Here is a 112179-nt window from a genome sequence, read left to right as displayed (position 1 = left end):
TGTGTTTAGTGAAAACCATTACAGAAAATGATGAATGTTAAAAGTCTCTGCTGTTGAGTTGTGGACTTGGTTTTATCAATTTTTTTTATTTATCACCTTGTTTTTATTATTATCTTCTGTTTATTGATATTGAAATAAGTCTACATGGCATTTGTCATTTGATGGTTTTACAACGCTTTTTCAAATTCAATACAAAAGGAAATATCATGAGTGATTTTATCCTGATCGATAATAGCGATCCCCGGTTTGAAACCGTCAAAAAAGGCTTTAATTTGCGCTGGCCGGAAAGTGGCAAAGATGCCGATGCGGTCTATGTATGCCAGACCGCCAGTGATGTTTTGAAGGCGGCGAATACAGCGCTTGCCAACAATCAGCGGATAACGGTTCGGAGTGGCGGGCACTGCTATGAGGGATTTGTCAGCAATAAATTGTCAGGAGAAGAAAGCACTCCTCTGGCGATTATTGACCTGGGGCTGATGGTGGGTATGGAGTACAGCGCAGAGGGAAATATCTCCTCGCCTTACGATCCTGATGTGAATTATCAGTTCCGGGCAGCAACAGGGAATCAAAACTGGGATGGTTATGTCAGCTTATACAAACTGACAAACTGCACGGTTCCCGGTGGTTCCTGCTATTCAGTCGGTTCGGGGGGGCATGTGACGGGAGGAGGATACGGTTTACTGTCCCGTTTACATGGCTTAACCGTTGACTGGCTGTCAGGAATCGATATTTTGGTGCCGGAAACCGACGGGAAGTCGCTCGTTGCTAAACACGTGAATCTGAACAGCACGGGTACCGACAGGGAATTGTTTATCGCCTGCCGTGGTGGTGGTGGCGGAAACTTCGGTATTATCCTTAATTATTATTATGCGGCCTTGCCGCCAGCTCCTCAGCAGGTCTATTTACTCTCGCTAGCCTACCCGTGGAGTAGTTTCAGTACTAAAGAGCAATTTGGTCAGTTTCTCAAAGCCTACTGGCAATGGTTCTCGACTCATGATAGTGAGTGGAACAGCAGCGATCCAACCCTGGCGAATGGCGGCCTTTTTAGCCTGCTCAAACTCCAGCATCGCTCCACCGGCGATATTCATCTACTGGTGCAGTATACCGGAAGTGACGGGCGTGTTGATGGCACGGGTCAGGCTGCGCCGTTTAATGACTTTGTGGCTACCATGAACAACGCTGCGGGGATAACGCCTTCAGTGGTGGAAACCGGCATGCGTTATGGCGCAATAGGGACAGCGGTGAAAAAGCGCCCCTTCAGAGATGCGGCCAGTGATGCCCGATTAATGGACTGGCTGTATGCCACGCAAACACTTAATGGCTCAGGCGATAACCAGCGCGGAAAATATAAATCTGTTTACCATGTGGCAAATTTTGGCGACACAGAAATCACAGCCCTGTGGGATAACCTTAATGGCGCGGACGATCCTCTGTTGAATCAGGCTCTGGTGCAAATCGATTCGTATGGTGGTTGTATTAATACCAACAATGAAACCACGAATCCGACCGCCGTCTTTCAGCGACGCTCGTTATTAAAATCACAATTTCAGGTCTACTGGACCAAGCCCGAGAATGATGCGCATTGTATTTCCTGGATGCAGAAACTCTATACCGCTTATTTTGCTGACCAGGGGGGCAAACCTTATGCCGACGATGGCCATTATCAGGGCTGTTATATCAACTACCCGGATGTCGATATGAAATATACTGCTGCCGACCATGCGACGGAGGACCCGCAATGGATGACGCTGTATTACGGTGACAAAGCTGCAACGCTGGTTGCCACCAAACAAGCCGTCGATCCGAAGAATCTCTTCCGCAATGAAATGTCTGTCCCTCTGACCATGCCCGGCGACGGAAGCTGAAAGCCTTTACCGGACCTGGCGGCAGAGACGGTGATATATTGTGATTCTCTGGATGAATACCCGCTATTAGAGTATAGGGAAACAGAACCGTTTCACCTTCAAGGGAAACGGTTCTTTTCATGGCGAAATGCCGTTATTTCAGCCGTGTGGCAATCGGCAGATCGTCGCGGCTGCCCCATTCACCCCATGAACCGTCATACAACCTGACATTTTTTGCGCCCAGCGTGGTCAGCGCCAGAATCACGACCACCGCAGTCACGCCGGAACCACAGCTTGCCACCACCGGCTCGTCCAGATTCACGCCCTGACGCTGGAAAATCGCTTGCAGCTCATCAGCCGGTTTCAACTGGCCGTTTTCCACCAGGTCATTCCATGGCACGTTTTTGCTGCCGGGGATATGCCCGCGATGCAGTCCCGGGCGCGGTTCATCTACCTCACCTCTGAAGCGGTTTGCCGCCCGGGCATCGACAATCTGTGCGCCGCCTTCATGGCTGATCAGCATCATATCGGTAATGCGTTTGATTGCCTTCGGATCGAAGCTGGCGTCGAACTCGCCTTCCGGCAGCGTAACGGCACCGGTTTCCAGCGGCTGACCTGCGTCTTCCCAGCCCTTCAGGCCACCGGCGAGAATTGAAACTTCCTCCACGCCAAACTGGCGCAGCATCCACCAGGCACGCGGAGCGGAAAACAGGTTACCCTCATCGTAGACCACCAGATGTTTATCACTGCTTACCCCCAGCTCGCGCATGGCGACGGCAAACGACTCGGCGCGCGGCATCATATGCGGATAAGGACTGGTGTGATCGGAGAGCGCTTCAATATCAAAAAAGGGTGCGCCGGGCAGATGTTTAGCCTGATATTCCGCCGTGATATTTCGCACTTTTTCCTGACCGGGTGGCAGCATGCGCGCGTCGATAACCTGAATGTTTTCATCAGAATAATGTTCCGCCAGCCAGTCGGCGGTCACGAAGAAAGAGGATGTCATAGCGGCCTCGTAGTGGGTGTCATTGTCCTGAGTGTCCGCCATCCTGGCGGGCATCTCAAGTTCTTCTGTAAAATAGCTGAAAACCGTTATAAAGTTGTGGAATTAAAGCGGTTTTTTTTAATAATTTGTTGAATCTCCGATAGGCAAGCCAGCGGATGACCCCTATAATCTGCGCCATTTTCCGGGCCAGGGAGTCTTTCACTGGCCACACTCGACATCAAACAGGGGTCCATATGACTATTGAACGTACTTTTTCTATCGTAAAACCGAACGCGGTGGCAAAAAACGTGATTGGTGCCATCTTTAACCGTTTTGAAAGCGCTGGCTTCAAAATTGTGGGCAGCAAAATGCTGCACCTGAGCAAAGAGCAGGCTGAAGGCTTCTACGCGGAGCACCAGGGCAAGCCTTTCTTCGACGGCCTGGTTGAATTCATGACTTCTGGTCCGGTAGTCGTTTCCGTGCTGGAAGGCGAAAACGCCGTTCAGCGTCACCGCGATCTGATGGGTGCCACTAACCCGGCTAATGCTCTGGCCGGTACCCTGCGAGCTGACTACGCTGACAGCTTCACCGAGAACGCCACCCACGGTTCAGATTCTGCTGAATCTGCCGCCCGCGAAATCGCTTATTTCTTCGGCGAAGGCGAAATTTGCCCGCGCACCCGCTAATATTTAAGATTATTGCCTGAGTGGCGCAGGGCGTTTACAAATTATTTTGCTGACGCGCTTTAACCTGTCGTTCCACGCTTGTACAATAATGCGCCCCTGATGAGAGTATGCTCAGCAGGGGCGTTTCATTTATATCACTCAACCCCAGCGCCATAACGTGTAATAACGAGGCCAGAGAAAATTATGTCTGAACACATTGTGACTCCGTCGTCTGCATCCCCTGCGATCGCCACGCCAAAAAAAGAAAAAATCAACCTGCTCGATCTGAATCGCCAGCAAATGCGCGAGTTCTTCGCCAGTCTGGGCGAAAAACCGTTTCGTGCCGATCAGGTGATGAAGTGGATTTATCACTACTGCTGTGATGATTTCGATGAGATGACCGACATCAACAAAGTCTTCCGTGGCAAGCTGAAAGAGCTGGCCGAGATCCGCGCACCGGAAGTGGCGGAAGAACAGCGTTCATCTGATGGCACCATCAAATGGGCCATCACCGTTGGCGGCCAGCAGGTCGAAACTGTTTACATCCCGGAAAAAGATCGCGCCACTCTGTGCGTCTCTTCCCAGGTGGGCTGTGCGCTGGAATGCAAATTCTGCTCCACCGCTCAGCAAGGATTTAACCGTAACCTGCGCGTTTCGGAAATCATTGGTCAGGTCTGGCGTGCGGCAAAAATTATCGGCGCGTCAAAAATTACCGGCCAGCGCCCAATCACCAACGTGGTGATGATGGGAATGGGGGAGCCGTTGCTCAACCTGAATAATGTGGTTCCGGCGATGGAAATCATGCTGGACGACTTCGGCTTTGGCCTGTCCAAACGCCGCGTGACCCTGTCCACTTCGGGCGTTGTTCCCGCGCTGGACAAGCTGGGCGATATGATTGATGTCGCACTGGCTATCTCTCTGCATGCTCCGAATGACACAATTCGTGACGAAATTGTTCCGATTAATAAAAAGTATAATATCGAGACTTTTTTAGGGGCCGTCAGCCGCTATATCGGCAAGTCCAATGCCAATCAGGGCCGCGTGACCATCGAATATGTGATGCTTGATCACATCAACGACAGCACCGATAACGCCCATGAACTGGCGGCACTGCTGAAGAACACGCCGTGCAAAATCAACCTGATCCCGTGGAACCCCTTCCCGGGCGCTCCGTATGGTCGCAGTTCGAACAGTCGCATCGATCGCTTCTCTAAAGTGTTGATGGATTACGGTTTTACCACTATTGTGCGTAAGACTCGTGGTGATGATATCGATGCGGCCTGTGGTCAGCTGGCCGGTGAGGTGATTGACCGTACCAAGCGTACACTGCGTAAAAAAATGGCCGGTGAGTCGATTTCTGTGAAAGCGCTCTGAAAGCTGAATATTCAGGTCCGGGGCGGCTGTCAGCTCTGATTCGATCGGCGTAGTATGCCTCTGTCGAATCAGGAGGCACTATGGGTAAAGGATTACCGATCTGGCTGGCAGCGCTGCTCACCGCCTGCAGCCAGTCACCAGAGCACAGCGAACTGGCACAGACGAGGCTACAGTTAGGGCTCGACTATCTCGCCCGCAACGAATTACCCCCGGCGCAGCGCAATTTGTCTCAGGCGCTGCGGCTGGCACCGAAAGATTATCGCTGTCAATTGGCCATGGCTCGTTATCAGCAACGGGCGGGCGATCGGGATGCGGCGGGGCGCTACTACCAGAATGCTCTGCTGCTGGCAGGACAAAACCGTGATGTAATCAATAATTACGGTGCGTTTCTCTGTAGTTTAGGGCAGTATGATGCGGCTCAGCAGCAGTTCAGCAAAGCCGCTGAATTATCAGAAAACGGCGGCCGGAAGGATGCGTTGGAAAATGCCGGTTATTGTTATCTCCTTGCCGGAGAGAAGCAAAAGGCGCAAGTGGCGCTGAATGCGGCGACACGAGACGATCCGCAAAAAGGGCTGGCGCTGCTGGCAGAAGCCGAAAGGCGATTTGGAAAGAATGAGCGCGATGCGTCGCAGCTCTTGTTAGATGTTTATCAGCGCAACTTTGCTGCTTCGGCAGAAAGCTTGTGGTTAGAGATTCGCTTCGCCGCGCTGGCCGGGCACCCTGAAAGCGTAAAGCAGGCAGGAGAGCAGCTGGCGCGAAATTTTCCACAATCGATACAGTACCTGCATTTTTTAGCTAATGAATACTGAAGCCACTCAAGATAACTCAGCAGTAAACTCCACAGGCCAGCGCCTGCGTGCAGCCCGTGAACAAATGGGCCTGACTCAGCAGAACGTAGCTGAGCGCCTGTGCCTGAAACTTTCTACCGTCCGTGACCTTGAAGAGGACAAGTCGCCGGCCGATCTGGCGTCGACCTTCCTGCGTGGCTATATCCGCTCTTATGCGCGTCTGGTTCACGTACCGGAAGAGGAACTGCTGCCGATGATGGCGAAACAGGCTCCTGTTCGCGCGGCAAAAGTCGAGCCGATGCAGAGTTTTTCACTGGGCAAACGCCGTAAAAAGCGCGATGGCTGGCTGATGATCTTCACCTGGCTGGTGCTGTTTGTGGTGGTCGGCCTGACTGGTGCCTGGTGGTGGCAGAATCATAAAGCGGCACAGGATGATCTGGTGTCGATGGCCGATCAGAACTCGGGAACCAGCGGCGACAATAACAGCCAGTCTATCCCGCTGGGCGACAGCAACAGTTCAGACAGTGCGCCTGCAACAAACAATACTGCGGCTGAAAGCGCGCCAGCTGAGACGCCTTCGGCGGCGCCTGCTCCGGCCACTGCTGCGCCAACAGCAGATAATGCTGCGGCAGCCGCTCCGGCTCAAACTTCGGCTCCGGCCGCCGATGCGAACCAGCCAGTGGCGGTTTCACCCAGCCAGGCTCCGGTTGACAGCGGCGCCAACGGGCAGATGCCTACCGGTGCTGCTGGCGTCAGTGCGCCTGCCGCCGATGCTAACGCGCTGGTGATGAACTTTGACAAAGACTGCTGGCTGGAAGTGACCGATGCTACAGGCAAAAAACTGTTCAGCGGAATGCAGCGCAGTGGTGGTAAACTCAGCCTGACTGGCACTGCGCCGTATCGCCTGAAAATTGGCGCACCGGGCGCGGTCCAGATCCAGTATCAGGGTCAGCCAGTCGATCTGAGTCGTTTCATCCGTAGCAACCAGGTTGCCCGCCTGACAGTCGGTGCGCAATAACGCATCTTTCTGGTCGCGAGTAATTTCGGAGAAAGAATATGCATAACGAAGCACCCATTATCCGCCGCAAATCGAAGCGCATTTACGTCGGCAAGGTGCCAGTGGGCGACGGCGCGCCGATAGCCGTTCAGTCCATGACCAACACTCGCACCACCGATGTGGACGCGACGGTGAATCAAATTAAGGCGCTTCAGCGCGTTGGCGTGGATATTGTCCGCGTTTCTGTTCCCACCATGGATGCTGCCGAAGCCTTCCGCCTGATTAAACAACAGGTCGATGTGCCCCTGGTCGCTGATATCCACTTCGACTATCGTATCGCCCTGAAAGTTGCTGAATACGGCGTTGACTGCCTGCGCATCAACCCCGGTAATATCGGTAATGAAGAGCGTATCCGTCAGGTGGTTGACTGTGCACGCTACAACAATATTCCTATCCGCATCGGCGTGAATGCCGGATCGCTGGAGAAAGACCTGCAGGAAAAATATGGCGAACCCACGCCGCAGGCCCTGCTGGAATCCGCCATGCGTCACGTCGATCATCTGGATCGCCTCAACTTCGATCAGTTCAAAGTCAGCGTGAAAGCCTCTGACGTGTTCCTCGCCGTAGAATCTTATCGTCTGCTGGCGAAGCAGATCGAGCAGCCGCTGCACCTGGGGATCACCGAAGCGGGTGGTGCGCGGGCCGGTGCGGTGAAATCTGCCATCGGTCTTGGACTGCTGCTCTCTGAAGGCATTGGCGACACGCTGCGTATTTCGCTGGCAGCCGATCCGGTGGAAGAGGTGAAGGTCGGGTTCGATATCCTGAAATCCCTGCGTATCCGTTCACGCGGCATCAACTTCATTGCCTGTCCGACCTGCTCGCGTCAGGAGTTTGATGTGATCGGCACGGTGAACGAGCTGGAACAGCGTCTGGAAGATCTCATCACGCCGATGGACGTTTCGATCATCGGTTGCGTGGTGAACGGACCGGGCGAAGCGCTGGTTTCCACGCTTGGCGTGACCGGCAGCAACAAGAAAAGCGGGTTCTACGAGGATGGCGTGCGTCTGCGCGAGCGTCTGGATAACAATGACATGATCGACCAGCTGGAGGCGCGTATCCGTGCCAAAGCGGCGATGATGGATGAGTCCCGCCGGATTGATGTTCAGCAGGTAGAAAAATAATCTGAAGCGCAGAGGCCGGTTCCCCGCTCTGCGCTTACACCCAATTGTGAGAAAAAAGTAGTGGCGAAGAATATCCAGGCAATTCGCGGCATGAATGATTACCTGCCCGCGGACACCGTAGTATGGCAGCGTGTTGAGCAGATCCTCAAGCAGGTGCTGGCCAGCTATGGCTACAGCGAAATCCGCCTGCCGATTGTAGAGCAGACCCCGTTATTCAAACGCGCTATCGGTGAAGTCACCGACGTGGTAGAAAAAGAGATGTACACCTTCGATGACCGCAACGGTGAAAGCCTGACGCTGCGTCCGGAAGGAACGGCAGGCTGCGTGCGTGCCGGTATCGAACACGGTCTGCTGTACAATCAGGAACAGCGGCTGTGGTACACCGGACCGATGTTCCGCTATGAGCGTCCACAAAAAGGGCGCTATCGCCAGTTCCATCAGATCGGTGCGGAAGTGTTTGGCCTGCAGGGGCCGGATATTGATGCTGAAATGATCATGATGACGGCCCGCTGGTGGAAAGCATTGGGCATTGCCGATCACGTCAGCCTTGAGCTGAACTCCATTGGTTCGCTGGAAGCGCGTGCCAACTACCGCGACGCGCTGGTGGCGTTTCTGGAACAGCATCAGGACGTGCTGGACGAAGACTGTAAACGCCGCATGTACACCAATCCTCTGCGCGTGCTGGACAGTAAAAACCCGGACGTCCAGACCCTGCTGAACAATGCGCCACAGCTTGCCGATCACCTGGACGAGGAGTCTCGTGAGCACTTTGCCGGCCTGTGCGAGCTGCTGGAAGCGGCAGGCATTGCCTACACCGTTAACCAGCGCCTGGTGCGCGGACTGGACTACTACAACCGGACTGTTTTCGAATGGGTAACCAGCAGCCTTGGCTCGCAGGGGACTGTTTGTGGCGGTGGCCGTTATGACGGTCTGGTGGAACAGTTGGGTGGTCGTGCCACGCCAGCCGTCGGTTTCGCCATGGGAATGGAGCGTCTGGTGCTGCTGGTGCAGGCAGTTAATCCGGAATTTGAACCGACGCGCATTGTCGATGTCTATGTTATCGCTTCGGGACAGGGCGTGCAGTCAGCGGCAATGCTGCTGGCCGAGCAGCTGCGCGATGCAGACCCCTCTCTGAAGCTGATGACCAACTTTGGTGGTGGTAACTTCAAGAAGCAGTTTGCCCGTGCTGACAAGTGGTGCGCGCGCGTTGCACTGGTACTGGGTGAGTCAGAAGTCGCTAATGGCGAAGTGGTGATTAAAGATTTACGTAACGGCGAGCAGCAGACGCTGGCACAGCGTGATGCGGCAGCCACGCTGACAGCGTTGTTGAACCAGACAGCCGGTATTTAAGGAGAAGGTTTGCGTGGAAGTTTATAGCAACGAGAACGAACAAGTTGACGCACTCAAGAGCTTCTTTGCCCAGAACGGCAAGGCTCTGGTAGTAGGCGTGATTATTGGCGTGGGCGCGCTGGCAGGCTGGCGTTACTGGGCGACTCACCAGGAAGGCAGCCATCAGGAAGCCTCGACCGCTTATCAGCAGGTTTCCACGGCGCTGGACACCAGCAAGCCTGAGACACTGGATGCCGCAGCGAAATTTGCCAGCGAAAACAGCAACACCTATGGTGCGCTGGCTTCGCTGGATCTGGCAAAACGTTATGTGGACGGTAACCAGCTGGATAAAGCGGTTGCCCAGCTGCAAAGCGGCCTGAAAGACACCAAAGATGCTAACCTGCAGGCCGTGCTGAATCTGCGCCTGGCGCGTATCCAGCTGCAGCAGAAGCAGCCGGATGAAGTGCTGAAAACCCTCGACGCGGTGAAAGGCGATGGCTGGACAGCGATCGTAGCCGATGTGCGCGGCGAAGCGTTGCTCAGCAAGGGTGATACCAAAGGCGCCCGCGATGCCTGGAGTAAAGGCATTGCCTCTGATGCGTCTCCGGCGCTGAAAGAGATGCTGCAGATGAAAATGAATAATCTCCCGGGTTAAATTCACCACGGGTAAAAATGGCCTCAACAGGCACAAGAGGGATTTCATGGAATTGCGTAAGATACTTCTGCCGGGACTGATTTCAGTCACTTTACTCAGCGGATGTTCATGGTTCAGCGGTGAAGAAGACGTGGTTAAAATGTCGCCGCTGCCAAAAGTTGAAAATCAGTTTACCCCGGAAAAAGTCTGGAGCACTTCAGTTGGCGATGGCGTGGGTGATTACTACTCCAACCTGCATCCGGGCTGGTCAGACAGTACCGTTTATGCTGCCGATCGTTTCGGTATCGTGAAAGCACTGAATGCCGGTGATGGCAAAGAGCAGTGGAAAGTTGACCTCTCTGAGAAGACCGGCTTCTTCTCGAAAAATCTGCCAGCTCTGCTTTCCGGTGGCGTGTCGGTTGATGGTGGTCATGTTTATATCGGCAGCGAGCGCGGCCAGGTTTATGCCCTGAACACCAGCGATGGTTCTGTTGCCTGGCAGACCAAAGCAGCGGGTGAAGTGTTGTCCCGTCCGGTAGCCAGCGATGGCCTGGTGCTGGTTCACACCAGCAACGGTATGCTGCAGGGTCTGGATCAGACCAACGGTGCCGTGAAGTGGACGGTTAACCTCGACGTCCCTGCGCTCTCTCTGCGCGGTGAGTCAGCTCCGGCAACCGCCTTTGGCGCGGCTATTGTTGGGGGGGATAATGGCCGCGTCAGCGCGGTGATGATGAACCAGGGCCAGATTATCTGGCAGCAACGTATTTCCCAGCCAACCGGCGCGACGGAAATCGATCGCCTGGCGGATGTGGATACCACTCCAATTATTCTGGACGGCGTGGTGTACGCCCTGGCCTATAACGGCAACCTGACGGCGATGGACCTGCGCTCTGGCCAGATCCTGTGGAAGCGTGAAATCGGCTCCGTGCACGATATGATCGTCGATGCCGGTCACATCTACCTGGTCGATCAGGATGACCGTGTAGTGGCATTGAGCACCGATGGCGGCGTGACCGTCTGGCGTCAAAGCGACCTGCTGCACCGTAACCTGACTTCACCGGTGCTGTATAACGGTTATATCGTGGTAGGCGACAGTGAAGGTTACCTGCACTGGATCAACACCACAGATGGCCGCTTCGTGGCTCAGCAGAAAGTGGACAGCTCCGGCTTCCAGACCGAACCGGTCGTGGCCAGCGACAAGCTGTTAATCCAGGCGAAGGGCGGCGAAGTTTACGCATTTACCCGCTAACAGCGCCAGGTTTGCTATAGTCTGCAACGGCTCCTGATTCGTCAGGGGCCGTTTCGTTTTTCTCAAGGCGTGGTATTCTTACGCCGTCAGCCTGCCAGGTGCGTCAGCAAACGTTGTTTGCCGCACTGAAGATGTTCGAGTCAGGCGCTTAATTTTTGTAATGAGGCTTCAATATGGTACCTGTGGTCGCGCTGGTCGGGCGTCCCAATGTGGGAAAATCCACCCTGTTTAACCGTTTAACGCACACGCGAGATGCGCTGGTGGCGGATTTTCCCGGGCTAACCCGTGATCGTAAATACGGTCGTGCCGAGGTCGAAGGGCGGGAGTTTATCTGTATCGATACCGGTGGTATCGACGGCAATGAAGAGGGCGTGGAAACACGTATGGCCGAGCAGTCCCTGTTAGCGATTGAAGAAGCTGATGTGGTGCTGTTTATGGTCGATGCGCGTGCCGGCCTGATGGCGGCCGATCAGGCGATTGCCAAACATTTGCGCTCACGTCAGAAGCCTACCTTTCTCGTAGCCAATAAAACCGACGGCCTGGATCCGGATTCCGCCGTGGTGGACTTCTGGTCGCTGGGCCTGGGTGAAATCCACCCGATTGCCGCCTCCCATGGCCGTGGCGTGACCAGCCTGCTGGAGCTGGTGCTGCTGCCGTGGATGGACGAAGTTGCGCCGCAGGCAGAACTCACCGAAGAAGAAGAGAACGATGCCTACTGGGCAGCGCTGGCGGCGAAAGAGAGCGGTGAAGAGCCGGAAGAAGAAGAGGATGACTTCAACCCGCTGGATTTGCCGATCAAGCTGGCGATCGTCGGGCGTCCTAACGTTGGTAAATCCACCCTGACCAACCGTATTCTGGGTGAAGACCGCGTGGTGGTCTTTGATATGCCGGGTACCACCCGTGACAGTATCTATATCCCGATGGAGCGCGATGGCCGCGAATACATCCTGATTGATACTGCCGGTGTGCGTAAGCGCGGAAAAATCACCGAAGCGGTTGAGAAGTTCTCGGTGATCAAAACCCTGCAGGCGATTGAAGATGCCAACGTGGTGATGCTGGTGATCGATGCCCGTGAAGGCATCTCCGATCAGGATCTCTCTCTGCTGGGCTTTATTCTGAACAGTGGGCGTTCGCTGGTTATTGTGGTCAATAAGTGGGATGGCCTGTCGCAGGAAGTGCGTGATGAAGTGAAAGAGACGCTGGACTTCCGCCTGGGCTTTATCGATTTCGCCCGCGTGCACTTTATCTCTGCTCTGCACGGAAGCGGCGTGGGTAACCTGTTCGAATCGGTGACCGAAGCCTATGACTGCTCAACCCGTCGTGTGAACACTTCCATGCTGACCCGGATCATGACCATGGCCGCTGACGACCATCAGCCGCCGCTGGTGCGTGGACGCCGCGTGAAGCTGAAATATGCTCATGCGGGTGGCTATAATCCGCCGATTGTGGTGATCCACGGTAATCAGGTGAAAGACCTGCCGGATTCCTATAAGCGCTATCTGATGAACTACTTCCGCCGTTCGCTGGAAGTGATGGGGACGCCAATCCGCATTCAGTTTAAAGAGGGCGACAATCCGTTTGCCGGTAAGCGTAACTTGCTGACTCCAAACCAGCAGCGCAAGCGTAAGCGTCTGATGAGTCACCTCAAAAAGAACAAACGTTGATCCGCAGGGGGCCTTTAATGGCCCCTTTGTTTTATACTGAGTTCAGTTTAAACAGGAGAGCGCCATGAGTTTGCCATGCCCGGTTTGCCAGCATTCCCTCACAGTGGAAGAGGGCCATTACCACTGCGAAAGCTGTGAGCGCTGTTTTGCCATGCAGGCCATTTGCCCCGAATGCCATCAGACTTTGCAGGTGTTAAAAGCCTGCGGTGCAGTGGACTATTTCTGCACCAATGGTCACGGGTTGATTTCAAAAAAGCGCGTGGAGTTTACGCCGCTGGTGGAATCACTCTGACTTAAACGTAATTTTTTATTTCCTGAGTTCCCCCTGTTAATAAAAGGGTTATTATTTAATCCATCAGTTTTAATTATACCTCTATATCCCTTCCTGCTATCACCCACCAAAATATCGCTTTGATTTACGGAAAGATGCAGAAACTCTGCATTGAGCAACACTTTTAACAACTTCAATGAAAATGAATGATTAGCGCCGGGAATTATTCCATTACGGTCAAAACGTTGCGCTGGTATTAGCAAAAAATGTCCAGAAGTGTGAAGTTTGTTAAGTTTGTGTTTATTGAATAACGAACCGCATGGTACAATTTTGCCATTATTTCATCGTAGTGCTTAAGGCATCTCTTTTTCAGGAGTATTTTTACCATGTCTCAAACGAATGCCCGGTCGTCTGAATGGCTGGGCTTATGGTGCTTTGTGCTGGGCCTGCTTTTACTGGCAACCGGCCTGTTCTTTGTGATTGGTGGTGGGAAACTGGTTTCGCTCGGCGGTAGCTGGTATTTCGTTATTGCCGGTATTTTTACCGTTATTTCCGCTATTCAGTTCTTCCGTCGTAAATCTTCCGCCGTGCTGATATTCGCGCTGGTGTTCATCGGTACGCTGATCTGGGCGCTGGTGGATGTGGGAATGGATTTCTGGCCGCTGGTTTCCCGTCTGATGACGCTGGCCGGTTTCCTGCTGCTGGCGATAGTTACCCTGCCAGCCCTGCGCAAACGTGAGGGCAAATCCTCAGCAGCCAAACCGGCTTACGCCATTTCTGCGGTGCTGGTTGTTGGTCTGGTTGCGACCCTGATGCAGATGTTCCAGCCGCACCCGACCGTGGATAACGGTAAAGAAATGCCGCTGATCCCCGTGGCGAAAAACCAACAGCAGAAGAACTGGGACAATTACGGTAATACTCCAGAGGGTAGCCGTTTTGTGGCATTGGATCAGATCACCCGCGATAACGTGAAAGATCTGAAAGTGGCCTGGACCTTCCACACTGGCGACACTCCGCTCAGCCCGGATGGCAATGGCGCGGAAGATCAGCAGACTCCGCTGCAGGTGGGTAACACCGTCTTCCTGTGTACTCCGCATAACAATGTGATTGCCGTTGCGGCCGACACCGGCAAGCAGATCTGGAAAGCCGATATCAACGCAAAATCCTCTGTGTGGATGCGTTGCCGTGGTCTGGCTTACTTTGATGCGACCAAACCGCTGACGCAGCCAGCTGCACCTGGCTCTGTTCCTCCAGCCCCGATCAACCTGCCAGAAGGTGCCACCTGTCAGCGTCGTATTCTGATGAATACCATTGATGACCGGCTGATTGCTCTGGATGCGGACAACGGCCAGTACTGTGCCGACTTCGGCAACAACGGTACCGTTGACCTGCGCGAAGGTATGGGTGATGCGAAAGATCCAAGCTATGTTCTGACTTCAGCGCCAACGCTGGCGGGGACTACCGTCGTGGTGGGTGGTCGCGTAGCCGATAACGTCAGCACCGATATGCCTGGTGGTGTAATGCGTGGCTTTGACGTGATCACCGGTAAAATGCGTTGGGCGTTTGACCCGGGCAAAGACGATCCAAATGCAATTCTGGCACCGGGCGAACATTACACCCGCAGTACGCCTAACTCCTGGGCACCGATGTCCTACGATCCAAATATGAATGCGGTATTCATTCCGATGGGCAGCTCGTCTGTCGATCTGTGGGGGGTGAACCGTACCAAACTGGATCACAAATACGGCGCTTCCGTGCTGGCGGTTGATGCCACTACCGGTAAAGAGAAGTGGGTCTTCCAGACCGTGCATAACGATCTGTGGGACTTCGACCTGCCGATGCAGCCAGGCCTGGTAAACTTCCCGAACAAGGATGGTACCCGCACCCCGGCAGTTGCTATCGGCACCAAATCTGGTCAGATCTACGTGCTGGATCGCCAGACGGGTAAACCACTGACTAAAGTGATTGAACAGCCGGTACCGCAGGCTAACATCCCGAACGAACAGTATTCCAAAACTCAGCCTCGCTCCGTTGGCATGCCGCAGATTGGCAACGAAACGCTGAAAGAGTCTGATATGTGGGGTGCCACTCCGTTCGATCAGCTGGTGTGCCGTATTGACTTTAAATCCATGCGTTATACCGGTCTGTACACGGCACCGGGCACCGACAAGTCTCTCAGCTTCCCTGGCTCTCTGGGCGGGATGAACTGGGGCAGCATGTCTACCGACCCGAACCACAACTACCTGTTCGTGAACGATATGCGTCTGGGCTTGTGGCAGCAGATGGTTCCGGCAGCACCTTCCAAAAATGGCGCGGTAAACAACGGTGGTGAAGCCGTTAACACCGGTATGGGTGTGGTCCCGATGAAAGGCACGCCGTACGCCGTGAACAAAAACCGCTTTATGTCTCCGTTGGGTATCCCTTGTCAGAAGCCACCGTTTGGTACGCTGTCTGCCATTGACCTGAACACGCAGAAAATTGTCTGGCAGGTGCCGGTGGGTACCGTGCAGGATACCGGCCCGTTCGGGATTAAAATGCGCGCACAGATGCCAATTGGCCTGCCAACTCTGGGCGGCACGCTGGCGACTCAGGGTGGACTGGTGTTCATTGCCGGGACTCAGGATTACTACCTGCGCGCCTTCGATACCTCAACCGGTAAAGAAGTGTGGAAAGCTCGTCTGCCAGTGGGCAGCCAGGGTGGGCCAATCAGCTACGTTTCTCCGGAAAACGGCAAGCAGTACATCCTGATCTCTGCGGGAGGAGCACGTCAGTCTCCGGACCGTGGTGATTACGTGATTGCTTACGCGCTGGATAAATAAACCAGCAGGCCCTTCAACAGGGAAGGGCTTCTGAGTTTGACCAGTCACTGAAAGCCCTTTCAGCAATGGAGGGAACTGAGTCTGATTGGTCACGAAAAGCCTCTTCAGTAATGAAGGGGCTTTTTTATAGCTGAAGGGGACGTTACCGGCCGTCCTGCCAGAGCCGTACCAGCTCCGGTGGGGCGAGTTCCTCGGGGATCAAAATAACGATGTTGCCGGCCTGCTGCTGAGTGGCATAGCTGATGGCAATACGGTAGTACCGCCGATCGCCTTTCCCTGCCTGACACTGTTCGCCCTGCGGTTCTCCCAGCGGCAGAGCCTGGCGCAATACGTTACAGACGCTTTCTCGCTGCGCCGGGTTGAGCTGGGCCAGTGTAATCCGGCGCGGTTCTGCCAGTTTGGGGATGTAAGCAAATCCGCCTTCACGCGCCACATCAATAACCGCGTCGTCACTCAGTTCCGGAATAACGTTCATGGCAATACGCCGACCTGTTTCCAGGCGTCCCCAATAGCCTGCCCGACAGACTTATTAAATCGCGCCTGGCCATGTTTGATCGTGAACTGCGCAAAGGTTTTAAAATCGGCGTTTTGCGGCAGAGTTTTATCGCATACCGTGTCGTACCAGGCATAGCCAGCCAGTTCCCAGGCGTAGCCGCCCAGCGCTTTTGCCGCCAGATAAAATGCGCGGTTGGGGATGCCGGAGTTCAGGTGTACGCCGCCGTTATCATCCCGCGTTTGTATGTAGCCTTTCATGTCGGCCGGTTGCGGATCTTTACCAAGCAGCGGATCGTTATAAGCCGTTCCGGGTTCGGACATAGAACGCAGCCCCTTGCCGTTGATCCCTTTCGCCAGCAATCCTTCGCCGATAATCCAGTCAGCCTGGTCGGCTGTTTGTTTCTGGTGAAACTGCTTGACCAGCGAGCCAAAGACGTCGGAGAGAGATTCATTAAGCGCGCCAGCCTGTTCGAAATAGATCAAACCGGCTTCGGTTTCCGTTACGCCGTGAGAAAGTTCGTGACCGACTACATCCAGTGCGACAGTAAAGCGGTTGAAGATTTCGCCGTCGCCATCGCCAAAGACCATCTGGTCGCCATTCCAGAACGCATTCTGATAACCCTTGCCGTAATGCACGGTACCCTGCAGCGCGAGGCCCTGATTATCCAGCGAGTTGCGTTGATAAGCCTGCCAGAAGAAATCGTAAGTGACGCCGAGATAGTCATACGCTTCGTTGACGGCCACGTCGTTACCACCCGGCTGGCCTTCACTGCGCACCAGCGTACCAGGCAATGTCTGGGTCTGTTCTGCATCATAAATTTCGCGCTGAACCTGGCCTGCCGTCGCGTTTTGAGCGCCTGTTGGTTTGATCCAGTTTTCCGCCATCAGCGTTTGTACATGTGTCAGAGTATTGCGGGCGCAACTCTGCTGCTGCCCGGAACCGTTATCGATGATTTTGCGCAGAATATAGGGAGGAATGACGCCATAATGCATACCTTGCTCCTTGGTCATAAGCCGAATGTACCAAAAAGTATAGTCGTCAGGACTCAGGTGCGCACTGGCGCTAAAACGGGGCCGGGGAGGGGGGGACCCGGAGCGGAGTGGCGCGCCGGTTTTTGTGTATGAAATCAGAGTGCTGGCTTGCGGGCTTTTTTCACCGGGGTGATGGCGGTCACTTCGCTCTCGACCCAGCCGTCATCCAGCCGCGTTTTAAGCCGGTCGCCGGTGTGGATCTGCCGGGTCTTCTTAATCACCTTGCCATCGGCAGCCGTGGTGACGCTGAAGCCACGTGCCAGCGTTGCCAGCGGGCTGACGCCTTCCAGCTGGGCTGCCAGCCTGGAGAAACGTTGTTTACCGCCATTAAGCTGCTGCTGCATCGCCTGCTGCAAGCGATACTGCCATTGCTGCATCTGTTGCTGAGCACGGTGGATTTTACTCTGCGGCTGAAACGCGGTCAGACGCTGCTCAGCGCGTTCCTGCTGACGACCAGCCTGACGCAGCCGAAGTTGCATTGCGTCGTCCAGACGGCGTTGTAGCTTCATCATGGTGGTCTGCTGACGTGCCAGGCGCAGCTGTGGGTGCTGCTGCTGCAAACGGTGGTGTAAACGGGTGAGGGTGCGACTCTTCTGCGCGAGGTAATAATCCATCGCCATTTCCAGCCGGGTCTGCTGCGACTGCAACTGGCGCAGCAGCTCAATCTGGTTGCGGCTGACCAGCTCTGCAGCGGCGGATGGCGTTGGTGCGCGCAGATCGGCTACGAAATCACTGATGGTGACATCTGTTTCATGACCCACGGCGCTGACGATGGGAATGCGGCTGGCAAAAATGGCCCGTGCCACGCGCTCATCGTTGAAGCTCCACAGATCTTCCAGCGAGCCGCCGCCACGTCCGACAATCAGCACATCACATTCGCCGCGCAGGTTAGCCAGTTCGATCGCCCGCACGAGACTGGCAGGCGCATCCGCACCCTGCACCGGAGTAGGGTAGATCACCACCGGAAGTGACGGATCGCGGCGGTGCAGTACGCGCAGGACATCATGCAGAGCAGCACCGGTGGAAGAGGTGATCACTCCGACCTGTCGTGCCGGGTCTGGCAGCGCCTGCTTGTGGATCTGGTCGAATAACCCTTCAGCCGTCAGCTTCTGCTTCAGCTGTTCGAACTGCTGCTGCAACAGTCCTTCACCTGCTGGCTGCATACTTTCCGCAATCAGCTGATAGTCACCGCGCGGTTCGTACAGAGTGATGGTGGCCCGCACCAGTATCTGCTGCCCATTTTGCGGGCGGAAGGTGACCCGGCGATTGCTGTTGCGGAACATCGCACAGCGAACCTGCGCGCCATCATCCTTTAGCGTGAAGTACCAGTGACCGGAAGAGGGCTGGGAGAAATTGGAGATCTCAGCGCTCAACCAGATTTGCCCCATCTCCATCTCCAGCAGCTTGCGCACTGTGGTATTGAGACGGCTGACGGTAAAAATATTGGCGGATGGCGGTAGCGACATGTGATGAAGATCAAATTTTAAATCAGAGGGTTAATTGACCGATACTACAGGGCTGAGAAAAGGTTTCAAGAGTTTTTATAAATAAAGCTGGAGGCAATCGGTTACGGCCTGTATAATGCCGCGGCAATATTTTACAAGTTCTCATTCACCCTGAGGTTGAGATATTGCCATGCTAAGAATCGCTAAAGAAGCCCTGACATTTGACGACGTTCTGCTCGTTCCTGCTCATTCGACTGTTCTCCCAAACACGGCCGACCTCAGCACCCAGCTCACTAAATCTATCCGCCTGAATATCCCTATGCTCTCCGCAGCCATGGATACCGTGACCGAAGCGGGCCTCGCTATTGCGCTGGCACAGGAAGGGGGGCTGGGCTTTATCCACAAAAACATGTCCATCGAGCGCCAGGCGGAAGAAGTCCGCAAGGTGAAAAAACACGAAAGTGGCGTGGTGACCGATCCGCAGACCGTGCTGCCAACCACCGCGCTGAGCGAAGTTCAGCGACTTACCGAACGTAACGGTTTTGCCGGTTACCCGGTAGTGAATGGCGATAACGAGCTGGTCGGTATCATCACCGGCCGTGACGTGCGCTTCGTCACCGATATGAACCTGCCTGTCTCCGCAGTCATGACTCCGAAAGAGCGTCTGGTAACCGTGCGTGAAGGTGAGGCGCGTGAAGTTGTGCTGCAAAAAATGCACGAAAAGCGTGTTGAGAAAGCGCTGGTAGTGGACGACAGTTTCCACCTGCTGGGCATGATCACCGTAAAAGATTTCCAGAAAGCTGAACGTAAACCTAACGCCTGTAAAGACGAGCATGGCCGTCTGCGCGTGGGTGCTGCTGTTGGTGCGGGTGCGGGCAACGAAGAGCGTGTTGATGCGCTGGTGGCTGCCGGTGTTGACGTGCTGCTGATCGACTCCTCTCATGGTCATTCCGAAGGCGTTCTGCAACGTATCCGTGAAACCCGTGCCAAATATCCTGACCTGCAGATCGTGGGCGGTAACGTGGCGACTGGCGCAGGTGCGCTGGCCCTGGTTGAAGCTGGCGTGAGCGCGGTGAAAGTGGGCATTGGCCCGGGTTCAATCTGTACCACCCGTATCGTGACCGGCGTGGGTGTTCCGCAGATTACCGCTGTTTCAGACGCGGTGGCCGCGTTGGAAGGCACCGGCATCCCGGTTATCGCTGACGGTGGTATCCGCTTCTCTGGCGACATCGCAAAAGCAATCGCAGCGGGTGCTTCGGCGGTCATGGTCGGCTCCATGCTGGCCGGGACTGAAGAATCCCCTGGCGAAATCGAACTGTACCAGGGGCGTTCATTCAAATCTTACCGTGGTATGGGTTCTCTGGGCGCGATGTCCAAAGGCTCCTCTGACCGTTACTTCCAGACAGATAACGCCGCTGACAAGCTGGTGCCGGAAGGGATTGAAGGGCGCGTGGCTTACAAAGGCCGCCTGAAAGAGATCGTTCACCAGCAAATGGGCGGCCTGCGCTCCTGTATGGGTCTGACCGGCTGTGGTACTATCGACGACCTGCGCACCAAAGCGGAATTTGTCCGCATCAGCGGCGCCGGTATTTCGGAAAGCCACGTCCACGACGTGACCATCACTAAAGAGTCCCCGAACTACCGCATGGGTTCCTGATAACCCCTGACACACCGCCCGGCTCTGCCGGGCGTTTTAATCCTAATCTCTGAATTTGTTTATCGCCCTGGAATAGCCCAATGACGACGGAAAATATTCATAAACATCGCATACTGATCCTTGATTTCGGCTCGCAGTATACGCAGCTGGTGGCACGTCGCGTGCGTGAACTGGGCGTTTATTGTGAACTGTGGGCGTGGGACGTCACCGAAGAGCAGATCCGCCAGTTCAACCCGAACGGCATTATTCTTTCCGGTGGCCCGGAAAGTACCACCGAGCATAACAGCCCGCGTGCCCCTGAGTACGTGTTCACGGCCGGTGTGCCGGTGTTTGGCGTGTGTTATGGCATGCAGACCATGGCACTGCAGCTGGGCGGCAAGGTCGAAGGCTCCAGCGAGCGTGAATTCGGTTATGCGCAGGTTGAAGTGGCGATAGACAGCGCGCTGACCCGTGGCATTGAAGATTCCCTCAGCGCGGCTGGCAAGCCTCTGCTGGACGTGTGGATGAGCCACGGCGACAAAGTGACGGCTATTCCGGCGGACTTCGTGACCGTTGCCAGCACCGACAGCTGCCCGTTCGCCATTATGGCCAACGAAGAAAAACGTTTTTATGGCGTGCAGTTCCACCCGGAAGTGACTCACACCCATCAGGGCCTGCGCCTGCTGGAGCGCTTCGTGCGCGATATTTGCCAGTGTGAAGCGCTGTGGACGCCTGCAAAGATTATCGAAGATGCCGTTGAGCGCCTGCGTGAGCAGATTGGTAACGACAAAGTGATCCTTGGCCTGTCTGGCGGCGTGGACTCTTCCGTGACCGCAATGCTGTTGCACCGCGCTATCGGCGACCGCCTGACCTGCGTCTTCGTCGATAACGGCCTGCTGCGTCTGAATGAAGCAGAGCAGGTGATGGAGATGTTTGGCGACCACTTCGGCCTGAACATCGTCCACGTGGCGGCGGAAGCCCGCTTCCTTGACGCGCTGGCCGGTATTGATGAGCCGGAAGCGAAGCGCAAAACTATTGGTCGTGTGTTTGTGGAAGTGTTCGATGAACAGGCCACTCGTCTGACCGACGTTTCCTGGCTGGCTCAGGGCACCATCTATCCTGACGTGATCGAATCCGCGGCCTCTGCCACCGGTAAAGCTCATGTGATCAAATCGCACCACAACGTGGGCGGTCTGCCGAAGGAGATGAAGCTGGGTCTGGTTGAGCCGCTGAAAGAGCTGTTCAAAGATGAAGTGCGCAAAATCGGTCTGGAGCTGGGTCTGCCGTACAACATGCTTTACCGTCACCCCTTCCCTGGACCTGGTCTGGGCGTGCGCGTGCTGGGCGAAGTGAAGAAAGAGTACTGTGACCTGCTGCGCCGTGCCGATGCGATCTTTATCGAAGAGCTGCACAAAGCGGATCTCTACAATAAAGTCAGCCAGGCCTTCACCGTGTTCCTGCCAGTGCGTTCGGTAGGCGTGATGGGCGATGGCCGTAAATACGACTGGGTTGTTTCACTGCGTGCCGTGGAAACCATCGACTTTATGACCGCGCACTGGGCGCACCTGCCTTATGAATTCCTGGGCCGCGTTTCTAACCGCATTATTAATGAAATCGACGGGATCTCCCGCGTGGTTTACGATATTTCCGGTAAACCGCCAGCGACGATTGAGTGGGAATAACTTTTTCCCCACAAATCAAAAAACCGCCTGTGAGGGCGGTTTTTTTATGGCTGAAATAAGACAGAATCTTTGTCGCCATCATATTGCTGACTGAAAACCGCCGTACAAAAATATGCCCATCTGGCGAAAAGTGACGATTATCTGCTTATGGAGAGAGTAAATTGAAAAAACTTCTTTGCTGTGCCGGCGTGATTTTCACCCTGTTCACTGCTCAGGCTTCAGCCGCTGAGGGCTATTATGTGAACCCGAAATCCAACGCTGCTGTGTGGGTTAAAAATAACCCCTCCGATTCCCGCGCTGCCACCATTAAAGCCAAAATTGCTGATGTTCCCACTGCTCACTGGTTCAGCGGCACCAGCCAGGCTGATAACGCATTAAAGACTACTGTCAGTGCTTACGTCACGGCAGCCAGCAATGCCGGTAAAATACCGCTGCTGGTGGCTTATAACATTCCTCATCGCGATTGTACCGGCGGCGCTTCAGCAGGTGGCGCGAGCGATGCAGCAGCCTATCAACAATGGATTGATAATTTCGTTAGTGGCCTGTCAACGCATCAGGCGGTGGTTGTGCTGGAGCCGGATGCGCTGGCGGATATCAGCTGCCTGACGGCCAATCAGCAAACTGAACGCCTGAGTTTACTGAGCTATGCGGTTTCCCGTATTCAGAGCAAAGCCACGGCCACAGAAGTTTATCTCGATGCGGGTCATGCAAACTGGATAGCGGCAGCAACGATGGCGAAAAGCCTGAACGATGCTAACGTGAAAAATGCGCGGGGCTTCGCGCTGAACGTGTCCAATTATTACACCACGCAGCAATCAATCGACTATGGCAACAGCGTGATTGCTGCGTTGTCATCAAATTACGGCTACAGCAAATCGATTATTATCGACACCAGCCGGAATGGTAATGGTGCCAATGCGGGCGACTGGTGTAATCCTCCGGGGCGTAAAATTGGGGCTGCCACCGGCGTTCTCTTCGGGTACGCTCTTGCCGCGTGGATTAAAACTCCGGGTAATTCCGACGGCGGCAGTTCACCCACGGCTGATTGTCACGGAGGGCCAGCTGCGGGCATATTCAGCCCCGATCTGGCAATGAAACTGATTAATGGCGAATAACATCTGCCTGAACTCAGGGTATTAACAATAAAAAAGGCGGCCACGACCGCCTTCTGTACAGCTGTCAACCTCAGTGATGCAACAGGAAAAGAGTTGCCAGGCCGAGGAAGATAAAGAAGCCGCCGGTATCGGTCAGGGCGGTGATCAGCACGCTGGAGCCTACCGCGGGATCGCGTTTCAGTTTGGTCATAATCAACGGGATCAGCACGCCCATTAATGCCGCCAACAGCAGGTTCAGGACCATTGCCAGCATCATCACGCCGCCCAGCGCCGGGTTGCCATACATCGCCCAGGTCACGCCACCCATAATTCCGCCCCAGCACAGGCCGTTAATCAGTGCCACGCCCAGCTCACGGGCAATCAGGAACGAGAAGTTACCGGGTTCGACCTGGTGCAGCGCCAGCGCGCGCACAATCATGGTGATGGTCTGGTTGCCGGTGTTACCGCCAATACCCGCGACGATAGGCATTAACGTCGCCAGCGCAACCAGCTGCGAAATGGTGTCTTCAAACAGGCCAATAACCCTGGAAGCCACAAAAGCGGTGCAGAGGTTGATTGCCAGCCAGGTCCAGCGGGTACGCACCGCTTTTCTGACCGGTGCAAACACATCCTCATCAGGGTTCACACCACCCATTTTACGGATGTTGCTGTCGTTCTCTTCATTGACCAGGTCAACCACGTCTTCAATGGTCACGCGGCCCATCAATTTGCCTTTGGCATCAATGACGGCAGCAGAAATCAGGTTATAACGCTCAAAAGCCCCGGCGGCATCTTCAGCCTTATCATCAATGCGGAACGTGGTGGGTTTGGCGTTCATCACCTCCGCGACCAGTTTTTTGGGCTTATTCAGCAGGATATCCGTCAGGGCAAGTTCACCCAGCAGTGTATTGTTTTCATCGGTGATAAACAGTTTGTCGGTGCCTTCAGGGATCGACTTTTGGCGTCTCAGATAGCGCTGGACGGTCGCCAGGGTCACGTCTGCGTGCATGGTCACCAGCTTGAAGTCCATAATGCGACCCACGCGATCGCGGTCAAAATCCATCACCTCCAGCACGCGAGAACGCTGGCCGGGTTCCAAAGACGTCAGCAGGCGACCCGTTAAATCACGCGACAGATATTGGGAGAGATAAACCTGGTCATCAATGTCCAGTGGTTCAAGGGCGCGCAGTAAGTCGCGGTCGCTCATCTCTTCGATCAGGCTTTCCCATACGCTTTCTGAGGCCTCAACCAGCACCATCCCGCGACGTTCGGTACCAACCAGGTGCCACAAGGCCAGGCGTTCATCTTCCGGCAGGGCTTCCAGCAGATCAGCAAGGTCAGCCGCATGGAGCAGGGAGATATACTGTTTTATCTCCTCCGCCTGCTCCTCATGCGCTTTAGCTTCCGCATCGCTCTCTTTTAAAGGGCGATGCAGCAACGTGTCGACCAGATCGCCATCATTAAGTAATAAGTTCAGAATACGGCTTCGGATTTCAGCAAGTTGCTGAGTATGAGACTGAGCTACAGACATAAAAATTCCCTTGTGTCTGGCAAAAGGCAGGCGATGAAGTAAGTATTGTCTAAATCAGGCATAAAGAGAGGATAAGTTGCATTTTTTCAGGCAGCTTCCCAGGGTGAGGCACCACAATCCCTCACTATTTAGTTACGGAGGTGGGGACTGCAACATCCTGTTTTTTCTGCTGATGATGAGCAATAGCACCGGGGACAACATAAATTAATCGGCCCACTAAGATGATAAAGCTGACCAGCAACACAATGCGGGTCATCCGGCTGGTTTTCTGACGTTTTCTGAATGGCATGGCGCGATTCACGCAATTTATCCTGAAGTAAGCCCGAAGGCGACAATGCCATTTAGTCACAGCTTATCCGGCGGGTCAACGCGAACGGGCAACGCATCGCCTCCGGGGTGATAAACAGCATCGACAGAATATAACCCGAAAGCCTGTTGTTATCTAAACCGCAGAGATACAGGTAAGAAAAAATCCGCAGTTATTGATTTAGATCAAATTCACCCCCGGAATTATGCCTAGTATTGCGCAATATCCAGTGCAGCGATACCTGAATACCTGCTGTTGCCCGGGCGGACTCAGCCCAAAACCTGAACGAGTATCATGAAAATCTCACCCTGGCTTAGCCGTTTTTGCAATAATCCCTGGGGATTGGCGTTACTGCTCCCTCTGTTAATGATGCCCATTGCCACAATGGTGTCTGTGCGGCTCTGGGTACTGGATGGTTACGTCTATCTGATTTACCTGCCGATGGCGATGATGATCGCGATGCTACTGGTTTATGACTGGGGGGCTTTTCCTGGCATTATTCTCGGGCTGTCAGCGTACTATTTCCACCGTTATGCGCCACCTCATGCGCTTATTATTGTCTGTGGATTTGTTGGTTCGCTGCTGTGCGGCTGGACGGGTTATCGGTTACAGGCGGGTCGCCGCTGGAGCGTGGAGCTGGTGGATTTGCGTCTGATCCCCTGTCGCCTGTTCTGGCTGGTGTTTGTGGTGCCGGCATTGTTCACTTCTTCCATGCAGTTAATGGCATCGATGGGGCTTCTGCCATTGACCCACTCGATATTTTCCCGCGATTTTTTGTCCCTGCATTCGCTGCTCAATCTTCAGTCATTGCTGCTTTCGTGCCTGACCATGTTGCCGATTTGCTACCAGTTTATCCGCTGCCTGCGTAATCCGGGGTTTATTCGTCTCGGCTATCATCGCATTCTGCGGCAGGCCTCTCCGGAGGTGAAAAATCTGGAATATCTGCTCTGGATTGTGCTGGTGGTTTTTCTGTTGCTGGTGCTGGCGCAGTTTGATGGGTCGAAAAAGAACCTGCTGAGTACTGATTATGGTTTGCCGCTGCTCCTGCCGGTTATGCTATGGGCTGCGGTACGATTTGGCTATCTGTTCACCTCGTTCAGTTGGGCGATGTTGCTGATGGTTCTTTATCAGATGCGCGATCGCTTTCTGCAGGCTGTTACCGATCCTTATCATCTTGCGGTCATGTCGGCGAACCTGCTGGTATTCAGCCTGACGATACTGATTATGTCTGCTATCAGCACGCGCCAGCGGCAGATCCTGGCTCTGGCAAAAGCCGCCGCGTTAAACGATCCGGTTATGAACATGCCTAATTTACGGGCGCTGGGCATTGCTCTGGAACGAAGTCCACGTTCCACGCTCTGTTTTTTGAGTATTCCCGATCTTGACCGTCTGAGCCGCACTTATGGTCTGCGGCTGAGGATCCAGTACAAGCGCAGTCTGGCCAGCCATCTCAAACCCGACCTGTTACCCGGTGAAGACGTCTATCAGCTGCCGGGATTCGATCTGGTGATGCGACTGGATGAAGAGGGGCATCTGGAAAGAATTGAAAACATCGCCGCACGATTGAAAGATTACCACCTGAGCTGGGAGGGATTACCGATCCATCCGCAGGTGGGCCTGAGCTACTGCAGCGTGCGGCCACCGGTCTTACATCTTTATGAGTTGCTGGGCGAAATGAGCGGGATGGCTGAAGTCTCGCTGACCAGCGGGGTGGTGGAAAGCCTGCATCAAAGCTCCAGCTCCCCGGTACAGAGCCTGGTGACGCAAAAAATCTCCCTGCTGAATGATATTCAACAGGCGCTGAAAACCGATGGCTTCGAGCTAATGGTGCAACAAATTTGCGGCGTGCGCGGCGATGATTACTACGAAATCTTGCTGAGAATGAAGGACAGTCAGGGTGAGAAAGTCAAACCAGGGTTGCTGCATCTGGTGGTCAATGAATTCGGCCTGCACTGGGATGTGGATCGCTGGGTGCTGGCGCAAACGCTGGCGTTCATCGATGCCCATCGGGAAACTCTGCCAGGGCTGCGTTTTTCCATCAATCTCTTTGCGGCGAGCCTTTGCCGCCCGCAGCTGGCTCGGGAGGTGGAAGAGTTACTGCGCGAGCATAATGTTGAAGCCTGGCAGCTGATTTTTGAAGTGGAAGAGTCGCCCATTCTTACCGACTACAGCTGGGGTAACCGCTCTATTGCCCAGTTACGTAATCTCGGTTGCCGTGTGGCGATTGACGACTTTGGCAGCGGCTATGCCAGCTATGCCAGACTGAAAGAAGTGCAGGTCGACATGCTGAAAATAGACGGTAGCTTCGTGCAAAACATGATCCACAACAGCCTGGATTATCAGATTATCGAGTCGACCTGCGTCATCGCCAGGCTGAAGAAGATGCAAATTCTCGCCAAATGCGTGGAGTCAGCAGAAGAGGATGACCTGCTGCGGCGTCTGGGGGTGGACTATTTGCAGGGGCCGCTGTACAGCCAGCCACGCCCTCTGCAGGCGGTGGCTGACAATATTGAAGAGAGGGGGACAGCCTCAGAGGCTGAAGCGGCAACTAATCTTTGACCTGCTCTTTTTGCGCCAGCAGGGTGGCAAAGCGCAGGGCAATCCGGTTGCCGTGCTCATCCGTACGGTGCAGGTGGCCCACGTGCTCGTTATACTTCAGGATATGCCAGCGACGATAGTATCCGCTCAGCTCTCCCGATTTGAACGCGAACGGGAAGCCGACGTTGCAGGGATAATCTTCGGTATCCATGGCCGCCACAATCAGGTTGTAGCCCCCACGCACCGTACTGGCCTGCATATCGGCTATCAGTTGAGGAATGGTTTCCGGTTGCAGAAACATCATTACGACGGTTGAAATCACCAGCTCGTAAGCTCCGTTAAATCGCAAATCGTTGAGATCCTTCTCTGCGGTGCGGATCCCGGTCAGCCCTTCCCCAGTGATGATCTGATTCAGGTTTGCCAGGCTCGGCGCACTGCGATCCCACGCGGTGACGTCGAAGCCTTTCAGGTTAAGATACAGGGAGTTGCGGCCATTGCCGCACCCCAAATCTAACGCCCGACCGGGCTCCATCAGGCTAACTGCTTCCACCACTTCGGAGTGGGGAGCGGTAAGCTGGTATTTCTCAGTGTAATAACTGTCTGCCTTGCTGTTCATTCGCCGGGCTCTTCCTGAATCATTAACTGCCAGCCGGTCACCTCTTTCCAGTAGCTCTGTTCACGTTCCAGATCCAACTGGACCAGGTTGTTCTGGCTAAAGTAATCGCGGGGAAACGTCAGCGTCCAGTGGCCGTCATCGGTTTCCAGTTTCAGCGAAGAAGGCGTGGTGGTGGCCTGACGCTGGTTATTCAGCAACGCGCCAAGGCGCAGCAGAAACACCAGCGGCAAAAACTGTTTCTTCTTGAACAGCGTCAGGCGGGGCATTTCATCAACCTTCACCGCTTTACGGTGGAAGCGTACCAGCGTCGCCAGCAGCGTTTGTTGATCCTGATTAAAGCCCGGCAAATTGGTGTTTTGCAGGATATAAGACGAGTGGCGCTGTAGCCCGCTGTGGTTGATGGTCAGTCCCACTTCATGCAGCATCGCCGCCCACTTCAGCAGCGCTGAAAGCTGCGGATTGGCCTGCCTGGGATTCTGGTCGCGCCACTGCAGGTAGAGTTGCTCAGTGGTTTCCAGTACTCGCTTTGCCTGATCGCTGTCGATAGCGTAGTGATTGGCAAGGCTCTGAGCGGTGCGGCTGCGGATATCCTGATGGCGGAAGCGACCTTCCATCTCATACAGAACCCCTTCACGCAGCGCACCATCTGACAGGCGCAGTTCGCGGATAGCCAGCGCGTCAAACACGCCGCAGATAATGGCCAGACCCGGTACGAAGACCGCTTTGCGTTCATCTGAAAGACCCGGCAGGCTGAGGGAATCAAAGGATTTATATTTGAGCGCCTCTTCAACAAGCATCTCCAGACGCTCCGGAGTGATCAGTTTTTCCTTCTCACCCATTGCCAGCAGCACTTCGCAGGCCGCTTTGATAGTGCCGGAAGCGCCAAGCGCATACTGCCAGCCCATCAGGCGATACTGCCATGCCATGGTTTCCAGCTTTTGCGCGGCGGCCAGGCGGGCGCGGCGGAAGTTTTCCTTGCTGATCATTTTGCCGGGGAAGTAGATATTGGCAAAGCTGACGCAGCCCATCCGGCGACTTTCCACCAGGCGGGGTTCAAAATCCTCGCCAATCACCATCTCGGTAGAACCGCCACCGATATCGATCACCAGCTTGCGGCCTTTCTCCGGCTGCGTGTGCTCGACGCCCATAAAGATCAGGCGCGCTTCTTCATGACCGGAAATCACTTCAATCGGGTAGGGGATGACAGTGGCCGCGCGCTGCAGAAACTCTTCGGCGTTAACGGCCTGGCGCAGGGTATGCGTGCCCACGATGGTGACGTTGGCCGGGCTGAAACCCTGCAGACGCTCTGCGAACAGCGCCAGGCAATTCAGCCCGCGCTCGATGGCTTCTTCACTCAATACATTATTGTGGTCCAGGCCATCGGCCAGGTGCACGCGCTGTTTCAATCTGCCGAGCACCTGCATGGCACCATCGACCACGCGGGCAATCACCATGTGAAAACTGTTTGAGCCCAAATCGATAGCAGCGAATTCCTGCGGTTTGGGGGTATTTTTCTGGGATATTGGCATAGTGAGTTAGTCAGGTTGCTCCAGAGTTTTGATGTAATCGTAGATAGCCAGCTGCGCGCGGACCTTACGGCGGTTGCCGCGGGGAACGTAACGGTTACTGAGTTCTTTATCTACGTAGCGCGCCTTAAGCGTATCACTCAACAGGATGCCAATAATATCCAGCACCCGTTGTTTCAGAATCGGGTCAAGAATTGAGACGGCCACTTCAATACGGTAATCGATATTGCGGGTCATCCAGTCTGCGGAAGAGAGGAACACTTTTTTATCGCCGCCGTTTTCAAAAATATAGACGCGATCGTGCTCCAGGTAGCGGTCAACGATGCTAATCACGCGGATATTTTCACTGATACCTTCCAGGTCGGGGATCAGCGAGCACATGCCACGAATTAGCAGATTGACCTTCACGCCGACGCTGCTGGCGGTATACAGCCGATCGACCAGCCCTTTGTCCACCAGGTTGTTCACCTTCAGCGTGATGGCCGCCGGGACGCCGTTTTGCGCGTTGGCAATCTCATTGTCGATCAGCTGATACAGCATCTGACGTGAGTTTTGCGGCGACACCATCAGGTGTTCAAAACTGACCGGGCGGTAAGGGTTTTCAATGAAGTTAAAGACGCGGCGCACTTCATTGGTGATGCGCGCATCCGCAGTCAGCAGCGAATAGTCGGTGTAAATCCGCGCGGTTTTCTCGTTGAAGTTACCGGTACCGATATGCGCATAACGGGCAATTTCGCCGTTCTCACGTCGCGAAATCAGGAACAGCTTGGCGTGAATTTTCAGCCCGGGCGCGGAGAAGATAACGTGCACACCCGCTTCGGTCAGCCGTTTCGCCCAGTGAATATTCGCTTCTTCATCGAAGCGGGCCTGCAGCTCCACCACTACGGTGACTTTCTTGCCGTTGTAGGCCGCATGGATCATCGCATCGATAATGCGGGAGTTCTTCGCCACGCGGTAAATGTTGATTTTGATCGCCAGCACAGCCGGGTCAAACGAAGCCTGACGAAGCAGCTCAAGCACGTGCTCAAAAGTGTGGTACGGATAATAGAGCAGCACGTCGCGATTACGGATGGCATCAAAACCATTACGGAAGCGGTCGAACCAGATGTGGCGCAGCTGCGGCAGCGGCTTGTTGACCAGGTTGGCTTTGCCGACGTTCGGGAAGCTGATGAAGTCTTTGAAGTTATGGTAACGGCCGCCCGGCACGATGGAGTCATAGTTGGTGATGTTCAGCTTTTTACTCAGCATCTCCACCATCGCATCCGGCATATCGCGCTGATAAACAAAGCGCACCGGCTCGGCCGTCAGGCGCTGCTTCAGGCTGGAAGACATCAGCTCCAGCAGGCTGGATTCCATCTCGGTGACCAGATCATATTCTGCGTCACGGGTCATCTTCATTGAATAGGCGTTAAGCGCATCGTAATCAAAGAAGCCACGGAAAATATCCCCCAGGCAGTAGCGCAGAATGTTATCTAGTAAAATCATTGGCTTGCGACGGCGTGGTGTCTCCGGTGGCAGGTTCACAAAGCGCGGAACCTTGTCCGAAGGAATTTCCAGCAGCGCGTAGCTGATCTCATCACCACGGATGATTTCTACTGCCAGATAGGTGTAGTCATCCTTCAGAAACTCGATCAAATCGGTATCGTGATTGATCAGAATCGGGGTGATGTGCTGACGGAGGTGATGTTTGAAGTGGTGGCGCAGCCAGCTTTGCTGATTGGGGGAAAGCTGACGCTCGTTAATCAGGAAGATCTGATTGCGCGCCATTTCCAGCAGCAGATCGTTGTACAGACTGTCAAATTCCTGGTCAGCTTTCAGTACGCGAGTCTGGATTTTATTTAACAGATGGCGCGGTGTATTGGGGGAACCCTGCTCTTCGCCAATCAGAATGCGGCGCTTCAGATCCGCGAAGCGGACTTTGTAGAATTCTTCCAGATTATTGGAGTAGATACCCAGAAAGCGCATACGCTCAATCAGCGGGTTCGTTTTGTCCGCTGCTTCCTGTAAAACTCGTTCATTGAACGATAACCAGCTTAACTCTTTCTCGATATACAGCTTTTCCTGACCCATTTTTACTCCGTTTAAGCAGATCCTGCCCGAAACCGGTCATTGTCCCGTAGCATTATGGCGAGAGTATGGCAGCAATGTCCACGGACATTGTTGATTGTCTTATTAACCACATACGGGCAACATAGCGACTTCTCAGCACACCGGAAAACGATAAAAAGCATGACCCCAAACCCCATCCCCGCACAATTTAACGATCGGCGCCGTCAGTTTACTGACCGGCTCACCCGTCGTCTGGTGATGGCTTGCGGGCTGGCAATCCTGCTGGTGATGCTGTTGCTGTTTGTCTGGCTGGTGTGGGTGGTGGTGCCGCTGTTCGCTTCACCCTCGATCAGCAGCAATAATGAGATTGCGTTATGGCAGACCCGGCCAGCCGTGGCGATTGGCATTGACCCAAAGCAGCAGTGGGGATGGCGTATCGACAATCAGGGCCAGGGGAGTTTTATTCCGCTGGACGCGCAGCCGCCTTCTGCTCCTTTCCCCCTGGCGCATGGGGAAGTCAGCGCTTACTCCACATCAGATAATAGCAGCGTGTTGCTGAAAAGCGCTGCCGGGCTGGTGCTGGTGACCGCGGATTTCAGCCAGACGGGTAAAGAGCCGCGCTGGAAGTTTCCGCTTGGCGATCGGCCGCTGACGGTTTCTGATCCCGCCGCGAAGCTGGTCAGCCTGGCCCATCCGGATGAGGATAACTGGCTGGTTGCGCAGGCCAGCGCTATGCAGGTGACGGTTTCACGGCTGCAGCACGGACAACCGACTCTCAGCCTTGGCCTGCCAGTAAAGGATCTCAGCCAGCTGCTGCTGGCCCCGGATGGTCGCCTGTTGTTCGGTCTTTCCGGCAATATTCTGCGGGTGTGGCGTCTGACCAGCAACGGTCTGGTCCTGCGCGATACGCATACATTATCGCAGCCGCCTCGCTCCATTTCCCTGCTCAGTGGCGGGAGTTCTCTGTTGATTGGCGATGATAAAGGCGTGTCTCAGTGGTTTGATATCGCCAGTGAAACCGGCCCACATCTGAAATTCATTCGCTATTTTACCGGTGCGGATGTCCGTTCCCGACTGTTTACTGAGGCACATCGCCGGGTCTTTGCCACCCTCAGCCCTGACGGTGAACTGGCGTTGTTTGCCAGTAAGCAGGACGGCGTTATTTTTTCCCGCCAGCTGGCGCCAGGCGTACTCAACGCGGTCTTTGCACCGCGCGGCGATGGGCTGCTGGTGGAGCGCGCAGGACGCTGGCAGCATTATAATTTGTCAAATCCGTGGCCGGATATCAGCTGGCGTAATCTGCTGCAAAAAGTCTGGTATGAAAACTACCCTCAGCCAGACTATGTCTGGCAGTCCACTGCCGCCAACGATGACTATCAGGGTAAGTACAGCCTGGTGCCTGTGGTGGTGGGGACGCTAAAAGCTGCGGGTCTGGCGATGCTTTTTGCCACGCCACTGGCGCTGGCTGCCGCGATGTACACGGCCTGGTTTATGTCGCCGGGGCTGCGCCGCTGGGTCAAACCCGCGATTGAAATGATGGGCGCGCTGCCCAGCGTGGTGATAGGGCTGATTGCCGGGCTCTGGCTGGCACCGCAGCTGGCGGATCGGCTGCCTGGCGTGCTTTTACTGCCGCTGATCCTGGCCGCCACTCTTCTGCTGTGTGGCTGGGCATCCCTGAAGCTGCCGCTGAAATGGCGCAAGCGGCTGTGCGGCGAAGGGCGTGAAAGCTGGATTCTGCTGCCGCTTTTGCTACTGGCCGGAGGGCTGAGCTTATGGTTGATCCCGCTGCTGGAACACAGCCTGTTTGGTCAGGGGCTGGCAGACAGGCTGAGCGGAGGCTATCAGCAGCGTAACCTGTTGATCGCCGGGGTAGCGATGGGCTTTGCGCTGGTGCCGCTGGTTTTCACCCTCGCGGAAGATGCCATCTTCAGCGTGCCTGCCTCACTGGGGCAAGGCTCGCTGGCGCTGGGTGCCACGCCCTGGCAAACGCTCACTCGCGTGGTACTGCCTGGAGCTTCCGCAGGGATTTTTGCCGCACTGATGATTGGTTTTGGCCGTGCGCTGGGCGAAACCATGATTGTGCTGATGGCGACCGGTAACACGCCGGTGACGGAAGGCGGTTTGCTTCAGGGCGTGCGAAGCCTGGCTGCCAATGTGGCGATTGAGATGCCAGAGGCGGCAGCAGGAAGTGCTCACTACCGCATCCTGTTCCTCAGTGCTCTGGTGCTGCTGGTGTTTACGCTGGTGGTGAACACGCTGGCCGAGCTGGTCCGCCAGCGTCTGCGGCAGCGATACGGGCAGCAGGAGGTTCAGGGATGAATGCCGTCAGGAACAACGATCGCTGGCGCTGGCTGACTGCCGGAGCCGTGGCTGTCAGCTTGCTGGCTTTTCTGCTGTTGATAGTGCTATTGGGCTGGCAGGGGCTGCGCTACTTCTGGCCGCAGCCGGTCACTCTGTTTACCGTGCAGCAGCCCGTCGGTTCAACAAAGCTGCTGGGTGAGATTGCTCAGCAGCAGACCGTTTCCCGTCAGCAGTTGGTGGCCAGTGGAGCTGAGCTGCCCGCTAACCTGCCGGAAAACGTCACAAGATATCTGATTAAAACCGGTAATCGTGATTTCTCTGAGGCGGATTTTCATACCGTTATCGACAGCGAAATTACCGGTCGCGAACAGCCGGGCGAGGTGATTGCCCTGCAACGCCGCAGCGGCGGTATGGCTTATGGCTGGTTTGATGGGTTGCTGGAAAATGGTCAGCCGCTGGTTGCCAGCAATATGATGCGGGCTTTGCAGCAGCGCATTAAACAAACCCGTGAACGTCAGGCACAGGCGGACAACATCCGGCGGGTGAGCATGGCCCGGCTGAACAGCGAGCTGGAGCAACTGGCGCTTCAGCAGCGGCAGCTGCAACAGTCAAAACAGTACACGGCTCAGGCCGAATCCATTCATCAGGCGGACAGTGCTGAGCTCCAGCGTCAGTTTGCCCGCAAGGCAGATCAACTGTCCGGACTGAACAGCGAAAGTGAAAGCACCGTGCTGATCCTGCGCGATGCTCAGGGCCAGCAGCATCAGTTGCCTCTAAGTCAGATCCTCGCGGCCTGGTATCCCAACGCCATGAGTACGGGCGAGAAGTGGCAGCATTTTCTGCATCAGCTGTGGCATTTTGTCAGTGATTCTCCCGGCGACAGTTCAGGCGATGGTGGCGTGTTCCCTGCCATTTTCGGCACTGTGCTGATGGTATTGCTGATGTCCGTAGTGGTGATGCCGCTGGGCGTTGTGGCTGCAATCTGGCTGCATGAATATGCCGGTAACGGCCTGATCACCCGGCTGGTGAGGATTGCGGTGGTGAATCTTGCCGGGGTGCCCTCCATCGTTTATGGCGTGTTTGGCCTGGGCTTCTTTGTCTGGCTGGTTGGTGGAAGCCTGGACAAACTGTTTTTTGCTGACTCTCTGCCGGACCCGACTTTTGGCACGCCGGGCCTGCTTTGGGCCTCGCTGACTCTGGCTTTGCTGACATTGCCGGTGGTGATTGTTGCCACGGAAGAGGGGTTGTCGCGTATTCCGAAGTCGTTACGCCAGGGATCGCTGGCGCTGGGTGCCACTCAGGCAGAAACGCTGTGGCACGTGACGCTGCCCCTGGCCATTCCGGCAATGCTGACTGGCCTGATCCTCGCGGTAGCCCGTGCCGCAGGGGAAACCGCGCCGTTGATGCTGGTGGGAGTGGTGAAAATGGTGCCGGAACTGCCGGTGGATGCGGTCTTTCCTTATCTGCACCTTGACCGTAAATTTATGCACCTTGGCTTTCAGATTTACGATCTGGCCTTCCAGAGTCCAAATACTCAGGCCGATCGCCCGCTGGTCTTTGCCACGGCGCTGCTGCTGGTGACGATTATTCTGGCGCTGAACCTGCTGGCGATGGCACTGCGCCATCGGCTGCGCGAGCGTTACCGGAGGCTGATGAATTCATGACGGAGAGGATGGTAATGTCCGACGAGCAGGAAACCGCACTGAAGGTGGAGAACCTTTCGTTGTGGTACGGTGCAAAACAGGCGCTGAACAACATTAATCTGGCGGTACCCCGGCATCGCATCACAGCGCTGATCGGTCCTTCAGGCTGCGGTAAGTCAACGCTGCTGCGCTGCTTTAACCGTATGAACGATCTGATTGATGACTGTCGGGTTGAGGGTGACATTCACCTGAATCAGCAGTCGATCCTGACTGCAGCGCAGGATCTCCCCGCGTTGCGCCGCAGGGTGGGGATGGTGTTTCAACGGCCCAATCCTTTTCCCAAGACTATTTATGAAAATGTGGTGTATGGCCTGCGGTTGCAGGGCGTGCGCGACCGTCGCGTGCTGGATGAAGCGGTTGAGCGTGCGCTGCGTGCGGCGGCGCTGTGGGCGGAAGTGAAGGATAACCTGTGGCAGAATGCCCTGATGCTCTCCAGCGGCCAGCAGCAGCGGCTGGTGATTGCCCGGGCGATAGCCATCGAACCGGAAGTTTTGCTGCTGGATGAGCCTACCTCGGCGCTGGATCCGATCTCGACGCTGGTGATTGAAGAGCTGATGTCCACGCTGAAGCAGCACTTTACGCTGATTCTGGTCACGCATAATATGCAGCAGGCGGCGCGGGTGTCGGACTATACGGCATTTATGCATCAGGGAAGCGTGGTGGAGTTTGGCGAGACGGACGATCTGTTTACTGCCCCACGTCAGCGACGGACGGAAGACTATATTACCGGGCGCTTTGGCTGAGTGTTGATGGCCTGGGGCTGGGTGTTGAGTGCTGGGCAATGGGGCTGGAGCGGCTGGTGCAGGCACAGGGAACAGGGGCTGCTCATAAAGACGCAAAAGCGGCATCCGTGCCAGCTATTTTGCTTCAGTCGTAAGCATGCCCTTCAGGAGGCAGTTTCCCGCCGTCCAGCCAGGCCGCCTCATCCTTCATTGCCAGCCTTCCCTCAACAAACCAGCTCACCACTAACGGATAGATAGCGTGTTCCTGATTCTGCACGCGGGCGGTGACGTCATCGACGGTGTCATCAGCAAAAACCGGGACTTTCGCCTGAAGGATCACCGGGCCGCCGTCCAGCTGTTCAGTGACGAAATGCACGGAGGTGCCGTGTTCTTCATCGCCGTTTTCAATCGCCTGTCGGTGGGTATGCAGTCCGGGATATTTCGGCAGCAGGGAGGGGTGGATATTCAGCATCCGGCCAGCATAGTGCTGAACGAACGCCGGGCTGAGGATACGCATGTAGCCCGCCAGCACCACCAGATCGGGGGCGTAGGCATCCATTTCCAGCATCAGCTGGCGATCGAAGGCTTCACGATCGGCAAACTGCGAGGCAGTCAGGGCGTGGGCCGGAACACCCGCTTCACGCGCCCGCTCAAGCCCGAAGGCTTCTGACTTGTTACTGAACACGGCAGCAACGCTGCCGTTGATCCGTCCCTGCTGGCAGGCATCCAGGATTGCCTGAAGGTTGCTTCCCTGACCGGAAACCAGCACGACTAACCGTTTCATGCGTTAATGACCACACGCTCTTCAGAATCGGATGCTTTGATCACGCCGATTTTCCAGGCTTTCTCGCCCGCTTTGGTCATCAGCTGCACCGCGTTGTCTGCTTCGCTGGCGCTCAGGGCAATGACCATACCGACGCCGCAGTTAAAGGTACGATACATTTCAAAGCGGCTGACGTTGCCCGCTTCCTGCATCCAGCCAAATACCGCAGGCCACTGCCAGCTTGACTCTTCCAGGACTGCCTGGGTGTTGTCTGGCAGCACGCGGGGAATGTTTTCCCAGAAGCCGCCGCCGGTCAGATGAGCGATAGCGTGAACGTCAACCTGTTCGATCAGGCTGAGAATATTCTTCACATAGATGCGGGTTGGGGCCAGCAGGTGGTCGGCAAGCGATTTGCCTTCCAACTGGGTCGCTTCCGGATCGGTTTTGCTGACTTCCAGAATTTTGCGTACCAGCGAGTAGCCATTGGAGTGTGGACCGCTGGAACCCAGCGCGATCAGCACATCACCATCCTGCACTTTGCTGCCGTCGATAATTTCTGATTTTTCCACCACGCCGACGCAGAAGCCCGCCACGTCATAGTCTTCTCCGTGGTACATGCCTGGCATCTCGGCAGTTTCCCCACCGACCAGCGCACAGCCAGACTGAGAGCAGCCTTCCGCGATACCGGTGATCACGCTGGCCGCGGTATCCACGTCCAGTTTGCCGGTGGCATAGTAGTCGAGGAAGAACAACGGCTCGGCACCCTGTACCACCAAATCATTCACGCACATCGCGACCAGATCGATACCAATGGTATCGTGGCGTTTCAGATCCATCGCCAGACGCAGCTTGGTGCCGACGCCGTCAGTGCCGGAAACCAGTACGGGCTCACGGTATTTTTGCGGCAGCGCACAAAGGGCACCGAAACCGCCCAGTCCACCCATCACTTCCGGGCGACGAGTCTTTTTCACTACGCCTTTGATACGATCGACTAAAGCATTACCAGCATCGATATCTACGCCGGCGTCTTTATAGCTGAGAGAGGTTTTGTCGGTCACTGCGAAATCCCCACGCGATTATGCGGTTGTGGTGGTATGGAAAATAAAGCGCGGCAATTCTAACAGCGCAGGCAAACGTTTGCGAGTGCCTTCTTCTGCCACATTGCGGATAGCTGAATTTTAGCCAATTCTTGTCATAATGCAGGGGATTCGTCAGAAGTTGTATTAAGTGGTAGGGCAGAGCGATCAAATGGCGCTATAATCTCGCGATTTTTTTTGCAGCTTAACACTCCGGGAGTACAACAATGAAGATCGTGGAAGTCAAACACCCGCTGGTCAAACATAAACTGGGCCTGATGCGTGAACATGACGTAAGCACCAAGCGCTTTCGTGAACTCGCATCAGAAGTGGGAAGTTTGCTGACTTATGAAGCCACCTCGGATTTGGCGACGGAAACTGTCACCATTGAAGGCTGGAACGGCCCGGTGGAAATCGAGCAGATTAAAGGCAAAAAGATTACCGTTGTGCCGATCCTGCGTGCAGGCCTGGGCATGATGGAAGGCGTGCTGGAAAACGTTCCGAGCGCGCGTATCAGCGTGGTGGGTGTCTACCGTGATGAAGAGACGCTGGAGCCGGTTCCCTATTTCCAGAAGCTGGTGTCCAACATCGAAGAGCGCATGGCGCTGGTGGTTGACCCAATGCTGGCGACCGGTGGCTCGATGATTGCCACTATCGACCTGCTGAAGAAAGCCGGTTGTACCAGCATTAAAGTGCTGGTGCTGGTGGCGGCCCCGGAAGGCATTGCTTCGCTTGCAAAAGCGCATCCGGATGTGGAGCTGTATACCGCGTCAGTCGATCAGGGGCTGAACGAGAAAGGGTATATCATCCCGGGCCTGGGCGACGCAGGCGACAAGATATTTGGGACTAAATAAAAGATGTTCAAGCCGACCAGAGAGTCGGCTTTTTTTTGTTAAAACTAAAGGGTAAACACTATGACACGTCGCGCTATCGGCGTTAGCGAGCGGCCACCGCTGCTGCAAACTATTCCACTCAGCTTCCAGCATTTATTCGCCATGTTTGGTGCAACGGTGCTGGTTCCGATCCTGTTCCACATCAACCCGGCCACCGTGCTGCTGTTCAACGGCGTCGGCACTCTGCTGTATCTGTTTATCTGTAAGGGCAAAATCCCGGCCTATCTTGGCTCCAGCTTTGCGTTTATTTCTCCTGTGCTGCTGTTGTTGCCGCTGGGTTATGAAGTGGCGCTGGGCGGTTTTATCCTCTGCGGCGTGCTGTTCTGTCTGGTGGCGCTGATTGTTAAAAAAGCCGGTACCGGCTGGCTGGACGTGATGTTCCCTCCGGCGGCGATGGGGGCCATCGTGGCGGTAATCGGGCTGGAGCTGGCAGGAGTGGCGGCCAATATGGCCGGTCTGCTGCCTGCTAACGGCGCGTCAGTTGACAGTAAAACGATCGTCATTTCGATGGTCACACTGGCCGTGACGGTGTTTGGTTCAGTGCTGTTCCGCGGCTTTATGGCGATCATCCCGATTCTGATTGGCGTGCTGGTTGGTTACGCGCTCTCTTACTTTATGGGTATCGTTAACTGGTCGACGGTGGAAGCTGCGCCGTGGTTTGCACTGCCAACCTTCTACACGCCGCGCTTCGAGTGGTATGCGATGCTGACCATCCTCCCAGCCGCGCTGGTGGTGATAGCCGAGCACGTCGGGCATCTGGTGGTGACCGCGAATATCGTTAAAAAAGACCTGCTGAAAGATCCGGGACTGCATCGTTCGATGTTTGCCAACGGTATTTCGACGGTGATTTCCGGCTTCTTTGGATCCACGCCTAACACCACCTACGGCGAGAACATCGGCGTAATGGCAATTACCCGTGTTTACAGCACCTGGGTAATTGGCGGCGCAGCAATTCTGGCTATCCTGCTCTCCTGCGTCGGCAAACTGGCGGCGGCTATTCAGGCGGTGCCGGTTCCGGTGATGGGCGGCGTGTCGCTTCTGCTGTATGGGGTAATCGGTGCTTCGGGGATCCGCGTGCTGATTGAATCGAAAGTGGATTACAACAAGGCGCAGAACCTGATCCTGACCTCGGTGATCCTGATTATCGGCGTCAGCGGTGCTACAGTGCATATCGGTGCCGCCGAGCTGAAAGGTATGGCGCTGGCGACAATTGTCGGCATCTGCCTGAGCCTGATCTTCAAAGTTATCAGCCTGATCCGGCCGGAAGAAGTGGTGCTCGATCCGCAGGATCGCGACCACGTTTAAGTTCACGGGCGGCTGCGGTCGCCCGTTTCATTATCTTCATCAAGTTGTGATAAACTTGCGCCGGATTTTGCCCGATCAACACTGAGGTGCTTCTGAACACACCGGCACAGCTGTCATTGCCACTGTATCTGCCCGATGACGAAACCTTCGCCAGCTTCTGGCCGGGGGAAAATCCGTCGCTGATTGCCGCGCTGCAAAGTGCGTTGCAGCAGGAGCACGGCAGCTATCTCTATTTCTGGTCTCGTGAAGGTGGCGGACGCAGTCATTTGCTGCATGCTGCCTGTGCGGAACTTTCCGCCCGCGGAGAAGCGGTGGGGTACGTGCCGCTGGATAAGCGGACCTGGTTTGTCCCGGAAGTGCTGGACGGTATGGAGCAGCTGGCGCTGATCTGTATCGACAATATTGAATGCATCGCCGGAGATGAACCCTGGGAAATGGCGATCTTCGATCTCTATAACCGCATTCTTGAAACCGGCAGAACCCGTCTGCTGATCACCGGCGATCGTCCACCCCGCCAGCTCAATCTGAAATTACCTGACCTTGCCTCACGCCTCGACTGGGGGCAAATCTATCGCCTGCAACCTCTGTCGGATGACGATAAACTGCAGGCATTGCAGCTGCGGGCCAGGCTGCGGGGGTTTGAGCTGCCGGAAGATGTCGGGCGGTTTCTGCTCAAGCGCCTCGATCGTGAGATGCGCACGCTGTTTGTGACGCTGGACAAGCTGGACCGGGCGTCGATCAGCGCCCAGCGTAAGCTGACGATCCCCTTTGTGAAAGAAGCTCTCGATCTCTGATACCTTCTTCCGCCCCTGTAAATCGTCGGATCGAATAAATTTCCTCCTCCGGTTTCTGCAAATACTACCCGTCATTCAGCCCTGGCTACAAAATCTCCAGCACCTGCTCCGGCGGTCGGCCCAGCCGCGCTTTGCCGTGAGCAATCACAATCGGGCGCTCAATCAGTTTCGGGTTTTCTACCATTGCCTGCAGCAGTTGCTCTTCACTTAGCGACTTATCCGCCAGCTTTAACTCTTTATAACTCTCTTCTTTATTACGCATCAGCTGGCGGGCAGAACTGAAACCCAGCTGTTTAAGCAGTGCTTTTAAGGTGGCGACATCTGGTGGCGTTTCCAGATACAGCACCACTTCCGGATTAATGCCTTTTTCCTCCAGCAGCGACAGCGTTTCACGGCTTTTGGAACAGCGAGGGTTATGGTAAATCTGCACGTCGGACATGATCATCTCTTTTATGATTTCTGATACTGGCGGAAACGCTGCTGCAGCTGGCGCAGCTGGTCAATTCTGGCATCGTAGCGAGCCTGCTTGAGGCTGCCCAGCGGCACGGAGGCGCTGGCACTGCTCAGGCTTCTGATCGCCTGATCGAGCTGGCCGTTTAGCGCCAGGCTTTCCGCCCGGGCAGCCTGCTCTTCATCGGTCAGGCCCTGAGCGGCAGAGGCCTGCGCCAGCAAATCCCAGCCGTTAGGATCGTCTTTGTGCGCCCAGGTGTAGCGATAGAGGATCTTACTGGCATTGGCCGGTTGCTTCGCTTCAACATAGGCGTTAGCCAGGTTGAGTTGAACCACCGGGCTGGCGCTGGCCCCTTTGGCACTCTGCAGCAGGGTGATTGCCTGCTGGGGTTGCTTCAGCCCGATATCGATATCGGTCATGATATCCAGATACCAGACGTTAGCAGGCTGTTTTTCCAGCAGCGGGGCAATGATTTTTTTCGCATTCTCAAAGCTCTTTGCCTGCAGGAACTGCACCGCTTTACCGTACTGCGCGGCGGCCTGTTCGCGGGTATTGCCTTTGTTCAGCGTATCCAGCAGGTCATCGGTTAGTTGATTCTGCCCGGTGGCGTACATGCCCAGTGCGCGCACTTTTGCCATGTAGTAATCCTGCGAGGACTGCACCACCACTGGCTTCATCTGATTTGCCCGGTTACGCGCGTCTGACAGACGGCTGTCCGGCAGTGGGTGAGTCAGCAGCATTTCCGGCGGCTTAGAGGCGAAGCGCGACTGATCGGCCAGCTTCTGCAGAAAATTTGGCATGGCTTCGGGATCAAATCCGGCGCGTTGCAGCACCTGGATGCCGATACGGTCAGCTTCCTGCTCGTTTTGCTGGGTGAAGCTGATCACACCCTGTTGCGTTCCGGCCAGCGTGCCGCTCAGGGCCGCCATCCCGGCCTGCGGGTTTGCCATCGCCAGCAGGATTGAACCCAGCGCACCGACCCAGGTCAGCGGCGCATTACGCTGCTGTTCTTCCATGGCGCGAGCCAGATGGCGCTGGGTGACGTGGGAAATTTCGTGCGCCATGACTGAGGCTAACTGGCTCTCATTGTCGGTATAGCGGAAAAGCGCGGAGTGCAGCACCACGTTACCGCCAAAAAAGGCGAAGGCGTTGATCTCATCGTTGCTAATCAGAAAAAAGTGGAAGGGCGTTTTCACCGACCAGGCATGAGCGACCAGCCGCTGGCCGAGCTGGTTGATGTAGTCGTTCAGTAATGGGTCGTTAATCAGTGGGGCACTACCGCGCAGCTGGCGGACATAGAAGTCACCCATCTGCATTTCCTGATTAATGGAGAGGGTGTTACCGGCCGTGGTCCCGATATCGGGCAGGCTGTCACTGACGTCGGCAGTTGCCGCGAAAGAAGTGGCCACTGCTGCTGCCACCAGTGAGGCCAGTGCACATTTTTTCACTCGGTTAATCATTCTGAATCCCATTCTGATGATGTCCTCGTTTGACCGGTTGCCGCCAGGCAATCAGGCCAGCCTTCCCGGGCTGCAAGTTTTGCAGGTTATCTTAACCACAGGTGTAGCGGAAGGAAACGGGTGAGGATGCGATAAAATGCAGCATAATGTTATCTGATGTCAAAAATCGCAGAAAAAAATTGAATAATCACGCGGCGACTTGTTCATTATGGATGACAGACTGGTCTGAACTGCCGGTGCCGATCCGGGCAGAGAAAACCCCTTTTATTATTCGTAACAGCCTGAGGAACTCATTAAAGTTAGGTAAATTTATTCAATAAATCTGAATGTGGCATGGAATTTGATTAGGTTTACTCTGAAAAATTGCCGGAAAGAGTCGGTTGTCCACCAGCGGTAAAATAACATTATTTATATTTTCAGAGCGGGAGCATATTTATTTTAGTGCCGAATTATACAAGCACGGATTAAGTTAAAACTTGAGAGGTAAAGTGATTTCGAACGGACTAACAATAAATTCGGACCGTAATTTATTACGTGGAATGCAACACTGTCTATTAATTATTGGATCTTATTTTTTTTGCATTTTCCGATAATCCTTCGGTTTGGCTGGATAGAGCGAATTATTAATAATTACCCTGCTGAATAAATTGCCCTCTTTCCCGGTTTTGGTAGCGTAACATTCCGGTCCGGCTATGTTATAGATCTCCTGTCGTTGGTTGAACCTGACGGTATTTCGATCCCTTTGTCGTCTGACCTGTAGCCCAGTTGCGGAGAGCATCCTATGCGCCCAGTTGTATCCTATGTCTTAATCGCCGTTGTGGCGGGTTTTGTCGGAGCCAGCTTTTCAAAAGCCCCCGAAATAGTGGATAAGTTCAATGAGCATTTCGGTACTCAACCCACCGACCCTGAAGGATTCTGGTCAACTCCGGCGATTGCGGGATATGGCAAAATCCATTACGAATCTGATGCTGCCTATAAACCTGCCGTCGGCGACAGTAATAAAATCATCTTTCAAATTACCAAAGCGGAAAATGGTCCGAACGATCCTAATCTGGGCCTGGAACGTGTGGCCAGGGTGGTGAATTTATACGTGGCATCAGGCGTGCCGGCCGACCAGCTCAAATTTGTCGTATCGGTGACCGGCGACGGAACCCCGGCTATGCTGAATAACGAGCAATATAAAAAGATGTTCGGCATGGATAATCCTAACCTCAAACTTATTAGCGAATTACGCTCAAAAGGCGTCGACGTTTCGGTGTGCGATCAGTCCGTGGCCTTCCATCACTTCCAGCATGACTGGATTGATAAATCTGTGACCCATGCGTTGTCCAGCCCAACCACCGTTTCCACCCTGGAGAACCAGGGGTACGCTTTCCTCGCAATGTAAACCACATTGTGTTCCTGCAGACCAGGCGGGTCGTTGACCCGCCGAAAAGGAGAAAAGCCTGATGCGCCAGACGCTACAAACAGCCGTCATCGCAGCCGTAGTCAGTATCCTTACCGTTAAAGCCTCCGCCATTTACCAGAAAACCACCGATCTGGTTTCCAGCAACTCCACACCACCGAAAGGATTCTGGCAAACGCCGACCATTGAAGGTTATGGTAAAATTCACGATCGCCCGATGGCAGCCTTCCGTCCGGACAGCAGCCAGCATTACAAGGTTGTCTTCCAGATTCAGAACGGGCATCAGCCAAAACAATCAGTAAACAGCGAGCTGGATCACGTGGCGCGCACGGTGAATCTGTATGTTGCTGCGGGTGTTCCACTGCAAAACTTGAAATTTGTGGTTGCCATTGCCGGTTCAGCCACGCCGGTAGTGCTGGATAATCAGCACTATCATGAGAAATTCGGCGTTGATAATCCTAATCTGCCCCTGATCGCCCGGCTGAAACAGGCCGGGATTATCGTTTCGGTCTGTGACCAGGCCGTGGCCGGGCATAACTATCCCTTTGACTGGGTGGATAATAATGTCACTCATGCGCTGTCGAACCTCACTACCGTTACCACGCTGCAGCAGCAGGGCTACGTGCTGATGCCGATGTAGCCCGCGCCGGCGTGTCACACGCCGCTTTTTATCCTTCATTTTTCTGTCATACAGCGCTGCTAGTTTTCTCGCCATGAGATCGATCTCAGGGCAATGGTGAGCGAATGACAGATTTACTTCGGGTGGCAAAACTGGCAGGTGTTTCGCGGGCAACCGCTGCAAGGGCATTTTCTTCGCCTGAGCTGGTTCGTGAGGAAACACGCCTTAAAATTTTTGCCGCTTCTGAACAACTGGGCTTTCGTCCCAACCTGATCGCCCGTCAGCTGCGTACGCAATCCTCCCGCACGCTCGGCGTGCTGTTGCCTTCGCTGAGCAATCCAGTTTTCGCCGACCAGGCTCTCCGGCTCGCTATTGCCGCCCGGAAGATATCCAGCTGGGAGAGTTCATTGCGGGGCAGCGCGGTGGACGCATTGTTGAGACATTATTTCTCGGGGCCAGTCAGCGGTTGTTCATCGATATTGGCATGGATAAACCCATCCAGGTTGAGCGTTCGGCCCGTGAGCAGTGGATGACGGGGCAGAAGGTGGGTGTGATGGTCAGTGATAACGTGGTGATGAACTTTTAATGTTTAGTACAGGAAACAGAATGTCGATTCAGCAACCGGTTCTGGTCGCCCAGATTAGCGACCTGCATATTAAAGCCCACGGGAAACTCTCCTACCGCAAAGTGGACACGCTTGGTGCGCTGCGTAAAATTATTGCCCGCTTAAATGCCCTCCAGCCTCGTCCCGATACGGTGGTGATCACCGGTGACCTGGTGGACTTCGGCAATGAAGACGAGTATCAGACGCTGAAAGAGGCGCTACAGGCGCTGGAAATGCCTTTCTGGCTGATGGCGGGTAACCACGACGATCGCCAGATGCTGCGTAAGGTTTTTACCGATCAACCCTATCTTTTCCAGCACCAGGAATTTATCCAGTGGGAAGGCGAGTGTGGCCCGCTGAGGTTGCTGGCGCTGGACTCCACCGTGCCGCAGCAGCCACAGGGGGAGCTGTGCGAAGAGCGTCTGTGCTGGTTGTCAGAGCGCCTGCGTGCGGAGCCTTTGCGCCCAACGCTGGTGATGCTTCATCATCCTCCGTTCATCAGCGGTATTGGTCATATGGACCGTCAGCGGCTGGTTAATCCTCAGGCGCTGGCCGAAGTGATTGGGCTTCATCCGCAGGTTGAGCGCGTATTGTGTGGCCATGTACATCGCAGCATGCAGGTCAGATTTGCCGGAACACTGGCATGCAGCGCGCCAGGCGGTTCTCATCAGGTGGCATTCGATTTGAGCGATGATGGCCCGGCGAATTTTTGCCTGGAACCGGCGGGCTTTTTACTGCACCACTGGACGGCTGAGCAGGGAGTGGTGACCCATCAGTGCGTGGTTGACACCTTTGCAGGACCCTATCCATTCTATGATGAGAACGGTCTCATCGATTAATTCCGATTAATTCCGATTATTGCTGGTTTAAATAGCTTCCGATTATTCCCAAAACGGACAAGAGGTGTACAATTGGTATGGTGCTTTACCAGGGCATAACACGCACTTAAGACAAATGCGCACATAAAATAATAAGGCGCTACATTATGAAACATCTTGCTGAGGTGAGTCCATGTTGAGGCTTAGTCTCCCCAAAACGGACTTGCGCACGCTCATTACATTGTTAGCCGTGGCCAGCATCGTCATTACGCTGGCCAACTCGCTGTACGCCACCTGGCGGGTGCAGCGTGATGTGCTGATCAATAACACGCTTGAATCCAATCGCGTTTACGCTACTAAACTCGCCTCCACCACTGAGATGTTCTTTCAGCTGGCGCAGTCGCAGCTTGCCTACAGCGCTAAAGAGCTGGGGAAAGGCATGGATAACGATGCGGTGATGCAGAGCGAAGTAGAGCGTTTGCGCCAGCAAACCAACAGTTTTAACTCAGTGGTGATTGTGGATGCCAATGGCTGGGTGAAAGCGATCTCCCCTGAGTCCCTGATGCTGAAAGGCATGCATCTGACCACCTCCACCACGCAGCAGGCGCTGGCGGAGAAAAAGCCGCTGATTGGCAAACCGGGCATTTCGGCAGCCAATAACCTGATGGTTTTTGTCTCTTATCCTGTCTGGTCACCTACCGGCAGCTATTTTGGCTTTGTCGGCGGTACAATTTACCTGAAGAAGAAAAGCATTCTTAACGAGCTGCTGGGCGAGCAGTTCTACCGGGATGGCTCGTCACTGTACGTGGTGGATGAAGATAACCGCGTGCTCTATCACCAGAACAACAAGCTGATTGGGCAGAAAATACCCCAACTGGTGGGTGACGATCTGAAGAAGAAAAGCAGCAATGGTTTTCTTGAGGTGACCAAAGAGAGTGGTGAGCCGATGCTGGCCGGTTATGCCATGGTGCCTACAGCGGGCTGGACGATTGTGGCGCTGAAGCCGACCCAGACCACGCTGGCCCCGCTCAGCAGCCTGCTGCTGAAGGTGTTGCAGCATTCGGTGCCGTTTGCGTTGCTGACGCTGATTATCGCCTGGATACTGGCCCGGCTTATCGCTCTGCCGCTGTGGCAGCTGGCACGAAAGGCCAGCCAGATGGATGCGCAGGGCGTGTCGAAAGAGATTAACGGCATCCGCTCCTGGTACTATGAGGCCGCGCAGATCAAACGGGCGTTGCTGGCTGGTATCGGGTTGCTGCAGGATAAAATCGGCCGCCTGAAGTTTGAAGTGCAGACCGATCCGCTGACATCGCTGCTTAACCGCCGTGGCCTCAATGCCGTGCTTGAATATTTTCTGGCTACCCGCCAGCCGTTTGCGGTGCTGGCGCTGGATATCGATCACTTTAAAAAGGTCAACGATACCTGGGGCCACGATGTGGGTGACCATGTGATCCAGAGCGTGGCGCAGCAGCTGGAAAAAAGCTCGCGGCAGACTGACGTGGTGTGCCGCAACGGTGGTGAAGAGTTTCTGATGATCCTGCCGGGTGCCGAGCGCGATATTGCTGTGGTGATTGCCGAGCGGGTGCGGAAGAAAATCGAATCACTGCAGCTGCCTTCTGTCGGACATATTTCCATTTCTGTTGGGGTCGCCTTCTGGAAAGCTGATGAGATGACAATAGAGCGGACGTTCAAGCAGGCCGATGATGCGCTGTATCAGGCAAAAAATGCCGGTCGTAACCGCGTGGTCACCGCTCAGCAGCAGGAGTCTGCCGCACTGGAACTTCAGCGTCATCAGGGTTAACGCCGGACCGGCTGTGCTTCGGTGCAGCCGGTCCGGCGCGCGACATCCCACCGCGCTTTCAGGTACACTCTTCCCCCTTCTTCAGTAAGCCAGGATCTCTTCCATGCTGGACCTTTTATTACAGTGGTATCGCCGTCGATTCAGCGATCCTCAGGCGATTGCGCTGCTGGCGATCCTGCTTGCCGCCTTCTGCATTCTGTTCTTCTTTAATGGCCTGCTTGCTCCGTTACTGGTGGCGCTGGTGGTTGCTTACCTGCTGGAGTGGCCGACAGTGCGTCTGGAACGTCTTGGATGCTCGCGCACCTGGGCAACCAGCATCATCCTTACCCTGTTCGCCACGCTGTTGTTGCTGCTGGTGTTAGTGGTGGCACCGGTCGCCTGGCAGCAAGGCATCAATCTGGTCCATGAGCTGCCTTCGATGCTCACCGGGCTGTACCGCTTTGCCACCCGTCTGCCGGAGCGTTTCCCGACGCTGATGGACGTGGGTATTGTCGATATCGTGGTGGATAACCTGCGCAGCCGCCTGAGCGGGATGGGCGATCAGCTGGTGAAATACTCTCTGGCCTCGCTGGTTGGTCTGATGACGCTGGCGATCTATCTGGTGCTGGTGCCGCTGATGGTGTTTTTCCTGCTCAAGGATAAAGAGCAGATGCTGGCCGCTATCAGCCGCCTGCTGCCGCGTAATCGCGGGCTGGCGGGGCAGGTATGGGAAGAGATGCATCAGCAGGTGTCGAACTATATTCGCGGCAAGGTGCTGGAGATGATTGTGGTAGGCATCGCCACGTGGATTGGCTTCCTTGCGATTGGCATGAACTACGCGCTGCTGCTGGCGGTGCTGGTTAGCTTCTCGGTGCTGATCCCTTATGTTGGTGCGCTGGCCGTGACCATTCCGGTGGTGGGCGTGGGTCTGGCGCAGTGGGGATTCGGCGGTGATTTCTGGACGATGATTATCGTCTACCTGATTATTCAGGGGCTGGACGGCAATATTCTGGTGCCGGTGCTGTTCTCAGAAGCGGTAAATCTTCATCCGCTGGTGATTATCCTGTCGGTGGTGATTTTCGGCGGCCTGTGGGGATTCTGGGGGGTGTTTTTCGCTATCCCGTTGGCAACTCTGATCAAGGCGGTGGCGCACGCCTGGCCGGATGAGCTGCATACAGAGAAAAAGCGGCTGAAGTAATTACCCGTTTATAAAAGGGATTTTATGAAAAAATTTAAGACTTTTCATAGCGGGCGGAGACGGCCCCGCCCGCTACAGCATCAGGCTGACTTCAGGTAATCCATCACGATATCGTGGTGGTTACTGGTCTTAAAATCATCAAACACCTTTTCAACTTTACCGTCGGTGCCAATCAGGAAGCTGATGCGGTGAATACCGTCATAGGTTTTGCCCATAAAGGTCTTCTCGCCCCAGATACCAAACTGCTCGCAAACCTGGTGATCTTCATCTGAAAGCAGGGTGAAGTTCAGGAGCTCTTTCTCAACAAATCGTGACAGTTTCTCTGGCTTATCGGTGCTGACGCCGAGAACTTCCACGCCCGCCTTTTTCAGCTCGTCCATGCTGTCACGCAGGCCGCACGCCTGTACGGTGCAACCTGGCGTCATCGCTTTCGGGTAGAAATACACCAGAACGCGCTGTCCCTGGAAGTCGGTTAAATTTACTTGTTCGCCATCCTGATCGGGCAAGCTAAATTTCGGTGCCAAATCACCGGCTTTCAGTGGATTCATCACTACTCTCCATTTTTTCATCATGCTGTGGATACTGGACCACGCTAATAGTGCCCTGCGCTTTTAACTCTGTACAGAGGCGGTTAAACGCCTGCTCAATAAATGAGGCGTCCTGGCTGGCAGGACTGTGAGCCGTTATTTGAATATAGAGCAAGGGTGGCCGATTTTCTTGCGCAGGCTGAGTGCGGGACACCAGTTCGGCGATATTCATCTGATGGGAATCAAAGAGATCGGTAAAGCGCTCGATAATATGCGGCGAGTCCGTTACTTCCACCTGAACCCAGACTGTGGCAGGCATTGGCGGCCGTTCACGGAAGGTGGTGCGCTTCATGACGATCAGCAGCTCCAGCTCTGCGCCCTTCAGTGGCAGAGTGGATTCAATCAGCGTAATAGCGTTCCAGCTGCCGGAAAGCAGCATGATAAAGGTGAACTCATCACCCAGCATGGCAAGACGGCTATCTTCGATGTTGCAACCGCAGCTACTGACGTGACGGGTAATAGTATTAACAATCCCCGGGCGGTCAACCCCCAGCGCGGTAATAACCAGATGATGTTGCTCTGACTGCGGCAAAATGAGGCTTCCTGTAGGTCTCAGTGATTAGCAATTGTGATAACCCTAAGGTAAACATAAAAAATACCCCCTGCCAAGGGGCCTGGAGGGGATGTCCGCTTGCTTTTCAATAGCCGTAAACCGTACCATGAAGCACTTGTTTGTGGAGGGGATGGCTAATGTTCACGGGAAGTATTGTTGCACTCGTTACGCCGATGGATGACAAAGGGTATGTCTGCCGTGCGAGTTTGAAAAAACTGATTGATTATCATGTTGCCAGCGGAACCTCGGCAATTGTCTCGGTAGGGACCACCGGTGAATCTGCCACATTAAGCCACGACGAGCACGGTGACGTGGTGATGCTGACCCTGGAGCTGGCCGACGGCCGCATCCCGGTGATTGCGGGCACCGGCGCTAACGCCACAGCGGAAGGTATTTCGCTGACCAGACGCTTTGAAAAGAGCGGCGTGGTGGGTTGCCTGACCGTCACCCCTTACTACAACCGTCCGACTCAGGAAGGGCTGTACCAGCACTTTAAAGCCATTGCAGAAAGCACCGACCTGCCACAGATGCTGTACAATGTGCCGTCGCGTACCGGCTGTGACATGCTGCCAGAAACGGTAGGTCGCCTCGCTAAGATCAAAAATATTATCGGAATCAAAGAAGCCACCGGGAACTTATCGCGGGTTAGTCAGATCCAAGAGCTGGTTGAAGAAGACTTTATTCTGGTCAGCGGCGACGATGCCACTGCGCTGGACTTCATGCAGCTGGGTGGTCGGGGCGTCATCTCCGTGACGGCAAACATCGCCGCGCGCGAAATGGGGGAGCTCTGTACGCTTGCACAACAGGGTAACTTTGTGGAAGCTCGCCGCCTTAATCAGCGCCTGATGCATCTGCATCAGAAGCTATTTATTGAGCCTAATCCTATCCCGGTAAAATGGGCTGCTAAAAAATTAGGATTAATTGCAACCGACACGCTGCGTCTACCCATGACGCCGATGACTGATGCCGGTCGTCCGGTTGTTGAGCAGGCACTGAAAGACGCAGGCCTGCTGTAAATTTAGGGAGAATTAATGGCTTATTCAGTACAAAAATCCACGGTCGCGAAGGTCGTAGGATTATCGCTGGTGATGATGCTGGCCGCCTGTTCCAGCGATCAGCGTTACAAGCGCCAGGTCAGTGGCGACGAATCTTACCTGCAGGCCGCTGACGTCAGTGAACTGCATGCGCCAGCAGGGATGATCCTGCCGCTGCAGAACGGGGATTTTGATATTCCATCCGCCAGCTCCACCGGCGCGATTGGCAAGCAGCTGGACATCCGTCCACCGGCTCAGCCACTGGCGCTGATGAACGGAACCCGCTCTCAGTTCGCCGGAAACTCTGGCGTGCTGCTGGTTGATAACACCCGTAATGGTGCTCTGTGGCCGCAAGTGGTGGACGTGGTTCAGGCGCGTAACTACCCGATTGCCAGCCGTACTGATGCCAGCCAGACGCTGTCCACCGACTGGGTGCAGTGGAACCGTGCTGATGAAGACCATCAGTATCGTGGCCGCTACCAGATCAGCGTGCAGCAGCAGGGCTATCAGCAGGCGCTGACCGTCAGGCTGCTTGAGCTGCAGCAGGAAGGCAAGGCGGTGACCTCTCCGGTCCAGATCCAACGCTATACTGCACAGATGCTGAACGAGTTGAGCAGCGGTCTGGATAAGATCGAAACCACCAATGAAAATGCCGCCGCTAAACGCAGCTCTGCCCAGATTGATGTGCAGAGCGGTGCTGATGATACCGGGCTGCCGGATCTGATCGTGCGTGCGCCATTTAACCTCGTCTGGGATCGTCTCCCAGCGGCGCTGGGACGAGTTGGCATGAAAGTGACCGACAAAAACCGTTCTCAGGGCAGCCTCAGCGTGACCTATAAAACGCCAGACAGTGAAGACTGGGACAAGCTGGGTGCGAAAGATCCTGGCCTGCCAAACGGCGATTATAAACTTCAGGTTGGCGATCTGGATAACCGCAGCAGCCTGCAGTTCCTCGATCCGAAAGGCCATACGCTCACCCAATCGCAGAACGACGCGCTGGTGGCCGTATTCGAAGCCGCTTTCAGTAAGTAACACCCTAAGGCCGGAGAGTTCCGGCCTTTTTTATTCACTGCTGCGTAAACGATTGCTTCGGTTTTTTCGCCGCAGAACGTACAATAGCCCCCGCCAATATTTTTAGTTCTGTCATGTGGAGTTAACAAGATGCAAAAGCAAGCTGAGTTGTATCGCGGCAAAGCGAAAACCGTTTACAGCACCGAAAATCCGGACCTGCTGGTACTCGAATTCCGCAACGATACTTCAGCACTGGACGGTGAGCGTATCGAACAGTTTGATCGTAAAGGGATGATTAACAACAAGTTCAATTATTTCATTATGACTAAGCTGCAGGAAGCCGGGATCCCAACCCAGATGGAAGCGCTGCTCTCTGATAACGAAGCGCTGGTGAAGAAACTGGATATGGTACCGGTGGAGTGCGTGGTGCGTAACCGTGCCGCAGGCTCGCTGGTGAAGCGTCTTGGCGTGGAAGAGGGCATGATCCTCAATCCGCCGCTGTTTGACCTGTTTCTGAAGGATGACGCCAAACACGATCCAATGGTTAACGAATCCTACTGTGAAACGTTTGGCTGGGTGAACAAAGAGAATCTGGCGCGCATGCGTGAGCTGACTTATAAAGCCAACGACGTGCTAAGCAAGCTGTTCCTCGATGCCGGTCTGATCCTGGTGGACTTCAAGCTGGAGTTCGGCCTGTTCAACGGCGAAGTGGTGCTGGGCGATGAGTTCTCCCCGGACGGCGCGCGCCTGTGGGACAAAGAGACCCTGAACAAGATGGACAAAGACCGCTACCGTCAGAGCCTGGGTGGCCTGATCGAAGCGTATGAAGAAGTGGCAAACCGTCTGGGCGTTAAGCTGGACTGATTTCTGCAGCTGCGGCGTTCTGCCGCAGCTTCTTTCTGCCGGTCTCTGTTTCTCACTTTTCTTCGCTGCTTTTTCCCCACTAAAGTCTTAAATTCCGCTAAACCTCTCTCGCCAAAGCCCGTAAGGCTGGTGTTAGTGAGCCGCGCCAACTAAAATCAGTGCATCAACCGCGAAGTGATTATGACAAGGGGAAATCTATGCGTTGGCAAGGGAAGCGCGAGAGCGACAATGTGGAAGATCGCCGTAATGATTCCGGCGGCCCGACAATGGGCAGTGGCCGCATGCGTATTCCACGCGGCAAGGGCGGGATTATCCTGCTGATTATCGTCATGATTGCTGGTTACTACGGTTATGACCTGTCACCGCTGCTGACCGGGGAGTCCACTTCTCTTTCTCAGCCAGCCCCGCAGCGGCAGGGCATCAATCCGCAGCAGGATGAAGCGGCTAAATTCACTAAAGTAATCCTCGCCACCACCGAAGATACCTGGTCGAAAATTTTCCAGAAGATGGGAAAAACCTACACGCCGCCTAAGCTGGTGATGTACCGCGGCGTAACGCGCACCGGCTGTGGTACTGGCCAGTCAGTGATGGGGCCTTTTTACTGCCCGACTGACAGCACGGTCTATATCGATCTCTCTTTCTATGACGAAATGAAAAATAAACTGGGTGCCGGTGGCGATTTTGCCCAGGGCTATGTGATTGCCCATGAAGTGGGACATCACGTCCAGCGCCTGCTGGGCATTGAACCCAAAGTTCGTCAGTTGCAGCAGGGTGCCAGCCAGACTCAGGCTAACCAGCTGTCAGTGAAAATGGAGCTGCAGGCCGACTGCTTTGCCGGGGTGTGGGGACATTACATGCAGCAGGAAAACGTGCTGGAACCGGGCGACCTGCAGAAGGCGTTAAACGCCGCTGAAGCCATTGGCGATGACCGTTTGCAACAGCAGAGCCAGGGGCGGGTGGTACCGGACAGCTTCACTCACGGCACCTCGCAGCAGCGCTATACCTGGTTCAAAAAAGGCTTCGACAGCGGCAATCCGGGTCAGTGTGACACCTTCAGCCGTAGCTGATGACGGACTTCAGCGACATTATCGATCATACCGCAGCCCTGAAATACCAGGGGCTGCGGCAACTGCTGGTGCTTAGCGGCGAGGCAGAATGGTGCCTGCAGCAGACGCAGCAGTGGATGGGCAGGCTGCCGGGGGACTGGTTGTGGCTGGGTGATGCGCCGCAAAGTCCGCTGCACTGCGCGCCGCAGGCGGTGCGAACCCTGCTGGGGCAGGAGTTTTTACATGCCGTATTTGACGCGCGGGACGGATTCAATGCCGATGCGCTGGCGGCGCTGACAGGTACGCTAAAAGCCGGAAGCTGGCTGTTGCTCCTCGTTCCCGAGTGGCAAAGCTGGTCTTCAGGGCCGGATACCGACTCACTGCGCTGGAGCGAAACAGCCACTCCGATTCCCGCACCCAACTTTGTTCATCGCCTGCAGCAGATGCTGTTGCAGGATCCACAGGTTGCTCTGCTTCGCCAGAATGCTCCGTTGCACTTACCCGCACTGCCGTCGACGGCCCAATGGCTGCCGGATGACACCTCACAGCAGCAAAGTCTGCTGAACGCACTGCTGGTCAGCCAGCCGGGCCTCTTCGTTCTGATTGCCCCGCGAGGGCGCGGAAAATCGGCGCTGGCCGGTTCGCTGGCGGCCCGCTGGCCCGGACGCTGTCTGATCACTGCTCCGGCGAAAATCTCTGCCGCCGTGCTGGCGGCATTCGCCGGAGAGAGGTTTGAGTTCATTGCTCCGGATCGGTTGCTGGCACTTTCACCACAGCAACGTCCTCAGAATATCGACTGGCTGCTGATTGATGAAGCCGCGGCCATACCGGCTCCGCTGCTGCATGAGCTGGTTCGCCTCGCTCCCCGCGTCCTGCTGACCACGACTTTGCAGGGCTATGAAGGAACCGGGCGCGGCTTCCTGCTGAAGTTTTGCGCCAGTCTGCCGGGTGCCACGGTGCTGAAGCTGGAGCAGCCGCTACGCTGGTCGCCGCATGACCCGCTGGAGCGGTTCGTCGATAATGCGCTGCTGTTCACTGAAGCAGAGCCTTCAGGTAATGAATCAGCAATCCATTATTGTTTCCCGCAGCAGCCAGACTGGCAGACCCGGCCGGAACTGCCTGCGGGAATGTATCAGCTGCTCGCCAGCGCCCACTACCGCACCTCGCCGCTGGATTTAAGGCGGATGATGGATGCGCCAGGTATGCACTTCAGCGCTGCAGTGCAGGAGTCGAAAGTGCAGGGTGCGCTGTGGCTGGTGGATGAAGGCGGGCTGAGTGAAGAGCTGGCCCAGGCGGTATGGGCGGGGCTGCGCAGGCCTGGCGGTAACCTTGTGGCACAGTCGCTAGCTGCTCATGGCGGCTGGCCAGAAGCGGCCATGATGCGCTCGCGACGCATCAGCCGGATAGCGATCACACCAGCGCTGCGGCGGCGTGGCATCGGGCGTGAAATGGTACGGCAAAGTGTTGAACGCGCAGAGGGGCTGGATTTTCTCTCGGTGAGCTTTGGCTATACTGACTCTTTATGGCGGTTCTGGCAGGCATGTGGATTCAGGCTGGTCCGCTTTGGCAACAAGCCGGAGGCCAGCAGCGGTTGCTACACCGCGATGGCCATTCTGCCTCTGAGTGGGCAGGGCCTCGTACTGGCAGATAACGCCGCCGGGCGGCTGGCGAAGGACTGGCCCTGGCTGCAACTCTTTATCAAAGGCGTCAGTCCGGAATTGCCTGAGACCGGGAGTTCCGGAGCTGATGCAGATGACTGGCGGGAGCTGGCCGGGTTTGCCTGGGCACACCGGCCATTTGAGGCAAGTCTCGGTGCCCTGGGACGACTGATCGACCGGGTGCAGGGATTGTCATTGCTGGAGGGCGCGTTGCTGCATGGGTTAACTGCTGCTCAGCTTTGTCAGCAATCCGGCCTGTCCGGCCGCAAAGCGTTACTGGCAGCCTGGCGGCAGGAAGCTCAGCGGGCACTGGCATCACTGGACGGCCCGCAAAGCAAAGAGTGGCAGCGCTTCATTAACTCATTAAATTAAATCCAACATCCCGGTCAAAAATTCTCAATTTTCTTCCGCGTCAGCCGGCGTATAGTCGGCTTAACATTCCTCAGGAGGAAACCATGAAACTTGATCATTTCGTCGTTCAGCGCCCCACGTCCATCCCGGCACAGCTGTTTCTGCTGTTTCATGGCGCTGGCGATAATCCGGTGGCGATGGGCCAGATCGGCAGCTGGTTTGCTGAATCCTTCCCTGGCGCACTGGTGGTGAGCATTGGCGCGCCGGAGTCCGGCAGCGAGCATGGCCGCCAGTGGTTCCCCACTGATAACCTGACCGATGAAAGCCTGCAGTGCCGTGTTGATGCGATGATGGACAGCTTTGTCGGATCGGTTCATCACTGGCAGCAGGAAAGCGGCGTGAAGGCTGAAGCGACGGCGCTGATAGGTTTTTCGCAGGGCAGCATCATGGTACTTGAAGGGATTAAAGCCCGGCCGGGACTGGCGGGCAGGGTGGTGGCTTTTTCCGGCCGTTTTGCCAGCCTGCCGCAGCGTGCAACCCGGCGTACCACTGTCCATCTGATCCACGGGGATTATGACGATCTTGTACCTCTGAAATATGCCCAGCAGGGGGAAGCGAAGCTACTGGAACTGGGCGGCGATGTGACGTTGAACGTCGTGGAGGATTTAGCGCACGCAATTGACCATCGCGCCATGCAGTATGCACTGGACCATCTGCATTACACCGTGCCGAAGCGCTATTTTGATGAGGCACTGAGTGGCAGCACGCCCGGAGATGAGGATGTGATCGCTCTGATGCATTGAGAGGGATAATGGAGAAAGCAGGGGCCAAAGCCCCTGCCGATCGAGCTTACTTCTTCTTCGGCCAGTCGTCGTCATCGTCCCACTTATCGTTAAAATCACGATGCGGCGGCAAATCCGGCTTGTTGTCCATGTACTTCTTATGATCGATACGCTTTAAATCTTTATAGACGTTCATCAGTACGCCGACCATCAGCAGGATCACCAGGATCCACCAGTACTCTTTAAAAAATTCCATATCATCACCTGTCAGGCTATCAGCTGTTCCATAATGCGCTGGTACATACGGCTAAGCAGTTGCAGATCGGCGGCCTTCACGCACTCATTGATTTTATGAATGGTGGCGTTGACCGGACCTAACTCGACGACCTGCGCACCCATACGGGCAATGAAGCGCCCGTCAGAGGTTCCGCCGGTGGTCAGCAGCTGCGGCTTAATTTCATTATAGTGCTCAACGGCGTTGATCACCGCATTCACCAGTTTACCCTGGCTGGTCAGGAATGGCTGGCCGGACACCCACCAGTCCAGCGTGTAGCGCAACTTGTGTCGATCCAGCAACTCCGCTACGCGCTGCTGGATCATCGCGTCGGTCAGTTCGGTACTGAAGCGGAAGTTAAATTGCACGAAGAACTCGCCGGGGATCACATTGTTGCTGCCGGTTCCGGCCTGCACGTTGGCAATCTGCATGCTGGTTGGCGGGAAAAATTCATTGCCCCGATCCCATTCGGTCGCGACCAGTTCGTTCAGCGCGGGCATGGCGCGGTGGACCGGGTTATCCGCCAGATGTGGATAGGCGACATGGCCCTGAACGCCATGTACCGTCAGGTTAGCGGTCATCGAACCACGGCGGCCATTCTTCACCACGTCACCGACGATTTCGGTGCTGGAGGGCTCGCCGACCAGGCAATAATCCAGCCGCTCGTGACGTGCCATCAGCGCTTCAACCACTTTCACCGTGCCGTTGGCAGCGCTGGCTTCTTCATCAGAGGTGATCAGGAAAGCCAGGCGGCCTTTATGGTCCGGGTTGCTGGTCACAAAGCGCTCCGCTGCGACAATCATCGCCGCCAGCGAGCCTTTCATATCCGACGCACCGCGCCCGTAGAGCATGCCGTCGCGGATGGTGGGTTCAAAAGGCGGATTGATCCAGCGGCTGGCCTCGCCGGTAGGCACCACATCGGTATGGCCGGCAAAAGCCAGCGTTTCGCCTTCGCCACGCCACGCCCAGAAGTTCAGGGTGTCGCCGATGTTCATTGGCTCCACGGTGAAGCCCAGCGCCTGCAGGCGTTCGATCATAATGGCCTGGCAGCCGGCATCATCCGGGCTGAGTGAGGGGCGACGAATAAGCTGCTGCGTCAGCTCAATGACCGGACAGAACATAATCAGGACTTCTCCGCAATAAAGGACTGGTAGATGGTTTCACTGAAACCCAGCAGCATAGAGCCGTCGGCGCTGCAGAGCAACGGGCGTTTGATGATTGCCGGCTGTTCCAGCATCAGTTCACGCGCTGCCGCTGCAGAATGAGCCGCGCCGCGCGTTTCCTCGCTCAGTTTGCGCCAGGTGGTGCCGCGGGTATTGAGCAAGGCTTCCCAGCCCAGCGTATCGATAAAGCCCTGCAGCAACGGTGCTTCCAGCCCATCAGCACGGTAGTCATGGAACCGGTATGCCACGCCGCTGGCGTCCAGATATTTTCGGGCCTTCTTTATGGTGTCGCAATTTTTGATGCCGTACATCGTCAGCATGACCGATCCCTTCTTTTTTCTGTGGGTTTCAACTATATTCGATACTGTTCAGGTGCTTAGTCTACAACGGATGCGCCTGCGAGGCAGCATGGAAAGGTGACGTTAACACCACAGAGACAGAGACTTAGCGATAAGGAGGGACAATATGAACTATTTGAAAGCGTCTTCCGCCCATACGGTTGAAGAGACCCAGTCAATGATTGTGATCGCCCGTAAGAAAAAAAGCCGCTGCGATGAGTTCAACCACATTGTTGAGGCGGTGCTGGCCGAGCACCCGGATGCCAAAACCCATATCGACAGTGAGAGTGGCGGCTACGATAAAGTGATCGTTCTGAAATAACACCGGATGTGACGAGGGGGCGCAATGCCCCCTTGATCTGCCTGAAATGCTTTGGCCCCCAATCATCAATCTGCTATTAATTCCCTTAGAAATCATAACCCGTGAACTGTGCGCCAGCCCGCAATTACAGTTTTTACTGGCTTTGCCGATACCTCTATGTGGACGAAACATGTTCACTTTGCATTAAGATTAATCCTATAATAGACCCACAATAACGAGAGGTGATTTATGATTGATTTAGAACTGGGGAACTGGAAAGACTTTATCGAAGCAATGTTAGCTCGCAAATAACACATTCATAAAGAAAAGCCTGGCGACCACATCAAAATGCTTTACACCAGTATCCTGAATAATTAAAGGCAGCCCTCCGGCTGCCTTTATTCATTTCTGTGAGCGGAGACCGCCCACAGGCAGTCTGACTTGTTATATCGGTTTGTCCTTAACCGGGAAGCGCTGGCGCACCAGCACGAAGAACAATGGCACGAAGAAGATCGCCAGCACGGTGGCCGAAATCATCCCGCCCATTACCCCAGTTCCTACCGCATGCTGGCTGCTTGAGCCTGCACCGTTGCTGATCGCCATTGGCAGCACGCCGAAGATAAACGCCAGCGAGGTCATCAGAATCGGGCGCAGACGCTGACGGGAGGCTTCCAGCGTCGCTTCCAGCAGGTCGCGACCCTTGCTGTTCATCTCGTTGGCAAATTCCACAATCAGGATGGCATTCTTCGCCGACAGGCCGATCACCGTTAGCAGTCCGACCTGGAAGTAGACGTCGTTCTCCAGCCCACGCACCCAGGTTGCCACCAGCGCACCGACCACGCCCAGCGGCACTACCAGCATTACCGAGAACGGAATTGACCAGCTCTCATACAGCGCGGCGAGGCACAGGAAGACTACCAGCAGCGAGATGGCGTACAGCGCCGGAGCCTGCGAACCGGTCATGCGTTCCTGGTAGGAAGCGCCGGTCCACTGCAGGCCAAAACCGGTCGGCATCTGGCTGACGATTTTTTCCATAACATCCATCGCTGTGCCGGTACTGATGCCCTGTGCGGACTCACCGACAATTTCCACTGCGGAATAACCGTTATAACGCTCCAGACGCGGCGAACCTGTTTCCCAGCTGCTGGTGGCGAAGGCGGAGAAGGGCACCATGCCGCCGCCGTTGTTACGCACATACCATTTGCTGATGTCATCCGGCAGCATGCGGTACTTTGCCGCCGCCTGCACGTAGACCTTCTTAACCCGGCCGCGGTCAAGGAAATCGTTGACGTAGGTCGAGCCCCAGCCAGTTTGCAGCGTGTTGTTGATATCATCGATCGACACGCCCAGCGCCTGCGCTTTGTGCTGATCAACATTGATGCGCAGCTGCGGGGTGTCATCCAGTCCGTTGTGACGCACGCGGGCCAGCGAAGGGTTGCTCTCCGCCTTCGCCAGCAGCTCATCACGCGCCTTCATCAGCGCATCGTGACCCAGTCCGGCATGATCCTGCAGCTCCATATCGAAGCCTGCCGAGTTGCCCAGACCGGTGATCGCCGGAGGACTGCTGGCAATCACGCGCCCTTCCTTAATTTTGCGGAAGGCTTTGGTTGCCCGCTCGATAATGGCAAAGGAAGTGTTCTCCGCGCCCGGACGGTCGCCCCAGTCTTTAAGGCGCACAAACATACGCGCCACGTTCTGGCCGTTACCGCCCGGACCTGCCCCGATCGTGGAAAACACCGACAGCACGTTATCTTTCTCTTTAGTCAGATAATACTGCTCAACTTTGTTCACCACCTGATTGGTCTGTTGCAGTGTCGAGCCAGGCGGCAGCTGCACCTGAGTGGTGAAGACGCCCCGGTCTTCCAGCGGCAGGAAGGAGGTTGGCAGATGCAGGAACAGGAAGGCCATGCCGCCGATAATCAGCATATATAGCAGCAGCCAGCGTCCCGCTTTTGCCAGAATTTTGCTGACGCCGCGCTCGTAACGCTCGGCATTGTTGTTGAACGTCCGGTTAAACCAGCCGAAAAAGCCGTGGCGACCGTGATGATGGCCCTGGGGCAGTGGTTTAAGCAGCGTGGCGCACAGGGCAGGGGTAAGGATCATCGCTACCAGCACCGACAGCACCATGGCCGAAACGATCGTGATGGAGAACTGGCGGTAGATAGCGCCGGTTGTGCCGCCGAAGAAGGCCATCGGAATAAATACTGCAGAAAGTACCAGCGCGATCCCGACCAGTGCGCCCTGGATTTGCCCCATTGATTTGCGCGTCGCCTCCCTGGGCGACAGGCCCTCTTCACTCATTATTCGCTCGACGTTTTCCACCACCACGATGGCGTCATCCACCAGCAGGCCGATAGCCAGCACCATCGCGAACATGGTCAGGGTGTTGATACTGAAGCCGCAGGCGGAAAGGATAGCGAAGGTGCCAAGCAGCACCACGGGAACGGCGATAGTCGGGATCAGCGTGGCGCGGAAGTTCTGCAGGAACAGATACATCACCACAAACACCAGGATCACCGCTTCGATCAGCGTTTTCACCACGTCCTCAATGGAGGCGGTAACAAACGGTGTGGTTTCGTAAGCGATTTCTGCTTTCAGACCGTGCGGGAAATACTGGGAAAGCTCCGCAATTCGTGCCCGGACAAGTTTGTCGGTTTGCAGCTCGTTGGCACCGGAAGCCAGCTTGATACCAAGACCAGAAGCAGCCTGACCGTTATACTGGCTCAGGAAGTCATACTTCTCTGCGCCCAGCGCAACATCCGCCACGTCACTGAGTTTGACCTCTGAACCGTCCTGGTTAACACGCAGCGTGATATTACGGAACTGCTCGGGTGTGTTCAGCAGCGACTGTGAATTGATGGTCGCATTCAGCGCCTGTTTGTTCACCGAAGGCAGCCCGCCCAGCTGCCCGACCGCGACCTGGCTGTTCTGTGACTCAATTGCGCTGACCACGTCCGAAGTGGTCACCGCGTAGTTGATCATCTTGTTGGGATCGAGCCAGATGCGCATTGCATACTGCGAGCCGTAAGCATCCACCTGGCCCACACCGTCAATGCGGCTGAGCGGGTCCTGCACGTTACTGGCAACATAGTCAGAGATATCCTGCTTATCCATGCTGCCATCGGTGGAAACGAACGCCACCATCAGAATGTTAGTGTCCCCGGTTTTGGTGACCGTCACTCCCTGAGACTGCACGTCCTGTGGCAGTTTACGCAGGGCGGTTTGCAGCTGATTTTGCACCTGCTGACGAGCTTCATCCGGGTTGGTTCCGGCGACAAAAGTCAGGGTGATGGTGGCCTGTCCGGTGTTACTGCTCTGGGAGGACATGTACATCAGATTATCGATGCCGGTCATATTCTGCTCGATCACCTGAGTCACGGTATTTTCCAGGGTTTCAGCAGAGGCGCCGGGGTAGTTCGCGGTGATACGCACATTGGGTGGCGCGAGTTCGGGATACTGCTCAACGGGAAGCGAGAAGATAGCCAGTGTGCCGGTCAGGCAAAGCAATATCGCTATCACCCAGGCAAAGATCGGGCGATCGATAAAAAAATTCGCCATTGAATATAAACTCCAGGCAATTTATCGGGAAATGAATGCGCATCCCTTCCTGGTGCGCGAATTCCAATGATCAGGCCGAAACAAATTTTTGTAATTTATTCAATATGCTTTGGCATTGCTTCACTTTACCTGCCAGACATTGAATAATCGTGGAGAAATTGAGGAGAATATGTAAATTATCGTGCCAATTCGTCGGGCTTCGTGAGGCGAAATGTCGCTAAATCATCACATTACGCTTTTAAACTTCACCTGGCGGAAATTGCAGGGTGACCACGGTTCCGCTGCCCGGATTTGAAGCGATGTTCAGCTGACCGTTCAGGCTCTTCGCCCGCTCATGCATAATCGCCAGACCATAGTGACCCGCACGCTCGTGCGGGGGCTGAAGCCCCAGTCCGTTATCCTTGATTTCTATCAGATTATCGCCGTTAGCTGCCCGATCGTAGTGCACAATAATCTGTGAAGCGCCGGCGTGGCGGATGGCATTGAGCAGCGCTTCCCGCGCTATCTGCAGAATATGCACCTGCTGCTGGGCTGTGAAATGCTGCTGCGACGGACTGCCTGCCAGCAGGATTTCTGCTTCTGTTTGTGGGCGCAGCTGGGTCACTACCTGCTGCAATGCGGTGCCGAGGTCGGCCGGTTCAATGGATAACCGGAAGGTGGTCAACAGCTCCCGCAGCTGACGGTTCGCTTCTGTCAGCGCCCGATCGATTTCGCCGACAATATCCTGAGCGGGTGAGGCATCGTTGCTGACCACCCGTTTCAGCCGCGTCATCTGAATGCGCAGATAGACCAGCGACTGAGCCAGTGAGTCGTGCAGCTCACGGGCAATGGTGGCACGTTCCTCCATCAGCAGCAGATGACGGACTTTCTGCTCGGCACGATCCAACTGCAGCGCGCGGGTCAGCATACTCGCCAGCCCCTGCATCAGCTGGGGTTCGGTGTATAGCGCCTGCCAGCGCAACTCTCCTGCCTGACTGCCGGAGGCGGCATCCAGCGGCAGGCTTCTCCACTCCAGATGGTCGATAACTTTGCCCGCAGCGATCTGACACTGTGGCGGAGCGTGCAGTTCGATGGCATAGAGATCGGCATGTTCCAGCGCCTGCTCCAGAACCTGAGGATAAGCCCGTCCGCTATTGAGCGGGCTGGTCAGCATCTGGGAGCAGCGGTACAACAGTGCCAGCCTGCGGTTAGCCTGCTGCAAATCGCTGGTTTTTTCTTTTACTGCCTGCTCAAGATAGACGTAATGTTTTTCCAGCTCGCCAGACATATGAGTAAACGCCTGCGCCAGCACGCCCAGCTCGTTGGGCAACGCGGTATTCAGCAGACCGTATTTAAAGTTGGCTCGCTCAATTTCATGGCTGGCCAGCACCAGCTGGTTCAGCGGTGTGACGACCTGCTGGCGCACCAGCCGCAGCGTCCAGAAGACCAGCGCGGCAATGGCAATAAACCCCAGCAGGCTGGCACCCGCGACCAGCTTCATCTTCAGCTCGGCCCAGTGCTGGAGCGCCAGCACAAAGTGATCGATCTGCGCGACATAATGGGATACCTGCTGCTGGTAGTGCAGCGTATTGCCCGCCAGCAGATCGGGCTGCAATTTTTGCCATGAAAGCTGCAGCGCCTGATAGCGCTCTTTTACGCTGTCGGGAACATAGTCCCGTTGTAATGCACGCAAAGCCGGTGCATTGACCGACTGCTGATAATTGCGGATGTCCTGCGGCAGGTCAGTGGAGCCGGTGTTAGCATCCCAGGCCAGCCGGTAGCTCTGCATCCTTAAAGATCCAGCAATATTGATGGCCTCGGCATCACGCAGGCTGGCTGACAGTGTCAGCAGGGCCAGAGCGGAAGCGAGCACCGAAAGCACCACGATGGCAAACAGGGCGCGGGCCAGACTGCTGGTAACAGAGCGTTTTAACATCCATTTCATCCTCTCGTAGGGGAGCCAGAGTATACATGCTCCGCGGGCCCGGACGCCTGGCAGGCACAGGCTCTGTTGATGAAGGTCAAAAACGTGCGGTAAATCGCTTGATGCCATGCTTTTTCGTCGATAAAGTAGCCATTAGGCAATGAAGTTAGCGCTTTTGTTCACATCATGTTACACCCACAATAAAATGTAACTTTCATTGACACTTCTTACAGCTTCTCCTCATTCGCTTCACAATCCTTTAACGCTTTTACCTTCTCCGCACCCAGTTTTTCATTAGTCTGGTCATAATAAATCCCGTAACGAATTAAAAAAAACCGATTCGACGAGGAGCATCCTATGAACATGAAATTACCTACTCTTATTGCCGCTGCCTTTGTTGCCGCCACTTCTTTCTCAGCTCTGGCTGCCACTCAGGTCAATCAGGATCAAAGCCAGAACCTGCAGGAAATGGGAACCGTATCCGTTTCAGGAGTGAAAGGTTCTCTTGATGATGCCACCCGCCATCTGGCTCAAAAAGCCGATGAAATGGGGGCTTCCCACTACCGCATCATCGGTGCTGACAACCCGGGCGACTCAAGCTTGTGGAGCGGAACCGCAGAGATTTACCGCTAAATTTATCTCCACTCCTGTGTAGCATGTAGTCCCTGAGTAAACCGACCGCCTCTGGTGGTCGGTTTTTTTTTGCGCCGCCCGGCAAAAATTACAAAACCTCACGATTTCCTCCACAGAGTTTTTGCGTCAGGATTGGAGAACGGTTAGGATGCATCGCCGCAATTTACCCGCTTCCGTCAAGAATATAACTACAGGAAGAGGGGGCTTGCCCAGATATTTGTGCTGATACGCAAACGTTTGGTTGGTGCAGGTAAACCAGGGTGCCCGGGAAGGGTAGCCGTATCACTGTGGACAGGATAATAGGATAGAAAATGAAAGCTGATAAAAAGGCGGTCGCAGACAAACGCGCCGCAAGAAGACGTTGGTTAAATTCTCATGATTCCGGCTATCACAAAGCAATGGACAATCGTCACGTTCAGATGATTGCTATCGGCGGTGCGATTGGTACGGGTCTGTTCCTCGGTGCAGGCGCGCGCCTGCAGATTGCCGGCCCGGCCCTGGCAATCGTCTATTTAGTCTGTGGCATCTTCTCTTTCTTTATACTGCGTGCTTTGGGTGAACTGGTGTTGCACCGTCCCTCCAGCGGCAGCTTCGTCTCTTACGCCCGTGAATTCCTCGGCGAGAAAGCCTCCTATGTGGCAGGCTGGATGTACTTCGTTAACTGGGCAATGACCGGCATTGTCGATATCACCGCCGTGGCGCTGTATATGCACTACTGGGGCGCTTTTGGCGACGTTCCGCAGTGGGTCTTCGCCCTGGGGGCGCTGGCCATTGTGGGCACCATGAACATGATCGGCGTGAAGTGGTTCGCCGAGATGGAGTTCTGGTTCGCGCTGATTAAAGTGCTGGCGATCGCGATCTTCCTGATCGTCGGTGTGGTGTTCCTCGGCACCGGTAAACCGCTGGACGGTAACACCACCGGCTTCCACCTGATTACCGATAATGGCGGTTTCTTCCCGCATGGGCTGTTACCGGCGCTGGTGCTGGTTCAGGGGGTAGTCTTCGCCTTTGCCTCTATCGAACTGGTCGGCACGGCGGCTGGCGAATGTAAAGACCCGAAAACCATGTTGCCGAAAGCAATTAACAGCGTGATCTGGCGTATCGGCCTGTTCTACGTCGGCTCTGTGGTGCTGCTGGTGCTGCTGCTGCCGTGGAATGCCTATCAGGCTGGTCAGAGCCCGTTTGTGACCTTCTTCTCCAAGCTGGGCGTGCCTTACGTTGGCAGCATCATGAATATCGTGGTGCTGAGTGCGGCGCTCTCCAGTCTTAACTCCGGCCTTTACTCAACCGGCCGTATCCTGCGCTCCATGTCGATGGGCGGCTCCGCGCCGAAGTTCATGTCGAAGATGAGCGGCCAGCAGGTGCCTTATATGGGGATTCTGGTCACTATCGGCGTCTACGTTATCGGCGTCTGGCTGAATTACATCGTACCCTCGCGCGTGTTCGAAATCGTACTGAACGTGGCTTCACTCGGCATCATCTCTTCATGGGGCTTTATCGTGGTCTGCCAGATGCGCCTGCGTAAAGCGATCAAAGAAGGCAAAGCCGAGGATGTCAGCTTTAAGCTGCCGTGGGCGCCGTTTACGTCGTGGCTGACGCTGCTGTTCCTGGCCAGCGTGCTGGTGCTGATGGCGCTGGATTATCCGAACGGCACTTACACAATTGCTTCTGTGCCACTGATTGCGGTGATCCTGATCCTCGGCTGGTTTGGCGTGCGTAAGCGTGTTCACGCAGTTGCGCAAACCGAGCAGGAACATGCAGAAGAGTTGAGCAAATAACGGCGCAGAAAGCTCAAGGCCGCTTCGTTCCCGGCGTATTGAGTTTATAAACAAGCGGCCCCTGCTGGCCGCTTTTTTTGTCACTTCAGCCACCCCGAAAACGTTGTCCCAGCCCAGCCCTGGTGCTGCCTCAATCTGGCGCAATTCTGCACAATAATAACGCAACATTGATTTTTCAGGAAAAATCCGCCAGATCGCGAGTTAACCGGTTTACCCGCACATTCATAAATTAGTGTTGATATTTCAGCCAGCTAGCTTTTTTACCTGTCTTCATCCCACCGAACTGGCACGCGGCCTGCTTAATAATTCTGTAATACCTTCTTCCGGCCAGCCCGCTCCTCTTTGCTGGGTAAACCGGTTTACTTTCTTTTGAAATGCCTCCATCAGGGAGTTCGTTATGGGAGATGTGCTGGTTTCAGCCAACAACATAACCAAGCGTTTCGGTGCGCTGACGGCGCTGAACGGCGTCAGTCTCGACATCCGCCGTGGAGAAGTGTTGGCCCTGCTTGGTGATAACGGTGCCGGTAAATCCACCTTTACCAAAGTGCTCTCCGGGGCCTACAGCGCGACGGAAGGGGAGCTGATTGTCTCCGGAGCGCCGGTCAGGTTCTCCTCGCCTAAGGATGCTTCTGACTATGGTATCGCCACTATCTATCAGGAGCTGGCACTGGCTGAAAACCTGTCGATAGCGGAGAACGTCTTCTTGGGGCGCGAGCTGAAGCGTCGGGTGTTGGGCATTCCCTTCTTGCGCGTGCAGGCAATGCGTCAGCGGGTGAAACAGCTGCTGGAAGAGCTGGATGCGCATATCTCCGATGCGGAAGCGCCGGTCGGCAGCCTCTCAGGCGGCCAGCGACAGGCGGTAGCCATTTGCCGGGCGCTGAACCTCAATGCTCAACTGGTGATTATGGATGAACCCACTGCCGCGCTTGCGGTGGCGGAGACCCGCAAAGTGCTCTCTCTGACCCGCCGTCTGGCAGAACGTGACTGTGGCGTGGTGTTGATCAGCCACAACATTAGCGACGTATTCGAAGTGGCTGACCGCATGGTGGTGTTCCGCCGTGGCCGGAAAATTGCCGAACGAAAGCGTGGAGATACCACGCCTGACGAAATCGTTTCTCTGATCACCGGTGCGCATCCTGACGCGCGCGCCATCGAACAACAACGTGACTAACCGGTCGTTCATTTGACCCAGGTGGATAAAACTATGCTCAAACGCATCACTCTTTCAGTGCTGGCTGGTGCCATTCTGCTGGCAAGCCAGGCCTCTGTTGCTGCCGACAAACCCAAAGTAGCTTTTGTGCCGCAAATTGTCGGTATTCCCTACTTCGGAGCAATGCAGCAGGGTGGTAAGCAGGCGGCAAAAGATCTCGGGGTGGATTTTGTCTATTCCGGGCCGGTGGACACCAACCCCATGGATCAGCTGCAGATTGTGCAGAACCTGATTGCGCAGGGGGTGAAGGCGATTTCGGTTAGCGTGCTGGATGCCTCCAGCCTGGCACCGGTGGTGGAGCAGGCCAAAGCGCGCGGCGTGAAACTTTACACCAGCGACAGTGATGCTCCGGACAGCGGGCGGGCGGTATATGTGGCCCAGGCTACCGACCGGGGACTGGGTGAAACCATCATTGATGAGATGGTAAAGCGTGTAGGTGACCACGCCAAAATCGGTATCGTTTCTGGCGAAGCTACCGCTTCCAACCTCAATGCGTGGATTGGCTATATGCAGGAGCGCGTGAAAGCGAAATATCCCAATGTGACGCTGTTGCCTGCACAGTATGCCGGTGGCACCGCCAGTCGTGCGGCGCAGATTGCCACCGATCTGATGTCATCCAACCCGGATTTGAAAGGCATTATTGCCGTGGCCTCCACCACCTGTCCGGGCGTGGCTCAGGCCATCGAGACAGCCGGAAAAATCGGCAAGGTCATTGGGACAGGTTACTGCAGCCCGGACACCGCCCGTGCCTACCTGAAAAGCGGGTCGTTTGGCTACTCCGTTCTGTGGGATCCGGAAAAGCTCGGCTATCTGACCGTCTGGGCTGGTAAACAGCTGATTGATGGTAAACCGTTCCAGGCAGAAAACAGCGTCTCTGGCTTCGCCAAACCTGTCAGCTATGACAGCAAAACCGGCATCCTGCTGCTGGGGGCACCCGCTGTCTTTACCAAAGAAAACGTCGACCAGTATCACTTCTGATGAGGACGTTAATGATCAGAAATCTGCTGCGTCTGTCGGCTCGTGAATTCACACTGGCTGCGGTCTGTCTGCTGGCCTGCGTGGCATTTTCTCTGGCTTCACCGTGGTTTGCCACGCTGGACAACCTGGCGACCGTGCTGCGTAACAGCGTGGAGCTGCTGCTGATTGGCCTGGGCATGACGTTGATCCTCGCGATGGGTGGCGTGGATGTTTCGGTTGGCGTGGTGATGGGGCTGGCGGCGTGGGGCGTCGGGCAGTTGCTGGGAGCGAATGCTGTTGGCGCGGCGGCGATGGCGGGTCCGGTTATCGGGCTGCTGACCGGCGCGGTGACTGCGACCGTGGTCGTGCTGGGGCGCATTCCGGCGATAGTCGGCACGCTGGGGTTGTATGGTGTCTACCGCACGGCGATTTTTGCCCTGCTCGGCGGACAGTGGTTGTCCGGCCTGCCGGACGGGCTGACCCGCTGGGTGGGCGGTCGGCTGCTGGGCCTGCCACTGATGGCCTGGCTGATTGTGTTGGCTTATCTGCTGGTGTGGCTGGCGCTACGCCGTACAGCTTATGGCCCTCACCTGTTGGCTATCGGTCATGCGGAAGAGAAAGCCCGCCTCTCCGGCATACCGGTTACCCGCGTGCGGTTTATAACTTTTATGTTAAGTGGCCTGCTGTGCGGACTGGCGGCGACGTTTTATGTCGCGACTTATCGCAACGTGGAAATGACCATCGGCAGCACGCTGGCGCTGGAAGCGATTGCCGCCGTGGTACTTGGCGGCACGCGCATTACTGGCGGACAGTGCAGCCTTCTCGGCACGGTGCTGGGCGTGTTGCTACTGCGCGTCCTGCAAAATGGTTTGCTGCTGGTTGGCGTGCCTTCTCTGTGGCAAACCGTGGTCACCGGTGCGTTGCTGCTGGGCGTGCTGAGTGCTGAGGTTTTGCGCGGCAGGCTACAACTGAACTCACTGAAGAGAGGGCAGGCATGAGTTTTTTACGCAAGCATCTGGTGACCTGCCTGCTGGTCCTGCTGTGGTGTCTGCTGGCGCTGATCGTGGCGGTTTTACAGCCCACCCTGTTCGATCCCATAACTCTGACCACCATTTTACAGTTTGCCACGGTGCTGGCGCTGGTGGCGCTGGGCCAGGCTCTGGTGGTGCTCGCGGGGGGGGCAGGGATCGATCTTTCCGTTGGCGGCAATGTCTCGCTGTCAGCGGTGGCCGGAATGCTGGCGCTGCACGCCGGGATGCCACCGCTGCTGTTACCGCTGATTTGCCTGCTGTGCGGTTTCCTGCTCGGTCTTTTTAACGGACTGCTGATTGCCCGACTGAAGATCTGGCCGCTTATCGTTACCCTTGGTACTTTCTACACTTATTCGGGTCTGGCGCTGGCGCTGACCGGTGGCGCGGCGCAATCCGGCGTCCCTCGTGAGATCCTGCCCTGGGGCCGGGGTGTGTTTGCAGCGTTCCCTCTGCCTTTTCTGTACTGCGTTATTCCTGCTTTTGTTATCGCCTGGGTCATCCTGCATTTCACCAGTTGGGGCCGATGGGTCTACGCGATGGGCTTCAACGAGCGCTCCGCCAGATTGGTTGGCATTCCTGTTGGTCGTCTGCGGTTGCTGATTTACGGCCTGTGCGGTGCGCTGGCAGGGTGCGCCGGATTTATCACTCTGGCCTGGCTGGGCAGCGCCCGGCCAAACGTCGGCGTTAACCTTGAACTGGAGTCCCTGACTGCGGCACTGCTGGGTGGTATGGCGATCTTTGGTGGCCGGGGCGGCGTGGTGGGGGTGTTTGCCGCCACGCTGCTGCTGGTGGCGATAAAAACCAGCATGCTGCAGTTCGGCATCAATACCGTCTGGCAGATAGGCGTGGTCGGGTTGTTGCTGATCGCCGTGCTGCTGGCCGATCGCTTTTCCTCTAACCGGAGATAAGTTATGACTTTAGCGGATCAAATAGCCAGTCACGTGCAGGCCAATACCGATCGCCTGGTGCAAACCTTATGTGACCTGATCACCTTCCCATCGATAGTAAAAGCCGATCCCCGCCAGGCCGGCCCGGGTGAGCGGGACTGTCAGCTCTACCTGCAGCAGCGACTGCATGAGCTGGGCATGGAAACCGATCTCTGGGATCCGAATGGCCCGGCGTTGTACGAGAAATATCAGGGGCGACCAGGGGCGCACAAGGGCCGCACTTTTGAGGGACGACCAAACCTTGGCGGCGTGCTGAAGGGCAGTGGTGGCGGACGGTCGATGATGTTGAATGGTCATGTGGATGTGGTGCCTCCCGGCGCGCCTGAGCACTGGCAGACCGATCCCTTTATGCCGGTAGTGAAAGAGGGGGCTGTTTATGGCCGTGGTTCGGTAGACATGAAAGGTGGCGTGACCTGTATGCTGATGGCGCTGACTTTCCTGAAAGAGCTGAATATCCCGCTGGCTGGCGATGTGGTCTTTACCACCGTGGTAGACGAGGAGATCGGCGGTATGGGGTCACTGGCGATGGTCGATCGCGGGTTTAAAGCCGATGCCGGGATCATGACCGAGCCAACCGCCAATCGTATTGCCCCAATCTGTCACGGTGTGCTGTGGGGCAAAATCGTGCTGGAAGGCATTGGCGGCCACGCCGAGCTGACGCCAAACTCATGGGACACCAGCGGGCCGGTGGATGCGATTGTGCTCTGTCGCCAGATGCTGGATGCTATCGATATCCTTAATCGTCGCTGGCAGTACGATCGCCGTAAAAACCATCCACTGATGAATCTGCCTAATCAGATTATCGTCACTCAGCTGAACGCGGGTGAGCATCCTGCTTCGCTGGCCGGTCGCGCGGAGATCATCATCGATGTGCAATATCTGCCGCATGAGAAGGATGAGTTTGGTTTGGGCGGTCACGTTAAGCGAGAGCTGGAAGAGTTTGTGGCGAAAGTGTGCGAAGTCGATCCGTGGCTGCGGGTACATCCGGCGCGGATTGAGTGGATCCTCGACGCAGACTGCGCGGAAGTGCCCGCCGACCATCCCTTTGTCACCACCTTTCAGCAGGCGATGGCGGAAGCGGCGATGAAACCTGCACTGGTCGGTTTTGGCGCGCACAGTGATATAGGTTTGCCGGGGTTATTCGGCACGCCAACGGTCAATTTTGGTCCGGGCGATCCGGCGCTTTGTCACCAGCCGAACGAGCATGTGCCGGTGGCGGATCTGGTGGCCTGCACCGTTGCGATTGCGCTGGCAATTGTTCGCTGGAGCGGAGAGCAGCAAGGCCCCGTTTAGGATAGTTTTCTCCCTGCCCGGGCTTTATGATGACAGGCTCCAGAAAAATGCAACGGAGCCTGTATGTCAGCCAAAATCGAAGTGATTAAGAACAAACTTCTGTCAGAAAACTGGTTCGTTCTGCGTAATTTCACCTACGATCTCACCGCCAAAGATGGCTCAACTATCCGCCACAAGCGCGAAGTCTACGATCGCGGTGATGGTGCCACTATCCTGCTGTATAACCGCGAAAAAAATAGTGTGATCCTCACCCGTCAGTTCCGCATCGCCACTTATGTGAACGGCAATGAGAGCGGGATGCTGATTGAGGCCTGTGCCGGGTTGCTGGACGACGACTCGCCGGAGGACTGCATCCGCAAAGAGGCGGTTGAAGAGACCGGCTATCAGGTCGGCGAGGTGGTGAAAATTTATGAGATGTATATGTCGCCGGGCGGGGTGACCGAGGTGGTGCACTTCTTCGCAGCAGAATATAACGAATCATTGCACGCCAATGCGGGCGGTGGTGTGGATGATGAAGATATTGATGTAATGGAAATCCCTTTTCCGCTGGCGTGGGCGATGGTGAAAGATGGGCGCATCAGGGACGGCAAAACGGTCATGTTATTGCAGCATGCGCTGATTGAAGGCTGGCTGAAACAGCGCTAAAAGGCCTGAAAACCAGCCATGTGTCCGACTAATCCGATTGAGCAGAATCCCCCCGGTGGGCATAGTGATGTTATCGCGTAATTGCTCATATCAGCTACTGGCTAAGCATTATTTAGTGCAATAATGCGCGGTTGCGCCGGGTTTTCTGATAAAGTGCTGTCGGCGAGCAGCCAATACGCTATGCTTACCGCTTCTTATCACCGGGGCCCATGTTATCAATGCCTTACTGGACGAAATACCCTTTTGCGTTGTTGATCTTTGCCGTATCGCTGCACGCTGAGCCGTTGCAAAAGACCTTTTCTGACTGGCAAATTACCTGTAACAACCAGAACTATTGCGTGGCGCGTAACTTTCCCGGGAATAATGGTCTGGTGATGACGGTCAGCCGTCACGCCGGAAGCAATGACCGTCCGCTGCTGCGTATCGAGTACGGTAACCGCTATACGGGAGAGCTGAGCGGAGCCCCGCTGAAGGAGAACCTGCTGCTGGATGGGCAGCGACTGAAACCGGATCTCAAACACTGGGATGTGGAACCGCATAATCTGACCACCGCTCATATGATCTCCATCGACGAGTTTCTGGCTCAGGTGATGGACGCCGATAACATTCAGCTGCTTTATCGCCCTGACGCGACCATTTCACTGCATGGCCTGAAAGCCGCGCTGTTGCTGATGGATGATATTCAGGGTCGGGTGAACGGCATGAGCGCGTGGATCAAACGAGGTAGCCGGGTAACCAGCGATGTACCGCCTGAGCCAGCGGCACCAGAGATTATTCCCCCGCGCCGTCCACCGCTGCCCCTGACCCGCGATGAAACCACCGGACTGATTGACTTTGGCACATGGCGAGTGAATACCGATGAGTGTTCGCTTGATCCCCAGCGGCGTGAAGTCAGCGTATCGCCGCTCAGTGATGAAAAAGCGTTGCTGCTGGTGAGTTGCGAGATGGGGGCGTACAACGTTATCGATCTGGCGTTTGAAGTCACCCGCACTCAGCCATACGTGGCGAAAGGAATCACCCTGACGCTGCCGTTTGTGCCGACGGGCCGCAGTGAAAAGCAGATGGAGCTGGTCAACGCCGACTATGATCCGGACAAGAGCGAACTGCTGACCTTTAGTAAGGACAGAGGATTAGGCGATTGTGGCGTGGCTACACGCTGGCAGTATAACGGCCGTGAATTTGTACTTGCGGAATACGCCCAGGAACAGACTTGTGACGCCTGGCATGGCAGCGATGACTGGCCAATATTGTGGACCAGCCATACCACCGGGTCGCAGCCCGCAGGCAATGTCGAGATGACGCCCTGAATGAACAGGGTTCTCTCCTCATATTGAATGTTGTTTTAGTAAAATGAATGACATAAAAAAAGCCCGGCAATTGCCGGGCTTGCTGTTACTGAGTGCTGGCTCAGTGAGGCTTAATCAGCTTCTCAGCATGGCTGACGATGTTCTCCACCGTGAAGCCAAACTCGTTAAACAACTTATCGGCCGGGGCAGATTCACCAAAGGTGGTCATGCCGACGATCGAGCCGTTCAGGCCAACATATTTGAACCAGTAATCGGCAATGCCCGCTTCCACCGCGACGCGCGCGGTGACCGTTGAAGGCAGCACTGATTCACGGTAGCCCACATCCTGCTTATCAAATATATCGGTTGAAGGCATCGAAACCACGCGCACTTTGTGCCCGCTGGCAGTCAGCTTCTCTGCCGCGCCCAGAGTAATTTCCAGCTCGGAACCGGTGGCAATCAGGATTACATCCGGCGTGCCCTGAGAATCTTTCAGCACGTATGCTCCGCGGGAGATGTTCTCCAGCTGCTCTTTGCTGCGCTCTGGCTGCGCCAGGTTCTGACGGGAAAGGATCAGCGCGGTCGGGCCGTGATGACGCTCAATCGCATGTTTCCAGGCCACAGCGGTCTCTACCTGGTCACAGGGACGCCAGACACTCATATTTGGCGTGACGCGCAGGCTGGCAAGCTGTTCAACCGGCTGGTGAGTCGGGCCATCTTCGCCCAGTCCGATAGAGTCATGGGTATAGACCAGAACCTGACGAGCCTTCATCAGCGCTGCCATACGCACCGCGTTACGGGCATATTCCACGAACATCAGGAAGGTCGCGGTGTAAGGAATAAAGCCGCCATGGTGGGCAATGCCGTTAGCAATTGCCGTCATCCCAAACTCGCGCACGCCGTAGTGAATATAGTTACCGGCTATATCTTCGTTCAGCGGTTTGGAGCCAGACCAGATCGTGAGGTTGCTGGGCGCCAGGTCAGCGGAACCACCAAGGAATTCAGGCAGGCTTTTGCCCCAGGCTTCCAGCGTGTTCTGTGAGGCTTTACGGCTGGCAATTTTCTGCGGATTGGCCTGCAGATGCTCGATAAATTTCTGCGTTTCCTGTTGCCAGTTATCCGGCATACCGCCGTCCATACGACGGGCAAACTCTTTCGCCAGTTCCGGATGGGCTGCTTTATAGGCTGAGAACTTATCGTTCCAGGATTTCTCGTATTTCTCACCCGCTTCTTTAGCATCCCACTGAGCATAAATCTCTTTCGGGATTTCAAACGCCGGATAGTTCCAGCCCAGCTGTTTGCGGGTCAGGGCGACTTCTTCCGCCCCCAGCGCAGCGCCGTGCGCTTCTTCTTTACCGGCTTTGTTTGGTGAACCGAAGCCGATGATGGTTTTGCAGATCAGCAGTGAAGGCTTGTCGGTCACGCTCTGTGCTTCTTTAATCGCTTTGCTGATCGCGTCCGGGTTGTGACCGTCGATGTCGCGGATCACATGCCAGTGATAGGCTTCGAAGCGTTTGGCAGTATCGTCTGTAAACCAGCCTTCCACTTCACCATCAATAGAAATACCGTTGTGGTCGTAGAACCCAATCAGCTTGCCGAGACCCAGTGTACCGGCCAGCGAGCACACCTCATGCGAGATCCCTTCCATCAGACAGCCATCACCCATAAACACATAAGTGTGGTGATCGACAATCTCATGGTCAGGACGGTTAAACTGCGCACCCAGCGTGCGTTCGGCAATGGCAAGGCCCACGGCGTTAGCCAGACCCTGGCCCAGTGGGCCGGTGGTGGTTTCCACGCCTGGCGTGTAGCCGATTTCCGGGTGACCCGGGGTTTTGGAATGAAGCTGACGGAAGTTTTTCAACTCGGACATCGGCAGGTCGTAACCGGTCAGGTGCAGCAGGCTGTATAGCAGCATGGAACCGTGACCATTGGAGAGGATAAAGCGGTCACGGTCGGCCCAGGCAGGATTGGTCGGGTTGTGATGCAAAAACTCGCGCCACAGCACTTCTGCAATATCAGCCATGCCCATTGGGGCACCCGGATGACCGGAATTAGCTTTCTGCACGGCATCCATACTCAGCGCACGGATTGCATTAGCCAGTTCTCTACGTGAAGACATGTTTTTCTCCCTGCAATTGGGGGGAGGGCAGACCGCGGCCTGCCCCTAATGAAGTGGGTTACAGCTTAGCGGCCAGCACGTCTTCCAGCTTCTGCTGGTCAACGGCGAACTGGCGGATACCTTCGGCCAGTTTGTCTACCGCCATCGGATCCTGATTATGTTCCCAGCGGAACTCAGCTTCTGACAGTGGAGTCGGCTGATGGAAAGCTTCCGTGGAAGGGGTCAGTTTACGCTCAACCGGCGCATCGCTTGCCTGCAGCTCTTCCAGCAGATTAGGGGAGATAGTCAGGCGATCGCAGCCCGCCAGCGCCAGAATCTGCTCCGTTTTACGGAAGCTGGCACCCATAATGACGGTGTTATAGCGGTGCTGTTTGTAATATTCGTAGATGTTACGAACGGAGACCACGCCCGGATCTTCATCCACCACATACGGGTCCAGTGGTTTACGGTTGTTGTACCAGTCGAAAATACGGCCAACAAACGGAGAGATCAGGAACACGCCTGCTTCCGCACAGGCACGGGCCTGGGCAAAGGAGAACAGCAGGGTCAGGTTACAGTTAATCCCGTTCTTCTCCAGCTCTTCCGCTGCACGGATACCTTCCCAGGTCGAAGCCAGTTTGATCAGAATACGTGAACGGTCAATGCCGTTATCTTCGTACATTCTGACCAGTTTTTCTGCTTTGGTTACACACATGCCGCGGTCGAAAGACAGGCGCGCATCCACCTCGGTAGAAACGCGACCGGGGACGCTTTTCAGGATTTCCATACCGAGGTTGACCGCGACTTTGTCGCTGGCATTGATAATCTGGGTTTCCTTGCTGCCGCCCTGTTTTTTGGCATAGTCGACAGCATCGGTAATCAGGTGCTTGTAAGAATCGAGGCCGGAGGCTTTCAGGATCAGAGACGGGTTGGTGGTGGCATCTTCTGGATGGTAGTTACGGATGGATTCGATATCGCCACTGTCAGCCACCACGGTGGTGTATTGTTTCAGTGCGTCTAGCTGGTTCATCTCTTGGCTCCTTGATGTGCAAAATGCATAGCGTATCAGGCCAAACATTGCATCAGACGTCCTTTAATGGGAATGCGTTTTCTCTGATTGTTGCAATGGGTTAGCCCAATGACCGCCGTTGCCGCAAAGAAAAAATGCCGCACTCATCAGTGTAGCACCTCTGCAGAAACCCGTACTGGCGCCCCTTACGGCGCGCCATTTTTGGTTTTATTTTTCGCTTACGGCCTGCTCGTAGTAGCTGATTTTATCCACTTTTTCCGTTGAGCCGCCGCCTTCAAACTCAGAATTTAACCAGCTGTTCACGATGGAGCGAGCCAGCTCCGGTCCAATCACGCGGGCGCCCAGCGTCATGATTTGCGCATTGTTACTTTTGCGGGCGCGTTCTGCAGAGTAGGTATCGTGGCACTGTGCCGCACGGATGCCGGGCACTTTATTTGCCACGATTGCCATACCAATGCCGGTACCGCAGATCAGAATGCCGCGCTGGTGCTTGCCATCTTTGACCGCATTAGCCACCGTCCAGGCGATGTCCGGATAGATCGGTTTGTCATTCTGGGCGTCATTGCTGTAGTCGCTGACATCAATATTCTTATCCTGCAGGAACTGTTTGATCAGGTTTTTTAATTCCAGTGCCGCATCATCGGCGCCAATCGCGATAGAAGACATAGATTTCTCCAACTGCTGGTGAGGGGGCCGCAGGTTTTTCCTGTGATGAGGAAAACTGACTGACGGTGAACGTTATCCAGCCTGCCATACTTTTGTTCATATGTTCAAGTGTTGTTCTTTTGATTTTTTAATCATCCCTGTTTTTTCCTGCTGGTATGGTGATTGCTGACGCCATGTTGCCTGTTTAATACGCCTGAGGATGAAAAATGAAAGGTTTTGAGGTGGCTCACAGTTTTTGAACGGCCCGATGGGCAATGAACATTGTTGCAGGTAATGTTCATATGTTCACGCATTGATGCAATGCACAAGAAGACCCACTGAGGACTCAAAACCATGCGTCAAATTCACCTTCAACCAGGTCCATCGCCCTACACACCAGATACCCGCTCTCTCCTCAACGTCAGAGGGGAAGCGCTATGAACACTCATCAGGAATTCGCCGTTGAAAAATCGGCCATCCGCAAAGTTTCTCTGCGGCTGGTGCCTTTTGTTGCGCTGATGTTCTTTATTAACTTTCTCGATCGCACCGCCATCTCTTTTGCCGGCCCGAATGGCCTGACGGAAGATCTGGGGCTGCATGCGGCGCAGTTTGGCCTGGCATCGGGGATCTTCTTTATCGGGTACATCCTGCTGGAAGTGCCAAGCAATCTGGCGCTGCACCGTTTCGGTGCCAGAAAATGGCTGGCGAGGATCATGGTCAGCTGGGGGATTGTGTCGCTGCTGTTTACCTGGGTAAGCAGTGTTGAAGGGCTGTATACGCTGCGCATGCTGCTGGGCGTGGCCGAAGCGGGCTTCTTCCCTGGTGCAATCCTGTTTCTGAGTATGTGGGTTCCGGCCCGTCATCGTAGCAAGGTGCTGTCGCTGTTCTATCTTGCCCAGCCGCTGACCGTGGTATTTGGTGCGCCTCTGGCTGCCGCGCTGATTGAACAGCATGGTCTGTTTGGTCTGGCGGGCTGGCGTGTGATGTTCCTCGGCGTCTCAGTACCGGCGATCATCATCGGCATCGTCACCTGGTTCTACCTGGCAGACTCCCCGCGGCAGGCAAAATGGCTGAATGCGGAAGAGAAAGAGTGGCTGACCAGCGAGCTGGAGAAAGAGAGCCAGCAGAAACAGCACACGGCTCATCCGAGCCTGCGCAGCGTGATGTTTAATGGCCGCGTGTGGATGCTGTGCCTGATTTATTTCGGCTTTATTTACGGTCTGTATGCGCTGGCCTTCTTCCTGCCCACCATTATTGCCGGTTTCCAGCAGCAGTTCGGTACCTCATTCAACGTGGTGGAGAAAGGGTTGATCACCGGGGTGCCTTACATTTTCGCCGCCGTGGTGATGTTCTTCTGGTCACGGGATGCTGCCCGCCGCGGCTGCAAAACCTGGCATATCGCCTTACCGGCGCTGACCGGAGCAATCAGCGTGCCGCTGGCGCTGTACATGGATTCTCCGATGGCAACCATCCTCGTGATCTCGATCACCGCCTGCTCGATTTTTGCTGCCTTACCGAATTTCTGGACGCTGCCGACTCAGTTCCTGACCGGTGCTTCCGCTGCGGCAGCCATCGCATTGATCAATACGCTGGGCAATGTCGCCGGATTCTCGGCTGGCTACCTGACCGGCATGCTGCACGACGCTACCGGGAGCTACACCGTTTCAATGATGGTGGTGGGAGGCTTCATGCTGCTCTCGGCACTGCTGATGCTGTTACTCAACGCTAAACGTTCAGGATTTCAGTCTGCCCATCTTGCACAGGAGCATACGCAATGACCTATTTATTCAACCAACCTTCGGCCTTTGCCAGTGAGCTGATTGAGGGTTTTGTCGCCGCCAATGCGGACAAGGTTCGTCAGGTTCCGGGCGGTGTGGTACGCAGCACCCGCAGCAAACCAGGCTGCGTGGCTGTCGTGATCGGCGGTGGGTCGGGGCACTATCCGGCCTTCTCCGGCCTGGTCGGGCAGGGCATGGCGCATGGCGCAGCGATGGGCAATCTGTTTGCCTCGCCTTCCGCACAGCAGATTTATAACGTGGCGCGGGCTACTGAAAACGGCGGTGGCGTGCTGCTGGCCTTCGGTAACTATGCCGGCGACGTGCTGCATTTTGGCCAGGCCTGCGAGCGGCTGAAATCAGAAGGCATTCCCTGCGAGCTGTTGGCGGTAACGGATGATATTTCCAGCGCCTCGCTTTCTGAACAGGAAAAACGTCGCGGTGTCGCCGGCGATCTGGCGGTATTCAAAGCGGCTGCCGCAGCGGCTGAAGCCGGTTACACGCTGGAAGACGTGACCCGTCTGGCTCGCCATGCTAATCACCGTACCCGTTCACTTGGCGTGGCTTTTTCCGGTTGTACGCTGCCGGGTGCTGCTCAGCCGCTGTTTGAAGTGGCTCATGGCACCATGGCGCTGGGCATGGGCATCCACGGCGAGCCAGGGATTAGCGAATGCGATATTCCGCCTGCCGATACGCTGGCGGAACTGTTTGTCGAGCGGCTGCTGAAAGAGTGCCCGCAAGAGATTACTGAAGTGCGGGGACAGCGTGTCGCCGTCATTCTTAACGGCCTTGGCTCGGTGAAGTATGAAGAGCTGTTTGTGGTTTATCGCCGCGTGGCGCAACTGCTGAATGATGCCGGGCTGGAAGTGGTGGAACCGGAAGTCGGCGAGTTTGTCACCAGCTTTAATATGGCTGGTACATCTCTGACGCTGATGTGGCTGGATGAAGAGCTGGAAACCTTCTGGCGTGCTCCGGCGAATGCCCCCGCCTTTCGCAAGGGCAGCGTGATTGTTGCCGAACCGCTGAGTGAAGCCGAGCTGATCCTGCCGGAAACGGACGAAATCCCGGTTGCCACCAAGCAGTCGCAACATTCCGCCGGATGTGTGCTGGCCGTAGTCAATGCGATGGCGCAGGTGATAGAAGAGCATGAAGAAGAGCTGGGCCGGATTGATGCGGTCGCGGGGGACGGCGATCACGGTATCGGCATGGCCCGCGGCGTGAAGGGCGCGCAGGAAAAAGCGCATGAAATGCAGCAGCGCAAGGCGGGTGCTGGCACCCTGCTGTGCCGCGCCGCCGATGCCTGGGCGGATAAAGCCGGTGGCACTTCTGGCGCATTGTGGGGCGTGGCCCTGACTGCCATCGGTACGGCAATTGGCGACAGTGAAGTGCCTGATGCCAGCCGCATGGCGTTGGGCGTGCAGCATGCCAAAGAAGGCATCATGCATTTCGGCAAGGCCAAGCCAGGTGACAAAACGATGGTCGATGTGCTGGTGCCGTTCAGCGAAACGCTGAGCGAGCGCGTAGAGGCCGGTGATTCCCTGATTGATGCCTGGGCCGCAGCGGCGCGACAGGCCACGCTCAGTGCTGAGGCTACCGCGCAGCTGGTGCCTAAAATGGGCCGCGCACGTCCTCTGGCAGAAAAAAGCAAGGGCACGCCGGATGCCGGTGCCGTTTCGCTGGCGTTGATCGTCAACAAAGTCTTGGAGCAACTGCGCCAGCAGGACACCTCTGCAGCATCCCGGTTGCAGGAGGTTAACTGATGGCACAGCCACGCATCACGCTGGGTGTCAGCCTGAAAATGTACTTCGGCTATCAGCAGACGCTGGCCTGGAGTCAGGAAGTCGCCGCCATTGCCCGTGTCCATCCGGCGATTGAGAGCGGTGAAGTCAGGTTGTTCATTCTGCCTTCTTTTCCGGCCTTACCGCCTGTGCTGGAAGCCTTCGCCGGAACAAAAGTGGTGGTCGGCGCGCAGGATCTCAGTTGGGAAGATAACGGCGCCTGGACCGGTGAAGTCAGCGGCGTAATGCTGGCCGAAATGGGCTGCGGCTATGCTGAAGTCGGCCATGCCGAACGGCGTCGTTATTTTGCTGAAGACGATGTGCAGATCGCCGGGAAACTGGCGGCATCTTTACGCAATGGCTTAACGCCAGTGTTGTGCCTTGGGGAACCCGGACAAGGGCCAGCTGAAGCGGCTATCGCTTTGTGCCGACAGCAGCTGGATGCTTCGTTAAACCAGGCCCGCGAGCAGCAGCTTTCCGGTCACATCATTCTGGCTTACGAACCTCAGTGGGCCATCGGGGCGGCAACTTCCGCGCCGGACGATTTTATCGGTGAGGTCTGTCATGGCCTGCGCCAGTTCAGCGGACTGGGTAATTTCACCTTCAGCGTGATTTATGGCGGCAGCGCCGGACCGGGCCTGCTCAGCCGCCTGGGTAACCGCGTCGGTGGCCTGTTCCTTGGGCGCTTTGCCCATCAATCCTCCGCCCTGAAAACCATTATTGATGAAGCCGCCGCGCTTTCACGCCAGCCACAGGAGGCATCATGGCCACAGGCTTAAGCACCTATGCGTATTTCTGGCGCGCCTCGCCAAAGGTTCCGGCTCCCCTGAGTCTGGCCGATATGCTGCAGCAAACGACAGAGATGGGCGTGTCAGTTTTCCAGATTTGTGACTATCCGCAGATTGAAAGCTGGAGCACGGCTGAGTTGCAGAAACTGCGTCAGCAGGCCGACCGGCTGGGAATGCAGCTTGAGTTGGGCACCCGTGGACTGGTTAACACTCATCTGCAGCGCTATCTCGAGATTGCCGACGTGCTGGAAGCCAGCGTGTTGCGCTCAATGTTTAACAGCGCCACTTCCCGCCCCACGCTAAGTGAAGCCGCAGCGATGATCGAAGGCGTGCTGCCGAAGTTTGAACAGCAAAAGGTCAGTCTTTGTCTGGAGACCTATGAGCAGGTGCGCAGCGTTGACATGATGTCAGTCATCAACCGTTTTGACTCTCTTTACCTTGGCGTTTGTCTGGATCCGGCCAACTGCGTGGCGGCTCTGGAGTTGCCCGAGCAGGTGATCGCCAACACGGCGGATCGTGTGCTGAACCTGCATATCAAAGATTTTGCTTTTTCCCGTCAGGATGGCTGGGTCGGCTTTACGCTGGCCGGCAGCCCGATGGGCGAAGGGTTGCTGAATTATGACCTGCTGATCGACCGCGTGCGGCCGGACAGCAAAGGGATCAACCAGATCGTTGAACACTGGCTACCCTGGCAGCAGGATGCGGATCGCACCTGCCAGCTCGAACAGCAGTGGACTCAGCAGAGCGTCGACTATTTAAATAATCGTCAATTCCAGGAGTAATTTATGAGCACTCAATTAAAAACAATTACCGTCATCGGCGCGGGCGGCAAAATGGGTATGCGTATTTCTGCCAACCTGCAGAAAAGTGACTACCAGGTATTCTATTGTGAAAGCGCTCCGCAGGCTCAGTCTCAGGTGACTGCCCAGGGACGAGAACTCTCCAGCGCAGAGTCTGTCGTGCCGGTCAGCGACGTGGTGATCCTCGCCGTGCCGGATATCGTGCTGGGCAAAGTCTCTGAAATTGTGGTGCCGCAAATGAAAACTGGCGCGATCCTGTTAACGCTGGATCCGGCAGCGGCATATGCCAACCTGATCGCCATTCGTGACGGTATTGTGTACGCGGTCGCGCACCCATGCCATCCTTCGGTGTTCCTGGAGCGCTACACCAAAGAAGAACACGCGGATGCCTTCGGTGGCGTGGCAGCTGTCCAGCACATCGCTGCTTCTTATGAAGCAGGCAGCGACGCGCAGAAAGCTGAGCTGAGCAAAGTAATCCGCATAATGTACGGCCCGGTTGAAGAAGTGCACTGGGTAACGGTCACGCAGCTGGCCTACCTGGAGCCGACTCTGGTGGAGACTGTGGCCTGTATGGTTGGCGCGTTTATGAAAGAAGCGCTGGATGAAACCGTCAGGCACTCCGGCGTCCCGGAAGAAGCCGCCAAGGCGATGCTGTACGGGCATATTCAGATTGCGCTGGCCGTGGCTTTCCGTGCGACGAACCCGTTCTCGGATGCCTGCATGATCGCCATGGAATATGGTCGTGAAAAGATCGTCAGGCCGGACTGGAAGCAGATTTTCGATCAGAAAGAGCTGGATATCGTGATTGCGCGGATGCTGAAAATTGACGCAATTCGTCGGTAATTGTGACCGGTATCAGCCACCCGGGGGCAATCAGTGGCCGATCGGGCGATGAAAATGGTATAAATCCGGTATTGCCAGAGCGCAACGGCGGCCCTCAGGCCGCCCGAGCGCATGAAGCGCTGGCGCCTTAACCAGACTGACGTTTAAGAGAACCCGGATGGACAAAAACTCGCCTTCTCAGGATACAGAACTGCTGACGGAAATCGCCGTCGCTTATTATCAGGATGAAATCACCCAGGAAGAGATCGCGCGTAAGTTCGGCATTTCCCGCATCAAGGTCGGGCGACTGCTGAAGCGGGCCAAGGAAGAGGGCATCGTTGAGATCAACGTCCGCTATCATCCTGTGTTCAGTATGCGTCTGGAGCAGCAGCTGCTGGAACGTTTCCCCTTACAACGTGCGCTGATCGCGCTGGATCATCAGGATGATGAAGAGCAGCGGCGCCAGGTTGCCGCGCTGGTTTCCATGCACCTTTCCCAGACGCTGAAGGACAACGCCGTTGTGGCGGTTGGCCAGGGGCGTAATGTGGCGGCAGTGGCCGATCATCCTGGCAGCGTGCCGACACGCAATTGTCACTTTATCAGCGGCATCGGTGGTACCCACCGTCCCGGTGATGCAATCAATGCCGATCATATCAGCCGCCGGATGGCGAAGAAATTTGGTGGGATCAGCGAAACGCTGTATGCACCGGCCTATGTGGAAAACCGTGCGCTGAAAGAGGCGTTTATGCAGAACGGCACCATTAAGGAGACGCTGGACCGTGCGCGGAAAGCGGATGTGGCGCTGGTCGGGATTGGGGATATGAACGAGAACAGCTATATGGTGAAGCTGGGCTGGTTCACGCCACACGAAATTCTGGATGCACACCTGAATCAGGGCGTGACGGGGGATGTGGCGGGTTATGATTTCTTTAACGCGCAGGGTGAGCACGTCGACACGGTGATGAATGACCGGGTAATTGGCCTGAGCATTGAAGAGCTGCGCAAAATCCCGTGCGTGATTGCGATAGCCTCAGAGAATACCAAGGCGATGGCAATTCTCGGCGCGTTGCGGACTGGCGCGATCGATATTATTGCCAGCTCGGCGCAAAATATCCGCACGCTGCTGAATATGACTAAGTAGTTCTGAACTTTGGCCTGCTTCAAGTTTTTCGTCCTGCTCTCGCTTTTATACTGGCTCGTTTACACCCTCCAGATAAAACGAAAGGATCTTGCTAATGGACGAACAACTGAAGCAGAGCGCTCTCGATTTTCATCAATACCCGGTTCCGGGAAAAATTCAGGTCTCTCCCACTAAACCTCTGGCCACGCAGCGCGACCTGGCGCTGGCTTACTCTCCCGGCGTGGCAGCGCCCTGTCTGGAAATTGCCGCAGACCCGCTGGCCGCCCATAAATACACCGCGCGGGGTAACCTGGTGGCGGTGGTTTCCAACGGCACGGCGGTGCTGGGACTCGGCAATATCGGCGCGCTGGCCGGTAAGCCGGTGATGGAAGGGAAGGGCGTCCTGTTTAAAAAATTCGCCGGTATTGATGTGTTCGATATCGAAATTGACGAAACGGACCCCGACAGGCTGATTGACGTGGTGGCGGCACTGGAGCCGACATTTGGTGGCATCAACCTGGAAGATATCAAAGCGCCGGAATGCTTTTATATTGAGAAAAAGCTGCGTGAAAAAATGAACATCCCGGTATTTCACGACGACCAGCACGGCACCGCCATTATCTGTACTGCGGCGGTAATGAATGGGCTGAGAGTGGTGAAAAAGACCTTCTCCGATGTCCGGCTGGTGGTCTCCGGAGCAGGGGCCTCGGCCATTGCCTGTATGAACCTGCTGGTGGCGCTGGGGATGCAAAAGCGCAATATCGTGGTTTGCGACTCCAAAGGCGTCATTTACCAGGGGCGCGAGCAGAACATGGCCGAAACCAAAGCGGCCTATGCGGTGCCGGATAGCGGCAAGCGCACGCTGGATGATGTTATTGCAGGTGCGGATATCTTTCTTGGCTGTTCCGGACCGGGCGTCATGAAGCCAGAAATGGTGAAGAAAATGGCTCGCGACCCGCTGATCCTTGCGCTGGCCAATCCGGAGCCTGAAATCCTGCCCCCACTGGCGAAAGAGGTGCGGCCGGATGCGATTATCTGCACCGGGCGTTCCGACTATCCCAACCAGGTTAACAACGTGCTGTGCTTCCCGTTCATTTTCCGCGGTGCGCTGGACGTTGGGGCCACCGCAATAAATGAAGAGATGAAGCTGGCGGCAGTGCATGCCATTGCCGAACTGGCGCTGGCCGAGCAGAGCGACGTGGTGGCTTCAGCCTATGGCGACCAGGAGCTGTCGTTTGGTCCGGATTATCTGATCCCAAAACCTTTCGATCCCCGTCTGATCGTGCAGATCGCTCCGGCAGTGGCGCAAGCCGCCATGGACTCCGGCGTGGCAACGCGGCCGATTGAGGATATGGATGCCTACCGCGAGAAGCTCACCGAGTTCGTCTATAAAACCAACCTGTTTATGAAGCCTATTTTTTCGCAGGCGCGCAAAGATCCCCGGCGGGTGGTGCTGGCGGAAGGTGAGGAAGCCCGCGTGCTGCATGCCACTCAGGAGCTGATCGGTCTCGGGCTGGCGAAGCCGGTGCTGATTGGCCGCCCCAGCGTGATTGAGATGCGGCTGAAAAAGCTTGGGCTGAAAATCGAAGCGGGTAAGGATTTTGAAGTGGTGAACAATGAGTCCGATCCGCGTTTCAAAGCCTACTGGAACGAGTATTACCAGATCATGAAGCGTCGCGGTGTGTCGCCGGAGCAGGCACAGCGAGCGGTAATCGGTAACCCGACGCTGATCGGTGCGATCATGGTTCATCGGGGCGAGGCGGATGCGCTGATCTGCGGCACCATTGGCGACTACAAAGAGCATTATGAGGTGATCGAAAAGCTGTTCGGCTTCCGGGAGGATGTGAAGGTTGCCGGTGCGATGAATGCGCTGCTGCTGCCAAGCGGTAACACCTTTATCGCTGATACCTACGTTAACGAAGATCCAACACCGGAACAGCTGGCGGAACTGACCTTAATGGCGGCGGAAACGGTACGTCGTTTCGGGATTGAACCGAAAGTGGCGCTGCTTTCCCACTCCAGCTTTGGCAGTTCCAACTCCTCGGCGGCCTGCAAAATGCGCCAGACGCTGGCGCTGGTGCAGGCTAAAGCACCCGAACTGGAAATTGACGGCGAAATGCACGGCGATGCTGCGCTGGTGGAGAGTATTCGCCAGGATCTGATGCCGGACAGTCCGCTGAAAGGTTCGGCTAATATTCTTATTATGCCTAACGTCGAGGCGGCGCGGATCAGCTACAACCTGCTGAGGGTGTCCAGTTCGGAAGGGGTGACCGTGGGGCCGGTGCTGATGGGTATCGCTAAACCGGTACACGTGCTGACGCCGATTGCCTCGGTGCGGCGGATCGTCAATATGGTGGCGTTAGCGGTGGTGGAGGCGCAGAGCGGGCCTCTTTAATGCTGGAGCTTTAAAGGCAGTCAAGACTCAGTGCAGGCACGGGGAACACAAGCCGCTCATAAAGACGCAAAAAGCTCCGTCCGTGGCAGTTCGACTCGTGCCGTCCATGGCACGAGACGCTTTATTCCCGGTGTGTATTCCCGTGCTTTAAGCTACTGAGTTGTTTGTGTGGAAGGCTCTGAGTCCGCTTTCTTTCAAATCCACTCTCTGACCGGCAGGAAGTCGCTGTACAGCACGGCTTCCGGCGTGCCCGGCTCCGGCTGATAATCATATTCCCAGCGCACCAGCGGCGGCATCGACATCAGGATGGATTCGGTGCGGCCACCGGTCTGCAGACCAAACAGCGTGCCACGATCCCACACCAGATTAAACTCCACATAGCGTCCACGACGATAGAGCTGGAAGTGACGCTCGCGCTCACCCCACGGCAGCGCTTTACGACGTGCAACCAATGGCAGATAGGCTTTGAGGAAGCCGTCACCCACCGCCTGAGTAAAGCGGAAGCAGTGCTCAAAATCTGGCGTATTGAGGTCGTCAAAGAACAGACCGCCGATGCCGCGCTGCTCGTTGCGGTGTTTGATAAAGAAATAGTCGTCACACCATTTTTTATAGCGCGGGTAGACGTCTTCACCAAACGGCTGGCACAGGTCCGCAGCGGTCTGATGCCAGTGCACGGCATCTTCAGTAAAGCCGTAGTAAGGCGTCAAATCGAAGCCGCCGCCAAACCACCACACCGGATCGGCTCCCGGCTTCTCGGCGATAAAGAATCGCACGTTGGCATGACTGGTTGGAACAAAGGGATTTTCAGGGTGGATCACCAGTGACACGCCCATCGCTTCAAAGCTGCGGCCTGCCAGTTCGGGACGGTGCGCCGTGGCTGAAGCTGGCATCTGGTCGCCATGCACGTGCGAGAAGTTAACCCCAGCCTGTTCGAAAACGGCACCATTGCGCAGGACACGACTGCGCCCGCCACCGCCACCTTCACGGGTCCAGCTGTCTTCATCAAATCCGGCGCGGCCATCAGCCTGAGCCAGCTGCTGGCAAATCTGATCCTGTAAACCCAGCAGGAACTGTTTGACCTGGGCGATATCGGGTGCGTTCATGGCATAACCTTGGCTTTAAATTAACGCGCGCAGTATACGTCAAAAAGGCTTAGCCGGGGCGGCGGTTATTGGCATCAAACTCATTAAAGTAGCCAACAATCCCGTCAACAATCGCGCTGGCAATCTTCTGGCGGAAGGCCGTGGTGCCCAGCAGGCGCTCTTCCGACGGGTTGGTAATAAAGGATGTTTCCACCAGAACCGACGGGATTGACGGAGATTTCAGCACCGCAAAAGCGGCCTGTTCCGTGTGCTGACTGTGCAGGTGATGCACCGGACGGATCTGGTTCAGTACATGTTTGCCCAGCGTCAGGCTGTTTTTAATGGTATCGGTCTGCACCAGGTCGAACAGCACCTGTTGCAGATAGTGATCTTTCTCAGCCGCTTTCACGCCACCGACGTCATCCGCCGCGTTTTCACGCTGAGAAAGATAACGCGCCATGCTGCTGCTGGCACCACGGTTAGACAGCGCAAACACCGACGCGCCGTTGGCATCCGGGCTGGTAAAGCCATCGGCATGGATTGACATAAACAAGTTAGCGCCGTGCTGATGCGCAATCTCCACCCGCTCGCCTAGCGGAATAAAGTGGTCGGTCTCGCGCGTCAGGCGTGCCTCAATATGTGGGTGAGTGCTGAGCATATGGCGAATATGGTTAGCGATCTCCAGTACCACATGCTTCTCTTCCGATCCCTCTTCGCCAACCGCGCCGGAATCAATCCCGCCGTGGCCAGGATCTATCATGACAATCTTTTTGCCATTTGCGGGCGGCGGCGGGGTGTGAGCTTTGCTGCGGGAAGCGGAGAGCTGCAGCGTGGCATTTTCTTCCTTAGCCCTGACCGATCGGTTGGCCAGCAATGCCAGCGCCAGACCAGAAAGTAAAAGGTTGCGGCGCGTGGTCAGTGGGGTCATCGGGCCAAATTTTTTCATTACTCTTCCTCAGGGCACAAAGTGCTTATTGTTATATCGTAACAATCGTGCTGCGGCGAGAAGGGAACTATTTCAACTTTTTACTTTTTATTTCAGCGCGCTAACAGGACAGGTCGCCTTTTTTCGCTATTAATCCGCCCGGAGACTTGCACCGGCGAAGGAAAGCGTGATAATCAGCAAATTGTGGTTAACATCTGGGGTAACGCCATGGAAATCCGCGTATTTAGCCAGGACGATTTTGAAGAAGTGATCACCCTCTGGGAGCGTTGCGATTTGTTACGCCCGTGGAACGATCCTGAAATGGACATTGAGCGTAAGCTCAATCACGATCCTGATCTGTTCCTGGTGGCGGTGGTCGGCGGTGAAATTGTCGGCACGCTGATGGGCGGTTACGACGGGCATCGCGGATCGGCCTATTATCTGGGCGTACACCCTGATTACCAGGGGCGGGGCTTCGCCAATGCGCTGATTAACCGGCTTGAGAAGAAGCTGATTGCGCGGGGCTGCCCGAAAATCCACGTGATGGTGCGTGAAGAAAACGATGCGGTGCTGGGCTTTTACGAAAAGCTCGATTATGAAATGCAGGACAGCGTGCTGCTCGGTAAACGCCTGATTGAAGATCGCGAATATTAACTGGCCGGGTGGCGAAGCGTCGCCCGGTTTTTCCCTCCTGTGAGCTGATGAACCTGACTTATTCCCCCGATGATTACGATGCCCGTGGCCAGCTGAAGCTGCCGGTGGGCTTCTGGATAATTCTGCTGTTACAGGCCCGAACCTGGGTGCTGTTTGTGATGGCGGGCGCCTCCAAACAGCAGGGCGCAACGCTGCTGGCGCTGTTTTATCCTGACACACGTGCTTTCTGGATTGGCCTGGGATTAGGTATTCCTGCGACGCTGGGGCTGCTGCTGACCGGTTATCGCCAGCGCCTGCCGCGTCTGTGGCAGGCATGGCACTGGGTGCTGTGCCTGGCGCTGGTGGCGATAGTGTTGCTGCAAGCCATCATGATCTGGCTGGGCGACGATCAATACTCGCCGCTGGTGATTCTGGTCACCGTTTTTGACCTGCTGGGCCTTGCCTACCTGACAATGAGCCGCCGATTAAAAGACTGTTTTAGCCCGGACCTGAATGGCGAATAAAACTTTTTGCCGGAACGGGACTCCAACCAGTTCGATAACCTTTTCATCCTTCAGGTTGCAGATGCGTTCGCTGGGAGTAACCTGAGGGATTCTGAGGACAAAATTTGCCTACTATGACAGGAGTTGTAATGAAAACTGTTCGCCCGTTAGCGATTGCCGCCGCTTTACTGCTGGCCGGCTGTGCCAGTTCCGGCACCTCCACGGGATCTGACAGAGGGGCCACCTGGTGGAATCCACTGACTTATTCCTGGTCCAGCCTGGCACCGTGGCACTGGTTTGGCTCTTCTCTGAAAGTGACCGAGCAGGGTGTGGGCAAAGTGAATGGCAGCACCGCGATGAACGAAGAAGCCATCAGCGATGGGCTGAGCGGAAATTACAACGTGCGGAAAGGGATGCGTGGCGAAAACGGCGGTGTGGTGACCTTCTTCCAGGCCGTCAGTGAAAAGCAGGTTAAAGTTGAAGTGACCGGCGAAGCGACGGTCAGCCGGATTGACGTCACGGACAGCACCCTCCCCACCGCTGACGGCAAAAAAGTCGGCACGCCTTTCAGCGACCTCTACAGCAAGGCGTTTGGTTCCTGTCAGAAAGGCACAGGCAGCGACCGTGATGGCGTGGAGTGTAAAGCGCCGGGCAGCCAGCATATCAGCTACGTGTTCAGCGGCGAATGGCACGGTCCTGATGGTCTGCTGCCGTCCGATGAAACGCTGAAAAAATGGACCATCAGCAAAATAATCTGGCGTAAGTAAATCCTCTCCGGGCCGCTTTCCGGCGGCCCGACAACATCCGTCCAGTAATCCCCTAATCTTTGTGATCGGACAAGATAGCCACACTAACATCGGGTATGATATGCAGCCGTTCCCGTCAGGGATAAAGATACTCAGGAGAAGACCCGAATGTCCCAGATTCAGAGCGGCATTTTGTTAGAACACCGCCGTTTTGCCATTTATCTCGAAGCAATTGTTCAGGGTGATATGGCTGGCCTGCGTAGCGGTACGCACGCTTTTCTTTTACAGCTGGCCGAGCTTCAGCAAAAATTTCCCGATGCGGGACTGGGTGCAGTGGTGGCCTTCGGAAGCGCAGTGTGGCATGACCTTAACTCTGCGGGTACTCCTTCAGAGCTGAAAGATTTCCAGCCAATGGGCAAAGGTATGGCACCGGCCACGCAACGTGACCTGCTGATCCATATCCAGTCGCTGCGTCATGACGTAAACTTCAGCGTTGCGCAGGCTGCCCTCAGCGCGTTTGGCGACGCTATCCGCATTGCAGAAGAGACTCACGGTTTTCGCTGGGTGGAAGATCGCGATCTCAGCGGTTTCGTTGACGGCACTGAAAACCCGCAGGGTGAGCAGCGTGAGGCCGTGGCGATTATCGCTGATGGAGAGAACGCGGGCGGCAGTTACGTATTCAGCCAGCGATGGGAGCATAACCTGAAGATGTTCAACCGCATGGCGGTGAATAAACAGGAACAGATCATTGGCCGCACCAAAGAGAGCAATGAAGAGCTGGAAGGGGAAGATCGCCCGGAGACATCACATGTCAGCCGCGTGGACCTGAAAGAGAACGGCAAAGGACTGAAGATCCTGCGCCAGAGCCTGCCTTACGGCACCGCCAGCGGCACCCACGGCCTGTTCTTCCTTGCCTATTGCGCCACGCTGCACAACATTGAGCAGCAACTGCTGAGCATGTTTGGCGAAACCGACGGCAAGTTCGATGCCATGCTGCGCTTCACTAAACCAGTCAGCGGCAGCTATTTCTATGCGCCCTCGTTGGCGCAACTGGCAGCGCTGTAATCGTTTTATGCCGCAGGGCGGCTTCAATGCCAAACTGCGGCTAACAGGTATTTTTCAGACCGCAGGCCTTCATGATCACTCACGCATCATTTCCTGTCTTCTGCATAAACAATTCCACTCGCTTATAGCTTTTTAAACTTCTAAATCACCAAACGGTATATAAAACCGTTACTGCTTTTAGTGGGGTTATAAATAAACTGATTGCTCTTGGGCCGCGGGCCAGGCTGTCTTTCAGGGTGCAAAATGACGTTACCGATAATGAAAAAGTTCCTCAGTGGGGCGGCTTTTACCGTGCTTCTTGCCGGTTCTGCTCAGGCTACCGAGCTGCTCAACAGCTCTTATGACGTCTCTCGCGAGCTGTTTGTCGCCCTGAATGCGCCTTTTGAACAGCAGTGGGCCGCTCAAAATAATGGCGACAAGCTGACGGTCAGGCAGTCACATGCCGGTTCTTCCAAACAGGCGCTGGCGATTTTGCAGGGGCTGAAGGCGGATGTGGTGACCTACAACCAGGTGACTGACGTGCAGATTTTGCACGATCGCGGCAATCTGATCCCGGCAGACTGGCAGCAGCGCCTGCCGAATAACAGCTCACCGTTTTACTCCACCATGGCTTTCCTGGTGCGGAAGGGCAATCCAAAAAAAATTCACAGCTGGGACGACCTGGTCCGGAGCGACGTGAAACTGGTCTTCCCGAATCCGAAAACCTCCGGTAACGGTCGTTACACCTATCTGGCCGCATGGGGTGCAGCGGATAAAGCTGATGGCAAAGATAAAGCCAAAACTGAAAAGTTTATGACCCAGTTCCTGAAAAACGTCGAAGTGTTCGACACCGGTGGCCGTGGCGCTACCACGACGTTTGTGGAGCGCGGGCAGGGCGATGTGCTGATCAGTTTTGAATCAGAAGTGAACAACATCCGCAATCAGTATGCCAAAGACGGCTACGAAGTGGTTGTGCCTTCAATCAACATTCTTGCCGAATTCCCGGTGGCGTGGATCGATAAAAATATCGCGGCTAACCACACGGAGAAAGCGGCCAAAGCCTACCTGAACTATCTCTACAGCCCGGAAGCCCAGAAGATCATCACGCAATATTACTACCGCGTGAACAATCCTGAGCTGATGGCGCAGCAGAAAGAGCGTTTCCCGCCGGTCGAACTTTTCCGCGTCGAAGAGGCTTTTGGCAGCTGGGATCAGGTAATGAAAACCCAGTTTGCCAGCGGTGGCGAGCTGGATAAGTTGTTAGCAGCGGGACACCAGTAATGTTTGCCACCAAGAGTAAGCGCGTGTTGCCTGGCTTTGGTATCAGCCTTGGCAGCAGCCTGTTTTTCACCTGTTTGATCCTGTTACTGCCGATCAGCGCGCTGCTGATGCAGTTGTCAAACATGACCCTGGCACAGTACTGGGAAGTGGTGACCAATCCGCAGATGGTTGCGGCCTATAAAGTCACCCTGCTGTCGGCGGGCGTGGCGTCAGTCTTCAATGCGTTTTTCGGCTTGCTGATGGCCTGGATCCTCACGCGCTACCGTTTCCCCGGCCGCGCGCTGCTGGACGGTCTGATGGACCTGCCTTTTGCGCTGCCCACTGCCGTAGCGGGCCTGACGCTGGCAGGGCTGTTCTCCGTTAACGGGTGGTACGGTCAGTGGCTGGCGCAGTTTGATATCAAAGTTTCTTACACCTGGCTCGGGATTGCCGTGGCAATGGCGTTCACCAGCATTCCTTTTGTGGTGCGCACCGTGCAGCCGGTACTGGAAGAGCTGGGACCGGAATACGAAGAAGCAGCTGAAACTCTTGGAGCCAGCCCGTTTCAGAGCTTCCGGCGTGTGGTGCTGCCGGAAGTGGCTCCGGCCCTGCTGGCAGGAACGGCGCTGTCATTCACCCGCAGCATTGGCGAGTTTGGCGCGGTGATCTTTATCGCCGGTAACATAGCCTGGAAAACGGAGGTGACTTCACTGATGATTTTTGTGCGCCTGCAGGAGTTCGACTATCCGGCCGCCAGCGCCATCGCTTCGGTGATCCTGGCCGCCTCGCTGATCCTGCTGTTTGCGATTAACACCTTACAGAGCCGCTTTGGCCGTCGTCTGGGAGGTCACTAATGGCTGACGTTACCGAACTGAAAGGCTTACGCAGCCGCCCCAACTGGAGCAAGTGGATCCTGATAACGCTCGGGATACTGATCTCCTTTGGTCTGCTGGTCGTGCCGATGATTGCCATTTTCGCCAGTGCCTTTGCCGATGGCATTGGCGCGATGTTTAGCAACCTGAAAGATGGCGATATGCTGCATTCGATCGGGATGACGGTGCTGATGGCACTGATTACCGTACCGGTAAACCTGGTGTTTGGTACGCTGCTGGCCTGGCTGGTGACGCGCTTTACCTTCCCGGGTCGCCAGTTGCTGCTGACGCTGTTTGATATTCCTTTTGCCGTGTCGCCGGTGGTGGCAGGGCTGATGTATCTGCTGTTCTGGGGCGTCAACGGCCCTGCCGGCGGCTGGCTGGATGCCCATAACATTCAGCTGATGTTCTCCTGGCCGGGCATGGCGATGGTGACCATTTTTGTCACCTGTCCGTTTGTGGTACGTGAGCTGGTGCCGGTGATGCTCAGCCAGGGCAGCAACGAAGATGAAGCCGCCGTGCTGCTGGGGGCTTCCGGCTGGAAGATGTTCTGGCGTGTCACTCTGCCAAACATCCGCTGGGCGTTGCTGTACGGGCTGGTGCTGACCAATGCCCGCGCAATTGGTGAATTTGGTGCGGTCTCGGTGGTATCGGGATCGATTCGCGGCGAGACTTACACGCTGCCATTACAAGTTGAATTGCTGCATCAGGATTACAACACCGTGGGCGCATTTACCGCTGCGGGCTTGCTGACTCTGATGGCAGTTGTCACACTGTTTCTGAAAAGCGCACTGCAATGGCGTTTAGAACGCCAGGATGTCCGTTTGCAACAGGAGGGGGAATAATGAGCATTGAAATCGGTAAAATTAACAAATCTTTCGGCCGGACCACGGTGCTGAACGATATTTCACTGGATATCCCTTCTGGTCAGATGGTGGCGCTGCTGGGGCCGTCCGGCTCCGGGAAAACCACATTGCTGCGCATTATCGCGGGACTGGAAAGCCAGAACAGCGGTCGCCTCAGCTTCCACGGCAAAGACGTGACTCAGGTGCATGCCCGGGACCGTCAGGTTGGTTTCGTTTTCCAGCACTATGCGCTGTTCCGTCATATGACGGTGTTCGAAAACATCGCCTTCGGCCTGACCGTGCTGCCGCGCCGAGAGCGTCCTTCTGCCGCAGCGATCAAAGAGAGAGTGACCCGTCTGCTGGAGATGGTGCAGCTCAGCCATCTGGCTGGCCGCTTTCCGGCACAGCTGTCTGGTGGCCAGAAGCAGCGGGTGGCGCTGGCCCGTGCGCTGGCGGTGGAACCGCAAATCTTGCTGCTGGATGAGCCGTTCGGTGCGCTTGATGCTCAGGTGCGTAAAGAGCTGCGCCGCTGGTTGCGTCAGCTCCATGAAGAGCTGAAATTCACCAGCGTATTTGTGACCCATGACCAGGAAGAGGCGATGGAAGTGGCCGATCGCGTGGTGGTGATGAGTCAGGGCAATATCGAACAGGTAGGCACGCCGGATGAAGTCTGGCGTGAACCAGCCACCCGTTTTGTGCTGGAGTTCCTCGGTGAAGTGAACCGTTTCGATGGCGAAGTGAACGGCTCGCAGTTCCACGTTGGTGCTCATCACTGGCCGCTGGGCTACACGCCGGCACACCAGGGGCCGGTTGAGCTGTTCCTGCGTCCGTGGGAACTTGACGTCAGCCGCCAGAGCAGCCTGGAGACGCCGCTGCCGGTGCAGGTGCTGGAAGTCAGCCCGCGCGGACACTACTGGCAGATGGTGGTGCAACCGGCAGGCTGGGGCCAGGAACCGGTCACGCTGGTAATGGACGGCGAGCAGACTGCGCCGATCCGCGGTGAGCGCCTGTTTGTTGGTCTGCAGCAGGCGCGCCTGTACCAAGGTGAAACGCCGCTGCGACAGGTTGCCTTTGCGCAAAGTGCCTGATATTTTCTACCGGAACAGGGTCAGGCTTGCCTGACCTTTTTTTTGCCAGCGCTTTGGCTCCTTCCAGGAAAATCACACTGTGACAACGCTTGAAAACACCATCGGTAACACGCCGCTGATCAAATTGCAGCGGCTTGCGCCATCCTGCAGTGAAATCTGGCTGAAGCTTGAAGGGAATAATCCCGCCGGTTCGGTGAAAGATCGCGCCGCTTTGTCGATGATACAGCAAGCCGAGCAGCGCGGTGAGATCCAGCCGGGCGACGTGCTGATCGAAGCAACAAGTGGCAATACCGGTATCGCGCTGGCGATGATTGCGGCAATGAAAGGGTATACCCTGAAGCTGCTGATGCCGGAGAATATGAGTATCGAGCGCCAGGCGGCAATGCGCGCCTACGGTGCCGAACTGATCCTCGTCAGTCGTGAACTGGGGATGGAAGGCTCCCGCGACCTGGCAAAAGAGATGCAGGCGCGTGGCGAAGGTAAAGTGCTGGACCAGTTCAACAATCCCGATAATCCGCTGGGCCATTACCTCTCCACTGGGCCGGAAATCTGGCAGCAGTCGGCCGGTAAGCTGACGCACTTTGTCTCCAGCATGGGGACAACCGGCACTATCACCGGTGTGGGACGCTATCTGAAAGAGCAGAGCGACAGGGTGCAAATCGTTGGCCTGCAGCCCGACGAAGGCAGCAGCATTCCAGGGATCCGCCGCTGGCCCGTCGCCTATCTGCCGGGCATTTACCGCCCTGAGCTGGTGGACCGGGTGATTGATATGAGCCAGGCAACAGCAGAGGAAACCATGCGGTTGCTGGCTCAGCGTGAGGGTATTTTCTGCGGCGTCAGTTCAGGTGGTGCGGTCGCGGGAGCCATACAGATAGCGCAGGAGCAGCCCGGCAGCATTATTGTGGCAATAATTTGCGATCGCGGAGATCGTTATTTATCGACTGGCGTTTACCAGGGTTGAAGCTTAATTCATCAGGAGATGAAGGCTAATTCCTGCACTGTAAGGATTAGGTAAAACAGGCTGCGAATCTTCCCGCGCCGGGTGAAAATAGCGGCTACTTCACTGAGAGATTGCGCATGAAAATTTTACTGGTCGATGACGATCTGGAGCTGGGCACCATGCTCAGCCAGTATCTGATAGCCGAAGGGTTTGATGCCACGCTGGTACTGAGCGGCAAGGCAGGGATTGAGGGAGCCATGTCGGGCGAATACAGCGCGATGATTCTGGACATCATGCTGCCGGACATGAGCGGCATTGACGTGCTGCGACAGGTGCGCCAGAACTGCCGCTTGCCGGTGATTATGCTCACGGCTAAAGGCGATAATATCGACCGCGTAATCGGGCTGGAAATGGGCGCGGATGACTACGTGCCCAAACCGTGTTACCCGCGTGAACTGGTGGCTCGTCTGCGTGCCGTGCTGCGCCGCGTTGAAGAGCAGCCGGTGATTGTTGAGAGCAAAGAACTGGCCTGCTGGGGAGAACTGACCCTGAATCCGGCCACCCGCATCAGCGAGTGGAAAAAGCGGCCCTTCGACTTAACCGCCTCCGAGTTTAATCTGCTGGATCTGCTGCTGCGCTCACCCGATCGCGTGGTGTCAAAAGATGAGCTGTCGGAAAAAGGACTGGGCCGCCCGCGTGAAGCTTACGATCGTAGCGTGGACGTACACATCAGCAATATCCGCCAGAAGCTGGCCGCACTGACCAGCGACACCATCACCATTGAAACGGTGCGCAGCATAGGCTATCGCATTCGATGAAAGCAGGATTTCGTGGTTTTCTGTTCTGGAAAATCCTGCTGGGATTCTGGCTGACGTTTCTGATCATGAGCCAGCTGTTATGGCTCGGCTTCCAGCTGTATGGCAAACATCATGAGCCGCCGGAAAACCTGACGGCACGCCGCATTGTCAATCTGCAGATGACCTCGGCCGTTTCCGTCCTGCAGCGGGGAGGGATGGATGCGCTGAATGATATGATGGCGGACTGGTCCCAGAGCGACCGCCGCTTTTTTTCGGTCCAGCTGATGCAGAAACCGCCTCAGGAACTGCCGCGTGGTGACCTCGACCGGGACTTACGGCCCGGCGAATTCCCCAAAGAGGTGATTGAATGGGTGACGGGCGCCGATGGTTTGCAATACCAGTTACGCTATGACGTGCAGGGCCTGCGTGAGGACAGCAAAATGGGTGGCCCACGTCGCAGCTTCCTGAACGTGCCGGAGCCGTTTCTGTTTATCGGCGGGGGAGGGGGACTGTTGTTCAGCCTGTTCCTCGCGTGGAACCTGACCAGACCGATGCGCCAACTGCGTGCAGGGTTCGATCGCGTGTCAAAGGGCGATCTCTCAGTGCGCCTGTTCCCGCAGATGCGCCGCCGTCACGACGAGCTGTCAGTAGTGGCACAGGATTTTGATTCCATGGTGGAGCGTCTTTCGGTGCTGGTGAAAGCGCGTGAAGAGCTGTTGCATGATGTCTCCCATGAGCTGCGTTCGCCGCTTGCCCGCCTTCAGCTGGCAACCGGATTGGCAAGGCAGACGCCAGAGTCGGTTGGACAGTCGCTGGATCGCATTGATGAAGAAGCCCGCAGGCTGGATAAAATGATCGGTGAGCTACTGACCCTGTCGCGCACCGAACACCAGACCCTGCCGGATGAACAGTATTTCGATCTGCTTGGCCTGCTGGAAGCCGTCGCCAACGATGCCCGTTATGAAGCGCAAATCCCGGGTGTGGAAATTCTGCTTTTTGCCGATAAAAACACGGACTACACGGTCAAAGGGGAAGCGAATTTAATTCGCTCGGCGGTAGAGAACGTGGTGCGTAACGCCCTGCGTTTTTCCCGGCAGGGGCAGCAGGTGAAAATCTCACTGCGTCAGGAAAATGGCTGGCTGACCATCAGCGTCAGCGACCAGGGGCCGGGCGTGGATGCCGATAAACTTTCCAGTATTTTTGACCCTTTTGTGCGGGTCAATTCGCCACTTTCCGGAAAAGGTTACGGGCTGGGGTTATCAATTGTCCGTAAGGTATTGCTGGCTCATCAGGGAGAAGTGAGTGCCGTCAACGGGAAGGATGGCGGGCTGGAACTGACGCTTCGTCTGCCACATTGGGTGGTTTAACAGTGCCAGCAGATGCTATTATTCCCGGCTGAAAGCGTGTGTGTTTACGTTCGTGAGGTAGGGAATGAGTAGAGTTGCTCCCAGTAAGCAACAGGAAGTTCAGCGTATTGTTGAAGCCTTGTCGGTGGCGATTGCCCAGCATCGCCTGAAGCCGGGGATGCGGCTGATTGAGGCGCAAATTGTTGAGGTACTGAAGGCCAACCGTAACCACGTTCAGGCTGCCCTGCAGAGAATGGCGCTGGCGCATATTGTGACCATTGAGCCTAACCGTGGTGCCATGGTTGCCCGGCCTGAAGCCAGTGAAGCCCGCGAAATTTTCATTGCCCGCCGAGCCATCGAAAGCGCAATTATTTCCTGTATTACGCCTCAGGAAATGGCTCGCTGTCAGAACGAACTGGCTGCCCAGCAGCAGGCTGAAAAGAGCGCCATCGAACGTGCGGACCGTCGTGAGATCGTTCGCGAACTGAGTCAGTTTCACCTGATGTTGGCCAACATCAGCGGCAATAAAGTACTCAGTGAAATCCTCGCTAACCTGATGGTGCGCAGCTCGCTGATTGTCGCGCTGTACCAACGTAACGATATCCCATCCTGCCAGTGCGATGAACATGGCCAGATTGTCACGGCATTGCAGGCCGGGGATCGGGTGAAAGCTCAGGCGGCGATGATTGAGCATCTGGATGAACTGGAACAGCAGCTGGATCTGAAGGAAACCGTTGCGGATTCTCTGAGCCTGCGTGATGCGTTGGGCACATTCAACTGAACGTACCAGATGTCGGACATCAGGCTGAAACCCGATCCGCAGGCATAAAAAAAGCCCCCTGATTACTCAGAAGGCTTCAGCAGACTTTCGCTGATTACTTTCTGATGCGGATAACCGGGGTTTCGCCCACGGTCACGCTACCAGTCAGTTTCACCAGCTCTTTGATCTCATCCATGTTCGAGATCACAACCGGCGTCAGCGTAGATTTCGCTTTTTCTTCGAGCAGCGGCAGATCGAATTCGATGACCACGTCACCTTTCTTCACTTTCTGCCCTTCTTCAGCAATACGCTTGAAACCTTCGCCTTTCAGCTCAACCGTATCAATGCCGAAGTGGACAAACAGCTCAATGCCGTTGTCAGACTCGATGGAAAAGGCATGATTGGTTTCGAAGATTTTACCGATGGTGCCATCGACCGGCGCTACCATTTTATTGCCAGTAGGTTTGATAGCGATACCGTCGCCAACAATTTTCTCCGCAAACACCACATCCGGTACGTCTTCGATATTGACGATTTCACCGGACAGCGGTGCTACGATCTCAATGGCTCCAGATGCGGTATCTGAATTATTGCCAAAAAGTTTTGAAAACAAACCCATGATCTTCTCCTAAGCAGTAATTTTGGGCCAGCGTCACCAGATATCAGCAGAGTGTTTTTTCTTCAATGAACTTGTTGACCAGGTTCATTAACTCTTCCGCCGTCGGTTGAGCCAGAGCCTGCTCCGCTAATGCCTTCGCATCTTCGAAATTCGTATTCCGAATGATTTTCTTGATGCGCGGGATAGAAATGGCACTCATGCTGAATTCGTCCAGCCCCATTCCCAATAACAGTAGTGTAGCACGTTCATCGCCAGCCAGCTCACCACACATGCCGGTCCATTTGCCTTCAGCATGAGATGCATCAATAACTTGCTTGATCAGCGTCAGCACCGATGGGGTCATTGGGTTGTACAGATGAGAGATCAGGTCGTTACCACGGTCCACCGCCAGCGTGTACTGGGTCAGGTCGTTGGTGCCGATACTGAAGAAATCGACTTCTTTAGCCAGATGATGGGCAATTGCGGCTGAAGCAGGTGTTTCCACCATAATGCCGGCCTCAATGCTCTCGTCAAAGGCTTTGCCTTCTTCGCGCAGCTGCGCTTTCAGTTTTTCCAGCTCGGCTTTCAGCGTGCGGACTTCTTCCACGGAGATCACCATCGGGAACATGATGCGCAGCTTGCCAAAGGCAGAGGCACGCAGGATAGCGCGCAGCTGAGCATGCAGGATCTCCGGACGGTCCATGGCGATACGGATTGCACGCCAGCCGAGGAACGGGTTGTCTTCTTTTGGCAGGTTCATGTACGGCAGATCTTTGTCACCACCGATATCCATGGTGCGTACGATTACCGCCTGCTGACCCATCGCTTCCGCCACGGCTTTATAGGCCTGGAACTGCTCTTCTTCTGTCGGCAGAGCATCGCGGTCCATAAACAGGAATTCAGTACGGTACAGGCCGACACCTTCGGCGCCGTTACGCTCTGCGCCTGCGACGTCGCGCACGGTACCTATGTTGGCGCACACTTCCACCTGGTGTCCGTCCAGCGTGATGGCTGGCAGATCCTTCAGTTTGGCGAGGTCGTTTTTCTCGGTCACGTACTGATTGTGGATCGCCTTCAGTTCGTCGATTTTGTCCTGAGACGGATTCACGTAAATGTTGTTATTTACGCCGTCGAGGATTAGAAAATCGCCGTTCTTGACCTGAGTGGTGACATCGCCGGTACCGACGATGGCGGGCAACTCCAGAGAGCGTGCCATGATCGAGGTGTGAGAAGTCCGGCCACCCAGATCGGTAATAAAGCCCAGCACCTTGTCCAGGTTCAGCTGTGCGGTCTCTGATGGGGTAAGATCTTTTGCAACCAGCAGCACCTCATCAGCGATAGCGCTGAGGTCAACGATGTGCAGGCCCAGAATGTTCTGCAGCAAACGCTTACCGATGTCGCGTACGTCAGCCGCACGCTCTTTCAGGTATTCGTCATCCAGCTCTTCCAGCGCCTTGGCCTGGCCTTCAATCACAGAGAAAGCGGCCGCGTCGGCAGAAGCCAGATCGTCTTTAATCAGGGCTATGATTTCCTGTTCCAGCTCTTCATCTTCCAGCAACATAATGTGGCCTTCGAAGATGGCTTCTTTCTCTTCACCGAAAGTTTCTCCGGCTTTGATTTTGATCGCTTCCAGCTGCGCGGCAGCTTTGCTACGACCATCAAGAAAACGCTGAACTTCCTGCTCAACCTGGTCGGCAGAAATCTTTTTCCGGTTGATGACTATCTCATCTTCTTTCAGCAGAAGCGCTTTACCAAAAGCGATGCCCGGTGATGCTAAAATGCCTGAAATCATAACCCTACCTTTTTAATAACGGTCGACTGCCAGGGCAATCGTTCCGGAAACTGTCGGCCAAATCCACTCAGCGAGCCGGTCACGCAAATGATGATTGCAACACGCTGACTACAGTCGTCTGGCACCGTGGGGTACTTTACGAAAGCAACAACGCGGACATTCTGTCCGCGATCAATATGTTTGCAAAAATTTGCCTGAAAGGCCGCGCGTGAGAAAAGGCGCTTATTCGAGCTCTGCCATCAGTTTGACCAGGTGCTCAACGGCTTTCTGCTCGTCTTCACCTTCCGCAGACAGGGTCACAACGGTGCCCTGAGTCAGACCCAGGGTCTGCAGCTTGAACAGGCTTTTTGCGCTGGCTGATTTACCGTTAGAGGTTACGGTGATTTCAGAGGCAAAGGCTTTAGCTTCTTTCACGAACTGAGCAGCAGGGCGGGTGTGCAGACCGTTAGGTGCGGTAATGGTAACTTCTTGCTGGAACATTATGTTTCCCCAACTTAATTTGGTTTGGTGTTGTCGTTCTAAAGTCTAGCCTGGTGGCGTGACTTTAGCCTGGATGTGTCGCGCTGGCCTGCGTACGAAGACGCGCCAAAAAATGCGCTGGTAAAAGGTCGGGAGGCGACGGGTTAAAACCGGTGATTTCGGACTCGCGTTTCCCTATCTCATTATGCCGCGATTTGCGTTGCCGCGCCAAACCAGTAAATCGATTCAGCTTGATCCATTTCACGCAGCGATTAATTTTGTGGATCGAAATAATTGGGTGCTTAGATACCAGACTGTCACGGGTAAAAGCAATCTACAGGGTGACAAAAGTTTGATGTAGTCCACAAAAAAGCACCCGTTTGGGTGCTTTTTTAGACTAATCCGCACTAATGGCATTACTGTTGCAATTCTTTCTCAGTGAAGAGATCGGCGAACAGAGCAGTACTCAGGTAACGCTCGCCGGAAGAGGGCAGGATCACCACAATATTCTTGTTCGCGAAAGCTTCGTCTTCCTGTAATTTCAGCGCGGCCGCAACGGCAGCACCGGAAGAAATTCCGGCCAGAATGCCTTCTTCTTCCATCAGACGACGGGCAGTTGAAATTGACTCTTCATTGGTAATAGCCACCACGCGGTCGACCAGATTCAGATCCAGGTTACCCGGGATGAACCCAGCTCCGATGCCCTGAATTTTGTGTGGGCCAGGTTTGATCTCTTCACCCGCCAGTGCCTGGGCGATAACCGGAGAATCCGTTGGCTCCACGGCCACGGTGATCAACTCTTTCTTCCCTTTGGTGTTTTTGATGTAACGGCTGACGCCGGTCAGCGTACCCCCGGTACCCACACCAGCAATAAACACGTCCACTTCACCGTCGGTATCTTCCCAGATTTCAGGGCCGGTGGTTTTTTCATGGATTTCCGGGTTTGCCGGATTGCTGAATTGCTGCAGCAGCACAAATTTGTCCGGATCGCTGGCGACAATCTCTTCCGCTTTAGCGATGGCGCCTTTCATGCCTTTCGCACCTTCGGTCAGCACCAGGTTTGCGCCAAGCGCTTTCAGCAACTTGCGGCGCTCAACACTCATGGTTTCCGGCATAGTCAGGGTCAGCTTGTAGCCACGTGCTGCTGCCACATAGGCCAGCGCAATCCCGGTGTTACCACTGGTTGGTTCAACCAGTTCCACGCCCGGTTTCAGAATGCCACGTTTCTCCGCGTCCCAAATCATATTGGCACCGATACGGCATTTAACGCTGAAGCTGGGGTTGCGGGATTCCACTTTTGCCAGAATGCGACCGTTACCGATGCGGTTCAGTCGAACCAGCGGCGTATGACCGATTGTTAACGAGTTGTCTTCGTAGATCTTGCTCATAGCCCGTCCTTAACTGTATGAAATATTGGGAACGCTAAGAGCATACCCCGTTGAGTTTTTCCTGGAAGTAAAGAAATCGTATATATATATGTTATGCAGCAATAAGGGCTAATCAAAAAGCATAAGCCTTAATTTACCCGGCCCAGCGTACTGCGGTAACGGTCAACCCACATCGCCGTGGCGCCACAAACGGCCACTGGCATGATCGCCAGGTTAAGAATCGGAATCATCGTAAACAAACTCACCAGCGCGCCAAACTGCATGTTGTCGGTTTTGTGTCTTTTAAGCGCACTGCGCATCTCACGGAAGCTCACTTTGTGGTTATCAAAAGGGTAATCACAGTACTGAATAGCCAACATCCAGGCGCTGAACAGGAACCACAACAACGGTGCCACCGTCTGACCAAAACCGGGAATGAAATAGAGCAGCAGCAAAATAACGGCCCTTGGCAGATACCATGCCAGTTTCTGCCACTCTCGCTTCATGATGCGGGGGAGATCTTTCACCATGCCAGCCCAGCCACTGTCTGGCAGCGGTTTGCCCGTCAGCCTGCCTTCAAGTTGTTCCGCCAGCAGCCCGCAGAACGGCGCGGCTATCCAGTTAGCGACGGTTGAGAAAAAATAGCTGAAAACCAGCAGAATGGAGATCACCGTCAGTGGCCACAGCAGATAACTGAGCCACTGTAGCCAGCCAGGCACGTAAGACATTAGTGCGGGCATCCAGTGGCCCAGCTGCCAGAACAGCCAGATAAAAGCGCCCCCCATCAGCAGAATGTTCACCAACAAAGGGATGATAACGAAACGTCGGATACCCGGCAGGCGGATCAGCTTCCAGCCCTGGGAAAAATAGTGGATACCATTGGCGGATGGTGGAGTAGGGGATTGGATCATGTCCTGCTTTCCTCAAATTGCGACCTTGCGACGCTATCATAACTCAGCCATTTACGCTGACCAGTGGGGTTTTGGACGAAAAAACAGCAAAAAACCGTGTCGACCCACGCTTATTTGTCAGAAAATACTGCACGGACTTGCACTTGTTAACCTGGGCAAATACAGTTAGAGGATAAAGTTTGCCGCGGTGGCAAGGTATTGGAACAACAGAGAATACAATGATGCAGGATTTGCGTCTGATATTAATCGTTGTTGGCGCGATCGCTATAATAGCGCTTCTTCTTCACGGCCTGTGGACCAGCCGTAAAGAGCGCTCATCCGTTTTTCGCGATCGTCCTCATAAACGTTTAAAACAGCATAGAGAAGAGTCGCCTGACGACGTCGAAGATGGCGTTGGTGAAGTGCGCGTCCAGCGTACCCGCTCGCGTGTGGAAGAAGATGATGAACCTGCTGTAGCGGTGTTTGACCGGGACGAAGCGCCACCGCGTCCGTCAAAATCGCGCGCTCAACCGGAACCGGTTCGCCATCAGCCGCAGGTTGATGAACAGCCTGAACTGGATCCTCTTTTCGGGGGTGAGTTGCCACATGCGCCAGAGCCGGAGTTTGATCAAGAGCCGGTTCGTCGTTCAACGCAGGAAGCACCGCGTCAGCCAGCTGCGCCGCAGCCAGTTCGTCCTGCTCCTGTCGCTCAGCAGCCTCAGGCTGAACCTGAGCTGGAGTATGTCGAAGATCCGGATGAGGAAGAAGAAGCCGCTCAGCCTGCTGCCGCTCCAGTGCAGGAGCGCCTGAAAGAGACCGTACTGGTTCTCCACGTCGGCGCTCATGCCGGGGGTGTACTGAACGGTGAAGCCCTGCTGCAGGGTGTTCTTCAGGCCGGTTTCCAGTTTGGAGAAATGAATATTTTCCACCGTCACCTGAACCCGGCGGGCAGTGGGCCGGTCCTGTTCAGCCTGGCGAATATGGTAAAACCGGGCTCCTTCAACCCGGATGAAATGACTGATTTCTCTACGCCAGGCATCTCTATCTTTATGATGGTACCGTCCTATGGTGATGCGAATCAGAACTTCAAGCTGATGCTGCAGTCAGCCCAGCGTATCGCTGACGATGTCGGTGGTGTGGTGCTGGATGATGAGCGCCGGATGATGACGCCACAGAAGCTGGAAATGTATAAAAATCGTATTCGCGAAGTGATCGAGGCCAACGCCTGATCCTCTCTTAACGAGTCTGAAACTTTCTGAATTCAAGACCCCCGCCTGTCGGGGGTTTTTTATCGCTATGGTGCCGCTATGGAATCCGTACAAAACAAAATTATCGCACTGCAAACTACGCTTCGCCATTACGAATACCAGTATCACGTGCTGGACGAACCCGCCGTGCCGGATGCCGAGTATGACCGCCTGATGGGTGAGTTGCGCAAGCTGGAGGAGGCTCATCCGGAGCTGATTACCCCTGATTCTCCGACCCAACGTGTCGGCGCAGCGCCATTGAGCGCCTTTGAACAGGTTCGCCATGAAGTGCCGATGTTGTCGCTGGATAACGCCTTTGATGAAGAGAGCTACCTGGCGTTCAACAAGCGTGTGCAGGATCGGCTGAAAAGCACAGATGACATCATATTCTGCTGTGAGTTGAAACTGGATGGCCTGGCGGTGAGCCTTCTGTATGAAGATGGCCTGCTGGTCCGGGCGGCAACACGTGGTGATGGCACCACCGGTGAGAATATTACCGCTAACGTCCGGACCATTCGCGCCATTCCACTGCGCCTGCGTGGTGATAATATTCCGGCAAGAATCGAGGTTCGTGGCGAAGTGTTTATGCCACAGTCTGGCTTCGAAGCGTTGAATGAAGAAGCACGCCGCACCGGCAGCAAAGTTTTTGCTAACCCGCGTAATGCCGCCGCCGGTTCGCTGCGACAGCTCGATCCCCGTATTACCGCTAAACGCCCGTTGACCTTTTTTTGTTATGGTCTGGGCCTGCTTGAAGGCGGCGAGATGCCACGCAGCCATATGGCTCGCCTGCAGCAATTTAAAGCCTGGGGCCTGCCGGTCAGCGATCGTATCCGCCTGTGCCATACCTCTGCTGAAGTGCTGGCCTTCTACCGCGAGGTCGAAGAGGATCGCGCCACGCTCGGTTTTGATATCGATGGCGTGGTGATCAAAGTGGATTCGCAGGATCTGCAGGAACAGCTGGGTTTTGTTGCCCGCGCGCCGCGCTGGGCCGTGGCTTTTAAGTTCCCGGCGCAGGAACAGATGACCACGGTACGGGACGTGGAGTTCCAGGTAGGGCGCACCGGCGCGATTACTCCGGTAGCTCGTCTGGAGCCTGTCCAGGTCGCTGGCGTGATGGTCAGCAACGCCACGCTGCATAACGCCGATGAGATCGATCGTCTTGGGCTGCGTATCGGCGACCGTGTGGTGATCCGCCGTGCCGGGGATGTGATCCCGCAGGTGGTGGGAGTGATCGAAGCAGAGCGTCCGCAGGATGCCAGAGAAGTTGTTTTCCCTGTCCATTGTCCGGTCTGTGGCTCTGACGTTGAGCGTGTGGAGGGCGAGGTGGTTGCGCGTTGTACCGGCGGTCTTATCTGTGGTGCGCAACGCAAGGGAGCGCTGAAGCATTTCGTCTCACGCCGTGCGATGGATGTGGATGGCATGGGCGACAAAATCATCGACCAACTGGTCGAGAAAGAGTACGTCAAAACGCCGGCGGACCTGTTCACTCTCACCGCGGGAACATTGACCGGCCTGGACCGCATGGGGCCAAAGTCGGCACAGAATGTGGTTAACGCGCTGGAGAAGGCCAGACAGACCACGCTGGCCCGCTTCCTCTACGCGCTGGGGATCAGCGAAGTTGGTGAAGCTACCGCCGCAAACCTTGCGGCACATTTCGGCTCACTGGAAAAGATTATGGAAGCGGATCTTGAAGCATTGATTGCGGTGCAGGATGTCGGTACCGTTGTCGCTGCGCATGTCCGGAATTTCATGATTGAGGAGAGTAACCGCGAGGTGATCCGCCAGCTGGTTGAGGTGGCTAATATTACCTGGCCTGCGGTTACGGTGGTAAAAGCTGAAGAGATTGACAGTCCCTTTGCCGGGAAAACTGTGGTACTGACCGGTTCGCTGTCCATTTTGTCGCGTGATGAGGCGAAAGATCGCCTGACCGCGCTGGGTGCGAAGGTCAGCGGCAGCGTGTCGAAGAAAACCGATCTGGTGATTGCCGGAGAAGCGGCAGGATCGAAACTGGCAAAAGCGCAGGAGTTGGGGATTGCGGTCATCGACGAAGCTGAGATGATCCGACTGCTGGATGACTAACATGGAAAAAGAGCATCTGATTGAGATAGCCAATACCGAAATGCCCTTTGGCAAATACAAAGGGCGGGTATTGATCGACCTGCCAGAACCCTACCTGCTATGGTTCGCCCGCAAGGATGAATTCCCTGCGGGGCATCTGGGCGAACTGATGCAGCTGACGCTGGCGATTAAAATCGAAGGGCTTGAAGGGCTGGTTAAGCCGCTAAAGAAGACGTAATCCAATTTAGCGGCTCACAGGCCTGTACTGTCCGGCAACAATCAGCGCCATCCTGATGGCGCTGTCAGCATTTATTTCTGCGACTCGACCATGGCTTTGCCTGGTTTTCCTTTCTGTACCTGTTTCTCTGCCAGCTTCTCACCCGCTTTTTTATAGCGTTGTGCAAGCACTGAACAGATCATCAGCTGTACCTGATGGAAAATCATCAACGGTAGTACGATGATCCCTACTGATGCGGAAGGGAACAGGATGTTGGCCATCGGCACGCCGTTGGCCAGACTTTTCTTGGAACCACAGAACAGGATGGTGATCTCATCCGGGCGGTTAAAGCCGAACACCCGTGCGGCCAGCAGGTTGACGAGCAGTACAACAAACAGCAGACCCAGGCTGCCAGCCACGATATAGAGCAGGGTACCCGCCCCCACGCGATGCCAGATACCGTTAACCACTGCCTCACTGAAGGCAGAATAAACCACCAGCAGAATTGAGGCCTGGTCGGTTTTTCCTATCAGCCCACGGTGTTTTTCCACCCATCCGGCAATCCAGCGGCGGGAGATATGTCCCAGCACGAACGGCAGCAGCAGCTGCAGCATGATTTTGCCAATTTGCTCCAGATTACCGCCCGCAGCGTCGTTATGCACGTTCATCACCAGCCCGACCAGCAGGGGGGAAATAAACACGCCCAGCAGGCTGGAAGCCGAAGCGCTGCAAACTGCGGCAGCCACGTTACCCCCCGCAAGCGACGTCAGCGCGATGGCAGACTGAACGGTGGCTGGCAGGATGCACAGATAGAGAAAACCGGTATAGATTTCCGCGCTGACCGGCAGAGGATGCCACCAGACGAACAGCAGGCCGAGGATCGGGAACAGCACGAAGGTGCTGAACATGACCCACAGGTGAAGGCGCCAGTGACTGCCACCGGCGATAATTTTTTCGCGAGACAATTTGGCACCGTGCATAAAGAACAGCAGGGCGATGGCCGCGGTAGTCAGCCATTCAAAGAAATCGACAAAATGACCGCGTGCAGGCAGGAAGGAGGCGAGCAGTACGGTGATAATAAGTTTGACCATCAGGGGATCGAGTCGAAAGAAACGCATTGTTAATGCCCGGTTAAAAAAATCGATAGCGCTATTGTGCGACGGGTGGGTTTAGAAATAAAATTAATTTATTAAATTCTTATATGAAAAAAATCGATGAATTACAGCCTTCGTCAACTTCGTGTGTTTGTCGCCGTTGCTCAGCAGGGCAGTTTCAGCCAGGCCGGACAACTGATTGGCCTCAGCCAGTCTGCTGTCAGCCACAGTATTAAAGAGCTGGAAAGTGAGATGGGCATCCGCCTGCTGGATCGCACCACCCGCGAAGTCTTGCTGACCGAAGCCGGTGAGCAACTGGCCAGCAGGCTTGAGCGGCTGCTGGAAGAATTGAACACCACCCTGCTGGATGTGCGTAGCTACGGGCAGCAGCGCAGCGGCAAGGTGCGGGTTGCCGCGAGCCAGACGATCTCCGCTCACCTGATGCCGCAATGCCTGGCGGGCAGTCAGCTGCATTTTCCTGAAATAAAGGTATTGTTGCGGGACAGACCCCAGCAGTGGGTGTTGCAGAGTATCCGTAATGCGGAAGTCGACTTTGGCATCGTTATCGGGCCACTGTCGGTAGAAGATTTTGAATGTGAGGCCATTCTCGATGAGCCTTTTCTGCTGCTGTGCCGCCAGGATGACCCACTGGCGCGGCAGCAGACTATTCGCTGGCAGATGCTGAATAACCGGCAACTGGTGTTACAGGACTATGCTTCCGGTAGCCGGGTGCTGATTGATGAAGCGCTTCGGGTTCAGCAGGTTCAGGCAGAGATTGTGCAGGAGATTGGTCATCCGGCGACGCTGTATCCAATGGTGGAGGCGGGGATTGGCATCAGTGTTCTTCCCGCGCTGGCGTTGCCGTTACCGCAAGGACGACCCTTACTGGTCAGGAGAATGGTACCGGAAATTAATCGCACTATTATGCTGGTGCGTCGCAGGAACAGGTCACTGACGCCAGCGGCTGAAGCCATCTGGCAGGAAGTACGCCAGCAGGCTGCCCTGCTGACGCAACAACGCGAGAACATGCCAGAGTTTTAAATATAAACGTTCAGCGAGTTGGTTGCCGTGGGACGGTTAACGCCATCCGCAGCTTTAGTGGTCGCAGCCGTCGTCGACTCTTTCTGAGCGTTCTGCTTCTCCGTTGCCTTTTCTGCCTGCTGCTGTTCTATCTGGGCGATCTGAGATTCGATCATCTGGATCTGGCTTTCGATCAGCGTCTGTTCTTCAGACTTTTGCTCGTCGGTCAGTGAACCATCGGTGCCTAAACTTTTTAACTGATTTTGCAACTGAGTGATCTGCTTGTTCAGACTGGCAATTTGTGAGGTTGAGCCACTGCTGTCTGAACTGCTCAGACCGGCCGAGGTACTGCCACTGATAGTTGTCATCTCTGTCTCCTTTGTAATAGACCAAAACGGTTATCGGCGCGGGTCACTGAAGACTTGATGATGAATATCGTAAGGGAAGTGCTAAGAAAGTGAAAAGAGGCGGAAATGACCCGACCTGCTGCAGGTTC

At 55.4% G+C, this 112179-nt stretch carries 100 protein-coding genes and 1 pseudogene; 69 read left to right on the top strand and 32 right to left on the bottom strand.

Going from position 1 to position 112179, the window contains the following annotated elements; all coding sequences use genetic code 11:
- Positions 1-206: 206 nt before the first annotated feature.
- Positions 207-1865 carry a BBE domain-containing protein gene (locus GSQ70_RS11415; protein ID WP_158782649.1) on the top strand — a complete coding sequence of 553 codons (1659 nt, stop codon included), beginning with the start codon at positions 207-209 and terminating at the stop codon, positions 1863-1865.
- 133 nt (positions 1866-1998) lie between these two features.
- Here GSQ70_RS11415 and sseA read toward each other — a convergent pair whose 3' ends face one another.
- Positions 1999-2850, bottom strand: a complete 852-nt coding sequence (sseA, locus tag GSQ70_RS11410) for a 3-mercaptopyruvate sulfurtransferase (protein WP_158785288.1) — start codon at positions 2848-2850, stop codon at positions 1999-2001.
- Positions 2851-3083: 233 nt separating this feature from the next.
- On the opposite strand from sseA, the gene ndk reads away from it, so the two are divergent.
- From ndk to GSQ70_RS11355, 11 genes are all read left to right on the top strand, one after another.
- Positions 3084-3515, top strand: coding sequence for a nucleoside-diphosphate kinase (ndk, locus tag GSQ70_RS11405; protein ID WP_062744669.1), 432 nt, complete (start codon positions 3084-3086; stop codon positions 3513-3515).
- A 183-nt stretch (positions 3516-3698) separates the two neighbouring features.
- Positions 3699-4868 (top strand): bifunctional tRNA (adenosine(37)-C2)-methyltransferase TrmG/ribosomal RNA large subunit methyltransferase RlmN, encoded by a 1170-nt coding sequence (locus GSQ70_RS11400; protein ID WP_158782648.1) that lies wholly within the window; start codon positions 3699-3701, stop codon positions 4866-4868.
- An 80-nt stretch (positions 4869-4948) separates the two neighbouring features.
- Positions 4949-5677, top strand: a complete 729-nt coding sequence (pilW, locus tag GSQ70_RS11395; protein ID WP_158782647.1) for a type IV pilus biogenesis/stability protein PilW — start codon at positions 4949-4951, stop codon at positions 5675-5677.
- Positions 5667-6674, top strand: a complete 1008-nt coding sequence (gene rodZ, locus GSQ70_RS11390) for a cytoskeleton protein RodZ (protein ID WP_158782646.1) — start codon at positions 5667-5669, stop codon at positions 6672-6674. The genes pilW and rodZ overlap by 11 nt, the downstream gene beginning before the upstream one ends.
- 38 nt (positions 6675-6712) lie before the next feature.
- Positions 6713-7834, top strand: coding sequence for a flavodoxin-dependent (E)-4-hydroxy-3-methylbut-2-enyl-diphosphate synthase (gene ispG / locus GSQ70_RS11385; protein ID WP_158782645.1), 1122 nt, complete (start codon positions 6713-6715; stop codon positions 7832-7834).
- Between the two features lie 60 nt (positions 7835-7894).
- The gene (gene hisS, locus GSQ70_RS11380) at positions 7895-9184 is read left to right on the top strand and encodes a histidine--tRNA ligase (protein WP_158782644.1); all 1290 of its coding nucleotides are present in this window, start codon (positions 7895-7897) and stop codon (positions 9182-9184) included.
- A gap of 13 nt (positions 9185-9197) precedes the next feature.
- Positions 9198-9818 (top strand): YfgM family protein, encoded by a 621-nt coding sequence (locus GSQ70_RS11375; RefSeq protein ID WP_158782643.1) that lies wholly within the window; start codon positions 9198-9200, stop codon positions 9816-9818.
- Between the two features lie 46 nt (positions 9819-9864).
- On the top strand, positions 9865-11046 hold the full coding sequence (gene bamB / locus GSQ70_RS11370) for an outer membrane protein assembly factor BamB (RefSeq protein WP_158782642.1): 1182 nt from the start codon (positions 9865-9867) through the stop codon (positions 11044-11046).
- Between the two features lie 173 nt (positions 11047-11219).
- Positions 11220-12710, top strand: a complete 1491-nt coding sequence (der, locus tag GSQ70_RS11365; protein WP_158782641.1) for a ribosome biogenesis GTPase Der — start codon at positions 11220-11222, stop codon at positions 12708-12710.
- A gap of 64 nt (positions 12711-12774) precedes the next feature.
- Positions 12775-13002: a zinc ribbon domain-containing protein gene (locus tag GSQ70_RS11360; protein ID WP_158782640.1), complete on the top strand. Its 228-nt coding sequence runs from the start codon at positions 12775-12777 to the stop codon at positions 13000-13002.
- Positions 13003-13367: 365 nt separating this feature from the next.
- The gene (locus GSQ70_RS11355) at positions 13368-15800 is read left to right on the top strand and encodes a glucose/quinate/shikimate family membrane-bound PQQ-dependent dehydrogenase (RefSeq protein WP_158782639.1); all 2433 of its coding nucleotides are present in this window, start codon (positions 13368-13370) and stop codon (positions 15798-15800) included.
- 142 nt (positions 15801-15942) lie between these two features.
- On the opposite strand, the gene GSQ70_RS11350 is transcribed toward GSQ70_RS11355, so the two are convergent.
- The 3 genes from GSQ70_RS11350 to xseA all read right to left on the bottom strand — a co-directional run bounded on the left by GSQ70_RS11350 (position 15943) and on the right by xseA (position 18793).
- Complete coding sequence (locus GSQ70_RS11350; RefSeq protein ID WP_158782638.1) at positions 15943-16275, bottom strand: protealysin inhibitor emfourin; 333 nt, start codon at positions 16273-16275, stop codon at positions 15943-15945.
- Positions 16272-17288 carry a M4 family metallopeptidase gene (locus GSQ70_RS11345; protein ID WP_158782637.1) on the bottom strand — a complete coding sequence of 339 codons (1017 nt, stop codon included), beginning with the start codon at positions 17286-17288 and terminating at the stop codon, positions 16272-16274. The genes GSQ70_RS11350 and GSQ70_RS11345 overlap by 4 nt, the downstream gene beginning before the upstream one ends.
- 134 nt (positions 17289-17422) lie before the next feature.
- Positions 17423-18793: an exodeoxyribonuclease VII large subunit gene (xseA, locus tag GSQ70_RS11340; protein ID WP_158782636.1), complete on the bottom strand. Its 1371-nt coding sequence runs from the start codon at positions 18791-18793 to the stop codon at positions 17423-17425.
- A 169-nt stretch (positions 18794-18962) separates the two neighbouring features.
- Between xseA and guaB the strand changes: the two genes are divergently transcribed.
- The 3 genes from guaB to GSQ70_RS11325 all read left to right on the top strand — a co-directional run bounded on the left by guaB (position 18963) and on the right by GSQ70_RS11325 (position 23205).
- The gene (guaB, locus tag GSQ70_RS11335) at positions 18963-20429 is read left to right on the top strand and encodes an IMP dehydrogenase (RefSeq protein ID WP_158782635.1); all 1467 of its coding nucleotides are present in this window, start codon (positions 18963-18965) and stop codon (positions 20427-20429) included.
- An 80-nt stretch (positions 20430-20509) separates the two neighbouring features.
- Positions 20510-22090, top strand: coding sequence for a glutamine-hydrolyzing GMP synthase (guaA, locus tag GSQ70_RS11330; protein ID WP_158782634.1), 1581 nt, complete (start codon positions 20510-20512; stop codon positions 22088-22090).
- 161 nt (positions 22091-22251) lie between these two features.
- Positions 22252-23205 carry a glycoside hydrolase family 6 protein gene (locus tag GSQ70_RS11325; protein ID WP_158782633.1) on the top strand — a complete coding sequence of 318 codons (954 nt, stop codon included), beginning with the start codon at positions 22252-22254 and terminating at the stop codon, positions 23203-23205.
- A gap of 70 nt (positions 23206-23275) precedes the next feature.
- Here the strand turns inward: GSQ70_RS11325 and mgtE are convergent, their stop codons facing one another.
- On the bottom strand, positions 23276-24715 hold the full coding sequence (gene mgtE / locus GSQ70_RS11320; protein WP_158782632.1) for a magnesium transporter: 1440 nt from the start codon (positions 24713-24715) through the stop codon (positions 23276-23278).
- Between the two features lie 124 nt (positions 24716-24839).
- Entirely contained in the window at positions 24840-25016 is a 177-nt protein-coding gene (locus tag GSQ70_RS11315; protein WP_158782631.1) for a YfgG family protein, read from the bottom strand.
- Positions 25017-25316: 300 nt separating this feature from the next.
- Between GSQ70_RS11315 and GSQ70_RS11310 the strand changes: the two genes are divergently transcribed.
- The gene (locus GSQ70_RS11310) at positions 25317-27581 is read left to right on the top strand and encodes an EAL domain-containing protein (protein ID WP_158782630.1); all 2265 of its coding nucleotides are present in this window, start codon (positions 25317-25319) and stop codon (positions 27579-27581) included.
- Here the strand turns inward: GSQ70_RS11310 and tehB are convergent.
- Genes tehB through ppk1 form a run of 3 tightly spaced genes read right to left on the bottom strand, consistent with a single transcriptional unit; the run spans position 27571 to position 31772 of the window.
- Complete coding sequence (gene tehB, locus GSQ70_RS11305; protein WP_158782629.1) at positions 27571-28176, bottom strand: tellurite resistance methyltransferase TehB; 606 nt, start codon at positions 28174-28176, stop codon at positions 27571-27573. The two genes, GSQ70_RS11310 and tehB, sit on opposite strands and share 11 nt — an antisense overlap.
- Positions 28173-29705 (bottom strand): exopolyphosphatase, encoded by a 1533-nt coding sequence (gene ppx, locus GSQ70_RS11300; RefSeq protein ID WP_158782628.1) that lies wholly within the window; start codon positions 29703-29705, stop codon positions 28173-28175. Before ppx ends, tehB begins: the two co-directional genes overlap by 4 nt.
- A gap of 6 nt (positions 29706-29711) precedes the next feature.
- Positions 29712-31772 (bottom strand): polyphosphate kinase 1, encoded by a 2061-nt coding sequence (gene ppk1 / locus GSQ70_RS11295; RefSeq protein ID WP_158782627.1) that lies wholly within the window; start codon positions 31770-31772, stop codon positions 29712-29714.
- A 159-nt stretch (positions 31773-31931) separates the two neighbouring features.
- Between ppk1 and GSQ70_RS11290 the strand changes: the two genes are divergently transcribed.
- The 3 genes from GSQ70_RS11290 to pstB are packed head-to-tail and all read left to right on the top strand — an operon-like array spanning position 31932 to position 36498.
- Positions 31932-34070: an ABC transporter permease subunit gene (locus tag GSQ70_RS11290; RefSeq protein WP_158782626.1), complete on the top strand. Its 2139-nt coding sequence runs from the start codon at positions 31932-31934 to the stop codon at positions 34068-34070.
- Positions 34067-35716 carry a phosphate ABC transporter permease PstA gene (pstA, locus tag GSQ70_RS11285; protein ID WP_158782625.1) on the top strand — a complete coding sequence of 550 codons (1650 nt, stop codon included), beginning with the start codon at positions 34067-34069 and terminating at the stop codon, positions 35714-35716. The genes GSQ70_RS11290 and pstA overlap by 4 nt, the downstream gene beginning before the upstream one ends.
- An 8-nt stretch (positions 35717-35724) precedes the next feature.
- Entirely contained in the window at positions 35725-36498 is a 774-nt protein-coding gene (gene pstB, locus GSQ70_RS11280; RefSeq protein ID WP_370521109.1) for a phosphate ABC transporter ATP-binding protein PstB, read from the top strand.
- A gap of 124 nt (positions 36499-36622) precedes the next feature.
- Here pstB and purN read toward each other — a convergent pair whose 3' ends face one another.
- Complete coding sequence (gene purN / locus GSQ70_RS11275; RefSeq protein ID WP_158782623.1) at positions 36623-37261, bottom strand: phosphoribosylglycinamide formyltransferase; 639 nt, start codon at positions 37259-37261, stop codon at positions 36623-36625.
- A complete protein-coding gene (gene purM / locus GSQ70_RS11270) occupies positions 37258-38298 on the bottom strand; it encodes a phosphoribosylformylglycinamidine cyclo-ligase (RefSeq protein ID WP_158782622.1) in 1041 nt (346 codons plus the stop codon). The genes purN and purM overlap by 4 nt, the downstream gene beginning before the upstream one ends.
- A gap of 245 nt (positions 38299-38543) precedes the next feature.
- Between purM and upp the strand changes: the two genes are divergently transcribed.
- The 3 genes from upp to hda all read left to right on the top strand — a co-directional run bounded on the left by upp (position 38544) and on the right by hda (position 41308).
- Complete coding sequence (gene upp, locus GSQ70_RS11265) at positions 38544-39170, top strand: uracil phosphoribosyltransferase (protein WP_158782621.1); 627 nt, start codon at positions 38544-38546, stop codon at positions 39168-39170.
- 60 nt (positions 39171-39230) lie between these two features.
- The gene (uraA, locus tag GSQ70_RS11260) at positions 39231-40514 is read left to right on the top strand and encodes a uracil permease (RefSeq protein WP_158782620.1); all 1284 of its coding nucleotides are present in this window, start codon (positions 39231-39233) and stop codon (positions 40512-40514) included.
- A gap of 86 nt (positions 40515-40600) precedes the next feature.
- Positions 40601-41308, top strand: coding sequence for a DnaA inactivator Hda (gene hda, locus GSQ70_RS11255; RefSeq protein ID WP_158782619.1), 708 nt, complete (start codon positions 40601-40603; stop codon positions 41306-41308).
- An 85-nt stretch (positions 41309-41393) separates the two neighbouring features.
- Here the strand turns inward: hda and arsC are convergent, their stop codons facing one another.
- Together arsC and GSQ70_RS11245 are read right to left on the bottom strand one after the other, a co-directional pair.
- Entirely contained in the window at positions 41394-41747 is a 354-nt protein-coding gene (gene arsC, locus GSQ70_RS11250; RefSeq protein ID WP_158782618.1) for an arsenate reductase (glutaredoxin), read from the bottom strand.
- An 11-nt stretch (positions 41748-41758) separates the two neighbouring features.
- Positions 41759-43219, bottom strand: coding sequence for a M48 family metallopeptidase (locus GSQ70_RS11245; protein WP_158782617.1), 1461 nt, complete (start codon positions 43217-43219; stop codon positions 41759-41761).
- A gap of 781 nt (positions 43220-44000) precedes the next feature.
- Between GSQ70_RS11245 and GSQ70_RS11240 the strand changes: the two genes are divergently transcribed.
- The 7 genes and pseudogenes from GSQ70_RS11240 to GSQ70_RS11210 all read left to right on the top strand — a co-directional run bounded on the left by GSQ70_RS11240 (position 44001) and on the right by GSQ70_RS11210 (position 49643).
- Positions 44001-44606, top strand: a complete 606-nt coding sequence (locus GSQ70_RS11240; RefSeq protein WP_158782616.1) for a DsrE family protein — start codon at positions 44001-44003, stop codon at positions 44604-44606.
- Positions 44607-44667: 61 nt separating this feature from the next.
- On the top strand, positions 44668-45264 hold the full coding sequence (locus tag GSQ70_RS11235) for a DsrE family protein (RefSeq protein ID WP_158782615.1): 597 nt from the start codon (positions 44668-44670) through the stop codon (positions 45262-45264).
- 104 nt (positions 45265-45368) lie between these two features.
- Positions 45369-45600, top strand: a pseudogene (locus GSQ70_RS11230) (LacI family DNA-binding transcriptional regulator); the annotation flags it as partial.
- Positions 45539-45829: a TOBE domain-containing protein gene (locus GSQ70_RS26390; protein WP_158785287.1), complete on the top strand. Its 291-nt coding sequence runs from the start codon at positions 45539-45541 to the stop codon at positions 45827-45829. The pseudogene GSQ70_RS11230 and the gene GSQ70_RS26390, both read left to right, overlap by 62 nt.
- 20 nt (positions 45830-45849) lie before the next feature.
- Positions 45850-46686, top strand: coding sequence for a phosphodiesterase (locus GSQ70_RS11220; protein ID WP_158782614.1), 837 nt, complete (start codon positions 45850-45852; stop codon positions 46684-46686).
- A gap of 172 nt (positions 46687-46858) precedes the next feature.
- Complete coding sequence (locus tag GSQ70_RS11215) at positions 46859-48466, top strand: sensor domain-containing diguanylate cyclase (protein ID WP_158782613.1); 1608 nt, start codon at positions 46859-46861, stop codon at positions 48464-48466.
- Positions 48467-48569: 103 nt separating this feature from the next.
- The gene (locus GSQ70_RS11210) at positions 48570-49643 is read left to right on the top strand and encodes an AI-2E family transporter (RefSeq protein WP_158782612.1); all 1074 of its coding nucleotides are present in this window, start codon (positions 48570-48572) and stop codon (positions 49641-49643) included.
- Between the two features lie 80 nt (positions 49644-49723).
- On the opposite strand, the gene bcp is transcribed toward GSQ70_RS11210, so the two are convergent.
- Entirely contained in the window at positions 49724-50191 is a 468-nt protein-coding gene (gene bcp / locus GSQ70_RS11205) for a thioredoxin-dependent thiol peroxidase (protein WP_158782611.1), read from the bottom strand.
- Positions 50169-50762, bottom strand: a complete 594-nt coding sequence (locus GSQ70_RS11200; RefSeq protein WP_158782610.1) for a glycine cleavage system transcriptional repressor — start codon at positions 50760-50762, stop codon at positions 50169-50171. The genes bcp and GSQ70_RS11200 overlap by 23 nt, the downstream gene beginning before the upstream one ends.
- 158 nt (positions 50763-50920) lie before the next feature.
- On the opposite strand from GSQ70_RS11200, the gene dapA reads away from it, so the two are divergent.
- The 6 genes from dapA to ypfH all read left to right on the top strand — a co-directional run bounded on the left by dapA (position 50921) and on the right by ypfH (position 57550).
- Positions 50921-51799 carry a 4-hydroxy-tetrahydrodipicolinate synthase gene (dapA, locus tag GSQ70_RS11195; RefSeq protein ID WP_158782609.1) on the top strand — a complete coding sequence of 293 codons (879 nt, stop codon included), beginning with the start codon at positions 50921-50923 and terminating at the stop codon, positions 51797-51799.
- Positions 51800-51814: 15 nt separating this feature from the next.
- Positions 51815-52849: an outer membrane protein assembly factor BamC gene (bamC, locus tag GSQ70_RS11190; RefSeq protein WP_158782608.1), complete on the top strand. Its 1035-nt coding sequence runs from the start codon at positions 51815-51817 to the stop codon at positions 52847-52849.
- 129 nt (positions 52850-52978) lie between these two features.
- Complete coding sequence (gene purC / locus GSQ70_RS11185; protein ID WP_158782607.1) at positions 52979-53692, top strand: phosphoribosylaminoimidazolesuccinocarboxamide synthase; 714 nt, start codon at positions 52979-52981, stop codon at positions 53690-53692.
- A gap of 197 nt (positions 53693-53889) precedes the next feature.
- Positions 53890-54759 (top strand): neutral zinc metallopeptidase, encoded by an 870-nt coding sequence (locus tag GSQ70_RS11180; protein WP_158782606.1) that lies wholly within the window; start codon positions 53890-53892, stop codon positions 54757-54759.
- Positions 54759-56768 (top strand): tRNA(Met) cytidine acetyltransferase TmcA, encoded by a 2010-nt coding sequence (locus GSQ70_RS11175; protein ID WP_158782605.1) that lies wholly within the window; start codon positions 54759-54761, stop codon positions 56766-56768. The genes GSQ70_RS11180 and GSQ70_RS11175 overlap by 1 nt, the downstream gene beginning before the upstream one ends.
- Positions 56769-56851: 83 nt before the next feature.
- The gene (gene ypfH, locus GSQ70_RS11170; RefSeq protein WP_158782604.1) at positions 56852-57550 is read left to right on the top strand and encodes an esterase; all 699 of its coding nucleotides are present in this window, start codon (positions 56852-56854) and stop codon (positions 57548-57550) included.
- 46 nt (positions 57551-57596) lie between these two features.
- Here ypfH and GSQ70_RS11165 read toward each other — a convergent pair whose 3' ends face one another.
- Genes GSQ70_RS11165 through GSQ70_RS11155 form a run of 3 tightly spaced genes read right to left on the bottom strand, consistent with a single transcriptional unit; the run spans position 57597 to position 59286 of the window.
- Positions 57597-57785, bottom strand: a complete 189-nt coding sequence (locus GSQ70_RS11165) for a YpfN family protein (protein WP_158782603.1) — start codon at positions 57783-57785, stop codon at positions 57597-57599.
- 11 nt (positions 57786-57796) lie between these two features.
- On the bottom strand, positions 57797-58924 hold the full coding sequence (gene dapE / locus GSQ70_RS11160) for a succinyl-diaminopimelate desuccinylase (RefSeq protein WP_158782602.1): 1128 nt from the start codon (positions 58922-58924) through the stop codon (positions 57797-57799).
- A gap of 2 nt (positions 58925-58926) precedes the next feature.
- Entirely contained in the window at positions 58927-59286 is a 360-nt protein-coding gene (locus GSQ70_RS11155) for an ArsC family reductase (protein ID WP_158782601.1), read from the bottom strand.
- A gap of 145 nt (positions 59287-59431) precedes the next feature.
- Here GSQ70_RS11155 and GSQ70_RS11150 point away from each other — a divergent pair, with 145 nt between their 5' ends.
- Positions 59432-59626, top strand: a complete 195-nt coding sequence (locus GSQ70_RS11150; RefSeq protein ID WP_158782600.1) for a hypothetical protein — start codon at positions 59432-59434, stop codon at positions 59624-59626.
- Between the two features lie 228 nt (positions 59627-59854).
- Positions 59855-59917: a protein YpfM gene (gene ypfM, locus GSQ70_RS11145; RefSeq protein ID WP_158785286.1), complete on the top strand. Its 63-nt coding sequence runs from the start codon at positions 59855-59857 to the stop codon at positions 59915-59917.
- A gap of 132 nt (positions 59918-60049) precedes the next feature.
- Here ypfM and acrD read toward each other — a convergent pair whose 3' ends face one another.
- Both acrD and narQ read right to left on the bottom strand, forming a co-directional pair.
- Positions 60050-63163, bottom strand: coding sequence for a multidrug efflux RND transporter permease AcrD (acrD, locus tag GSQ70_RS11140; protein WP_158782599.1), 3114 nt, complete (start codon positions 63161-63163; stop codon positions 60050-60052).
- Between the two features lie 238 nt (positions 63164-63401).
- Positions 63402-65078: a nitrate/nitrite two-component system sensor histidine kinase NarQ gene (gene narQ, locus GSQ70_RS11135; protein WP_158782598.1), complete on the bottom strand. Its 1677-nt coding sequence runs from the start codon at positions 65076-65078 to the stop codon at positions 63402-63404.
- Between the two features lie 345 nt (positions 65079-65423).
- Between narQ and GSQ70_RS11130 the strand changes: the two genes are divergently transcribed.
- The 9 genes from GSQ70_RS11130 (at position 65424) to GSQ70_RS11090 (ending at position 74867) form a co-directional block, all read left to right on the top strand.
- Entirely contained in the window at positions 65424-65699 is a 276-nt protein-coding gene (locus GSQ70_RS11130; RefSeq protein ID WP_158782597.1) for a YdgH/BhsA/McbA-like domain containing protein, read from the top strand.
- A gap of 311 nt (positions 65700-66010) precedes the next feature.
- The gene (gene ansP, locus GSQ70_RS11125; RefSeq protein WP_158782596.1) at positions 66011-67477 is read left to right on the top strand and encodes an L-asparagine permease; all 1467 of its coding nucleotides are present in this window, start codon (positions 66011-66013) and stop codon (positions 67475-67477) included.
- A gap of 397 nt (positions 67478-67874) precedes the next feature.
- Positions 67875-68648 (top strand): ATP-binding cassette domain-containing protein, encoded by a 774-nt coding sequence (locus GSQ70_RS11120; RefSeq protein ID WP_158782595.1) that lies wholly within the window; start codon positions 67875-67877, stop codon positions 68646-68648.
- A 33-nt stretch (positions 68649-68681) separates the two neighbouring features.
- Positions 68682-69665, top strand: a complete 984-nt coding sequence (locus GSQ70_RS11115; protein WP_158782594.1) for an autoinducer 2 ABC transporter substrate-binding protein — start codon at positions 68682-68684, stop codon at positions 69663-69665.
- A gap of 11 nt (positions 69666-69676) precedes the next feature.
- Positions 69677-70642, top strand: a complete 966-nt coding sequence (locus GSQ70_RS11110) for an ABC transporter permease (RefSeq protein WP_233268274.1) — start codon at positions 69677-69679, stop codon at positions 70640-70642.
- Complete coding sequence (locus tag GSQ70_RS11105) at positions 70639-71583, top strand: ABC transporter permease (RefSeq protein ID WP_158782593.1); 945 nt, start codon at positions 70639-70641, stop codon at positions 71581-71583. Before GSQ70_RS11110 ends, GSQ70_RS11105 begins: the two co-directional genes overlap by 4 nt.
- 3 nt (positions 71584-71586) lie before the next feature.
- Complete coding sequence (locus GSQ70_RS11100) at positions 71587-72915, top strand: M20 family metallopeptidase (protein ID WP_158782592.1); 1329 nt, start codon at positions 71587-71589, stop codon at positions 72913-72915.
- A gap of 63 nt (positions 72916-72978) precedes the next feature.
- Positions 72979-73560: a GDP-mannose pyrophosphatase NudK gene (nudK, locus tag GSQ70_RS11095; protein WP_158782591.1), complete on the top strand. Its 582-nt coding sequence runs from the start codon at positions 72979-72981 to the stop codon at positions 73558-73560.
- A 218-nt stretch (positions 73561-73778) separates the two neighbouring features.
- Positions 73779-74867, top strand: coding sequence for a DUF1176 domain-containing protein (locus tag GSQ70_RS11090; RefSeq protein WP_158782590.1), 1089 nt, complete (start codon positions 73779-73781; stop codon positions 74865-74867).
- A gap of 100 nt (positions 74868-74967) precedes the next feature.
- Here the strand turns inward: GSQ70_RS11090 and tkt are convergent, their stop codons facing one another.
- The 3 genes from tkt to rpiB all read right to left on the bottom strand — a co-directional run bounded on the left by tkt (position 74968) and on the right by rpiB (position 78643).
- Positions 74968-76968 carry a transketolase gene (gene tkt, locus GSQ70_RS11085; RefSeq protein ID WP_158782589.1) on the bottom strand — a complete coding sequence of 667 codons (2001 nt, stop codon included), beginning with the start codon at positions 76966-76968 and terminating at the stop codon, positions 74968-74970.
- A 58-nt stretch (positions 76969-77026) separates the two neighbouring features.
- Entirely contained in the window at positions 77027-77977 is a 951-nt protein-coding gene (tal, locus tag GSQ70_RS11080) for a transaldolase (RefSeq protein WP_158782588.1), read from the bottom strand.
- A gap of 207 nt (positions 77978-78184) precedes the next feature.
- On the bottom strand, positions 78185-78643 hold the full coding sequence (gene rpiB, locus GSQ70_RS11075; protein ID WP_158782587.1) for a ribose 5-phosphate isomerase B: 459 nt from the start codon (positions 78641-78643) through the stop codon (positions 78185-78187).
- A 416-nt stretch (positions 78644-79059) separates the two neighbouring features.
- Between rpiB and GSQ70_RS11070 the strand changes: the two genes are divergently transcribed.
- From GSQ70_RS11070 to maeB, 7 genes are all read left to right on the top strand, one after another.
- Complete coding sequence (locus tag GSQ70_RS11070) at positions 79060-80400, top strand: MFS transporter (RefSeq protein WP_158782586.1); 1341 nt, start codon at positions 79060-79062, stop codon at positions 80398-80400.
- Positions 80397-82157: a dihydroxyacetone kinase family protein gene (locus GSQ70_RS11065; protein WP_158782585.1), complete on the top strand. Its 1761-nt coding sequence runs from the start codon at positions 80397-80399 to the stop codon at positions 82155-82157. The genes GSQ70_RS11070 and GSQ70_RS11065 overlap by 4 nt, the downstream gene beginning before the upstream one ends.
- Positions 82157-82954: a triose-phosphate isomerase family protein gene (locus GSQ70_RS11060; RefSeq protein ID WP_158782584.1), complete on the top strand. Its 798-nt coding sequence runs from the start codon at positions 82157-82159 to the stop codon at positions 82952-82954. The genes GSQ70_RS11065 and GSQ70_RS11060 overlap by 1 nt, the downstream gene beginning before the upstream one ends.
- Positions 82939-83745: a sugar phosphate isomerase/epimerase gene (locus tag GSQ70_RS11055; protein ID WP_199257252.1), complete on the top strand. Its 807-nt coding sequence runs from the start codon at positions 82939-82941 to the stop codon at positions 83743-83745. Before GSQ70_RS11060 ends, GSQ70_RS11055 begins: the two co-directional genes overlap by 16 nt.
- 3 nt (positions 83746-83748) lie before the next feature.
- Complete coding sequence (locus GSQ70_RS11050) at positions 83749-84606, top strand: phosphogluconate dehydrogenase C-terminal domain-containing protein (RefSeq protein WP_158782583.1); 858 nt, start codon at positions 83749-83751, stop codon at positions 84604-84606.
- A gap of 157 nt (positions 84607-84763) precedes the next feature.
- Positions 84764-85726, top strand: coding sequence for a sugar-binding transcriptional regulator (locus GSQ70_RS11045; protein WP_158782582.1), 963 nt, complete (start codon positions 84764-84766; stop codon positions 85724-85726).
- A gap of 94 nt (positions 85727-85820) precedes the next feature.
- A complete protein-coding gene (gene maeB, locus GSQ70_RS11040) occupies positions 85821-88100 on the top strand; it encodes an NADP-dependent oxaloacetate-decarboxylating malate dehydrogenase (protein WP_158782581.1) in 2280 nt (759 codons plus the stop codon).
- A 194-nt stretch (positions 88101-88294) separates the two neighbouring features.
- On the opposite strand, the gene hemF is transcribed toward maeB, so the two are convergent.
- Both hemF and amiA read right to left on the bottom strand, forming a co-directional pair.
- Positions 88295-89203: an oxygen-dependent coproporphyrinogen oxidase gene (gene hemF, locus GSQ70_RS11035; protein WP_158782580.1), complete on the bottom strand. Its 909-nt coding sequence runs from the start codon at positions 89201-89203 to the stop codon at positions 88295-88297.
- A gap of 49 nt (positions 89204-89252) precedes the next feature.
- Positions 89253-90128: an N-acetylmuramoyl-L-alanine amidase AmiA gene (gene amiA / locus GSQ70_RS11030; RefSeq protein ID WP_158782579.1), complete on the bottom strand. Its 876-nt coding sequence runs from the start codon at positions 90126-90128 to the stop codon at positions 89253-89255.
- Between the two features lie 207 nt (positions 90129-90335).
- Here amiA and GSQ70_RS11025 point away from each other — a divergent pair, with 207 nt between their 5' ends.
- The 12 genes from GSQ70_RS11025 (at position 90336) to GSQ70_RS10970 (ending at position 100962) form a co-directional block, all read left to right on the top strand.
- On the top strand, positions 90336-90761 hold the full coding sequence (locus GSQ70_RS11025) for a GNAT family acetyltransferase (RefSeq protein ID WP_158782578.1): 426 nt from the start codon (positions 90336-90338) through the stop codon (positions 90759-90761).
- Positions 90762-90808: 47 nt separating this feature from the next.
- Positions 90809-91264: a DUF2919 domain-containing protein gene (locus GSQ70_RS11020; RefSeq protein ID WP_158782577.1), complete on the top strand. Its 456-nt coding sequence runs from the start codon at positions 90809-90811 to the stop codon at positions 91262-91264.
- Positions 91265-91392: 128 nt separating this feature from the next.
- On the top strand, positions 91393-92010 hold the full coding sequence (locus tag GSQ70_RS11015; protein ID WP_158782576.1) for an RpoE-regulated lipoprotein: 618 nt from the start codon (positions 91393-91395) through the stop codon (positions 92008-92010).
- A 147-nt stretch (positions 92011-92157) separates the two neighbouring features.
- The gene (locus GSQ70_RS11010; protein ID WP_158782575.1) at positions 92158-93054 is read left to right on the top strand and encodes a Dyp-type peroxidase; all 897 of its coding nucleotides are present in this window, start codon (positions 92158-92160) and stop codon (positions 93052-93054) included.
- Between the two features lie 243 nt (positions 93055-93297).
- The gene (locus GSQ70_RS11005; protein ID WP_158782574.1) at positions 93298-94314 is read left to right on the top strand and encodes a sulfate ABC transporter substrate-binding protein; all 1017 of its coding nucleotides are present in this window, start codon (positions 93298-93300) and stop codon (positions 94312-94314) included.
- Complete coding sequence (gene cysT, locus GSQ70_RS11000) at positions 94314-95147, top strand: sulfate/thiosulfate ABC transporter permease CysT (RefSeq protein WP_158782573.1); 834 nt, start codon at positions 94314-94316, stop codon at positions 95145-95147. The genes GSQ70_RS11005 and cysT overlap by 1 nt, the downstream gene beginning before the upstream one ends.
- A complete protein-coding gene (gene cysW, locus GSQ70_RS10995; RefSeq protein ID WP_158782572.1) occupies positions 95147-96010 on the top strand; it encodes a sulfate/thiosulfate ABC transporter permease CysW in 864 nt (287 codons plus the stop codon). The genes cysT and cysW overlap by 1 nt, the downstream gene beginning before the upstream one ends.
- A complete protein-coding gene (gene cysA / locus GSQ70_RS10990; protein ID WP_158782571.1) occupies positions 96010-97098 on the top strand; it encodes a sulfate/thiosulfate ABC transporter ATP-binding protein CysA in 1089 nt (362 codons plus the stop codon). Before cysW ends, cysA begins: the two co-directional genes overlap by 1 nt.
- Before the next feature lie 79 nt (positions 97099-97177).
- Positions 97178-98059 (top strand): cysteine synthase CysM, encoded by an 882-nt coding sequence (gene cysM / locus GSQ70_RS10985; protein ID WP_158782570.1) that lies wholly within the window; start codon positions 97178-97180, stop codon positions 98057-98059.
- Positions 98060-98175: 116 nt separating this feature from the next.
- Positions 98176-98856, top strand: coding sequence for a response regulator transcription factor (locus tag GSQ70_RS10980; protein WP_158782569.1), 681 nt, complete (start codon positions 98176-98178; stop codon positions 98854-98856).
- Positions 98853-100202, top strand: a complete 1350-nt coding sequence (locus tag GSQ70_RS10975; RefSeq protein WP_158782568.1) for an ATP-binding protein — start codon at positions 98853-98855, stop codon at positions 100200-100202. The genes GSQ70_RS10980 and GSQ70_RS10975 overlap by 4 nt, the downstream gene beginning before the upstream one ends.
- Positions 100203-100266: 64 nt before the next feature.
- Positions 100267-100962 carry a GntR family transcriptional regulator gene (locus GSQ70_RS10970; RefSeq protein ID WP_158782567.1) on the top strand — a complete coding sequence of 232 codons (696 nt, stop codon included), beginning with the start codon at positions 100267-100269 and terminating at the stop codon, positions 100960-100962.
- Between the two features lie 94 nt (positions 100963-101056).
- On the opposite strand, the gene crr is transcribed toward GSQ70_RS10970, so the two are convergent.
- From crr to cysZ, 5 genes are all read right to left on the bottom strand, one after another.
- A complete protein-coding gene (gene crr, locus GSQ70_RS10965) occupies positions 101057-101560 on the bottom strand; it encodes a PTS glucose transporter subunit IIA (protein ID WP_158782566.1) in 504 nt (167 codons plus the stop codon).
- A gap of 43 nt (positions 101561-101603) precedes the next feature.
- Positions 101604-103331, bottom strand: coding sequence for a phosphoenolpyruvate-protein phosphotransferase PtsI (gene ptsI / locus GSQ70_RS10960; RefSeq protein WP_158782565.1), 1728 nt, complete (start codon positions 103329-103331; stop codon positions 101604-101606).
- A gap of 222 nt (positions 103332-103553) precedes the next feature.
- Positions 103554-103811, bottom strand: a complete 258-nt coding sequence (ptsH, locus tag GSQ70_RS10955) for a phosphocarrier protein Hpr (protein WP_034916267.1) — start codon at positions 103809-103811, stop codon at positions 103554-103556.
- A 395-nt stretch (positions 103812-104206) separates the two neighbouring features.
- Complete coding sequence (gene cysK / locus GSQ70_RS10950) at positions 104207-105178, bottom strand: cysteine synthase A (protein WP_158782564.1); 972 nt, start codon at positions 105176-105178, stop codon at positions 104207-104209.
- Between the two features lie 128 nt (positions 105179-105306).
- On the bottom strand, positions 105307-106068 hold the full coding sequence (gene cysZ, locus GSQ70_RS10945) for a sulfate transporter CysZ (RefSeq protein WP_158782563.1): 762 nt from the start codon (positions 106066-106068) through the stop codon (positions 105307-105309).
- A 218-nt stretch (positions 106069-106286) separates the two neighbouring features.
- Here cysZ and zipA point away from each other — a divergent pair, with 218 nt between their 5' ends.
- The 3 genes from zipA (at position 106287) to GSQ70_RS10930 (ending at position 109590) form a co-directional block, all read left to right on the top strand.
- Entirely contained in the window at positions 106287-107276 is a 990-nt protein-coding gene (gene zipA / locus GSQ70_RS10940; RefSeq protein ID WP_158782562.1) for a cell division protein ZipA, read from the top strand.
- Between the two features lie 78 nt (positions 107277-107354).
- Positions 107355-109373 carry an NAD-dependent DNA ligase LigA gene (ligA, locus tag GSQ70_RS10935; protein WP_158782561.1) on the top strand — a complete coding sequence of 673 codons (2019 nt, stop codon included), beginning with the start codon at positions 107355-107357 and terminating at the stop codon, positions 109371-109373.
- A 1-nt stretch (position 109374) separates the two neighbouring features.
- A complete protein-coding gene (locus GSQ70_RS10930) occupies positions 109375-109590 on the top strand; it encodes a DUF3820 family protein (RefSeq protein WP_158782560.1) in 216 nt (71 codons plus the stop codon).
- Between the two features lie 71 nt (positions 109591-109661).
- Here the strand turns inward: GSQ70_RS10930 and GSQ70_RS10925 are convergent, their stop codons facing one another.
- Positions 109662-110687, bottom strand: coding sequence for a bile acid:sodium symporter family protein (locus tag GSQ70_RS10925; RefSeq protein WP_158782559.1), 1026 nt, complete (start codon positions 110685-110687; stop codon positions 109662-109664).
- A 96-nt stretch (positions 110688-110783) separates the two neighbouring features.
- Here GSQ70_RS10925 and GSQ70_RS10920 point away from each other — a divergent pair, with 96 nt between their 5' ends.
- Positions 110784-111704 (top strand): LysR family transcriptional regulator, encoded by a 921-nt coding sequence (locus tag GSQ70_RS10920; RefSeq protein ID WP_158782558.1) that lies wholly within the window; start codon positions 110784-110786, stop codon positions 111702-111704.
- Here GSQ70_RS10920 and GSQ70_RS10915 read toward each other — a convergent pair.
- The gene (locus GSQ70_RS10915; protein WP_158782557.1) at positions 111701-112051 is read right to left on the bottom strand and encodes a FlxA-like family protein; all 351 of its coding nucleotides are present in this window, start codon (positions 112049-112051) and stop codon (positions 111701-111703) included. The genes GSQ70_RS10920 and GSQ70_RS10915 overlap by 4 nt on opposite strands.
- Between the last annotated feature and the right edge of the window lie 128 nt (positions 112052-112179).

The sequence above is a fragment of the Pantoea sp. BAV 3049 genome (genome assembly GCF_009765445.1).
GTDB lineage: Bacteria > Pseudomonadota > Gammaproteobacteria > Enterobacterales > Enterobacteriaceae > Erwinia.
The sequence above is the reverse complement of the archived record's forward strand: the minus strand, read 5'-3'. Positions and strand labels throughout refer to the sequence as shown.

Coding starts and splice junctions, on each gene's coding strand:
- pstA (WP_158782625.1), top strand. CDS start 34,067: ATGAATGCCGTCAGGAACAACGATCGCTGGCGCTGGCTGACTGCCGGA.
- dapA (WP_158782609.1), top strand. CDS start 50,921: ATGTTCACGGGAAGTATTGTTGCACTCGTTACGCCGATGGATGACAAA.
- GSQ70_RS11090 (WP_158782590.1), top strand. CDS start 73,779: ATGCCTTACTGGACGAAATACCCTTTTGCGTTGTTGATCTTTGCCGTA.
- narQ (WP_158782598.1), bottom strand. CDS start 65,078: ATGTTAAAACGCTCTGTTACCAGCAGTCTGGCCCGCGCCCTGTTTGCC.
- dapE (WP_158782602.1), bottom strand. CDS start 58,924: ATGTTCTGTCCGGTCATTGAGCTGACGCAGCAGCTTATTCGTCGCCCC.
- cysZ (WP_158782563.1), bottom strand. CDS start 106,068: ATGATCCAATCCCCTACTCCACCATCCGCCAATGGTATCCACTATTTT.
- amiA (WP_158782579.1), bottom strand. CDS start 90,128: ATGAAAAAATTTGGCCCGATGACCCCACTGACCACGCGCCGCAACCTT.
- bamC (WP_158782608.1), top strand. CDS start 51,815: ATGGCTTATTCAGTACAAAAATCCACGGTCGCGAAGGTCGTAGGATTA.
- GSQ70_RS11110 (WP_233268274.1), top strand. CDS start 69,677: ATGATCAGAAATCTGCTGCGTCTGTCGGCTCGTGAATTCACACTGGCT.
- cysT (WP_158782573.1), top strand. CDS start 94,314: ATGTTTGCCACCAAGAGTAAGCGCGTGTTGCCTGGCTTTGGTATCAGC.
- GSQ70_RS11175 (WP_158782605.1), top strand. CDS start 54,759: ATGACGGACTTCAGCGACATTATCGATCATACCGCAGCCCTGAAATAC.
- GSQ70_RS11240 (WP_158782616.1), top strand. CDS start 44,001: ATGCGCCCAGTTGTATCCTATGTCTTAATCGCCGTTGTGGCGGGTTTT.
- upp (WP_158782621.1), top strand. CDS start 38,544: ATGAAGATCGTGGAAGTCAAACACCCGCTGGTCAAACATAAACTGGGC.
- GSQ70_RS10980 (WP_158782569.1), top strand. CDS start 98,176: ATGAAAATTTTACTGGTCGATGACGATCTGGAGCTGGGCACCATGCTC.
- GSQ70_RS11005 (WP_158782574.1), top strand. CDS start 93,298: ATGACGTTACCGATAATGAAAAAGTTCCTCAGTGGGGCGGCTTTTACC.
- ndk (WP_062744669.1), top strand. CDS start 3,084: ATGACTATTGAACGTACTTTTTCTATCGTAAAACCGAACGCGGTGGCA.
- GSQ70_RS11290 (WP_158782626.1), top strand. CDS start 31,932: ATGACCCCAAACCCCATCCCCGCACAATTTAACGATCGGCGCCGTCAG.
- GSQ70_RS11235 (WP_158782615.1), top strand. CDS start 44,668: ATGCGCCAGACGCTACAAACAGCCGTCATCGCAGCCGTAGTCAGTATC.
- GSQ70_RS11210 (WP_158782612.1), top strand. CDS start 48,570: ATGCTGGACCTTTTATTACAGTGGTATCGCCGTCGATTCAGCGATCCT.
- rodZ (WP_158782646.1), top strand. CDS start 5,667: ATGAATACTGAAGCCACTCAAGATAACTCAGCAGTAAACTCCACAGGC.
- GSQ70_RS11345 (WP_158782637.1), bottom strand. CDS start 17,288: ATGCATTATGGCGTCATTCCTCCCTATATTCTGCGCAAAATCATCGAT.
- GSQ70_RS11020 (WP_158782577.1), top strand. CDS start 90,809: ATGAACCTGACTTATTCCCCCGATGATTACGATGCCCGTGGCCAGCTG.
- GSQ70_RS11055 (WP_199257252.1), top strand. CDS start 82,939: ATGGCCACAGGCTTAAGCACCTATGCGTATTTCTGGCGCGCCTCGCCA.
- ispG (WP_158782645.1), top strand. CDS start 6,713: ATGCATAACGAAGCACCCATTATCCGCCGCAAATCGAAGCGCATTTAC.
- uraA (WP_158782620.1), top strand. CDS start 39,231: ATGACACGTCGCGCTATCGGCGTTAGCGAGCGGCCACCGCTGCTGCAA.
- GSQ70_RS10925 (WP_158782559.1), bottom strand. CDS start 110,687: ATGCGTTTCTTTCGACTCGATCCCCTGATGGTCAAACTTATTATCACC.
- GSQ70_RS11245 (WP_158782617.1), bottom strand. CDS start 43,219: ATGATTAACCGAGTGAAAAAATGTGCACTGGCCTCACTGGTGGCAGCA.
- GSQ70_RS11310 (WP_158782630.1), top strand. CDS start 25,317: ATGAAAATCTCACCCTGGCTTAGCCGTTTTTGCAATAATCCCTGGGGA.
- GSQ70_RS11025 (WP_158782578.1), top strand. CDS start 90,336: ATGGAAATCCGCGTATTTAGCCAGGACGATTTTGAAGAAGTGATCACC.
- ptsH (WP_034916267.1), bottom strand. CDS start 103,811: ATGTTCCAGCAAGAAGTTACCATTACCGCACCTAACGGTCTGCACACC.
- hemF (WP_158782580.1), bottom strand. CDS start 89,203: ATGAACGCACCCGATATCGCCCAGGTCAAACAGTTCCTGCTGGGTTTA.
- rpiB (WP_158782587.1), bottom strand. CDS start 78,643: ATGTCTTCTATCGCGATTGGCGCCGATGATGCGGCACTGGAATTAAAA.
- GSQ70_RS11360 (WP_158782640.1), top strand. CDS start 12,775: ATGAGTTTGCCATGCCCGGTTTGCCAGCATTCCCTCACAGTGGAAGAG.
- cysW (WP_158782572.1), top strand. CDS start 95,147: ATGGCTGACGTTACCGAACTGAAAGGCTTACGCAGCCGCCCCAACTGG.
- zipA (WP_158782562.1), top strand. CDS start 106,287: ATGATGCAGGATTTGCGTCTGATATTAATCGTTGTTGGCGCGATCGCT.
- purC (WP_158782607.1), top strand. CDS start 52,979: ATGCAAAAGCAAGCTGAGTTGTATCGCGGCAAAGCGAAAACCGTTTAC.
- GSQ70_RS11350 (WP_158782638.1), bottom strand. CDS start 16,275: ATGAACGTTATTCCGGAACTGAGTGACGACGCGGTTATTGATGTGGCG.
- der (WP_158782641.1), top strand. CDS start 11,220: ATGGTACCTGTGGTCGCGCTGGTCGGGCGTCCCAATGTGGGAAAATCC.
- nudK (WP_158782591.1), top strand. CDS start 72,979: ATGTCAGCCAAAATCGAAGTGATTAAGAACAAACTTCTGTCAGAAAAC.
- cysA (WP_158782571.1), top strand. CDS start 96,010: ATGAGCATTGAAATCGGTAAAATTAACAAATCTTTCGGCCGGACCACG.
- GSQ70_RS11155 (WP_158782601.1), bottom strand. CDS start 59,286: ATGCTGACGATGTACGGCATCAAAAATTGCGACACCATAAAGAAGGCC.
- ptsI (WP_158782565.1), bottom strand. CDS start 103,331: ATGATTTCAGGCATTTTAGCATCACCGGGCATCGCTTTTGGTAAAGCG.
- GSQ70_RS11105 (WP_158782593.1), top strand. CDS start 70,639: ATGAGTTTTTTACGCAAGCATCTGGTGACCTGCCTGCTGGTCCTGCTG.
- pstB (WP_370521109.1), top strand. CDS start 35,725: ATGGTAATGTCCGACGAGCAGGAAACCGCACTGAAGGTGGAGAACCTT.
- GSQ70_RS11165 (WP_158782603.1), bottom strand. CDS start 57,785: ATGGAATTTTTTAAAGAGTACTGGTGGATCCTGGTGATCCTGCTGATG.
- GSQ70_RS11045 (WP_158782582.1), top strand. CDS start 84,764: ATGGACAAAAACTCGCCTTCTCAGGATACAGAACTGCTGACGGAAATC.
- GSQ70_RS11130 (WP_158782597.1), top strand. CDS start 65,424: ATGAACATGAAATTACCTACTCTTATTGCCGCTGCCTTTGTTGCCGCC.
- GSQ70_RS11115 (WP_158782594.1), top strand. CDS start 68,682: ATGCTCAAACGCATCACTCTTTCAGTGCTGGCTGGTGCCATTCTGCTG.
- ppk1 (WP_158782627.1), bottom strand. CDS start 31,772: ATGGGTCAGGAAAAGCTGTATATCGAGAAAGAGTTAAGCTGGTTATCG.
- mgtE (WP_158782632.1), bottom strand. CDS start 24,715: ATGTCTGTAGCTCAGTCTCATACTCAGCAACTTGCTGAAATCCGAAGC.
- GSQ70_RS11415 (WP_158782649.1), top strand. CDS start 207: ATGAGTGATTTTATCCTGATCGATAATAGCGATCCCCGGTTTGAAACC.
- GSQ70_RS11400 (WP_158782648.1), top strand. CDS start 3,699: ATGTCTGAACACATTGTGACTCCGTCGTCTGCATCCCCTGCGATCGCC.
- tehB (WP_158782629.1), bottom strand. CDS start 28,176: ATGAACAGCAAGGCAGACAGTTATTACACTGAGAAATACCAGCTTACC.
- GSQ70_RS10930 (WP_158782560.1), top strand. CDS start 109,375: ATGGAAAAAGAGCATCTGATTGAGATAGCCAATACCGAAATGCCCTTT.
- bamB (WP_158782642.1), top strand. CDS start 9,865: ATGGAATTGCGTAAGATACTTCTGCCGGGACTGATTTCAGTCACTTTA.
- GSQ70_RS10915 (WP_158782557.1), bottom strand. CDS start 112,051: ATGACAACTATCAGTGGCAGTACCTCGGCCGGTCTGAGCAGTTCAGAC.
- GSQ70_RS10920 (WP_158782558.1), top strand. CDS start 110,784: ATGAATTACAGCCTTCGTCAACTTCGTGTGTTTGTCGCCGTTGCTCAG.
- cysK (WP_158782564.1), bottom strand. CDS start 105,178: ATGAGCAAGATCTACGAAGACAACTCGTTAACAATCGGTCATACGCCG.
- ansP (WP_158782596.1), top strand. CDS start 66,011: ATGAAAGCTGATAAAAAGGCGGTCGCAGACAAACGCGCCGCAAGAAGA.
- GSQ70_RS10975 (WP_158782568.1), top strand. CDS start 98,853: ATGAAAGCAGGATTTCGTGGTTTTCTGTTCTGGAAAATCCTGCTGGGA.
- guaA (WP_158782634.1), top strand. CDS start 20,510: ATGACGACGGAAAATATTCATAAACATCGCATACTGATCCTTGATTTC.
- GSQ70_RS11065 (WP_158782585.1), top strand. CDS start 80,397: ATGACCTATTTATTCAACCAACCTTCGGCCTTTGCCAGTGAGCTGATT.
- sseA (WP_158785288.1), bottom strand. CDS start 2,850: ATGACATCCTCTTTCTTCGTGACCGCCGACTGGCTGGCGGAACATTAT.
- GSQ70_RS11220 (WP_158782614.1), top strand. CDS start 45,850: ATGTCGATTCAGCAACCGGTTCTGGTCGCCCAGATTAGCGACCTGCAT.
- GSQ70_RS11100 (WP_158782592.1), top strand. CDS start 71,587: ATGACTTTAGCGGATCAAATAGCCAGTCACGTGCAGGCCAATACCGAT.
- GSQ70_RS11050 (WP_158782583.1), top strand. CDS start 83,749: ATGAGCACTCAATTAAAAACAATTACCGTCATCGGCGCGGGCGGCAAA.
- tal (WP_158782588.1), bottom strand. CDS start 77,977: ATGAACCAGCTAGACGCACTGAAACAATACACCACCGTGGTGGCTGAC.
- xseA (WP_158782636.1), bottom strand. CDS start 18,793: ATGTCGCTACCGCCATCCGCCAATATTTTTACCGTCAGCCGTCTCAAT.
- arsC (WP_158782618.1), bottom strand. CDS start 41,747: ATGTCCGACGTGCAGATTTACCATAACCCTCGCTGTTCCAAAAGCCGT.
- GSQ70_RS11150 (WP_158782600.1), top strand. CDS start 59,432: ATGAACTATTTGAAAGCGTCTTCCGCCCATACGGTTGAAGAGACCCAG.
- GSQ70_RS11180 (WP_158782606.1), top strand. CDS start 53,890: ATGCGTTGGCAAGGGAAGCGCGAGAGCGACAATGTGGAAGATCGCCGT.
- GSQ70_RS11015 (WP_158782576.1), top strand. CDS start 91,393: ATGAAAACTGTTCGCCCGTTAGCGATTGCCGCCGCTTTACTGCTGGCC.
- GSQ70_RS11070 (WP_158782586.1), top strand. CDS start 79,060: ATGAACACTCATCAGGAATTCGCCGTTGAAAAATCGGCCATCCGCAAA.
- maeB (WP_158782581.1), top strand. CDS start 85,821: ATGGACGAACAACTGAAGCAGAGCGCTCTCGATTTTCATCAATACCCG.
- GSQ70_RS11010 (WP_158782575.1), top strand. CDS start 92,158: ATGTCCCAGATTCAGAGCGGCATTTTGTTAGAACACCGCCGTTTTGCC.
- GSQ70_RS11355 (WP_158782639.1), top strand. CDS start 13,368: ATGTCTCAAACGAATGCCCGGTCGTCTGAATGGCTGGGCTTATGGTGC.
- GSQ70_RS11215 (WP_158782613.1), top strand. CDS start 46,859: ATGTTGAGGCTTAGTCTCCCCAAAACGGACTTGCGCACGCTCATTACA.
- GSQ70_RS10970 (WP_158782567.1), top strand. CDS start 100,267: ATGAGTAGAGTTGCTCCCAGTAAGCAACAGGAAGTTCAGCGTATTGTT.
- GSQ70_RS11060 (WP_158782584.1), top strand. CDS start 82,157: ATGGCACAGCCACGCATCACGCTGGGTGTCAGCCTGAAAATGTACTTC.
- bcp (WP_158782611.1), bottom strand. CDS start 50,191: ATGAATCCACTGAAAGCCGGTGATTTGGCACCGAAATTTAGCTTGCCC.
- ppx (WP_158782628.1), bottom strand. CDS start 29,705: ATGCCAATATCCCAGAAAAATACCCCCAAACCGCAGGAATTCGCTGCT.
- ligA (WP_158782561.1), top strand. CDS start 107,355: ATGGAATCCGTACAAAACAAAATTATCGCACTGCAAACTACGCTTCGC.
- purN (WP_158782623.1), bottom strand. CDS start 37,261: ATGAAACGGTTAGTCGTGCTGGTTTCCGGTCAGGGAAGCAACCTTCAG.
- tkt (WP_158782589.1), bottom strand. CDS start 76,968: ATGTCTTCACGTAGAGAACTGGCTAATGCAATCCGTGCGCTGAGTATG.
- GSQ70_RS11120 (WP_158782595.1), top strand. CDS start 67,875: ATGGGAGATGTGCTGGTTTCAGCCAACAACATAACCAAGCGTTTCGGT.
- ypfH (WP_158782604.1), top strand. CDS start 56,852: ATGAAACTTGATCATTTCGTCGTTCAGCGCCCCACGTCCATCCCGGCA.
- acrD (WP_158782599.1), bottom strand. CDS start 63,163: ATGGCGAATTTTTTTATCGATCGCCCGATCTTTGCCTGGGTGATAGCG.
- pilW (WP_158782647.1), top strand. CDS start 4,949: ATGGGTAAAGGATTACCGATCTGGCTGGCAGCGCTGCTCACCGCCTGC.
- crr (WP_158782566.1), bottom strand. CDS start 101,560: ATGGGTTTGTTTTCAAAACTTTTTGGCAATAATTCAGATACCGCATCT.
- guaB (WP_158782635.1), top strand. CDS start 18,963: ATGCTAAGAATCGCTAAAGAAGCCCTGACATTTGACGACGTTCTGCTC.